The sequence below is a fragment of the Aquimarina rhabdastrellae genome, from assembly GCA_947387485.1.
Lineage (GTDB): Bacteria > Bacteroidota > Bacteroidia > Flavobacteriales > Flavobacteriaceae > Aquimarina.
Genome location: CANDNT010000004.1, coordinates 1 through 115,343 on the forward strand (window position 1 = coordinate 1; position 115,343 = coordinate 115,343).

82 protein-coding genes and 1 pseudogene (1 of these 83 running past the window's edge) are annotated in these 115,343 nt (G+C 29.6%); 15 read left to right on the forward strand and 68 right to left on the reverse strand.

Annotated features, from left to right (window positions below):
- The 4 genes from ACYEKI_RS08685 to ACYEKI_RS08700 all read right to left on the reverse strand — a co-directional run.
- Positions 1-2,741 (reverse strand): beta strand repeat-containing protein (locus tag ACYEKI_RS08685; protein WP_459210793.1); only part of this gene is annotated, 2,741 nt, incomplete at its 3' end.
- Between the two features lie 290 nt (positions 2,742-3,031).
- Positions 3,032-7,393: a hypothetical protein gene (locus tag ACYEKI_RS08690; protein WP_459210794.1), complete on the reverse strand. Its 4,362-nt coding sequence runs from the start codon at positions 7,391-7,393 to the stop codon at positions 3,032-3,034.
- Positions 7,394-7,721: 328 nt separating this feature from the next.
- A complete protein-coding gene (locus tag ACYEKI_RS08695; protein ID WP_459210795.1) occupies positions 7,722-8,420 on the reverse strand; it encodes a hypothetical protein in 699 nt (232 codons plus the stop codon).
- 50 nt (positions 8,421-8,470) lie between these two features.
- Positions 8,471-12,373, reverse strand: a complete 3,903-nt coding sequence (locus ACYEKI_RS08700) for an immunoglobulin-like domain-containing protein (protein WP_459210796.1) — start codon at positions 12,371-12,373, stop codon at positions 8,471-8,473.
- Positions 12,374-12,578: 205 nt separating this feature from the next.
- Here ACYEKI_RS08700 and ACYEKI_RS08705 point away from each other — a divergent pair, with 205 nt between their 5' ends.
- The 4 genes from ACYEKI_RS08705 to ACYEKI_RS08720 all read left to right on the forward strand — a co-directional run bounded on the left by ACYEKI_RS08705 (position 12,579) and on the right by ACYEKI_RS08720 (position 18,096).
- On the forward strand, positions 12,579-13,100 hold the full coding sequence (locus tag ACYEKI_RS08705; protein ID WP_459210797.1) for an RNA polymerase sigma factor: 522 nt from the start codon (positions 12,579-12,581) through the stop codon (positions 13,098-13,100).
- 78 nt (positions 13,101-13,178) lie between these two features.
- On the forward strand, positions 13,179-14,084 hold the full coding sequence (locus ACYEKI_RS08710) for a FecR family protein (protein ID WP_459210798.1): 906 nt from the start codon (positions 13,179-13,181) through the stop codon (positions 14,082-14,084).
- 74 nt (positions 14,085-14,158) lie between these two features.
- Positions 14,159-16,828 (forward strand): TonB-dependent receptor, encoded by a 2,670-nt coding sequence (locus ACYEKI_RS08715; protein ID WP_459210799.1) that lies wholly within the window; start codon positions 14,159-14,161, stop codon positions 16,826-16,828.
- Between the two features lie 161 nt (positions 16,829-16,989).
- Entirely contained in the window at positions 16,990-18,096 is a 1,107-nt protein-coding gene (locus ACYEKI_RS08720; protein ID WP_459210800.1) for a DUF4476 domain-containing protein, read from the forward strand.
- A 58-nt stretch (positions 18,097-18,154) separates the two neighbouring features.
- Here ACYEKI_RS08720 and ACYEKI_RS08725 read toward each other — a convergent pair whose 3' ends face one another.
- The 10 genes from ACYEKI_RS08725 to ACYEKI_RS08770 all read right to left on the reverse strand — a co-directional run bounded on the left by ACYEKI_RS08725 (position 18,155) and on the right by ACYEKI_RS08770 (position 30,154).
- Positions 18,155-19,174 carry a pirin family protein gene (locus tag ACYEKI_RS08725; RefSeq protein ID WP_459210801.1) on the reverse strand — a complete coding sequence of 340 codons (1,020 nt, stop codon included), beginning with the start codon at positions 19,172-19,174 and terminating at the stop codon, positions 18,155-18,157.
- 60 nt (positions 19,175-19,234) lie between these two features.
- Positions 19,235-19,687, reverse strand: coding sequence for a MarR family winged helix-turn-helix transcriptional regulator (locus ACYEKI_RS08730; RefSeq protein ID WP_459210802.1), 453 nt, complete (start codon positions 19,685-19,687; stop codon positions 19,235-19,237).
- A gap of 342 nt (positions 19,688-20,029) precedes the next feature.
- Complete coding sequence (locus tag ACYEKI_RS08735) at positions 20,030-21,106, reverse strand: adenylate/guanylate cyclase domain-containing protein (protein ID WP_459210803.1); 1,077 nt, start codon at positions 21,104-21,106, stop codon at positions 20,030-20,032.
- Between the two features lie 30 nt (positions 21,107-21,136).
- A complete protein-coding gene (locus ACYEKI_RS08740; protein WP_459210804.1) occupies positions 21,137-21,559 on the reverse strand; it encodes a DUF2141 domain-containing protein in 423 nt (140 codons plus the stop codon).
- A 2-nt stretch (positions 21,560-21,561) separates the two neighbouring features.
- Positions 21,562-22,518 carry a DUF6268 family outer membrane beta-barrel protein gene (locus ACYEKI_RS08745; protein WP_459210805.1) on the reverse strand — a complete coding sequence of 319 codons (957 nt, stop codon included), beginning with the start codon at positions 22,516-22,518 and terminating at the stop codon, positions 21,562-21,564.
- Positions 22,519-22,821: 303 nt separating this feature from the next.
- Positions 22,822-23,523 carry a LytR/AlgR family response regulator transcription factor gene (locus tag ACYEKI_RS08750; RefSeq protein WP_459210806.1) on the reverse strand — a complete coding sequence of 234 codons (702 nt, stop codon included), beginning with the start codon at positions 23,521-23,523 and terminating at the stop codon, positions 22,822-22,824.
- Entirely contained in the window at positions 23,520-24,545 is a 1,026-nt protein-coding gene (locus ACYEKI_RS08755; protein WP_459210807.1) for a sensor histidine kinase, read from the reverse strand. The genes ACYEKI_RS08750 and ACYEKI_RS08755 overlap by 4 nt, the downstream gene beginning before the upstream one ends.
- 8 nt (positions 24,546-24,553) lie before the next feature.
- Positions 24,554-25,858 (reverse strand): TolC family protein, encoded by a 1,305-nt coding sequence (locus tag ACYEKI_RS08760; protein ID WP_459210808.1) that lies wholly within the window; start codon positions 25,856-25,858, stop codon positions 24,554-24,556.
- A 6-nt stretch (positions 25,859-25,864) separates the two neighbouring features.
- Positions 25,865-29,005 (reverse strand): efflux RND transporter permease subunit, encoded by a 3,141-nt coding sequence (locus tag ACYEKI_RS08765; RefSeq protein ID WP_459210809.1) that lies wholly within the window; start codon positions 29,003-29,005, stop codon positions 25,865-25,867.
- Between the two features lie 18 nt (positions 29,006-29,023).
- The gene (locus ACYEKI_RS08770; protein WP_459210810.1) at positions 29,024-30,154 is read right to left on the reverse strand and encodes an efflux RND transporter periplasmic adaptor subunit; all 1,131 of its coding nucleotides are present in this window, start codon (positions 30,152-30,154) and stop codon (positions 29,024-29,026) included.
- 277 nt (positions 30,155-30,431) lie between these two features.
- On the opposite strand from ACYEKI_RS08770, the gene ACYEKI_RS08775 reads away from it, so the two are divergent.
- Positions 30,432-31,100 (forward strand): methyltransferase domain-containing protein, encoded by a 669-nt coding sequence (locus ACYEKI_RS08775; RefSeq protein WP_459210811.1) that lies wholly within the window; start codon positions 30,432-30,434, stop codon positions 31,098-31,100.
- Between the two features lie 178 nt (positions 31,101-31,278).
- On the opposite strand, the gene ACYEKI_RS08780 is transcribed toward ACYEKI_RS08775, so the two are convergent.
- The 5 genes from ACYEKI_RS08780 to ACYEKI_RS08800 all read right to left on the reverse strand — a co-directional run bounded on the left by ACYEKI_RS08780 (position 31,279) and on the right by ACYEKI_RS08800 (position 37,143).
- Entirely contained in the window at positions 31,279-31,521 is a 243-nt protein-coding gene (locus ACYEKI_RS08780) for a hypothetical protein (RefSeq protein WP_459210812.1), read from the reverse strand.
- A gap of 399 nt (positions 31,522-31,920) precedes the next feature.
- Positions 31,921-32,148, reverse strand: coding sequence for a hypothetical protein (locus ACYEKI_RS08785; protein ID WP_459210813.1), 228 nt, complete (start codon positions 32,146-32,148; stop codon positions 31,921-31,923).
- A gap of 126 nt (positions 32,149-32,274) precedes the next feature.
- A complete protein-coding gene (locus ACYEKI_RS08790; protein ID WP_459210814.1) occupies positions 32,275-33,855 on the reverse strand; it encodes a vitamin K epoxide reductase family protein in 1,581 nt (526 codons plus the stop codon).
- 20 nt (positions 33,856-33,875) lie between these two features.
- Entirely contained in the window at positions 33,876-36,563 is a 2,688-nt protein-coding gene (locus ACYEKI_RS08795) for a CHAT domain-containing protein (RefSeq protein ID WP_459210815.1), read from the reverse strand.
- 58 nt (positions 36,564-36,621) lie between these two features.
- Positions 36,622-37,143, reverse strand: coding sequence for a hypothetical protein (locus ACYEKI_RS08800; RefSeq protein WP_459210816.1), 522 nt, complete (start codon positions 37,141-37,143; stop codon positions 36,622-36,624).
- A 97-nt stretch (positions 37,144-37,240) separates the two neighbouring features.
- Between ACYEKI_RS08800 and ACYEKI_RS08805 the strand changes: the two genes are divergently transcribed.
- Both ACYEKI_RS08805 and ACYEKI_RS08810 read left to right on the forward strand, forming a co-directional pair.
- On the forward strand, positions 37,241-37,801 hold the full coding sequence (locus ACYEKI_RS08805) for an RNA polymerase sigma factor (RefSeq protein ID WP_459210817.1): 561 nt from the start codon (positions 37,241-37,243) through the stop codon (positions 37,799-37,801).
- Entirely contained in the window at positions 37,798-38,598 is an 801-nt protein-coding gene (locus tag ACYEKI_RS08810) for a hypothetical protein (protein ID WP_459210818.1), read from the forward strand. The genes ACYEKI_RS08805 and ACYEKI_RS08810 overlap by 4 nt, the downstream gene beginning before the upstream one ends.
- A gap of 107 nt (positions 38,599-38,705) precedes the next feature.
- Here the strand turns inward: ACYEKI_RS08810 and ACYEKI_RS08815 are convergent, their stop codons facing one another.
- Both ACYEKI_RS08815 and ACYEKI_RS08820 read right to left on the reverse strand, forming a co-directional pair.
- Positions 38,706-41,096 carry an erythromycin esterase family protein gene (locus tag ACYEKI_RS08815; protein ID WP_459210819.1) on the reverse strand — a complete coding sequence of 797 codons (2,391 nt, stop codon included), beginning with the start codon at positions 41,094-41,096 and terminating at the stop codon, positions 38,706-38,708.
- 227 nt (positions 41,097-41,323) lie between these two features.
- Positions 41,324-42,358 (reverse strand): agmatine deiminase family protein, encoded by a 1,035-nt coding sequence (locus ACYEKI_RS08820; protein WP_459210820.1) that lies wholly within the window; start codon positions 42,356-42,358, stop codon positions 41,324-41,326.
- Between the two features lie 222 nt (positions 42,359-42,580).
- Between ACYEKI_RS08820 and ACYEKI_RS08825 the strand changes: the two genes are divergently transcribed.
- Both ACYEKI_RS08825 and ACYEKI_RS08830 read left to right on the forward strand, forming a co-directional pair.
- Complete coding sequence (locus tag ACYEKI_RS08825) at positions 42,581-43,567, forward strand: sensor histidine kinase (protein ID WP_459210821.1); 987 nt, start codon at positions 42,581-42,583, stop codon at positions 43,565-43,567.
- Positions 43,568-43,595: 28 nt separating this feature from the next.
- Entirely contained in the window at positions 43,596-44,321 is a 726-nt protein-coding gene (locus ACYEKI_RS08830) for a LytR/AlgR family response regulator transcription factor (protein ID WP_459210822.1), read from the forward strand.
- Between the two features lie 6 nt (positions 44,322-44,327).
- On the opposite strand, the gene ACYEKI_RS08835 is transcribed toward ACYEKI_RS08830, so the two are convergent.
- The 4 genes from ACYEKI_RS08835 to ACYEKI_RS08850 form a co-directional block, all read right to left on the reverse strand.
- The gene (locus ACYEKI_RS08835) at positions 44,328-44,849 is read right to left on the reverse strand and encodes a 3'-5' exoribonuclease domain-containing protein (RefSeq protein ID WP_459210823.1); all 522 of its coding nucleotides are present in this window, start codon (positions 44,847-44,849) and stop codon (positions 44,328-44,330) included.
- A 142-nt stretch (positions 44,850-44,991) separates the two neighbouring features.
- On the reverse strand, positions 44,992-45,909 hold the full coding sequence (locus tag ACYEKI_RS08840; protein ID WP_459210824.1) for a DUF6624 domain-containing protein: 918 nt from the start codon (positions 45,907-45,909) through the stop codon (positions 44,992-44,994).
- Positions 45,910-45,913: 4 nt separating this feature from the next.
- Positions 45,914-46,282, reverse strand: a complete 369-nt coding sequence (locus ACYEKI_RS08845) for a hypothetical protein (RefSeq protein ID WP_459210825.1) — start codon at positions 46,280-46,282, stop codon at positions 45,914-45,916.
- A 262-nt stretch (positions 46,283-46,544) separates the two neighbouring features.
- Positions 46,545-47,393, reverse strand: a complete 849-nt coding sequence (locus tag ACYEKI_RS08850) for a TolB-like translocation protein (protein WP_459210826.1) — start codon at positions 47,391-47,393, stop codon at positions 46,545-46,547.
- A 177-nt stretch (positions 47,394-47,570) separates the two neighbouring features.
- Between ACYEKI_RS08850 and ACYEKI_RS08855 the strand changes: the two genes are divergently transcribed.
- Positions 47,571-48,575, forward strand: coding sequence for a sensor histidine kinase (locus ACYEKI_RS08855; RefSeq protein ID WP_459210827.1), 1,005 nt, complete (start codon positions 47,571-47,573; stop codon positions 48,573-48,575).
- A gap of 3 nt (positions 48,576-48,578) precedes the next feature.
- Positions 48,579-49,271 (forward strand): LytR/AlgR family response regulator transcription factor, encoded by a 693-nt coding sequence (locus tag ACYEKI_RS08860; RefSeq protein WP_459210828.1) that lies wholly within the window; start codon positions 48,579-48,581, stop codon positions 49,269-49,271.
- Positions 49,272-49,482: 211 nt separating this feature from the next.
- On the opposite strand, the gene ACYEKI_RS08865 is transcribed toward ACYEKI_RS08860, so the two are convergent.
- The 19 genes and pseudogenes from ACYEKI_RS08865 to ACYEKI_RS08955 all read right to left on the reverse strand — a co-directional run bounded on the left by ACYEKI_RS08865 (position 49,483) and on the right by ACYEKI_RS08955 (position 70,005).
- Positions 49,483-49,869, reverse strand: a complete 387-nt coding sequence (locus ACYEKI_RS08865; protein ID WP_459210829.1) for a hypothetical protein — start codon at positions 49,867-49,869, stop codon at positions 49,483-49,485.
- A 52-nt stretch (positions 49,870-49,921) separates the two neighbouring features.
- A complete protein-coding gene (locus ACYEKI_RS08870; RefSeq protein WP_459210830.1) occupies positions 49,922-50,488 on the reverse strand; it encodes a hypothetical protein in 567 nt (188 codons plus the stop codon).
- A 192-nt stretch (positions 50,489-50,680) separates the two neighbouring features.
- Positions 50,681-51,424, reverse strand: a complete 744-nt coding sequence (locus tag ACYEKI_RS08875) for a LytR/AlgR family response regulator transcription factor (protein WP_459210831.1) — start codon at positions 51,422-51,424, stop codon at positions 50,681-50,683.
- Complete coding sequence (locus ACYEKI_RS08880; protein ID WP_459210832.1) at positions 51,421-53,616, reverse strand: tetratricopeptide repeat-containing sensor histidine kinase; 2,196 nt, start codon at positions 53,614-53,616, stop codon at positions 51,421-51,423. Before ACYEKI_RS08880 ends, ACYEKI_RS08875 begins: the two co-directional genes overlap by 4 nt.
- A gap of 239 nt (positions 53,617-53,855) precedes the next feature.
- The gene (locus ACYEKI_RS08885) at positions 53,856-54,419 is read right to left on the reverse strand and encodes a hypothetical protein (protein ID WP_459210833.1); all 564 of its coding nucleotides are present in this window, start codon (positions 54,417-54,419) and stop codon (positions 53,856-53,858) included.
- Positions 54,420-54,569: 150 nt separating this feature from the next.
- Positions 54,570-56,765: a glycosyltransferase gene (locus tag ACYEKI_RS08890; RefSeq protein WP_459210834.1), complete on the reverse strand. Its 2,196-nt coding sequence runs from the start codon at positions 56,763-56,765 to the stop codon at positions 54,570-54,572.
- An 11-nt stretch (positions 56,766-56,776) separates the two neighbouring features.
- A complete protein-coding gene (locus ACYEKI_RS08895) occupies positions 56,777-57,385 on the reverse strand; it encodes a tail fiber protein (protein ID WP_459210835.1) in 609 nt (202 codons plus the stop codon).
- Positions 57,378-60,257 (reverse strand): hypothetical protein, encoded by a 2,880-nt coding sequence (locus ACYEKI_RS08900; RefSeq protein ID WP_459210836.1) that lies wholly within the window; start codon positions 60,255-60,257, stop codon positions 57,378-57,380. The genes ACYEKI_RS08895 and ACYEKI_RS08900 overlap by 8 nt, the downstream gene beginning before the upstream one ends.
- Before the next feature lie 23 nt (positions 60,258-60,280).
- Positions 60,281-60,946 (reverse strand): NUDIX domain-containing protein, encoded by a 666-nt coding sequence (locus ACYEKI_RS08905; protein ID WP_459210837.1) that lies wholly within the window; start codon positions 60,944-60,946, stop codon positions 60,281-60,283.
- 16 nt (positions 60,947-60,962) lie between these two features.
- Positions 60,963-61,559, reverse strand: coding sequence for a hypothetical protein (locus tag ACYEKI_RS08910; RefSeq protein ID WP_459210838.1), 597 nt, complete (start codon positions 61,557-61,559; stop codon positions 60,963-60,965).
- A 31-nt stretch (positions 61,560-61,590) separates the two neighbouring features.
- Positions 61,591-62,043 (reverse strand): hypothetical protein, encoded by a 453-nt coding sequence (locus tag ACYEKI_RS08915; RefSeq protein WP_459210839.1) that lies wholly within the window; start codon positions 62,041-62,043, stop codon positions 61,591-61,593.
- Positions 62,044-62,119: 76 nt separating this feature from the next.
- Positions 62,120-62,740 carry a hypothetical protein gene (locus ACYEKI_RS08920; protein WP_459210840.1) on the reverse strand — a complete coding sequence of 207 codons (621 nt, stop codon included), beginning with the start codon at positions 62,738-62,740 and terminating at the stop codon, positions 62,120-62,122.
- A 68-nt stretch (positions 62,741-62,808) separates the two neighbouring features.
- On the reverse strand, positions 62,809-63,045 hold the full coding sequence (locus ACYEKI_RS08925; protein WP_459210841.1) for a hypothetical protein: 237 nt from the start codon (positions 63,043-63,045) through the stop codon (positions 62,809-62,811).
- Between the two features lie 372 nt (positions 63,046-63,417).
- Entirely contained in the window at positions 63,418-64,068 is a 651-nt protein-coding gene (locus ACYEKI_RS08930; protein ID WP_459210842.1) for a DUF1906 domain-containing protein, read from the reverse strand.
- Between the two features lie 88 nt (positions 64,069-64,156).
- Positions 64,157-64,615, reverse strand: coding sequence for a helix-turn-helix domain-containing protein (locus ACYEKI_RS08935; protein WP_459210991.1), 459 nt, complete (start codon positions 64,613-64,615; stop codon positions 64,157-64,159).
- Between the two features lie 15 nt (positions 64,616-64,630).
- Positions 64,631-64,843, reverse strand: a pseudogene (locus ACYEKI_RS08940) (helix-turn-helix domain-containing protein); the annotation flags it as partial.
- A gap of 547 nt (positions 64,844-65,390) precedes the next feature.
- The gene (locus tag ACYEKI_RS08945) at positions 65,391-66,836 is read right to left on the reverse strand and encodes a S41 family peptidase (protein WP_459210843.1); all 1,446 of its coding nucleotides are present in this window, start codon (positions 66,834-66,836) and stop codon (positions 65,391-65,393) included.
- Between the two features lie 22 nt (positions 66,837-66,858).
- Positions 66,859-68,331 (reverse strand): S41 family peptidase, encoded by a 1,473-nt coding sequence (locus ACYEKI_RS08950; RefSeq protein ID WP_459210844.1) that lies wholly within the window; start codon positions 68,329-68,331, stop codon positions 66,859-66,861.
- Positions 68,332-68,478: 147 nt separating this feature from the next.
- Positions 68,479-70,005, reverse strand: a complete 1,527-nt coding sequence (locus ACYEKI_RS08955) for a hypothetical protein (RefSeq protein ID WP_459210845.1) — start codon at positions 70,003-70,005, stop codon at positions 68,479-68,481.
- Between the two features lie 414 nt (positions 70,006-70,419).
- Between ACYEKI_RS08955 and ACYEKI_RS08960 the strand changes: the two genes are divergently transcribed.
- A complete protein-coding gene (locus ACYEKI_RS08960; RefSeq protein ID WP_459210846.1) occupies positions 70,420-71,871 on the forward strand; it encodes a tetratricopeptide repeat protein in 1,452 nt (483 codons plus the stop codon).
- Positions 71,872-71,948: 77 nt separating this feature from the next.
- Here ACYEKI_RS08960 and ACYEKI_RS08965 read toward each other — a convergent pair whose 3' ends face one another.
- Positions 71,949-72,779 carry a hypothetical protein gene (locus ACYEKI_RS08965; protein WP_459210847.1) on the reverse strand — a complete coding sequence of 277 codons (831 nt, stop codon included), beginning with the start codon at positions 72,777-72,779 and terminating at the stop codon, positions 71,949-71,951.
- 11 nt (positions 72,780-72,790) lie between these two features.
- The gene (locus ACYEKI_RS08970) at positions 72,791-73,537 is read right to left on the reverse strand and encodes a hypothetical protein (protein ID WP_459210848.1); all 747 of its coding nucleotides are present in this window, start codon (positions 73,535-73,537) and stop codon (positions 72,791-72,793) included.
- Between the two features lie 186 nt (positions 73,538-73,723).
- Here ACYEKI_RS08970 and ACYEKI_RS08975 point away from each other — a divergent pair, with 186 nt between their 5' ends.
- Entirely contained in the window at positions 73,724-74,785 is a 1,062-nt protein-coding gene (locus ACYEKI_RS08975; protein WP_459210849.1) for a hypothetical protein, read from the forward strand.
- Positions 74,786-74,842: 57 nt separating this feature from the next.
- Here the strand turns inward: ACYEKI_RS08975 and ACYEKI_RS08980 are convergent, their stop codons facing one another.
- From ACYEKI_RS08980 to ACYEKI_RS09045, 14 genes are all read right to left on the reverse strand, one after another.
- Positions 74,843-75,775 (reverse strand): hypothetical protein, encoded by a 933-nt coding sequence (locus tag ACYEKI_RS08980; RefSeq protein WP_459210850.1) that lies wholly within the window; start codon positions 75,773-75,775, stop codon positions 74,843-74,845.
- Positions 75,776-75,864: 89 nt separating this feature from the next.
- Positions 75,865-76,998 (reverse strand): hypothetical protein, encoded by a 1,134-nt coding sequence (locus ACYEKI_RS08985; protein ID WP_459210851.1) that lies wholly within the window; start codon positions 76,996-76,998, stop codon positions 75,865-75,867.
- 96 nt (positions 76,999-77,094) lie between these two features.
- A complete protein-coding gene (locus ACYEKI_RS08990) occupies positions 77,095-77,697 on the reverse strand; it encodes a hypothetical protein (RefSeq protein WP_459210852.1) in 603 nt (200 codons plus the stop codon).
- Positions 77,698-77,860: 163 nt separating this feature from the next.
- On the reverse strand, positions 77,861-79,282 hold the full coding sequence (locus ACYEKI_RS08995; protein ID WP_459210853.1) for a DUF4932 domain-containing protein: 1,422 nt from the start codon (positions 79,280-79,282) through the stop codon (positions 77,861-77,863).
- A gap of 74 nt (positions 79,283-79,356) precedes the next feature.
- Positions 79,357-79,935 (reverse strand): hypothetical protein, encoded by a 579-nt coding sequence (locus ACYEKI_RS09000; protein WP_459210854.1) that lies wholly within the window; start codon positions 79,933-79,935, stop codon positions 79,357-79,359.
- Between the two features lie 236 nt (positions 79,936-80,171).
- Positions 80,172-80,789: a hypothetical protein gene (locus tag ACYEKI_RS09005; protein WP_459210855.1), complete on the reverse strand. Its 618-nt coding sequence runs from the start codon at positions 80,787-80,789 to the stop codon at positions 80,172-80,174.
- Positions 80,790-80,893: 104 nt separating this feature from the next.
- Positions 80,894-81,349: a hypothetical protein gene (locus ACYEKI_RS09010; protein ID WP_459210856.1), complete on the reverse strand. Its 456-nt coding sequence runs from the start codon at positions 81,347-81,349 to the stop codon at positions 80,894-80,896.
- 277 nt (positions 81,350-81,626) lie between these two features.
- Positions 81,627-84,212: a phosphoenolpyruvate carboxylase gene (locus ACYEKI_RS09015; RefSeq protein WP_459210857.1), complete on the reverse strand. Its 2,586-nt coding sequence runs from the start codon at positions 84,210-84,212 to the stop codon at positions 81,627-81,629.
- A 93-nt stretch (positions 84,213-84,305) separates the two neighbouring features.
- Positions 84,306-85,763, reverse strand: coding sequence for a glutamate synthase subunit beta (locus tag ACYEKI_RS09020; RefSeq protein WP_459210858.1), 1,458 nt, complete (start codon positions 85,761-85,763; stop codon positions 84,306-84,308).
- A 3-nt stretch (positions 85,764-85,766) separates the two neighbouring features.
- Positions 85,767-90,278, reverse strand: a complete 4,512-nt coding sequence (gene gltB, locus ACYEKI_RS09025) for a glutamate synthase large subunit (RefSeq protein WP_459210859.1) — start codon at positions 90,276-90,278, stop codon at positions 85,767-85,769.
- An 86-nt stretch (positions 90,279-90,364) separates the two neighbouring features.
- Positions 90,365-91,603, reverse strand: a complete 1,239-nt coding sequence (locus ACYEKI_RS09030; RefSeq protein WP_459210860.1) for an ammonium transporter — start codon at positions 91,601-91,603, stop codon at positions 90,365-90,367.
- A 16-nt stretch (positions 91,604-91,619) separates the two neighbouring features.
- A complete protein-coding gene (locus ACYEKI_RS09035) occupies positions 91,620-91,958 on the reverse strand; it encodes a P-II family nitrogen regulator (protein WP_459210861.1) in 339 nt (112 codons plus the stop codon).
- Positions 91,959-92,359: 401 nt separating this feature from the next.
- Entirely contained in the window at positions 92,360-92,884 is a 525-nt protein-coding gene (locus ACYEKI_RS09040) for a GNAT family N-acetyltransferase (protein ID WP_459210862.1), read from the reverse strand.
- Between the two features lie 99 nt (positions 92,885-92,983).
- Complete coding sequence (locus tag ACYEKI_RS09045) at positions 92,984-93,658, reverse strand: TetR/AcrR family transcriptional regulator (RefSeq protein ID WP_459210863.1); 675 nt, start codon at positions 93,656-93,658, stop codon at positions 92,984-92,986.
- 170 nt (positions 93,659-93,828) lie between these two features.
- On the opposite strand from ACYEKI_RS09045, the gene ACYEKI_RS09050 reads away from it, so the two are divergent.
- Entirely contained in the window at positions 93,829-95,418 is a 1,590-nt protein-coding gene (locus ACYEKI_RS09050; RefSeq protein ID WP_459210864.1) for a SulP family inorganic anion transporter, read from the forward strand.
- Between the two features lie 27 nt (positions 95,419-95,445).
- A complete protein-coding gene (locus ACYEKI_RS09055; RefSeq protein ID WP_459210865.1) occupies positions 95,446-96,075 on the forward strand; it encodes a carbonic anhydrase family protein in 630 nt (209 codons plus the stop codon).
- An 80-nt stretch (positions 96,076-96,155) separates the two neighbouring features.
- Here the strand turns inward: ACYEKI_RS09055 and ACYEKI_RS09060 are convergent, their stop codons facing one another.
- From ACYEKI_RS09060 to ACYEKI_RS09095, 8 genes are all read right to left on the reverse strand, one after another.
- Positions 96,156-96,677, reverse strand: a complete 522-nt coding sequence (locus tag ACYEKI_RS09060; RefSeq protein ID WP_459210866.1) for a flavodoxin family protein — start codon at positions 96,675-96,677, stop codon at positions 96,156-96,158.
- A 39-nt stretch (positions 96,678-96,716) separates the two neighbouring features.
- Positions 96,717-101,117 (reverse strand): amino acid adenylation domain-containing protein, encoded by a 4,401-nt coding sequence (locus tag ACYEKI_RS09065; RefSeq protein ID WP_459210867.1) that lies wholly within the window; start codon positions 101,115-101,117, stop codon positions 96,717-96,719.
- 101 nt (positions 101,118-101,218) lie between these two features.
- Positions 101,219-102,850, reverse strand: coding sequence for a cyclic peptide export ABC transporter (locus ACYEKI_RS09070; protein ID WP_459210868.1), 1,632 nt, complete (start codon positions 102,848-102,850; stop codon positions 101,219-101,221).
- Between the two features lie 22 nt (positions 102,851-102,872).
- Positions 102,873-103,568 carry a thioesterase II family protein gene (locus ACYEKI_RS09075; RefSeq protein ID WP_459210869.1) on the reverse strand — a complete coding sequence of 232 codons (696 nt, stop codon included), beginning with the start codon at positions 103,566-103,568 and terminating at the stop codon, positions 102,873-102,875.
- Between the two features lie 8 nt (positions 103,569-103,576).
- A complete protein-coding gene (locus ACYEKI_RS09080) occupies positions 103,577-106,225 on the reverse strand; it encodes a DUF5916 domain-containing protein (RefSeq protein ID WP_459210870.1) in 2,649 nt (882 codons plus the stop codon).
- 44 nt (positions 106,226-106,269) lie between these two features.
- Positions 106,270-107,214: a hypothetical protein gene (locus ACYEKI_RS09085; RefSeq protein ID WP_459210871.1), complete on the reverse strand. Its 945-nt coding sequence runs from the start codon at positions 107,212-107,214 to the stop codon at positions 106,270-106,272.
- Between the two features lie 45 nt (positions 107,215-107,259).
- Complete coding sequence (locus tag ACYEKI_RS09090) at positions 107,260-113,475, reverse strand: amino acid adenylation domain-containing protein (protein WP_459210872.1); 6,216 nt, start codon at positions 113,473-113,475, stop codon at positions 107,260-107,262.
- A gap of 22 nt (positions 113,476-113,497) precedes the next feature.
- Positions 113,498-115,343, reverse strand: the 3' portion of a protein-coding gene (locus ACYEKI_RS09095; RefSeq protein ID WP_459210873.1) for an amino acid adenylation domain-containing protein. 3,785 nt of this gene lie beyond the right edge of the window; the window shows 1,846 of its 5,631 coding nt (coding positions 3,786-5,631); the start codon falls outside the window, past its right edge — the gene reads right to left on this strand; it ends in the stop codon at positions 113,498-113,500.

Here is a 115,343-nt window from a genome sequence, read left to right on the forward strand (position 1 = left end):
ACTGTTAGCATTACTGTATTTGTCCCAATATTACTACAATCAAAATCTGTTGTATTCAAACTCATTGTTGCTATTCCACAAGCATCTGTTGATCCGTTATCTATTTGTGATGTAGTTATACTTACATTTCCTGTAGCATCTAATTGTACTGTAATATCTTGTGTAACTACAGTTGGTGCTACTTTATCTTCAATAGTTACTCTAGCATTTGCACTTGCTGTATTTCCGTTATTATCAGTCACTGTTAGCATTACTGTATTTACTCCAATATTACTACAATCAAAATCTGTTATATTCAAACTCATTGTTGCTATTCCACAAGCATCTGTTGATCCATTATCTATTTGTGATGTAGTTATACTTACATTACCTGTAGCATCTAATTGTACTGTAATATCTTGTGTAACTACAGTTGGTGCTACTTTATCTTCAATAGTTACTGTAGCATTTGCACTTGCTGTATTTCCGTTATTATCAGTCACTGTTAGCATTACTGTATTTGTCCCAATATTACTACAATCAAAATCTGTTGTATTCAAACTCATTGTTGCTATTCCACAAGCATCTGTTGATCCGTTATCTATTTGTGATGTAGTTATACTTACATTTCCTGTAGCATCTAATTGTACTGTAATATATTGTGTAAATACAGTTGGTGCTACTTTATCTTCAATAGTTACTCTAGCATTTGCACTTGCTGTATTTCCGTTATTATCAGTCACTGTTAGCATTACTGTATTTACTCCAATATTACTACAATCAAAATCTGTTATATTCAAACTCATTGTTGCTATTCCACAAGCATCTGTTGATCCATTATCTATTTGTGATGTAGTTATACTTACATTACCTGTAGCATCTAATTGTACTGTAATATCTTGTGTAACTACAGTTGGTGCTACTTTATCTTCAATAGTTACTGTTGCATTCGCACTTGCTGTATTTCCGTTATTATCAGTTACTGTTAGCATTACTGTATTTGTCCCAATATTACTACAATCAAAATCTGTTGTATTCAAACTCATTGTTGCTATTCCACAAGCATCTGTTGATCCATTATCTATTTGTGATGTAGTTATACTTGCATTACCTGTAGCATCTAGTTGTACTGTAATATTTTGTGTAGTTACTGTTGGTGCTACTTTATCTTCAATAGTTACTCTAGCATTTCCACTTGCTGTATTTCCGTTATTATCAGTCACTGTTAGCATTACTGTATTTACTCCAATATTGCTACAATCAAAATCTGTTGTGTTTAAACTCATTGTTGCTATTCCACAAGCATCTGTTGACCCATTATCTATTTGTGATGTAGTAATACTTACATTTCCTGTAGCATCTAATTGTACTGTAATATTTTGTGTAGTTACTGTTGGTGCTACTTTATCTTCAATAGTCACTGTAGCATTCTCACTTGCTGTATTTCCGTTATTATCAGTTACTGTTAGCATTACTGTATTTGTCCCAATATTACTACAATCAAAATCTGTTGTATTCAAACTCATTGTTGCTATTCCACAAGCATCTGTTGATCCATTATCTATTTGTGATGTAGTTATACTTGCATTACCTGTAGCATCTAGTTGTACTGTAATATCTTGTGTAACTACAGTTGGTGCTGCTTTATCTTCAATAGTTACTGTTGCATTTGCATTTGCTGTATTTCCGTTATTATCAGTCACTGTTAGCATTACTGTATTTGTCCCAATATTACTACAATCAAAATCTATTGTGTTTAAACTCATTGTTGCTATTCCACAAGCATCTGTTGATCCATTATCTATCTGTGATGTAGTTATACTTACATTTCCTGTAGCATCTAGTTGTACTGTAATATCTTGTGTAGTTACTGTTGGTGCTACTTTATCTTCAATAGTCACTGTTGCAGTACAATTTGCTATATTACCACTAGTATCAGTCACTGTAAATATCACAGATTGATTTCCTATATGAGTACAATCAAAGCTCGTAGGAGTTACTGAAAAATCAGCTATTGCAACATTATCTGTTGATCCATTATCTAGTTGTGAAGCTTCTAAAATAACATTTCCTGTAGCATCTAATTGTATTGTTATATCTTGGCATATAGCATTAGGAGAAGTACTATCAATAGTACCACCAGATGAATCAAAAGTTTCTTTTGCTACAGCTATTACTGATCCAGAACACGGGATTCCTTCACAAGCCATTACAAATTGTCCTCCAAAAAGTGCTCCTTCTTCAAAGGTAAATCTAGGCTCTTTTGTAATGTCAAGGTATTTTATTTTTAAATGAAATAAACGTTTTGGTGTAGTAGTTACATCACTTTGTGAATCCATCAGACTGAGATTAACTCCTTGTTGAAAAGAAACAGAATATCTAGTAGCTGTATTGTTATTATCCACAAATCCATTATATACATTAAGAGCTCCTCCAAATAATTTTGCTCCTGTAATTGAATTCTCAGGTTGAGTATACTCTGATACATCAGGTATCACAGGAACTACAGTATTATTTCCATCTATATTAGTACCAAATGCCTCTGGGTTATAATTGAAGTATAATTGTCCTGAGCCAAGTTTAAAATCAACTGTGCTTTGGATCATCACATCTACTTCATAGAAATCATCTACTCCGTCATTAGTATTTCGTGCATTAGCAAAAGTAAAATGAATATCTTGTGCTTTCGTTTCTATCAATCCAAATAGAACAAACAAAGCCCACATCATTTTCTTTATATATTGGTTGTATTTATATTTCATTTTATATTCTTTAGAAGGATTCACCTTTATTTTGGTTAATGAGAGATTAAAACTCTATTATTTTGATTTTTAAGATTACTAGTTATTTTTAATACAGTTTAAGTTTAATATACCCTTGTTTTATTTTCATCTTTTTAGAAATTTTGACAAAACCCATGTATATTATATTAATAGTCAACAAACAGTAGAAGGAGTTTTTAGCTTTAATACTAAAACCTCATCAAGTACTCCATCATATTTCATACTAAAAACTCACTTCTACAAACACTCAATTATCTAACTATCACATATTAAAATTGCTCTCCTCTTCCTATATTGGGATTAATTAATGTATTTACATCAATATTTTGTATTTGACCATTCATATCCATATCCGCCTTATTATAGCCCGAACCTCCTAATAAAGGTATCACTGCATTTATATCTGCATTTTGAATTTGTCCATTATCATCTTGATCTCCTACTGGCATTGCATAAACATTCGCATTCATTGCTATTACTGCATTTGCTCCACCTAATACGACTGTACTAGTTCCTCTAAAGTCTATTACAAGATTTGTTGATGATAAGCTGTACGTATTAGCAGATCGAATATTTAAGTGATTACGATGTTTAATTACGATATAATAAGAATCGCTCGATTGTGTAAATTCTATTGGAGAAATACCATCTTGATAGCTTACTATATCTCCATCCCTTTGCAATAAAGCTGATTTACCATCTATCACTAATGCTGCATCATTAGCATCTCTAAGTTCTACCCATATCCAGTCTACAATGGCATTAACCCCATTAACATTAAAGATTGCCCCATCAATAGTTGCATTATCTTGATATGGACTAGTTGTAGGAAGTATCCCTGTTGCTCTTAAATCATCTCTCATTAAAGTTTCTTCACCTATTTTAGGATTCGTATAGGCACCTTGTAAATAAACTTTTGGAGTTATTGCTATATTAGGATTTATTACCGTTAATGTTTGATTAACTTCAACTGCATTTTCATAATTTTCATCACCCATCTGTGATGCTGTAATTGTAGTTGATCCAACTCCTACAATAGTTACTGTATTACCTGAAACTGTTGCTACAGTAGTATTTGAACTCCTATATGTAATCGGATTACCAGATGCCCCTCCTGTTGCTGTAAGATTAAAATTTGGATCTCCAAGAGCAACATCTTCTAACGCTTCAAAAGAGATATTTTGTAGCGCTTTGTTTATTGTTAAAACCTGAGTCACATCATTTGCAGGATCATATATAGCATTTCCACTCTGAGAGGCTGTAATTGTAGTATTTCCTGCTCCAACAATAGTTACTGTATTACCTGAAATCGTTGCTACCGATGTATCAGAACTCGTATAATTAACAGTTAATCCTGAATCTGATGTAGCCATTAAATTAAAAATTGGATTCCCATAGGTTTTGTCTTCTAACTCAGAGAATGAGATATTTTGAGGTAAAGTCCCTGTAATGGTTACTGTAACATCTTTTGTTGTAGCGTTATATACATTATCCTCTGCTGTAGCTGATCGTAATATCACTGTCCCTGGTCTATTTCCTGCAGTAAATACATTACCTGCTATTATAGAACCTGTTCCACCTGCATCAATAATTGTATAACTAGTTGCCGTATCAAATACATTTAAAGCATTTTGAATTGTTCTACTTTCTCCCATATCTATTGAAAAATCAAATAAGTTATGAGCCATCGATACTTTAGGAGTAAGGTTTTGATTATAAAATAATGTTGAAAAGTATGCGACAGTCTCTCCATAGCTTCCTGATGCTTCTTGAGTCACTTGTATAATTATGGAGCCTGCTACATTATTAACATTTAACAAATTACCATTAATAGTGTATCCCATGGTAGGTCCTATTATAGCAAACGAATATGCTCCTGGTGAATTAGAATTTAATGATTCTGTCATATCTAATGTCACTACCCCTGTATTTACTGGATATCCTATAAAACCAGAAAGTGTTGCCAATTCTCCTTTGATATCTAATTTTATTGTTTTTGAAGCACTTTGATGAGTTCCTGTAGCTTCTTGATAAGCTTCTATTATTACAGTTCCAGGGATATTACCTATAGTTACGATTTCATTATTTGTCCCGCTTAATGACATCGCTGTTCCACCATCATCTATAACACGATAACTAATTTGTCCAGATGAGTTAGATGTAGCATTGAGATTAAAATTAGCTCCATTTGCATTTACTGTAATGTCATCAAAAGTTATATCTGGAGTTTGTAATGTTGCTGAATTTACTATGGCAAATTCATATCCTGTTTGCTGAAAACTATTAAAGAAATATGGACTCCCTGAGTCTGTATAAGCATAAACTGAAAAATAATATGTAATATCTGAAGTTAATCCTGTAATTAATTGATTAGGGGTTGTCGAATTTCCTATATAAACAACTTGTTCTCCTCCTTTATAGTCTGCATCTGCAACTGGTAATGGACTTCTAAAATTATATGATGAAAAACTATTTGAAGTATTCATCTTTATGATATAACCTTTGGGGTTACCATTTGTTCCCATTGTTGGTGCATCAAAAGAAGCAAATATAAATGCATCTCTCGAAAAATTATTTATCACGGTATTAGAGACTAATGCATTAGTCACTCCTGCAGAATACGTTGATAATTCATCAGTAGTATTAGAAAAATAATACTTCCCTCCACATTCTTTATATGAATATATCTTAAAGAAGTATTGTGTATTAGGCTCTAAGTTATGTCCTGTAAAGGCTTGTCCATTAGGAAAAGTCCCAGCTAAGATCACTTGTTCTCCTGAACCACTATATGTAGTATTTGCAGTAGGTAAATTATCAATAGCTCCTGTAACATCTGTAAATGAATTTTCTGTATTCATTTTTACTACTTGTCCTTCCGCATCTGCTGGAACATTTGAAATTATAGGAGATACTCTATTTTCCCAATGCAAATCGATTCTAAAAGAATTTAATTCAGAATTACCTGTAGGTATACCACAAGTAGCAACAGTTGTAGTTGAACTTCCTGAATTTTCAAAATAAGCTACACCATTACAGGTATTGTATGCATAGACTTTTACATAATATGTAGTATTAGCATTTAAACCAGAAACCTCAACATTTGGAGTAGAAGAATCTCCTAGATATACATCTTGCTCTCCTCCAGTAACTGTGTTATATGTAGTATCTACAGTATTAGGTAGTGTTGTTGGTGTTGTAAAAGAATCAGTATCACTAACTTTAATAATGTACCCTAGAGTTCCATTCTCAACAGTTGATGGTGTATATGAATTGATATTTATTGCATTCTCTCCTGCTGCTTCAATATTTACACTTGATACTGCCAAAGGTGCTTCACAAACATATCTTGAGGTATATACTGGAGATCCTGTTGCTTCCATATTATATTTACCACCACATAATATATAGCTATAAACTTTTAAGTAATAAGTTGTATTAACTTCTAAGCCTGTAATGATTTGATTAATATCATCTGTTGTTCCTATAGAACTATCGACCATTCCTGTATACACTACTACTTCTCCTGTTTTACCCGAATAATCTGTTGTTACTGCTGGTAAATCAGTTGCACTATTAGGTGCCGAAAAACTATTTGTATCGCTTAATTTTACAATATATCCATGATTAGCATCTGCTCCCGCAGGTCTATTTAAAGTATTAATAGTAATCGTTGTAGGATTTGTAGTTACTGTATTTATAGTACTACCATTAGGTGTGTTACCTGGACATGTTGTTTGTGATCCCGCTAAACCTCCATTACTATAATTAATATAACCATCACAATCATTATAATAATATACTTTATAATAATAGGTTCTATTTCTCTGTAAACCTGTCATCTGAGTTGCATTAGCACTCATATCCCCCGCTCTTCCTGCATAGGCAATATGTTCTCCTGTACCACTATAAGAATTATTTGTAGCGACAGTAGGTAACGGTTGATCTTGTATATAATGATTGGTATAATCGCTAAATGAATTTGTAGACGAAAATTTTACAATAACACCTAAATCTGGATTCAAATTTGGAAAATCAATTTTTAAATCACTATCGTCTACTTGTATAACATTAGGAGTAAGAACATTACTACTATAACAATAATAATATCCATTAACAGAAGAACCATTTAAATAAAAATCATAATTAAAGCTTGAAGCTCCTGTAAAAATTTCAATTGCATAATAATTATTACTATTTCCTTGAGCATTTAAATTTGTACTATATGGTAATTTTAAAGTATAGCTATAAATACCTGATTGTTGCATCAGTGTTCTTAATGTCCCTATATTTACAGGCGTTACTCCCCAATTACCTCCTCTGTATTCCCATACTCTAAAATCAAAATTAGGATTATTATTAACCCAAATCCTATCAAAATACAAATATTGATCTGTTGCTTTATGTGCTTTTCTTGAAAGTATCCAAAAATCAGAATTTGTAGCCGTTACTGTTCCTTGATAATTTGCTATAGCATGAATACGCGTTTGAGATGATGTTAATGTAACATTAATATTATCATTGTTTTCTACTTCGGTATACGTTTGCGCTAATGTCTTTGTTGTTATCATTAAAAGAAAAAATAACCACAATATTTTTTTAGCTCTATTAAAAGAAATATATAATTGTTTCATTGTTTAGATATATCTTATTTAGTTATTTTTTGATGTTGGTTTTAATATAATTCGACTTATTATCGATTTATATGTTATAGGAGTAATGTTTTTCATTATAAAAAGGGTTAATATGATTTACTATTTTTATTGCATGCTTATCACTTCATTCAATCTTATTACAAGAAAGTTTTAGAATACCCTATTTTTATTTTCAACAAAAAACCACTTATCAAAAAATCAATTACAAAACATTAAATGTCAACACACTAACATTATTCATGCTTTAATTAAAAACAAAAAAGAAGGAGATAACTCCTTCTTTTTACTATTATTATAGCTTATACTTTTAGTTTGTATTAAAATGCCAAACCCTTCCTATTGCCACTCCTTCTCTATCATCTTTGGCTATCACTCTCCAATAATATGTTTTATCAGGTGATAAGTTTATACCAAATACTGTTTGTTCAATATTCTCTATTAATAAAACTGGTGGATTAGTTTCTCCAAAATATATATCATATACTATAGGATCTCCATCTCCATCTGTAGATTCCCACTCTAAAACTACAGTTTGATCTACAACACTTTGCCCTAATGAAGGTGATATTATTTTTGGTGTTTGTGGTATTGTATTTATTCCTACTTCTGGCTCAGTAATAAAACTTCTTACCTCTGAATAAGAACTTTCATTTCGTTTATTATCTTTAGCCTTTACTCTCCAATAATAAACTGTTCCTTTTTCAAAATTAAAATTTCGATGAGGTTCTGGTGTTATTATAGAAAATAACATATCAGTAAACATATCATCTCTAGCTATTTCTACTTGATATAATATATGATCTCCTTCTCTATCTTCAGAGTCACTCCATTCAAATCCTAGTGCTATATTTGAACATAATAAATTGTTCTCTGGAAAGATTAATGTTGGTATTGATGGAGCAGTATTTTCTCCTTGTCCTGTATTGTTTCCATTACCACTATCATCATCTGTATTACAAGATAATAATAGTGTTCCTATTATAAATAAACTATATAATTTTTTCATTTTTTCAAGTTTAAAAGTATACTGCCTAAAATCTAGGCAGTATCATAATATTATTCTTTAATAACTTTTAGTACTTTATTATTTAATCCTTTAAGAGTAATAAAATAGATTCCTGCCGAAAGGTTTTCCATAGAAATCATTGCTTTATTAGCTACAATACTATAATCATCCTTGGCCACTATTCGTCCTAATGTATTACGAATTTCAATTTCCATAACTTTACTATCAACTGACGGTAATTCTATAGTTACATTAGACTTAGTAGGATTAGGATACATCATAATTGCATCTAATCTTTCTATTCTTTTAGATAATTTCCCTTCGCATGGAAGACTTGAAGATACTTCCATAAGGCCTTCTTTAACAGCTTTAACAGTGAAGTTATTTGTTGTGAACTCTCCTATAATTTCATCATTAATAGTTACTGTATATGGAGGAGTTCCTGATGCTATAGTTACATATAAACTATTAGATGAAGCTGTAATCGAATCTACAAAACCGTTTAAAGTATTTGCTTCGGCTATAGCCAATTCATAACATTGCTCACATCCACTTACTTCAGCTATAGCTACACATACAGTGTAATTTCCTGGAGTCAAATCTGGAACTTCGAGCTGAGATGTAAAATTATATGTCTGGTTATTTATTGTAGCTATATAATCTTGAGTCTCTAAGGTATTTATTGTGATTATTCCATTATTCTTTCCTACACAAGTCTCTCCTGCTACAGTAATATTAAAGTTATCAGATGGTAATGCGTTCAATGGACATCCTGTGATTACTTCAACAACTCTAGTAACTTCTGTAGCAACATTATTACTATCATCGATTGCGTTATAACGAACTGTGTATATACCTACCGCATCTTCAAAATCAGAACTATCAATAGTTACCGTTGAACCATCATCTGTAATTGCTCCTAATTCTGTATATCCTAACCCTAATTCTATAACCTGTGGATTATCTCCTAACAATGTAATGATAGGAGCTGTTGTATCTACTACTTCAACGATTCTAGCAACTTCATTAGCATCATTTCCATTCTCATCTGTTGCATTATATCTAATTGAATATGTACCTACTACATCTATAAAGTCAGAACTATCAATAGTAATCTCAGAACCATCATCGGTACTAGCTCCTAGTTCTGTATACCCATCACCTAATTCTATAAACTGTGGGTTATCTCCATTCAATGTAATTACCGGTGGTGTATTATCTTGTACTATTACTATTCGTATTACTTCTGCCTCATTACACAAATTATCAGTAGCCATGTATCGTATTTGATAACTTCCCAACTCATCTCTAAAGTCAGAACTATCGATAGTAATTTCAGAACCATCATCGGTACTAGCTCCTAATTCTGTATAACCATCTCCTAATTCTATAAACTGTGGGTTACCTCCATTCAATGTAATTACTGGCGGTGTATTATCTATGGTTGTTACATTAATATTTGCTGTTTGTTGTACTGTATTTCCATTAATATCACTAATAACAATATCAACTTGATTCATACCTATATCTGTACAATCAAATGTGGTTTTAGAAATTTCGATAGTATCTATTCCACAATTATCATATGCCTCGGTATTTGGTATAAAAGCAATATATTCATTAGTCGCCGACCAAGTGCTTGAATTTCGTCCTGGAACAACAACAGCTCTAGTACCATCGTTATTTTCTACCCCTTGTGTCTTTCGATTATTACCCGGATCAGTTAATGGAATACTCGTAGCATGAATCTCAATATGATTTGTAGCTTCAAACATTTTAACCTGCACTGTAGTAGGGTCTATATTATCATAATTGTGTGCAACATTATCAAAATCAACAATTGCAATACGATTAGGAGCTGTTCCAATTATAGCATAACGTATCGTACCACCTTCACTTGGATCAATATCATTCCAATCAAAAGCTATTAAATTATTAGCTCTATTAGTATCTGGAAGTTCCTGTCCTCTACAACAAGATCCTTCATCATTTGTAAATGTGATAAAGCCATTTGATGCTATATAAAACTCAGTATAGAACATTCCATAAAAATCAAAAACAAATCCAAATGGGATGGCTGCTGAAATATCATCATCTCTTAAAATAACTTCGGTTCCTATTGAACTAATATCTACAGGATCAAATGTCCCCGAGGTTTCTACTACATATTGTGGAGCAGCTGGGTGTACTCCTATTAAATCCTCTTCTGTCATTATCGTTGTACCACTTTGGTCTAATATTATCGTTTGATCTTGAGCAATAAATAATGGTGCTTGAGTATCATTTACTGTTACATCAAATTCACATTGTCTTGTAATGCCATTAGCATCTGTTATTTCGATCACATTAGTTGTTGTTCCTAATGGAAAAAAGCTACCGCTATCTAATCCAGATATCAAAGTATAACATCCAGGATAATTTACTATAGCACCACATTGATTTGGATCATTCTCTACTATAATATCTGTAGGGCAGGCTACATCTATAGTTACTGTAGTACTACAGCTTACTTGATTTCCTGAATTATCCTGTACAAATAATGTTACGACATGATCACCTATATCAGCGCAACTAAAATAATTTCTATCTAACCATGCATTAGCATTACAGTTATCAGAAAAAGTTCCGATATCATCAACACTCAGATTAACACTGCCTTCTTCATCTAGTATAACTGTAAATGGCGCTACACAATTGACAATTGGATTAACTGTATCTCTAATTTGAATTGTAATATGTTGAACACTTTCATTTCCATGAATATCTGTCGCAGTTATAGTTACTCCTACTCTACTTACAGAATTACAATCAAATTCTGTATTGTTTATTGTTACATCTTGCAATTCACAATTATCTGTAGCTGTTAATCCTAAAAGCGTAGGAGTTAAAGTAAATGTATTTGTGATAGGGTCTAAATCAAATGGAACAGATAAATCTGTAGCTATGTTAATTTCTGGACCACTAGTATCTTCAACAATAACAGTAACATCCATAGAAACGGAATTGTTTTGATCATCTGTAGCGATTAATTGAATTGTATGAGAACCTAAATCTGTACAATCAAAATCTGTACGACTAAGGCTAAAATTAACATTACCACAATTATCTGTTGCTATAGGATCAAAGAGCTCTGGAGTAATTACTATATTTCCAGTATTATCTAATTGTACAGTAATTTCATTTCCTCCAGCCGGTGATAAGTCTCCACGTACCCATACTCTATGTATAGTACTTTCACTATTTATAGCATGATCATCTACTTCCCAACGGCTTCCACCACCACGTATTCCCCAATGGTAACTCCCCGCTGCCCAAAAAGGAAAATCTGTCAAAGCTAAATCACCTCGATTTCTCCATTCATTAAATCCTTGAAATGGTATAAATGCAGAATGTTCTGATAAAGCTGTGTAATTAACGGCATTATTAATTCCGTCAAAAGAGCCTACTCCCGTCTTCACATAATCTAATACATTTTGATGCTTTGTAGTAAAATCAATTATTCTATCATGACCAGTAGTAATACCATAAAAACGCATTTCTTCAAAATCTATAGCTTTAGCCAATTCATTTCCAAAATGTCCCCAATTATCTGTTCCAGCTTCATTATCTCCTAATGTTGAAGAATTTAATAAAGGGACATCTCTATTTCGTACTGTTAAATCAGAATTATCACCTGCTATATGTACATAATTTAAAATCATTAGCCAACCACCTCCATCGGTATCGTTATCTAATTCTCCTTGAAATGTATTACCATTAAAATTAAAATAGTACCTACCACTTGGTACATTTCCTACAACAGATAATGCAAGACTGCGAAAAGGGCTTGCTATACTACCATTACCCGAGTCTCCAAAAACTGGTGGTGTAGTATCTTGACCTGGATCACATTGTGAATACGAGTTATACGCTATTAAGAAAAAAGCGAATAACCATAGTAATTGTTTTCTCATAGAAAAGAAGGTTTAATTTTCAATTTAGTTTTTATAAAGCCACAGATTACCTCTGTTATCTCTAGTACATTTAAATTTTAAAACACCCTATTTTTATTTTTCGAAATCAATAACTTATTTAATTCTTACTACCAAACGCTAAATAAATACCATCAGTTTTCTATTTTTTTTTATAGTTTTGAGACCTTAATCATAATCGTGTTCAATGCCAGAAAAAAAGCAATCTGTTTGCGATGAAAAGAATTTTGACACCCTTTTCAATACCTATTATGAATCGGTAAGAAATCACCTATATTATAAATGTGGAGATATTCAGCAAGCAGAAGATATTGTACAGGACGCATTTGTAAAATTGTGGAAACGATGTGCAGATATTATCTATGACACTGCTAAGTCTCTACTTTATAAAATTTGCAACAATGCACTTTTAAATGAATTTGCTCATAAAAAAGTGGTTTTGCGATACGAGAATACTCCCCGAGATGATAAAAATTACGAAAGTCCAGATTTTATTATGGAAACAGAAGAGTTTAGAAAAAAACTTGAAATTTCTATAAATAAACTTTCAGCAAAAGAACGTGAAGTATTTTTGTTAAGTAGAATAGACAAGAAAACTTATAAAGAGATAGCCGAAATCACTGATATTTCTGTTAAAGCTGTAGAAAGAAGAATGAGTAAAGCTTTTATTACTTTAAGAAAGTTATTAGGAAACGAAATAAAAATTTAAAATAGGGTAATCCCACAATTAGCTGTATTACATATAAAGGGGAAGTTTAGTCCCTTAAAATCTAAACTTGAAAGCATTATGGAAGAATACGAAAAAGATGATACATTAATAGCAAGGTGGGTTGCAGGTGAACTAAGTGAAGAAGAATTAGCCGAATTTGAGAAATCTGATGCTTATCATGTATTTCATCAAATTAATGAAGAAGCACAAAAATTTAAAGCTCCTCCTATCAATACAAGAGAAGCTTTAATCAAAACAAAAGAAAAGATTTCTTTTGGAAAGAAACAGTCAAATCCTACTATAAAATGGTTAACCATTGCCGCATCAATAGCTATACTTATTGGTATATTTGGTGTGTTTACAGCTACTAAGAGTTACCAAACAGCAAATGGGCAACATCTAGTTGTTACACTTCCAGATGGCTCTGTTGTTCAGCTTAATGATGGATCCAAATTAACTCATAAACGCTTCTTTTGGTTAAACAATAAGACAGTAACTCTACAAGGTGAAGCTTATTTTAAAGTTCAAAAGAGTGATGGTTTTGTAGTAAATACAACCTATGGTAATGTTGCTGTTTTAGGAACTCAATTTAATGTAAAATCAAGAAGTTCTTCTTTTGAACTAGATTGTTTTGAAGGTGTTGTTAGATTTGACAGAAAAGATCATAATGAACAGCAAATTTTAAGAAAAAATGATCGTGTCGTTTTGTCTAAAAATACTTTGATTTCTGAAACAATTTCCAAAAATGAACCTAATTGGATAAACGGAATTAATGTATTTAAGGATACTCCTCTTATAAATGTAATTGAGGAAATACAACGACAATACAATGTTACTTTTGAAATAGGTGAAACAAACACAACTAGATTGTTTACAGGTAGTTTTTTACATGATAACTTAGAAGCAGCCTTAAAATCAACACTAACCCCTATGGGAATTAACTATACTATATCAAAAGATAAAACTATAGTACAGTTACCATAAAATCAAATATTATTTTCAGTTTACAACTATAATGATCTGATTATTAATTATTTTTAGAAATACCAAGAAAGCAAATGAAAAACCCCATAATAGTAATAGTCTTTCTTTTTACTTTCCTTAGTCAAGCTCAGGAAAAAATATCGATTAATTATACAAATACCCCTTTACAAGAAGTTTTGATAGACATAGAATCAAAGACATCTATCTTATTTTCTTATGCTCCAGAAACTATTGTTTCAAAAACAATAACGCTTTCTCATGAAGCAATTGCATTAGAAAAGATACTTCCTATATTAGCATCTCAAACTGGTTTGAAATTTGAGAAAATATCTTCGCAACAAGTCATTATTTCATTAGAGAATATACTTTGTGGTTATATTTTAGATAAAAACACTCAAGAACCTTTACCTTTTGCAACTGTAATCATTGATGGTGATCAATTTGTAAGTACTGATGAAAAAGGCTTTTTTAGTTTTGAAAATATTGTGATCGGTTCTAATTCAAAACAAGTAACCGTTAACCTTTTGGGGTATGATAGACAAACTACTTCGTTAAATATCGGTAGTACTTGTCAAAACATATTTCTAACACCATTGAGTTCTGTTCTCGACGAAGTAGTTATATTTGGCTATGTTACTACTGGAATTGATAGAAATAAGGATGGATCTGTAACTCTTGACTCAGAAAAACTTGGGATTTTACCTGGTTTAGTAAGTCCCGATATCTCACAGAGTATCCAATTAATCCCTGGTATTTCTACTCTAGATGAATCTGCAACTGGTATTCAAGTTAGAGGTGGTTCACCTGATCAAAACTTGATCTTATATGATGATATCAAGTTATTTAATACGGGATATTTTTATGGTATGTTTTCCATGTTTAATCCTTTTGCAACAAAAAAAGCAACGGTCTTTAGATCTGGAACAAACGCTTCTTATGGAGATCGTATTTCAGGGATAATTGATATCTCTAGTGGTCATACAATTCCTAAAAAAATAGAAGGTGGTTTAGAAATAGATGGTTTAGCTATCAACGGTTATATCAAAGTTCCTCTATCAAAAAAATCTGCCTTATATACTTTTGCAAGAAGATCTTATGCAGATATTTTACAAACGCCGACATATAATAGCTATGAAGATAAAATCTTCACAAATTTTGGTGTAGCTAGAGATATTAATGGTAATGTATTAGAACTGGAAATAGATGATGATTTTAATGCAGAAACAAGTAATAACGATTTCTATTTTACAGATGTAAATGCTAAGTTTATTACAAAACCAAATAAAAAAAATAGTATTGCTATTAGTACCTTATATACACGTAATCGTTTGGATTTTGATTTTTTAGGAGGTGACGAAGTTGTTGTCGATTCTTTGATCACTCAAAATAAAGGTTTAAGTGCAAACTGGAAATATAACCCTCATCATAAACAGCAACATGAGATTTCAACTTACTTCTCTGAATACAATTCATTTTATCAAAATGATGAAATTAAAGATGAAACAGGTGATGGTATATTGGATTTAGCAGAAATCAATATCCGAAAAAATGATATCCTTGATTTAGGATTAAAATATATCTCGAGTACAACCATTAATGAAACTCAAAAACTTATTTTAGGTTATGAACTTTCTTATACAGATTTAGATATTCTGATTAGTAAAGAAAGTCCTATAGATCAAGAATTAGAACAAACACAACAAGATAATACTAATCTTAAAAATGCAGCATTTGGAGAATATACTTTTAGTTTTTTAAACAATGGTTTTATCAATACTGGAATACGACTTGTTCATTACATCTCTCTTGATAAATTTTTAATAGAACCTCGTATTAATTTTGAATATCCAATAACAAATAGAATACGTATTAAAACTGCTCTAGAAAGACGTAATCAACCCATTTCACAACTCATAGAGTTTAATCATACAGAACTGCGATTAGAAAATGAATTATGGCGATTATCCGATAACGATCAATTTCCGCTATTAAGTAGTAATCAGGTTTCTGGAGGGATATTATATCATCATAAAAATCTAAATATAGATATCGATGGCTACTATAAAGAACTTGATGGTTTAACTACTTTTACAAACGGTTTTAGTAATCCTCTTGAAAATCTAGAAGAAGGGAAAAGTACGATTAAAGGTATAGACGTTTTACTAAAATATAATTGGAATAATTACAAGATTTGGGCAGGTTATACTTATAACGATATTACTTTCAAGTTTCCGAATTTAAAAGATACGCCTTCTAGATTTCCAGGTAATAATGATATTACGCATCAATTTAGAATTTCTAATACCTTACAATTAGATAGGTGGCAATTCTCATTAGGATGGCAATTTAGGTCAGGAAAGCCTATAACACCTGTAGATAGTTACGAAATTAAAATAGATGCCGATGGCGAAAATGCTGGTGTTGTCAATTTTGGTGCTGTAAACAGTGACAGACTTCCTGATTTTCATAGATTAGATGCTTCAATTTTATATGATTTTAATATCAATGCTAATCATAAAGAATTAAAAGCTCAAGTAGGTTTATCATTTTTAAATATTTATGACAGAGTAAAACCATTAAATTTGATTTATAAAGCAGAACGAAAGCCATTAGACGATGGTGGTATTGCTATAGAAGGAACAAATGGTGCAACACCAGAAGAACTTGAAGTTATTTTAGAACAAGTAATTCAACGTTTTTCTTTAGGTTTTACTCCTAATGCAGTTTTTAGAGTTTCTTTTTAAAATTTGAAAAACTAAATCATAACATCATTACTAGTATTTACATAAGTTTCTTTTTTTTATAAATCATTGATATACAATATTGCCACTTTTTGCCACTACGTATTTTTGAAGAATTTTCTTCTCTATCGTATTCTTGCTAGATATTACAACAACCTAACATTATGAAACAAGTATTATTTTGTGGTTTATTTTTGTGTTCATTTTTAATTTCTACAGCACAAAAAGCAACTTACAAATTCCCAGAATCGATTAAGACTGACCAATTTCAACTAACATTTCAAAAAATTTCTTCGGCTTCTAGTAGTTATTATATTAACTATAAAATAGAAAATAAAGGCGCTGGCGTTTTACTTTTAGATAGAAGTAAAACAACTTTAAGGCAAAATGATGGTCTAAGTAATGCTCTTTCTAAAAAGTATCAAATAAAACCTGCAAAAAATCAATTAGTTTACAATCAATTTCGCATAAAATCACCTATGAAAGCTTACGGGGATTTATTAACCTTAGCGCTTGATGGCTTACGTTATGCTGATAATTTACAACCTATAGAAAGCAAAGAGAAATTTGCTTTGGGAGAAAAAGCAATTCAGAATATTGGTTCATTTGAAGCCAAAGTAATGGAATACAAAGTTTATTCTGATAGAATTTATACTCAAATCAAATGTACATTTAATGGAAGTACTAATACAATTGGTAAAATAGATCTTTCTAAAATAAAAGTTGCTGGTGGAAAAGCTAAAATTGTAAAGAAAGGTGATTTTGTATTCACTGGAAAATCATATACGTTCTCTATCAATATCACGCCCGATAATTCTCCAGTAACTATAGATTGGACTGGAGTGTTATACACATTAAAAGTAAATCCAATACAATTAGATAAAATACTCATCAAGAGCACTAAATATAAAGAGCCAGAAAAGGTTGTTGCTAAACCTCAAAAAGATAGTATCACTACTGCTCAAAAACCTAAAAAATGTGCGCTTAGTTATGATGATTTCAATTCGTTAAAAAGTGACATTAAAAAAGAATTAGATGCAGGTGGCAAGCCTGTAGAAATGTCTAGAGAATTTATTTTGTCCAAAAAATGTATCAATACTAATCAAGTTATAGAGTTACTACCTCTATTCAACTTAGATGGTCAAAAATTGAAGTTTGCTAAGATGGCATATAAATTTACTTCAGACAAACAACGCTATTCGTTAGTTGTTGGTAAACTATCATACGTAAAAAATAAACAAGCACTTGAAGAGTTTTTAGAACTTCAGTAATACAATATCATACAAACGCTCCAATTAAAAATGGAGCGTTTGTTATTTTATACTTTAATTATTTTTTTTCTTCTCTACCATCTGCATGTAACGCAAAACGTCCTATATTTCTTTCATGTACCTGCTCTCTCATAGACCAAGGCCATCCTCCAAATTGCGTTTGTTTATAATCTAAATAAGCTTCCTGTATTTCTTCTTCAGTATTCATCACAAATGGTCCGTATTTCACAATAGGTTCATTAATTGGTCTACCCTGTAACAATAATAAATACCCTTCTTGATCTCCATTTTTTACGACTATATCTTCATCTGATGCTAATTCTATTAAATGATTTTCTTTAATTTCTTTATTCTCAATATCAATTTTACTTCCTTTATAAAAATATAAAGTTCTATTGCTATCCTTATAAACAGCTGCAGGTAAAACCCAAGTCGCTTTTGCTTCCATTTTTACTGTCAGAATTAATACTTCATTACTTGTTTTAGCAGCCCACGAATCTGGTGTTGGTTTAGGTGCCTTATGATTATTTAATTCTCCTGAAATAACATCAACTACTGTTCTTCTATGATTATCATCTAAATGTGTTATCGTAGGAATTGTCTCTTTCCACAACATTTTAAAATGAGGATCTACAAACTTACTTGCTCTAGGTAAGTTAAGCCATATCTGAAATATTTCAAGCGGATTTTGTTTCTCTTTATGAATTAATGGAAACATCTCTGAATGTTGTACGCCTTTTCCAGCTGTCATCCATTGTACATCTCCTGCTCCAAATCGCCCTGCTGCTCCTAATGAATCTGAATGATCTACATAACCTTCTTTATTAATCGTAATGGTTTCAAAACCTCTATGCGGATGGTATGGAAAACCTGGGACATGACTCCCATGATACATACGATATCCATCTTTTAATGTAAAGTCCTGTCCTATATATCTTCCTTTTAATTTCTCTTTTGGTACTCCCATTTGCTCATCCCCTGCTGGATAATTATCCTTGTGATATGCACAAAAGATAAAAGGGTCTTTTGTTTGCCAAGGAAAACCTAAGGGCTCTATCAAAATTATTTTCTTTTTCATCACTATATTTTTTCTATTATAAATAGCACATATAACAATTATTGTTTAAAACATCTATTTTTATTTCATTATTTTGTTTAGTATTTTGAAAAGTTGTTTTGCTTCCTCTTCTGTAATACTCTTTTCAAAATAATTATTCACCTCTTTTACTACTTCCTTGTGTACTTGGTAATAAAAAGCTATTCCTTCCTCTGTAACCGTAATATCTATTTCTCTTCTATTTATCGTATTGGTTTCTCTTTTTGTTAATCCTTTTTTAACCAATCGATCTAATAATCGTGTAATATCTGGGCTTAATACAATTAGCTGTTCTTTAATTGCTTTAGAGGTCATCGGTTTGGGATGTTCTTTGACCAATATGCTTAATACATTTAATTGTGTATGTGTTAAATTATATGGCTTCAAAGCTTTTTTTATTTTCATATCAATCCAACTCGAAGTTTGAATCAATTTAAAATAACTCATTGCATGAGTGCTTTGCATCTCTTTATTTAGAACTTCTTTATCTAACATACAGTTAAAACAATATTTGTTATAAACAAATATATAATTAAAAATGAACTTAAAAATGAGTATTAAGAGAACTTTAGAATTATTTCTTTATATATAAGGCTCTTGATGGTTAGATTTTCTAAACTTTTTATAACATATAATGCTCCTATCAAAATACAATCTTTTTTTAATGACTTTAAATTCATCATCTTTCTTATCAATATTTAACGGATTTAATAAAGGTTGTTGATATTCAAATGCTCTTTTACAATCAGTAACATATATATAACTCATATAAAGTATCAATACTACTATCGTTATTATTTGTGTTATTCTATACATTCATTAAAAAAGGATGATTTTTCAGCTATCTATAGCATGAATTTTTACTTTCTTCTTTTTTCCTTTAAGATTAATATTGCCGATATAGTTTTGTTTAAATGTGTTTATATTTTCTAAATTCTCTAAAAGTTCATTCGAAATAATTAAAGAAACCTCATATGTATTACATTCTTTTTGAATGTGCGATGAGATATTAATAACATCTCCATGATAAGCTAATTCTTTTTTTATTACTCCTATTTCTACAGCCATCACTTTACCTCCATGTAAACCTGCCTTAAATTGTGGAAATACGCCATGCTTTTCTAAATAGGCTTTTTTCTTTTTGTACAATAAATCTTGAAAAGCAAAAAATACCTTTATACAATTATTATTATATATTCCTTTATGATACGGCCAACTTAAAACAGCTTCATCACCTACATATTGGTATATTTCTGCGTCATATGCTTTTATTACTTCATTTATATCATAAAAGCATTCTTGTAATAGTTGACTGTATTTGAGATGCCCTAACTTTTCTGCATATGCAGTAGAAGATTTTAAATCCAAAAACATGAAAATTCGTTTTTCTTCTTTTGGTATTTTATACCTTCCTAACAATAATTTGAATAATACTCCTTTTCCAAATTTATCTTCAACAAATCTTAAAAATGAGAATAGGATGGCAGAGAAAACGGTATAAATCAAGATTACTAAAAACGTTTTATCCTCTCTCCACCATCCAAATTCATTGTCAATGTTTATCTCATACACAGTATTAATTGATTCAATAATTCCTGTTGATATACATATCACTATACATAAATACAATACTGTCAATACAAATAAATTAACCCAAATCGGCAATTTTTTTGAGGTATATTTTTCAAATACATAGATCGTGGTTGCGTGTACAAATCCTATCAGAAATCCATAAAATACAAATACAACAATGTGATTGTAAATACTAAGATTAGGAATTATTGAATTTAAATATTCTGTTTCATAAGTACCATAATGCCTATAAATAGCAAACAATACAAACATCAAAATCCAAAAAATAATAGCATCTTTTAAAATTTTCAGGTATTGATTTATTTTTATCTTACTATTCATGCTTAATGATATTATAAGGTGCTATATAGTTTAACCTTTCAACCTTACCTTAATCTCTTTGGAAGTATTATCAATAACAAATTTTGTTTCTTCCCATTTAGGCATTCCATAACCCGGATTATTTGATACTCCAACAGGTTCTTTAGGCATTCCTAACCAACTAGCATCCATTTTACCGTTATCATTTACATCGTGATAAATAGAAACTGCGTAAATTCCATAAGGAATATCGTTAAATGCAATTCTTCCTACCTCGTCAAAAGAACTTATCATCTTTTTTGAAAAAGCATTTTCTAAAAAATTGTCTTCATTAGAAAACAATTCAACATATATAGTTCCTTTCTTTTCTGTTATGTTTGTTACATCAATAGTTAATGTAGCTTTATTTTCTTGTGCATAAACTGCTGTAGTGCATCCAAAAATAAATATCAATAGTTTACCAAAGTTTTTCATCTTTATCTCTTTTTATTGTTTTTTTCCTTTTTCATCATTTTTCCTATTAAGTCATATGCTATACCAATAGAGAATACTGGTCGTGATTTAGGCTCAAAATCATACAAATCATTACCATCGTCATCTACTAGAGTATAATCATCTGATAGTGTATAACCTAAATTCGCTTTAAGCTTCCAGGCATCACCTAATGTATGGTTATACCCTATATTAAAAGAAAAACTAGTGTATTGTGCTCTTTTAGCTTCTCTACCATCAATCATTAATGGGGTATCATCAGACAAATTTGCGTCAAATCCTAAAGGCAATAAAAATGCTTTTATAGATTGTTTATCATTGAATTTATAATTGACTGAAGTTTCTGGGAATCCTAACGAATAGGAGAACTTAGGGTTTACTATCCTAGAATAACTTATTGCTGGGGTTACTAGTTTTTTACCATTTAACCTAATCGTTCCTACTCCTAAACTTAATGCTGATCCTTTTTTTGAATTCCCCCAATATTTAGTAATCATAGCAAGACCATCCAGAGACACATCTTCTGAAGTAAAACTACCAGCCAAATTGGAATTTATATTAGGATTAAAAATTCCTGTAATCTCCCAGTTGTTCTTTAATGGATGTGCATAAATAAAATTATAAGCAAAGCTGTAAAAATTATCTAAGCTCTCAGTATTTACACCATATACTTTATTATAATTCAAATGTGTAATTCCTGCATTTATTCCTTGCATTAACATTCCTTTACCTATCTTAGTTTGAAATGGCAAATTGATTTCTGCATGTAATGTACTAAAGTCAAAATCATCATTACTTGGAGAATAAATAAATTGGGTATTTAAAACTTCTGGCGGGGCACCCATTGGGATATCATCTTGCTCTTTTGTTGTATTTCCTGCTTGAGAAAAACCTTTGAAACTAACGCTAACTAACATACATACGATAAAAACTCTCTTCATCATAAAATTTTTAAAAATTAACACGTAAGATTTCCTTATAAAATTCTTTTTAATAGAACTTTGGAAATCAATTACTAAATCGTTGGCAAATAATGGAATAAATAAAGAGAGGTTCAATTAAAAATGATAACGCGTTTATTTTTAATGAGGAAACGCATTTATGATTTAAAATCCTATTTGATCATCAATAAAATACGTATTATTAATAAACAATTCAGTCCTTAATTTTAAAAGTAAAACTAAGGACTGAAACACTAAAGTAATTCAATACAACAACTATATTATTGATATGCATTTATGAATTCAATACAATAATTTTAATAAATTTTCTTTATAATTTCTACTCACCGTTAATTTAGCTCCATTAACCTGTACTAAATTTCCTTCTATTGACTCAAAATGATCGAAATTTATAATAAATGACTTATGTATTTTAACAAAATTGTACTCTTTCAGTTTTTCATCTATATTTTTAAGTGTACTTAATACCATTATTTTTGTATCTGTAGTATGCACATGAATATAGTTCCAATCTGATTCTATATAAATTATGTCTTTTACAAAAACTTTGACTACTCTTTTGTCTACTTTAAACATTAAAAAATCTGTAGTATTTGAAGCTAGTTTTGTTTGTTGCAATTCAATGATATCAATTGCTTTACTTGTTGCTTTTACAAAACGTGAAAAACCTACAGGTTTCAAAAGGTAATCAGTGATATTAAGCTCATAACCTTCAATAGCATACTCAGAATAAGCTGTAGTAAGTATTATTTGAGCCGTTGTTGCAATTGACTTTAAAAACTCAATTCCTGTCATTTCTGGCATTTGTATATCCAGATATATAATTTGTACTTCAGAGAGTTTATCAAAATTTAATAATTGAACAGGTGAGATAAAACTCCCTATCAAATTTAAATTATCCATTTTTTCTATATAATTCTCTAAAAGAAGCATATTATGCTGCTCATCTTCAACTATAACGCAGTTTATTTTTGTGTTTTTCATGAGCTTTTAATTTTTAAACTTACTTTATAAATATCATCTGTATTATTAATGGTCAAATCCATACTTTCTTTATAAATCAAAGTCAATCTGTTTTTGATATTTTCTAAACCAATTCCTTGATTGTCTAAAATTTTAGGCTTCAACACTGTTGAAATTGTATTTTCTATATCAAAATAGATATAATCTTGATCAGTTCTTAACATGATATTCACCCAAGCGTTTTCTTCTATAGCTAATTGACTATGTTTAAATGCATTTTCTATAAAGGTCAATAATATTAAAGGTGCTATTTTAACTGTTTGATCACATGTTGTATAATCAAAATCTATTTGTTGTTTCTTTTTTATTTTAAATTTTTGGAATTCGATATAATGATTTAAATATTCTATTTCTTTTGACAATACGATAAAATCAACATCTGCTTCATAAATAACATACCTTAACATTTTTGTCAATTCCATTATCTTATCAGGTGTTCTTTCATCTCTAAGGTATGCTATAGAATAAATATTACTTAAGGCATTAAATAAAAAATGTGGATTAAGTTGGTTTTTTAAATGTGTAAGTTCTGATTCTGTATTTAATGCTTTTAATTCTGATATTTCTACTTGATGTTCTTTATTTTTTTCTGATAGCAAATTAAATTTACTAAACATCATCGATATTGTAACGGCTCCTATAATGAAAGATAAAGTCATAAAAATTTCAAAAGAGACACTGCTACCTCTTTTGATACTAACAGCTTCTATATCTTTAAGTAAAACACTTGATAATAACGCAATAACAATTAGCATTACATACCAAAATGCAAGTTGACATCTAGCTGTTCTTGAAGTATTGAGCTTTTTGTCTAATCGTCTATAAATATTAAAAGCAATAGTAACACACATTGTCGATATGGTTGCCAATAAAATACTATTCCAAACATTAGCCTCTTCAAAATTTTCAAAAAAAATGACTGTCCATAAAATAGCTATTATAAATGAACCTACTCGCTTTATCTTTATGACTTCTCTTTCCAAAACTGATTTTACTTTTCAATAAAATTAACTAATCTTCCAGATATTCTTAACAAATTATATTCAATCAATTTAGCATTAAGCTTAGCTGTTGCTATATTGGTTATTGATTGTATCAGGTTTTGTTGTGCTTCTCTAAACTGAATATTTGTAATTTGACCATTTTTTAAGAGTTCATGACTAAAATTTAAATTCAATTCTGTTGCTTGTAGATTTGCTGTTTCTGTTTTTAAGTTTTCTAATTGATTTTGATAATCTAACCAAAGTTCTCTTAAAGTTCTTTCTATCTGTAATTCTTGTTGCTTAAGCGAAAATTCTTGATTTTCAATATTGAGTTTTGCATTATTTATTCTTCTTTTCTGCTGTCCTCCATTAAAAATATTAAAACTAAGATTTAAACTTGTTTGAAATTGCCCTGTGTTGGTAGATGGATCATCTTGACCATTATAAGAATAACCAGAGCGCAATGATAATTTAGGTAGCGTATTCGATTTTTCTATCTGTAAATTCTGCTTGCTCTGTAATAAAAGATTTTTATTACTCAATAAATTAACATTATTTGCCTTAGCCTCTACAATTAGATCATCTATATTAAAAATAGCAAAAGTTTTTATATTCTTATCTACATTAAAATTACTATTTGTCCATTCAGAGTTTATTAATTCTACCAATTGCAATTTCTGTTTATTATACCTATTAGATACATTCATTAAAGCAATACTATCATTATTAAAATCTACTCTAGCATTTAACAAATCTAACCGTCTATTAATTCCGAATTCATTTTCTGTTGCTGCTCTTTGAAGCCTATCTTTGGATATCTCTAAAGATTTTTCTCTAGCCAATTTATTTTCATATTCTGTTAATGCTAACAAATAAGCATTAGTTACTTGTAGAATAGTATTTTCAATTGCAGTTCTATTTTGTAGTTGAGCTTGACCTAACTGTGTCTTTAACAGTTGAAAACGATACTTTCTATTCCCACCTTCATATAAGGTTTGATTAACTTCTATTCCTGCATTATACGTCAAGGCTTTAGTAGGGTTTTCTGGATTATTTTGACCATTAAAAAACAACTGATTGGTATTGGTTATTGCATATTGATATCCACCATTAAAGTTTATTGAGGGTAATAATCCTGCTTCTCCTTTTTTAGCATTATTCTTGGCTATTTCTGTCTTATTGTTAGCCATTTTAATACCATAATTATTTTCTAAAGCCATATCTATAGCTTTATCCAACGTGAGTAATGTTTGTCCTTTTGCTGCTATAGCTACAAAAGAGAAAAAAACGATATATATATATTTAATATTCATTGACTTTTAATTTTTAACATGCTCCATTTCTGAAATAGCAGGTTCTAAGCTTTCTTTATTCTTTGGTTTTTCAAAATTGAATAGCCAAGCAAGGTAATATCTTCCATTATTTGATACCATGATAAGTACTGGCAATACGATTAAAGAAAGTATGGTAGCGATTAACAAACCATATGCTACAGTAATAGCCATAGGGGTAACTAATGCTGCTGCAGAAGAGTTAGAAAATATCAATGGGAATAATCCTGACATTGTTGTGACTGTTGTTAATACTATAGGTCGAAAACGACTTTTTGAAGCAATAACAACAGCATTGTAAACAGAATGTCCTTCTTTTAACGCATTATTATATGTTGCAATCAAGATAATAGCATTATTAACCATAACTCCTAAAAGAGCTATCATTCCTAAGTAGGATGTAAATCCTATTGATTTTCCATGTATAGCATGTCCCCAAGCAACACCTATAAAGCTAAATGGTACTAAAACAAATACTAATAAAGTTTGTAGTTTTGAACGAAATGTAAACAAAATAGTTACAAATAATAGAATTAAAAATATAGGTCCTATTTTCTGCATTGACTTGGCTGTAACTTCTAAATCTTCTTCCATTCCAGATTGTGCAAAAGAAATTTGAGGATATTTCTCTTTTAACTTAGGGAGCACATTTGCTTCTATATTCTCTTTAATAAAATTGATGTTTACTTCATCATTTTTAGAATCTGCTTCTACTAGTAAACTACGTTTACCATTATAGTGTGCTATGTCTACCAAGTTACGCTTGTATTTAAAATTCGCTATAGCACTTAATGGATATTCTTTACCATTAGACAATAGTATACGCATTTCTTCAAGGTTACTGATATTTTTTCGTCCTAATTGAGCCAAACGAACCATTATACGTACATCTTCTTTATCTCTACTAAATCGCATGGCTTCGCTACCATAAAACCCATTACGTACACTATTCATAACCTCGTCTAACGAAATACCTAATGCTATTGCTTTAGGTTTTAATGTAATTTCTATCTCTCTTGCTCCAGTTTTCTTATTATTAATTACATTTTTTAAATCACTAATTTTTCTTAATTCATTTTCTAAATCTGTACTAGCTGAATCTAATATTTTAAAATCATTACTAATTAATTGTATCGATACTGGTTTACCCCAAAAATTGGATTGTACATAATTTACTTTTTGAGCTTCAGGTATATCTCCTACTAATTCTTTTACCTCTGCTAAAAAATCTTGAGCTTCATAATCTCTATAATCTGCTGTTTGTAACATTCCTCTATAACTCCCCGTGTTTTCTGAGGTAATATTAATCACACTATATCTCAATGTTTCTAAAGAATCTTCTCTTCTTTTATCATATTCTTTACCTTTTGCTATAGCTGCTTCTTGTATCTTGTTTAGGTATTTTTCTGTAATTTGAATAGGTGTTCCAGGTGGCATTTCTAATTCTACTGTAAATGAATTATTATCTGCTCCTCCTATATCTCCTTGTCTAATAATACCTCTATTTAAGGAGCCTATAGTAAGTAAGAGAAATGCAAAAAGTATGGCAAATGTTAGTGCTTTATTTTTTAAACTAAAATGTAATATTGGTAAAAAATATTGATCTCTTATTTTATTAAAAAAACCTGTAAAAAGCTGTTCAAACTTAGAGATTTTTCTTTCACCATTTAATGCTTTTGACTCTGCTATATGTCCTGGTAAAATAAAAGTTCCTTCAAAAAGAGAAAAAGCTAAAGCACTTATAATTACAATTGCCATTTCTGTAAAGAAACTTCCCATAAACCCATCCAAATAAAAAAATACCGTAAATGCGATGACAGTAGTAATTACTCCAGAATACACAGAAGGTAATACTTCTAGAGTTCCATCAACAGCAGCTGTTATAGCGTCTTTTCCTTTTAAATAATGATTATAAATATTCTCTGCTATAACAACTGCATCATCAACTAAAATTCCTAACACAACTATCATCCCAAATAGGGATACCGTATTGAATGTTATTGCAGTTAAAGCTCCTACTATAAACATTCCAAAAATACTTATCGGTATACCTAATGCTACCCAAAATGACAGCCTTCTATTTAAAAATAGACTTAAAAACAATAGTACTAAAGCAAAGCCTTGTAATCCATTACTCATAAGAATATTTTTCATGGTCAATACTACATCGGATTTATCATCCAAAAGAGCTAAACTTGTATCTGTATGAGTAGCATTATAGGTTGCTATATAATCTTTAATAAGCTCTGAGGTTTCTCCTATATCTTCAAACTCGTTATTACTTATTACTAGAGATATCGCTCGTTCGCCATTAACATAGGTAGCATTAGGAGTTTCTTTCCATGTTTCATTCAAAGAGGCTACATCTTTTAATAAGACTACCCCCCCATTAGCTGCAGATCGTATAGGTATATACTGCAATTCATCTGCATAGTATTTTTTTTGTTTTGTTCTAATAACCAATAATTCAGTATCTCCTCTTATAGTTCCTCCTGTTAAATCGATATTAGATTCCCTTATTTTTCTAGATACCTCTTCAAATGTAAGCTGGTAAGCTCTCATTTTATGCTGGTCAAGTGCTATTTCTATTTCTGGTTTTGGTAATCCATTAAAATTAATTTTTGACACTCCTTCTTTTGCTAACAACTCTGTCTCAATACGCCTAGTTTCTTGTAATAGATCGTGTAAAGGAATGTTACCTCTAATGGAAATCGTTACTGCCTCTAATGCGAATTCACTCTTGGTAACTAATATCTTCTCCATTCCTACTGGAAAAGTATTAATACCATCTACAGCATTCTTAACCTTGAGGAGTACTTGATTGGCATCAAATTTTTCAGCTACTTTAATGGTAATAATTCCATTATCTTCAGATGAAGACGAGGTAACATTTCTTAATCCTTGTACACTTTGTAGGGCATTTTCTACTTTTAAAATAATACTTTGTTCTACTTCTACTGGCGAAGCTCCAGGATACACTGCTGTAATTTCTATAGTACGAGGGTCAAACTTAGGGTCATTTGATGAGTTTATATTTATAAATGATAAATAACCAAAAATAAAAATGAGTCCCATCAAGATAGTTCCCATTTTGGGATACTTTATAAAGTATGTTATTAATGACTTCATATAGTTTTATTCGGTATTTTAATTATTGTAGGTTACATTATTATTGGTACTATAAATAGGGGCTATTTTTTGTCCAACTTTTATTCCTGTAGTTTTTTCAAGAATGGTAAGAGGTTTATCAAAACCACTTATTAACGTATGACTGTCTGTAGCTATGATTGGCTTAACAATGATCTTTTTTGTACGCCCATTTTCATAAACCCATATAGTATTATCACTGTTAAGTAATTTTCTATCAATAATATTACCTTTAACTTTTTTGGAAGTTTTGATTGTTCCTGGGATAAAGTCTCCGTGCACTAAGAGATCATCTTCTATAGTCGCAAATAATTGTACGGTTTGTGTATTTTGATCTATAGCATTACTTACTCTTTTAATAAGAGCTGATTTTCCTCCTTTTAGTAAAAGAGTATCTTTAGTACTAATCCATGAGACATATTCTTTCTTTATATCCATTACTACATCAAATTGATTTTTGCCTATAAATGCACCTAATCGCTGATTAGGACTTACCATCGTTCCTTTTTTTGATTGAATATCTAGTAAAAAACCATCAAATGGTGCTACTATCGTATATTTACGTAATAATTCTTCTAAGCTTTTTATCTGATAATATTGCTCTTCAATACCCCTAGAAATAAAGAATAGAGATTCCTTTTCGCTTTTATATTTTGGTAATTTTTGTAATGGGGATTGAGGAGAAATCTTATTTAAATATTGATGCCAATCTTTAAAACTATTAGGAAAATCTAGTTTTAAAATTGCCAGTATGGATACCAAACTTGATTTAAATCCACTTTTTCTAGAAGATAAGTCTGCTCTAAATTGATCTGAATTAATTCTTGCTAGAACTTGTCCTTTTTTAAAATGTGTTGCAGACAAAAACGGCTTTTTACCATCTTCCAAAACTCCATTAACTTCTGTATAAATATCAAAATACTGTCTAGCTTGTATATTTGCCAATACATCTAATACAACATTTTGATTGATTGGTGTAACCTGCTTAACCGGCACTTTTAATATAACATTACTTATATTTGATTCTTCTTTCTCATCTGTTGTTTTTGACAAAAAAGTATATCCTAACAAGGATACACTTAGAATCACAAATGCCCAAAAAGCACTTTTATATTTCTTTATTACTTCCATCTTTGTTTAATTCTATCTTTAAAATCTAGGCAAAGAATGCTCTGGATTTTTAAATCATCAAACAAATATGAGGAGTGGTAAAAAAATAATGAGGAGTAGCATTTATCTTATTCAAATACTTAAAATCGGATCGTATATCAAGTATTTAGTTAATAATACCTAGATATTTTTACATACAATAATTACATTTTATATAGTATGTTTTGAACTATAATAATTTGTCCGTTTAAATACTATTATTTATACTAGGCCTATCAAATTTTATGCTATTAGATTTATGAATAAAGAACCTAAAAAAATTAAAAAACCATGGCCTACAAAAGATGCTATGGAACAGATTTATGAAATGAATCTTTGGGGGGGTAATGCTGTAGATTTTTATTCTGGTTCGGGATCTCATGATCCAGAAATAATCATTCCGTATATATCAGCTATATCAGATTTTTTAACATCATTTAAACATCCTCTCGTAGTGTGTGATTTAGGTTGTGGAGATTTTAATGTAGGTAAAGAGCTTGTTAAGCATACACAAAAATATATAGCTATCGATATTGTAACTGTTCTTATAAAGCGTAATAGAAAGATGTTTAAAGCTTCAAACTTAGAGTTTCATTGTTTAGACATTGCTGTAGATGAAATCCCATCTGGTGATTGTGTGATCTTAAGGCAAGTCCTGCAACATTTATCCAATACAGAAGTTCAAAATATAGTTAATAAACTAGCTGACTTTAAATATGTTATTTTAACTGAACATATCCCTAATGGTGATTTTATTCCTAATAAAGATATTATTTCTGGGCAAGGTATTAGATTAAAAAAACATAGTGGATTAAACTTACTAGCTCCGCCATTTAATCTTAGTATTAAAGAAGAAAAACAATTGGTTACTATTAATTTAAATAATCAAAAGGAAATCATTCAAACCACACTTTACGAACTTTTTTAAATTAGTTTTTTATTGTCATTTAATCAAAAAATGAAGTTGCATAAAACAACTCCATTTATACTTAATTTAAAGCAAGTAATCCCCCATAAAACAACGAACTGGACACCATCTATTCGTTTTTCATGAATGTAATATTAAGAGTTAACATATACCTCTTAAACTATTTAATACTATACTATTAATGTTCTAGACAACATAATCCTCCTTGAACTAGACCTAAACATCTACCTCCTAGAAAAGGTCCCCCAGAAATTGATCCCTTTGCAAGATATGAACAAACTTGTCCTCTAGAGTTAATCTCATGATTTGTATATGTAGCTGAACAAGGACATGGGTCAAATTCTTTAAACATTCCTCCTAAGATTTCCTTTTGCTCGGCTTTATTTAAAGCTTTTCCTAAGTTTAAAATTGTTTTTTTCATAATTTTTAAATTTTATAATATTCAAGTTATTATCTATTTTATTTAACCTAAGAGTTACTATGTACCCCTTAGATTATTTACTATGTCATTTTGATAATCTAAATAACATAGAATCATCTTGAACTAGACCCCACATCTAGTTCAAGAATAACCTTACTGGTATGATTTTTTGATTGAGGATATGAACAAGTCCTCGTATTGAATCTACCTAAGTAGTTTCTTTCAGAATATAGATTACATACCTTAAACATTTATACTTAAGGTTTAATTATAAATATTCGTTAAACGTTACCTTGCAAGTATCTGTATTTATTATACAACCAGTATTTTATAATGCAATCACAAAAACTATGTCCTACTGTAATACTTTAAAGTAGCTTTTAACATGAATACTAAAAGTTATTTACAGAACCCATTATTTAATGATCCTAGGCATCTACCACCAGGGAAAGGTCCTCCAAAAATAGTACCTGCTGCTTCATAAGAACAACTACCTGTAGTAGAGTTATGAACTATATAGTCATAACTTCCTGGGCATGGTACAAAATCTTTAAATTGTCCTCCTATGATCTCTTTTTGTTCTTCTCTATTTATAGCTTTTCCTAAGTTTAAAATTGTTTTTTTCATAATTAAAAAATGATTAAAAATTAATGTATTCTTTGATTTATTTTAGACACTCAAAGGTTATGTCTATTCCTCTCGAGAGAATATCATGTATTTTATAGCTTTAAATTGACTTGTAGTCAATGCTATTTAATATGTGTTTTCGTGTAAATCTTCTATAAAATGGATAAGATCATTTCTATCGTATTCTCTGGGATACGATCTTCCGTTAATTAGGATCTCTGGAGTAAAATTTATTCCGTTATTGATACACCAATCTTTTGATTTTTGAAGTATAGTCTCATATACTTCTTTATTAAGGCTTTCTCCCCATTTTTTTAACCAATCGGCTGGATCAGTTCCTCCATAAATATCATTCATTGCCAATAGACATTCTCCTTGTCCGTTCTGATTAAATAGTTCTAATAACCTGTATGTAATTTTAAATAAATCACTATTCTTATCTGCTTGATTTATATTAAAACGAATATTGATTTTAACTTTATCTGCATATAGTTCAAGAATGCTATCTACATGTTCATGAACTGCTTTACAATGTCCACAAAATGGGTTAGTAATTATTGTTAATTCTAAGTTTGAATTGACATTACCAAAAACTATCTCATCTTCTGTATCTATTATGGTGTTATATGGTGTTGATTTTTGAAGTAGGTTATTAAATATTTCAAAATTGCGTTTAAATTTAGTAAGTGTAATCTTTTCTTTTTTAAGTTCGTTATTACCTGATATCAAAGGCTTAACAATTCCCCAAATAAGATACGCACTTATAAAACCTATACTAATGATTAGTAGTTCTCTTAGGCTAGCTATCTCATAAACTGAGAACTCAAAATCTATAAGTGCAATTAGTCCTTGTGTCCACAATATTCCTACAATAGTTAAACATAATAGACACCAAGATTTTGCGATTTTGTATTGGTAATAAATCGAATAAATCGTTATGGGTAAAGCGAATGAGCTTATTACTGCAAAAACATAAAAATTGATTTGTAACACAAAAGAAACCACCAATCCTATAAAATAGATCATACTAAGATCGCTTAATTTATAATTTTTAAAAAGTTGCGCTCCTTTTGAACTTAATACATTATCACAATCTCTCTTTTCACTATTACCTGAACAAAAAGCATCGCCTAATAATGTATGTTCTCCTAATTCTTGTTTAAATATGGTATAACTTACTCCTATACCTGCTATAGCTAATAAAAAATATAATTGTTCTAGGATTACAACCCCGTTATTAATTAAGAATGTTATGAATAAGAATAAAAGAGCTATTAATATGTATTTCTTTGCATTATTATTTGTTGATTCTAAGGGTTTATTAGCTTCATTTTTTTCGACAGCTACAACAATCCCCGTAAATTGTTTTAAAAACTCTTTTACAGTAATTTTTTCTGTTTTCTTACTTTCATTAAAAACAGTATAAGATGCTGTATTTTTTGCCTTGTGTATAGTTACTAATTCTTTTCCTTTATCATTTTTAATCTGAGCTATAAATGTTTCTGGTAATTGTTGTAATGTTTCTTGATTGTTAGGGATCTCTGCTGCTATGTTTTCAATTCTAAAATGATCCAAAACTCCTGTTATTGCATGTAAACTTGGATAAGATGGATGACTTTGCAATTGAAATTTTAATTCTTCTTTATCAAAAGGAATTTTACTTTTCTTAAGAAGATTTTCTACTAAATTGATTAATGTGTCTTTCAAAACGGTGATCATTTTTAAGACTATTCACATTCTTCAATTTTGTTACCCCCTTTTTTTGAAAAAAATAAAATAAAAATAAAAACAGCTATAAAACCTATTAAATATAACCAATTAAAACCTTTATTAAAAGTTTGATTAGTATCACCAATAAGGACAAAAGAAGCCCAATAAAATGGTGATTTATCCGATAAAGAGTGTTCTTTTATGTATTTTCGTTTAGCATTACCTAAGGCTTCAACTTTTGAAGAGGATTTGTATAGATCTTCATAAAAATCTTTCATAATGCTTGAAGTCGATGTATCATTTGCATTCCATAATGAAGATATTACAGCATTAGCTCCCGAATAGAAAAAACCTCTAGCTAAGCTAAAAACACCTTCTCCTTTATTAACCTTTCCTATATTCGTTTCGCATGCACTCAATACTACTAAATCTGCATTATTTTTATGAGTATATAATTCGTGTAGCTTGATTGTATCGTTGACAAAATAAATTTCTGGATTTTTGCTAGATTTAGCATGAGTTGCCAGATGAATAATTTTAGCATCTATACTCTTAGTTAAAAACGATTTTTTATTAGCTTCATTAAACAAATACGCCTCCCCATCTAATATCTCATTAATTGTCGAGATTTCTTCTTTTGTATTATGTAAACTAGCTAAGGTTTTATTTGAAAAATCAACAGGTGCAAAACCAATAAAGTCACGTTTAGTTTGACGTTTTATTTCCTTATTTTGTTGTAGAAATGATATAGAATAGGCATAACTAATGTTGTTATGCTCGATTAAATATTCTAATTCTTTATTATTTGTATTAAGTGCTTCAAAAGGAACATCCTGTAATGAGATATCAGGAATAACTAATAAATTCTTATTTTTTATTAATTCTTGTAACTCTGTTCCGGGAAAAAGATTCGTATAAAGTGCATACGCTATTGTTCTAAATCTATTGAGTTCTTGTTTAGTTTTTAAAGGCTTGGATATTAATACTCGATACTCATCTACTTTTGATAAAAAATCATTTGTATTATTTAGCTTAAAGCTAAAGTATTTTTCCTTTGATAATACCACCCCATACAACCCTTTATCATCACTTTTATTTTCATCTAAAGCATACGAAATAATTACTGTATTTGTATCAAGCTCATTTTGAATGTCTTTTATTGATAGTTTTTCTATTTCTGATTTACTGTTAAAAAACCCAAGATTCTTTTTATAGATTGAATGATTCAATACTTGATATTCTTCTTTTAATTCAAATAAAAAATCTTTCTTTTTATTATAATCTTCTTCCTTTTGGTTTAAAACTTCTTCTTCTAATTTTAAAATATTCTTTTTTAACTTTAACCTTTTATTTAAAACCTTCTTAGGTAGTTCTTCTTGTTTAATATTTTCTTTAATTGCTTGAATAAGAAGAAGAGCTCTGTTTTTCTCCATAAAATTAAGCATCGTTTCTTCTCTACCTAATAGGTACGCTATATTAATCCCAAGCATATAGGTTTTTGAAGCTTCTTCTCGCCATAATAACTTTGTACTTATTTCAAAACTATCATCGATAATGATATCTACTAATTCATCACTTATATCAACCACTTGTATGGCTTCTTCTAGATAACTTATTTTCTTAGTTTGATGATATAATCCTAATAGAATTTTTATTTTGGTTCTTAATGCTATGAAAATGTTTCTTCTATCTGTAGTTTCTAATAATTGAAGTGAAGTAGGTCGCTTATTGATTAATTCTTCATCTTGACTAAAACTCCAATTCAAAGACTTTTCTATATTCTTAAGAGCTAATTCATTATTTTTCTTTTCGTTATAAAAAACTGCAATATTTCTATAACTCTCTGCATTTTTTATTTCATCATCTTTTTCATAAACCAAACTTTTTTCTAAGTAAAACAACGCACTATCCTTTTTATGCTGTAAATACAATTCTCCAAGATTTACATAAGAATTTGCTATAACCCAAGAATCTTCATCCTTAAAAGCTCGATTTAAGTTTTTACTATAATATTTTTTTGCCTTATCAAAATCATTTAAATACTCTGTTGCATAAAGATTTGCATAAGCTGCATTTAATGAATAATATCTATTTAAAGTGAGTATATTTTTATGTAGCTTTACAAGGCTATCTGCTCTTTTTAAAAATGATATACCTTCAAAAGAAGCTTCTTTATTATCGAGAAAATCACATATTAAGGATGTATTAATATATAATGATAATAGGTTTTTTTGTGAATATGCATTCTCAATAGTATCTGTTTCTAATAAATGAATCCCCTTTTTAGAATATTCTAGTGCTTTATAAAATTCCCCTTTTCTTCTATAATATTTCCCTATCTCTCCATATGATCTAGCTACCTTGTTTTGCGTAACATTAGTACTGATAACTTTTTGAAAATAGCTAATCCCTTTACTAAACTCCTGATTTTTGTGATGAAAGAAACCTAGATTAAAGAGTACATTTTCATAGTCAAAATTTATACTTCCTTCTTTTTCAAAATAATTAGCTTCAACTTTACAATATTCAATCGCTAAATCATATTCTTTTTTCTTATAAAAATACATTGCAAAATAATGCACAACTTCAGCATACTCTTTAGCATTATCGCAATAAGAGTTCAATAATTCGTCTACTTCTTTAGCTGTTATTTTGTCTTGTGCTTTAAGTATTAGATAATGTTCATAACAATTTTGGCTACTCATAGAAAAAATCCCTATAAGTAGCCAAAAACAAATTTGATATATTTTATTCTTTAATACTCTAATCACAAGTTATTCCAGATCCATTACCTATTCGAGCTTCTTGTACGTCATCATCTGCTTCAATTCTCACTTTACTTTCACGATTAAAATCATGAATAACAAGCTGTCTAGTTTTCCATATTTCTACATCAGGGTTATTACATGGAATAACTTCACTTAATCCTAATTCTAATCCAAAATTATATCTAATTTCGATTTTTCTTGCTTCAGTAGTTCCTGGTTCATATATCATTAATATTTCATCCTCTACAATGGAGTAATCTACTGGAGTTCCATCTACATAAGTTAAATCAGGAATACTACTGCTCTGTTCAAAATTCCCTACACTATTTTTATTTTCTAATAAATCAAAGTCAGATTGTTCTTCTTGCAAAGAGTTTAAATCAACGGTATTATTTCCTTCTTCTAAACTTTCAAGATCACTAAAAGATTCGATATCAGTCAATTCATTGTTTTGCTGGCATGCAGTAAAAATAATAAGCGAAAACAGTAGTGCTTTAAAAATAAAATTTTTCCTCATCTTTTTATAAATTTATGTTTCCTTATCCTTTACAAAACATAAAATTGTTACCCACTCAAATATATAAAATTTTATTTTTGCTATTCAACGTTAAAAAATGGATGGGAATTTTTTCTTAAATAAATTATTAAAAGAAGACTCAAAAACAATTACTAAAGTATATGAAAATAGCTTTCCTTTTGTAAAGAAATTTGTATTACAAAACAATGGGAATGAAGATGATGCTCAAGATGTATTTCAAAAAGCATTACTACAAATAATACTAAGATATAAAAGAGAAAAATTTAGTATTACAGGTAATTTTGATGCTTATTTTTTTACTGTGTGTAAAAATTTATGGAGAAGGGAATTGAATTTACATAAAAAGAGGGTAACAAATACAGATGTAAGTGAACCTCATAGTGATTATAAGGATCAAATTCAAGCTCTTGTAGAACAAAAAAGACATGAATTATTTGTAGAAAAATTAGGTGAATTATCTGATAATTGCAAAAAAATATTGACATTGTTTTTTGCAAAAACACCCTACGAAGAAATTGTAAGCACTACAGAATATAATTCTGAATTGGTTGTAAGACAACGAGTTTTTAAATGTAAAAAAAGACTAAAAGAGTTAATTCAAAAAGATAAAAGGTTTAATTCATTAAAAGAATTATGAGTTTAGAAGAGGATATATTGATTGAACGTTTTTTGAGAAATGAACTTTCTGAAATAGAAAGCACTGATTTTTTAAATAAAGTTGATCTAGATGATGATTTTAGAGAGCGGTTTTTAATAGAAAAGCAACTTTTTGAATCTTTAAATGAAAACGAATGGAGTCATGTTTCAAAAGTAGATGAAAAAGAATTTTCTGAATATGATACTTTATATAATGCCGATGCTCAAAGAATAAAAAGTGTTATTCATAAAGCTACTACAGCTTATGATAACAAAAAAAAAGTAAAGAGATTAGTTTATTTTTCTAGTGCTGCAGCTATAGTAGCTTTTATGATCTTGTTTAATTTTTATACTGATAAAAATCAACTTACTACAACTCAACTTTATTCAGAATATGTGCGTATAGATGAGCTTAATTCTTTGGTTAATAGAAATACTGATGCTATTGCTATTAAATTTGTTGATGCAGAAAAACAATTTAAACACAAAAATTATAAGGCAGCTTTAATCAAATTTGATGAACTTCTTAAATTACAAAATAAAAACAGTGTTTTATACATTTATAAAGCCTTAACTCAACTAGAATTAGACAATCCCAATGCTGCAATAAAAACTTTAGATTCATTAATTAATAGTGATCTTATTGATGCCGAAAAAGGATATTGGTATAAAGGCTTGGTATATCTAAAATCTAATGAGATTATCAAGGCAGAACAAGTATTTACTTTGATCACACAAAAATCTTATTTCAAGCATAAAGAGGCTAAGGACGTATTGAATCAACTCGATTCTATATAATAACTTTTAGTATAAAATTCTGTTTTACAGACATACTATTTTAAAATTGGATAAAAACAAAAGGGAATATAGTTCGCTAATCCCCTTTTGTTTTCTACAGTTTGCAATTATTTCCCTTCAAAATTATTTATTTTTTTCGCGTAAAATGTGTTCCAAAAGGATTCGTCATAATCAACACGATCCAACACTGTTTGATCTTTTTCTCTCCATTCATATTCTATCTCTTCAACATCTTTCGTTTCAAAATCAAATAATCGAGAATCTAATTCGAATACAGTATATATTTTTTTATTCTTTGTGGTTGTAGTTTCATTATATCTACGATTAAAATATCTCGTTGCATAATATTTTCCATCGTCATTGATCGTCGCATAATAACATACATTTTCTTCCTTAATAGTTCTTTGGTTTATGTTTTCGTAACCACTATATCCTTTGAAGTATTTTTCTATTTCTTCTCTTTTTAAAGTTGTTTCCCAATGCTCTACGACTTTAACTATTGCAAAACTTTCTTTATCTATATATACACTACCCGAATATTTTGTAGGATATCCTCGATTAGTATAATTCCATTTATTTCTTTCTGTCGTAAACGAGATAATATATAAATGTTCTTCTTCAGGATTATTAGATTTGATAAACTTTAAACCAAACTTCTTATATTTTCTTTTGTGTAAAATATTAGCATATCGTATTGCATTCTGCCTATATGAAAAGAAATCTGATGAATACTTAAATTTATTTTGTAGGTTATTTTTATTCCATTTTATCTGTTCTACTCTTTGTGTTATAATGAAAGGAGATAAATAACCATCATCATAATCTTTGGTAATTAACTCCAAATCCAATGCTGTTGTATCATCTTTATTAATCAAAACTTTTCCATATCTAAAGAAATTAAATGGTTCTACTGGATGGTTCTCTTTTTTTTGGGCTATAGCCTTTTTTAATACAGCTTTAGGTGTTAAAAAACCTGTAATAACTACTTCTTCTAGTTCTTCAAATTTTGGTTTTAAATATACTTTATCTTTTAACTCTTCTATAGCAATTGTATGCGTATTAAAGCCTAATGAAGAAATCTCTATTATTGCTTTTTTTACTTTGGACTTATTAATCGATAATTTAAAAAAACCGTTCTCATCAGCTACACGATAGATCTCTTCATTTTTTAAAATCAAAGTAGCAAACGGAATCGGTGCATTAGTTTCTTTATCCATGATTTGTCCTTTAAAAACTATATTTTCACCAACATTTATTTGCTTAATCTTCCTCCCTAAATCATTTTTTTTATTGACACTTGTCATCTTATCCAACTCTTGTTTGGGTAACGTTGCCTTTTTCAAGAAGATGTATCCATCATGTAATTGATCTAATCTTGCAGTTGTGAAATCTATAAAATTTAACAATCTAGTTTCTCTTATAGATTCCATTGCATTTTGAGCTGAGGATACAAATAAGTATGGTGCATTTTTTTCACTTAATTCATATTCAAAAGAATTCTTTTTTATCGGACTGGGATGCCATTTTCTTGTTTGAAAATCAAATAGTGAATCGTTAGCATGTATAGTAGCCAAACTGTATACTTTATCTTTCAATTCATTCTTAATGTGCGTTCCCATAGAAACAAACTCTTTAGCTACAGGTTTTTGTATACTCGAATTATCATTAATTATATGAATATTATCTGCCCAACAAACGATCTTTTCTGCAGGATTTCTTTTAATATAACTCAAAAGATTATCTGCCATTTGTTTATCTCTAATATTATCATTTTTATTACCAAAATCAGTAGTCAAGATTTCTTCTTTGTTATAATAAGCATCTTGAGAAGATGCTAATAGACTCTTAATAAACTGTTTCCAATAATAGTTAGTTTCATTACGCTCAAAGCTTTCTATCTGCTTAAGAATTCTTTTTATTTCTCTTTCATAAGCTACATAACTAATATCATCTTCTTCTACTTTGATGTTTTCTAAAATTCCCTCGATCATAATCCCTAAATCATCTTCATCTAGCCTTAGTTCTATTTTATGATCTTCGCAATAATCAAAAAAATCTTCGACAAATACAGCAGTATTATTTACTTGAGAATCGAATCCTATAACTTTAAGATTGTTTTTTTCTATATATGTAACTAGCCTTTGAAATTCTGAAGTTGCGGACCATACTCCCCAGATCACATTATTAAATTCGTCTTTATCAAATTTATTTTTATTCATCTTCCAGATATCATACATAGAAGACTCCATAGCAATTGTAGTATATCCTAATTCTTGATGTAGATATTCTATAATTCTTGCTTTCATCTCAAATATATTTCCATACATATGAGTTATTTCTCCTAGCATAACCAGGTTTTTATCTCGTAGTTCCTCTTGAAGAAAGGATAAATCTGAAAGTTCTTTTGATTCTGGTGAGAATAGTGCTTTTGTTTTTAGTTCTTGAGCATAACCTATTGTAAAAAATAGGCATAAAATTAGCGTAAAAGTTTTCTTCATTAATTGGTATTTTGATTTAAAAGACGAAACTCAAATCAAAATGTAGCATCAATATTTTTAATCTAATGCCTCTTCAATAATTCATAAAATATCTTATATTAAAATTGACAATGCATCTATACAAAATATAATATACTACTTAAATCACAAGGTTTTATATAGCAATTTCAGCTAACATTATATTTTAAACATTAGCTGAAATAAATCTATTTAACTATATAACTTAATTAAAATCGGGGTTGATCATTAGTAACACAATGTATTCCTCCTCCATGCTGTTCTATACTTTCACCTTCAATAAAATAAATTGTTCTATTAGGAAAATAGCTTTTAAGTAAAGGTCGTAATCTTTCTCTTTCATTTTCCTTTGCAATGGTTACTACGAATCCATTTCCTATTAACCAATTAACACTTCCAGGATATCTATGCACTGTAAATCCAGCTTCAGTACATACTCTAGCAATAGTGTCTTCTAGTGTTGTTTCTATAGTTACTACAACTTCATTCTTACTAATAAATCTAGCCATTCCATCTATATGACCTATAGTTCCATCATCTTCATAATAACCTTCTGCCCAGATAACTTTAGTTGCCCCCATAGTTTCTTTTAAAATAGTTTCATGAGCTTCTTTTGTTCTAAGTGTTGGGTTTCTATGAAGTTGACAATCCCAATTAAGCATTAATATGCCATCACCATTAGATTCTAAATTTCCTCTTTCAAGAACATAATCTAATCTATTTTCAACTTCAATACCTAAATAATCTGCGATCCTAACCGGGATTCTATTATCATCTTCAGATAAAAAATCCCCAAATCCTCCTCCCCATGCATTAAAAGTCCAATTTTGTGCCCAGGTTTTTTCTCCATCAGTAACATATATTGGTCCATTATCTCTCATCCATGAAAAGTTAATAGGCCAATGATGAAATATTATATTAGGATCATCTTCTTTTATGTTTCTAGCAGCTAATTTTGCTATTTGCTCTTCTTTATAATCTTCTTCTATAATAGTGTTAAAAACTATATGTACTGGTTGGTATTGCTTTATTATATTTATAAAATTTGCAAACGCTTTTAATTCTTCATCTTCATAATCAAATCCCCATTGAACCCATGTAGCTTCTTGTGTTTCCCATTCTGCTGGAACTCTAATAGTACTATCTGTTTGGCTAACATTTTCAACATCATCAGCACTTTTACTACAAGCTATACAGTAACAAGTCAATATTAATAGTATCATATTATACATAAGCTTATTCATATATTTTATCGTTTAAATAATTTATCAGTTCAAATATATTTTGAGCTTCTTCATATAGACAAAAATTTTTCCTTAATAGACCAATTAATGGTATATAATGTCTCTTTTAAGGAATATTCCCATAATTATACTTTTTAGTCCCAAAAAATAAACTTTTAAGTAGTTTTTTATTTTTTACAATTCTCATACTGTAATTTAGCTTTCCCTTTAATTTAAAATGTAATGCTAAACATAAAACCACTTCATCACATTCTTTTTTGGTTTTTCGTTTTTTTATATGTGATTGAACTTATCGAATATGACTTTGAATGGCCAATGGCTATTGCGCTTACTCTTGTAGAAGTTCTTATTTATATGACTACATTTTATATAAATGTTCATGTATTGATCCCTAAATTTTATCAGAAAAAAGGAAGTTTCTTTTATATATTAAGTGCTTTATTTTTATTAGGTGTAATTTACCTCCCCTATTATTATTTTGAAATTGGCTATTATCTTATTGCTGATAATGAATGGAGAATTCTATTTTCATTCTCATTAAACTATACTCTATTTATTATTATCTCTTTCCTGTATTGGTATTTTATTTTATTCAAAAAACAGTATGAAAATAATCTTGTTCTTCAAAATCAAAAACTTCAAGCCGAATTGTTATTATTAAAATCGCAAGTGAGTCCTCATTTTTTATTTAATTCTTTAAACAACATATATTCGTTAAGCATAAGGAAACACGAAAATACGTCTCTGATGATTGAAAAATTATCTGATTTATTACGATATATAATTTATGAAGGGCAAAAAAAAGAAGTCTTGTTAAGCCGTGAAATCACATTACTAAAAGATTATGTCAAATTAGAACTATTAAAAGAACCCAAAGCAATACAAAATATAAAAGTAGAAATCTCTGGGGTTCATTCTTTACATACTATTGCTCCTTTAATGCTAATCAATCTCGTTGAAAATTGTTTTAAACACAGTGACATCACCTATAATCAAAATGGTTTTTTGAAACTACAACTCTCTGTAACACATCATACCATGCATTTCTATACGTCAAACTCTTATTCTCAATCATATAAAAATAATGAAGGAGGACTTGGATTACAAAATATCAAACAACAATTGCAACATTATTATCCTAATAATCATCAAATAACTATTAAAAAAGGAAAAAACACTTTTGATGTAAATTTAATTATAGATCTTTAATTACTTTAATCACCTAAGTTTTGATGTAATGAAAAAATATTCTTGCATAATCGTAGACGATGAATCTCTTGCTCAAGATTTACTTGAAGCTCATCTAGAGAAAATCCCAAATATTAATATTGTCGCCAAGTGTCATACTGCAATGATTGCTATGCAAGTACTTAATGAATATCCTATAGATATTATGTTTTTGGATATAGAAATGCCTGATTTAAATGGTATTCATTTCTTAAAATCATTAGAAAAAACACCTTATACTATTTTTACCACAGCTTATTCACAATATGCCCTAGAAAGTTATGAGTTAAACGTTGTTGATTATTTACTCAAACCTATTCGCTTTGATCGCTTCTTTAAAGCTATAACCAAAGTATTATCACTCTTAAATTCCAATCCTACTAATCTGCAAACAGCAATTACAGAACAGAAAAATGATTATTTTTTTGTTAAATCAGATTACAAATCCATAAAAGTACAATTTAATAATATTGTCTATATAGAAAGTGTTCAAAAGTATGTAAAAATATTTGTTGATGATAAGTGTATTATGCCTTTAATGAGTTTATCATCAATAATGGAAATTCTTCCTACAAAACAGTTTTTTCGTTGTCATAAATCATTTATAGTTAATCTCGATGTGATCGAATGTATCGATGGAAATCAATTATTATTAGCTTCAGGAGACAAAATCCCAGTTAGTAAAACTCTAAAGGCTGAATTAATCTCAAAAATTGATCATTTTAACCTACTATGATTATACTCATTTTAAACTAATCTTTAGTCCTAACTCTTTCTTCATAGTCAATAAGGCTTCTGCATTACCTTTTGCATCATCTACAGGATGATGGGTATGTTTTGTTTTTCTTAAATGTTTAAAATTCTTAAATGTGTCTTTTATCAATCCTTTATACATACTTCCTAGGTTTTGAGAACTATGTCCAAAAGGGTTTTCTTTAAGAAAATGATGAAAATACCAACACACAAACATCCAATCAAATCCATTATTATCACTAATAAAAACTGGTCTTCCTTTACTATTTTCTTTAATCCATTTTGCAAAATCTTGCATTACCTCTTTGGGATCATCAAATTGTAAAGTTTCTTCTCTTGTATGCCCCGATACTGCTAATGCTTCTGGCTGCCATTGCTCTGATATCGGTTTTAATCTACCATAAAATGTTTTGTCTAATGCTTCGTCAACGATAACAGCTCCTAACGAAATCATAGAGTAATCACCTGGAATCTGTCCATCGGACTCTACATCAACCATTATATAACTCATATTGTTTGTTCTTCTAGTTTTATTATAAGCTTATTCTATATATCATATATTCTTACCCTCAATTTTTATTAAAATTCACTTCTCAAAACACTTTAACATGCTCACGTCAAAGTGTTTTATCCTTTATAAAATAGCATAAGCTTTATTTTTTTTGGACTACTGTCCAATCATAATTGATTTTTCTTTTTAAATAATCTTTAAGCGATTCAAGTCCTATTTTTTTCCTCCGTTTATCTACATACTCAGGATCTTTAATCGGATAAGGTTCTAATTTTCGTTCGGCATTATAACGAAACTGCATCCCATAAATCTGAAGTTGATTTTCATTTACCAAAATTCTATCTTGGATTTTAGCAAACTCAATACAGCTTCCTTCATTCTCTAAGCAAGCATTTTTAATCTGAATTAAATACTTTTTTCTAATAGCATCATTTTCATGATGATTAATAATTAACAATGGTGCATCTGCTGCTAGCTTACCTACTTTTGAATATTTTGGCCATCCATATTTTTCTATAAGCGCAATCATATCTTCATAGCCATTTTTGTTTATTTCTTGCTTATAAGCTCCTAATGGTGGATACCATTGTGGTATTACTCCTGTTTTTATAAAATGCTTTTTGGCTTGATCAATATGATAATTTAATGCTTGGTCTTTTTGTATTAGACTCAATAATTTAAGTGTATATTCAGGTTCTTCTAATTTTCCATTACTTTTTTGATATTTTTCTATTTGTTCTTTTTCTATGGTAACCCAACGAGTATCTTTTCTTAAAGCAAATAAATCTGGATCTGCCAATGCCCACAACGAATTATCTTTTTGTAAAGCTTTATTTAAATAATGATATGCACTATCTTCTTGATATGTTAGAGCATATGCGCAAGCAAGATTATATGTGTTTTTTTTATTCTCTGGAGAAACCTTATATGTTTTCTTATACATTATAATTGCAGCTTCTATATCCCCTTTTTTTCTTAAACTATCTGCTTTGGAAATAGCTTTTTGAGAAAAACCAGCACAATTGACACTTATTAATATAATTAAAAGTAAATCTTTCATACCATTATGCTTTAGGCGTTTTATGATTAACTATACTTTTAAGGATTTTAATAATCATAAAAAAACTAATTCCTAAAACAGGAGTAATTAAAGCATATGATACTCCTTGAAAGATCAATTTTGGAGCTATTCCGTTTGCTTTTCCTATAAAGTAAAAACTATGCATCAAACCTAATAACAAAGAAAGTACGCTAGAAATAAGTATCCAAAATGCAGCAGTTTCAATTTTGCTATTATGATATTTAATTATATCATGATCTTTCTGTTTAATTTTCTTTATAAAATGAAAAATTGCTGTAGCGACAAAAATACTGTATACAACAATAAATTTTAAGTCTCCGCTCGTAATAAATTCTGCAAAAGGCATTCTCATAAGTATATATTTTAAAAGTTACCTTCCGAAAGTATTATTAAACTGAATCGCTACAGATTTTTTGCGACAAACCTACTATTTAGAACTATTTATAACACAATTAATACTGTAAAATAAACTCCCCCTATTGTAAAAACTTTTTAGCATACTGTCATCCTAATAAATAAAAGTACTTCTACTCCTATTAAATTCATTTTAAATAAAAGACACCTTAACATATTTATTATATCAAGATGTCTTAATTTTTTGGTCTGTTCAATTTCTATTTAGGTCTAAGATTTTCAATAATTTTAGCATCCACCCAATATGGGCTTCCTACCCAATATTTACTTCCATCTTTTCTAACTTTCTTGTCTCCTCTCCAAAAAAACAAATATTTTCCATCTGGTGTAACTCTTGGACGTTGTTCATAGGCTTCGGTGTTGATATTATCTCCCATCTTAATTGCTTTTCCCCAAGAACCATCATCTTGTTTAAAACTAATATAGATATCAGGAATATTTTTACCATCCTTTTCTGCATCCCACATTAAATAAGATTCATCTGGAGCAATGAACGGATGTGCAATATATTTTCCAGAGTTAATCTCCTTGTTCATTTTTTGGAGGGGTTCGTATTTACCATCTATAAAACGTGAATAACTCATATGTCCATCACCTTTGTTATTCATAAAATAGAAATAATATGTCCCATTAGACGAGGCTGAGAAACCAGTAAAAGGAATGTCTTTTAAAGGTGCTTTTTTGGTTTCAGATAAACCAGGAGTAAATCGTTCTCTATATTTATCTATATCAGTCGACAAAATAGATGTTTGACTCCATTCACGGTTTTTATAGCGCATAACAAATAATGTACTTTTTTTATATCCACCATCTTTCCTCTTGAAAAAGAATTCTTTCATATCTGGCGAAAACGTAAATAAGCTTTCTACGTTATCTTTTGTCGAAACAATACCTGGTGCAAAAACTTCTGGTGTTAATCCTGGTGTTTTTTGGCCTAGATATCGATCTTCTATAACTGGAAAATTATCTTGAGAGCCATTTTGTTGAGCAAAGCTCTGAGTTAAGCTTATAATTAATATTAAAAGTGATAGTTCTCGTTTGTATATCATAGTTTTATATTTATAAATGTTGGATAAAATTAGCGTATAGCTTTAGCTTATTATTTTAAATAGGATAAACCCAACAATTAAATGATAAACTCATTTCGTCATTGATATACTGCTTTTGTATAAAAAATATGAAAAACTGTGGTTATATATATTACTTTTAGTTTTTAATAAAGTGTTATGATTAAAAGATCTTTAAAACAAACTATACACATTAACATAGGAGCCTTTTTGTTAGTATTCATACTTGAAATATTGAGTGGATGGTTAAACAAAGATACATTTGATACTAGCTATTCTTTCTTTTTATGGAATCTTAATTTTTCTGCCTATATCATGGTTATCATTTGGATAAATCATTTTATTTTCATTCCATATTTCTTAGATAAGAGAAATTACTTTTTTTATGGCACATTACTCATCAGCAGTATATTGCTTGCTGCTTATCTAAAAGGCAATGCTAAAGGGTGGTATCAAATCTCTAAGCTATTTTTCTTTTTTCTTTATACAACTGGAACTGGAATGGCCGTTTTTCTTTTAAGAAGAAATATGATTATCCAAAAAGAAAATGTTGAGAAAGATAAGTTGCAAAGAGAAATGGAACTTAATTATTTAAAAGAACAGGTAAATCCCCATTTTCTATTTAACTCATTGAACAGTATTTATGCACTTTCTAGAATACAATCACCTGAAACTTCTGATCTTGTAATGCAGCTTTCAGAATTAATGAGACATCAATTAAAGAGTTCTAAAAAAGATACCGTTTTACTAAAAGAGGAACTAGAGTTTATAGAAAATTATCTATTACTTGAAGATAAAAGGTTGAGTAAACGCTGTGCAATTGATTTTTTAATCAATGGGAATATAGTAGACTTAAGACTTGCACCAATGTTACTAATCCCGTTTGTTGAAAACGCAGTTAAGCATGGGGCTCAAAGCACTAATGAACAGAGTAACATTGATGTTTCTGTCACTGTAAAAAACACTACTCTTTATTTTTTTGTAAATAATTCAAAGCCTACGGCTATTCCTGTATCAAAGAGAAAAGGCATGGGTCTTGAAAATGTAAAAAGGCGTTTAAATTTACTGTATCCTAATTCTCATTCCTTAGAAATAAGTGATACAAAAAAAGAATTTCGCGTAAATTTATCTATTGATTTATCAATTTCAATATTAAAAAAATAGTTAATGATTAAAATAGGCATCGTAGATGATGAAATACTAGCTCGTAAAGTATTGGAAGATTATTGTTCAAAAATCAACAACTTTGATGTAGTATTAAGTACGGGCAATCCACTTGAATTTGTCAATTTTACTCAGCAAAACCAAGTTGACCTTATCTTTCTTGATATAGAAATGCCTGAACTTAATGGTATGGAAATTTTACGTTCTATGATAAATCCACCTAAAGTTATCCTAACTACAGCTTACTCTGAATATGCACTAGAAAGTTATAATTATGGTGTTGTGGATTATTTATTAAAACCTATTAAAATCGAACGCTTTTTAAAAGCCATAAACAAAGTTACCGCATCAAAAATAATAGCGCCTAAAAAAAATAATGCAAGTGAAACGCTTCAAATAAAACATGATGGGGTACCAGTTAATATCTCATTTGAATCAATTCTGTACATTCAGAGTTTTGGAAATTATTTAAAAATATTCACAGATTCGAGAATGTATCTGATCACCGAAACGCTTATTAATATTATTAAACTATTATCTAAAAACTTCCAACGTACTCATAAATCATATATTACCAATTTGGATAGAGTCACAAAAGCTACTAAAACACATTTACTAATTGAAAATAAAAAAGTTCCTATAAGTGCTATGTATAAGGTTATTGTTTTTGAAAAATTGGAGGTTTTAGCAAAGTGATATCATCTTAATTTACAAATCATTTATTAAAGACAAATTTCCTTTATTATTGACGCTCCATTTTTGGTGTTTATAACGCTAGTTAATGTTATAAAAAAGGTAAAGATTATTGTTATTTTAATTATACTCTTATTTAAAACAACTTTCTTTACCTTTTTTCTTCTCCCCTACTTTTTACAAGCAAATTGTAATCGAATTATTCTGGCTAGTTTTACATTGTGAGTTGCTTAATCTCTTGTGTTAAATCTTCAAATGCTTTGTTTTGTGATGGTGCTAATACGATATCTCTAATTTTTCCTGTAACTATTTCAAGAACGTTTTGATATTTTTTTTGGCTTTTACCAAAATACGCATTCATAATAGCACTAGGTATAATATGATTAACTTTTACCTTATTTGCTTCTGTAAAGAACAATTTCACTCCGTGCATCCCACTTTTCTTTAAGATAATACACTGTTCCATTTGTCCATTAGCATCTATTCTCATTTCCCACTTATCATAATCCTTGGTACATGTTAAAGAAGATTTTTCTCTTAACTTTTCGTATAACTTATCTAGAGAATTATACTCATTATTAACTGTTATTATACTTTCCATAATTCACTTACTTTTATATTATTTTACCACTACTAATTAATATCCATATGTATTAATAATCAAAGCGTAATAGTTCTCCATTTAAAGCATAATCAAAACTAAATGTTGTCCCTCCATTTTCAGGCTTTAACATGATTGAATATTCTGTTTTTGACATTTCTCCATTTTTAGGAAACTTGATAAACGCCATATGTAATTTTGGATTCTTAATTCCTTTTTCCTCTTCTAATTGTTTATTTGATTTTTCTACTAATGCACCAAGTTTAGACAGGTTGATTTTTTCGTTTAATTGAAACATAAAATCGGCTGCTTTATTCCCTTCGGGTACTTCTAAAGAAACTTCTGCAGTTTGATTCCAAGTGCTTTGGGTTAGATTCCATTCACCCATTTTTAATGATTCTGGGTTTTCTGTTGCAGTTACACTTATTATATTTCCTATTGCATCATTGTAACTTATAACTAGGTTTGTATAATATGCTTGATCTCCAAACTTACTTTTAAGTTCTTTTTCTATGATTCCAAAACCATCTGCATTGGCAGGTTGTTTGTCTGTAGTCCCTCCACAAGACACTAATACTGTTAATACTACCATTAGTAGTGTAACGTTTAATACTTTCATCTAATTTTCATTTTTTAATTAACGCTATAGTCAAGCTTTATATATCTGCTTAACTCCTTGATAAAAGTATGAGGTAGAAGACTCTAGTGAAATAGCAAATTCATTTCTGATGCTTAAGAATACATAAACGTTTAAGTTCATAAAACATCCGTATAAACTAAAAAAGAGTAGTAATCATTTTGAACTGTTAATTCAATTGATTGTAGTATTTGTATTTAAAAAAGTAGTTAGAAAAGCATCTTTTTTACGTGAAGAGACTGGGATTTTTTTCCCATTTCTTAAATAGATAACTCCAGATTTGTCATATTTATCAATAAACTTGAGGTTAACCATAAATGATTGATGTGGCCTTGTAAAATTAGCGTTAGAAAGTCGTTCTTCAAATTCTTTTAATGTCTTTGAGGCTACGTATTTTTTACCATTACTACAATAAAAAGAGGTATATCCTTTATCGGATTCACAAAACATTAATTCTTCTAGATCTATTACCTGAAAACTATCATGTAGTGATAATATTAATTTTGAATCTTTTTTTTGCCATAATTGCTTTACTGTATCTAATTGTTTCTTTTGTTCTATTATTGGTTTTTGAACAACTTTCTGTATAGCTATCTGTAATTCTTCTATATCAACAGGTTTAAGAAGATAATCTACTGCTCCTTTTTTTATGGCTTGTAGTGCATATTCTTCATAGGCGGTAATAAAAATTATTTTGAAGTTAAGCTCTTCTGTTTGTCCTAAAAAATCAAAAGCAGTACCATCTGTAAGATTAATATCCAAAAACACCAACTCTGGCTTACAAGCATTTGCTACTACAACTGCTTCTTTTACTGACTCACATTCTCCTATAACCTGAATATCTGATGCTATTAACTCTAATAGATTAAGTAATCCTTTACGTATATATGCCTTATCTTCTATAACTAATGTCTTCATGATATTACTTCATTTTTATAAGGAATGATCAAAGTAACTATTGTCCCTTTTTCGTTATACTTTCTTCTATCTTCGATCAGCAAAGCTCCTTTTACTTTAAAATCTTTTGATAATATTTTTAATCGCTCAACAGTAATCGTTGTTGCCATCGATTTTTTCACTTTATTTTTATTTTCTTTTTGAGCATTAATTCCCTTACCATTATCTTTTATAGTACAAATTAATTCTTCGTTAATAAACTTAAGATGGATGTCTATTTTTTTATCTTCTTTTTGATTTTCAAAGCCATGTTCAATAGCATTTTCCACAAATGGCTGGATAAGCATTGGTGGAATTTTAAATACCGTACTATCTATATTTTGGTCAACCAAAATGGTCTGTGTAATAGGATGTTCTGTTTCTATATTTTGAAGCGCTAAATAATTTTCTACAGCCATCAATTCTTGATTAAGTGGCACAATCTTATCTCTAGAGTTTTCTAATGTGATTCGTAGTAATTTTGAGAATTTGGATAGATAAAAAACAGCTTTCTTTTGTTCTTTATTCAAAATCATTCCTTGTAGAACAGAAAGTGCATTAAAAATAAAATGCGGTGTCATTTGAGATCTTAAAAGCTTTTGCTCTATCAATATGTTTTGATTAGTAGTTTTTATATTTCTCAGTTTCAAAGAAAATATAACTACTCCTAACACTAATATAATCAATAAAAAAGCGATAATTCCTAATAGTAAATTACGTTGTGATTGTTCAAGGTTCTTATATATTGTTTTTACTTCTTGTGTGAGTTTTAATTCTCGTTTATTAGCTGAATCTAACTCTTGCTTATATTTATATTCGTATTCTAACTCTGCGATTTTCTTTATATTTTCTTTATTAAAAATACTGTCATCTAATTTCTTAAATTGTCGATGACTAGAAAATGCTTTTTCGTAATCGCCAAGGTTATCATATATTTTTGAAAGCAATTCTTGTGCATTTCTTTGATACTTTATAGCTCCTAAATCATTCGAAATCTCAATACTTTTTAAAACTGTTATAAGTGCCTTTTTATATTTTTTCTGATTAAAATAAATATTTGCTATTCCTAGATAAGAACTGCTTATCCCTAACTTATTATTACTTTTAATAAAAATTTCTTTTGCTTTTTCATAACTCTTTAATCCATTTGAGTATTGATGAAGCAAGACATAAAGTTCCCCTTGATTATGTAGACATAACGCTATTTGTTCATTACTATTGATTTCTTCTCCTATCTGTAATCCTTCTTCAATATATTTAAGTGCTACTTTATATTCTTTTTTATTCTTATAAACTAACCCAATATTATTTAATGTTTTGGCTATCTTCCTTTTATTACCATTTTTTCTGTCAAACACCAGTGATTTTCTAAAACTTGTAATGGCATTATCATAATTTTCTTGATTCAAGTAGACTAATCCTATATTATTTAAAGCACTCGACATTCCCATTGCATCTCCTTGTTTTTCTTTAAGAAAGAAGGCTTTATTTAAACTCTCCAGAGCAATTGGATAGTTACCTTGATCTATGTATATATTACTTACATTAAGATAGTAACTAGCGAGTCCGATCTCATCATTATTCGCTTTATATTTTGCTAATGCTTTTTCATAATAAAACAATGCATTTTCATGTTCACTCATTTGAACATAAGCACTACCTATATTCATTAGCCCTTTTATAATATCTTTTTCAAGGATCATTGTATTATCTATTGATAATGCTTTTTTATAATAGGTAATAGCTAACTCAAAATCACCCTGATAAAAATGAGTTATCCCCATACCATTATAGCAACTAAAAATACCATTTTTATCATCTATTACTTTATAGATGTCTATTGCTTCATTTAGGTATTGTAGTGATAGTTCAAATTCTGATTTAATTCCAGCAACTATACTTTTGATATATAAACTTCTTGCTTTGCCTTTTTTATAATCAATAATTCCTGCAAGATCCAGAGATTCATCAGTATACTCACTGGTTTTGGTTATATTTCTTCTGTAATATAAGTATGCTAATTCATTAAGGAGATTTACTCTGGTAGTATCTTTTATTTTATGTATTGAAAGTTTATTTTCTAAGCTATCAATAATCGTTTTTTGGGACAACATTGTTATCGTACATAACAATAAAACGGATAAAGAGAGTATATTTTTACTGAAGAAATTCATAGACTAACCCACTTAGTTATAGTAGTACCGAATAGTTTAGCTAAAACTACTAATTTTTAAGTTAGCTCAATATAAACTTGTATAATTTATTGTTAAAAATATACGGTTATGTTACATCAATTTTCAACTTAAATGATTTTAGTTATAAATATCATTATGGTTTAACTTTATTCTTATTTCACAAAAAAACGGAATCTTTATTTTTAAAGATCCCGTTTTAATTATTTCACGATATATTTTTATTCAACATCATATACATAATTGAAAGTCCCCTCTGTAATTCTAAAGTTAATAGGATCATTTTCAGATCCACCATCAATTGTATTAAATTCAAATGTTCCTCTAATCTTCTTTGTTTCTAAATCTATAAAATCAATTGATATAAATCCAGATACTGTATTTTCACTTACAGGTTCTCCCAATACATCATTAGAATTATCAATCAAATCAATATGTGTTGTAACTGCATTAGTATCTAAATCTACAGGATATACTCCTACTTCCAAATCATTTCTATTAATCCAAATATCAATTTCTGGTGTCCCAAACACACCTCCAAATCGTCCTTGTAACATTATATACTGATCATTAGGATAATATGAATAAATACTACTTGTAGCTTCATTAGTCCCAAAAGGATTATTCATTTGATGCAAAACTCCATTAATTTTAGCAGTCATAGCATACTCAGTAACATCTTCATTTATATTTTCATTAACATTATCGTCATCTGAATTTGAGCAACTTAAACTTGTTAAGATTAATAATAAAATAAATACTGAATTAATTTTTTTAACTTTCATTGTTCAATTTATTTGATTGTTATTAGAATTTAAAGTAATAATTCAACAGTTATCATACTGCTGAAATTAGATTTGCAAATCTAAAAGTTCTTATGAGAAATACAATATTAATTAATGCTCTTTAAAAAAGAATGTCTATGATAAATCATTTTACTTTTCTACATTTTCAGGAATAGGTGGAGAATTCGTTAACCTTCTTAATACTTCATCTGAAATATCACCAGCCTCTACTATTTCCCATCTAGCATCATTTGTCATTTTGGGACTGGTATTTTTATCATGAATTTGACCTATATAGCCATCTTTAATCGTATTTGCTTGTATCTTTTTTATCCTATCTGCCCAAACAAAAGCATTATCCTCCCCGCAATGTAGTTTAGGAAAAGGATTGGATTTCCATAATTCTTTGGTATAACATAACGTTGCACCATACACCCATGGTTTATGATTATCTGGGTAATTATACCTCCATAGTTTTGTGTTATACTTCTCATAAAATAATGGTTTATTTAATCCGGTTACTTCCAAATCATTTGCTCTAAGGAAAGTCACTTGTTTTTCAACCCATTGAGGAGCATAGTAATCATCATCATCGAAATGAATTATATAATCTCCATTACTCATTTTACACGCCATATTTCTTTTACTTCCTATATCCAATTTATTATGTAAATACGCATATTTAATCAAAGGATGATCGGGAATTAGATGTTCTATAGCAACTTCACTATCATCAATGATTATTAATTCTTTATTGGGATAACTTTGATTCAGAAACTGATCTATTGCATTTTCAATAAATTCTGCTCTATTATAGGTAGGCATAATACAACTCACCAACGGATATTCTTTAATTTGATGTTCTATGTTTGGTGACTCTATTTTATAATTATCTTCAAACGCTAGACGTTGTTTCTTTTGTAATGCGATTAGCGAATTTGTATGTTTTATTACACTATAAACACCTTGATGTATTAACTCTTTTACAAAAGACATAACTCCTGGATATCCTATACAATAATCATGAAAAAGTATCGTAGTATCTTCTTTAAAATTCTTTTCAAAATGAAAAAAGTCACGTGCTACATTTGCATAATCATGTAATCCGTCAATTAATATAAAATCTATTTTATTATCAAAATCTGTCAAATGAGAAGTTCCTTTTATTATTTCAACCTGATCTAATACTTGTAATTGCTTAAGATTAGTTTTAAATTTCTCATAACTTGGTGCGTATTGACGAATCATAACATCTTCTGCTCCTAATTTCCCTGTAAAATCATCTATAGCAAAAATCTTGGATTGATTATTAACGTGTTTAGTTACTGATGCCAGAACAGCAGTTGCTTTACCACAATAACTACCTATTTCTACAAAAACAGCATTTTTTACATTTTTTGCTTTTTGAAAAGCTAGTGATGTCAACAATCCCACCTCATCATCGTATAGCCATCCTTCTATCATTGCTATTTTAGGACGAAGCGTTTCTACAAATTCTAAAACTTGTTTTGAGAATTCTTCTATATAATTATTAAAATGTGTTTTAATTGTATTTCTATTTTTATCCCTTATAGCTCTAGATACTGGATGTATCCAAAATGCTTTTTTATGTTCTAATGCATCTTGAATATCTTTTGTTTCATAAAAAGTTTTGTATTGAACATAATCATAGTTACATGGGTTTTCTACAATTGAGAATCCCAAAGCAACAGTCAATGTCGGTAATATGATTTCTTCACTTGCCCAAATTTTTGTCTCTTTTAGAATTTCTTGTAATGCCTTATTAGTTCTAAAAAGCTTTACCAATGCTTCTGAAGCTGTATATGTAAATACTGTAGAAGGCCAAAAAGTCCAATACAAAAAAGCATCTTTACCATTAGGCAATTGATCCAAAAAAGGTTGCCATAATGCTTTTTCTTGATAAGCAGTTATCACAGGATCTATGGTTGTGGTACTATCAATTTTGGTCGCAACTTGGCCTAACATTCCTAAATTAGGATGCTTATAAAACGTCTCTGTAATATAACCCGAATAATTTCTCCCACATGCCAATTGATCAGAATCTACTACAGTGATCGTATCAAACTCTAGATTATTAATAGCATATTCCATACAATCAATAGCAAAATCATGTAGCCATCCCCATTTTAAAGGTTTTGGATTAGGATGAATTACAACTCCATATTTTTCGAAAGGAAAAGAAGTTAGTAAATCAGTTCTAGTTCCCCCATTATATAATAAAATGGTTGATTGAGGATCTAAATATTTTAGGTTTCTAATTAAATCTACTATGCAATCTTGGTTTTCGTGAACCAAACACATGAACACATTTTTTATAGGTTTCATCTTTCTTTAGACTATACTTGGGGGAAGTGATTAAACTTTGGTAACTTATACGTATACTTTATTAAGTAATTTACAAAAACATTTACAGGTCTTGTTTCATATTGACTTACGTTTATAGCTGATTTATCAGTTTCACTGGTAGGCGGACCAGTATAAGCTTCAGTATTTACTGTTGCTGTTCCTTCAGCACTTTCTCCAGGAGCAGGAGTACCTGTTGGTTTGGTATATACATGTTGATGTTTTTGTAAAGCATCTTTTTGTGTTGACCCTACTCCATCTTCTTTTCCACCTGGTGCTTTAGTTCTATCTTCTATGCTCGCTTTATCTGTACCGATACCTCTTAGAAATTGTCCTCTTAAATCTGGTAGATTAAATTCTAAATCTTTTCCTGATCCCGAACTTCCATATAGATCTCCTAAAGCGCTATATAACTCTGGGTATTCACTAGCTTTTAAAGAAGATCCATCACAAAGCATCCAACCAAAAGCTTCTATAGGTGCTGTAGTATGCGTACTTGTATCTCCTTTTGATTGTTGATAGCTTGCTACATCTCCTACAAAAGCTGTTACAGCACCTACAGGTAAAACCACATCCATTAATGAAAAATTAGGATCATTCATGTATTTTAATTTTTAAAGTTTTTCTGTCTTGTAATATTTGCATACATGTAGGAATCACTACTTCCCATTCATCTACTATTTTAGGTAAAAGAGGGGTGTCAAAAAACGTTTTTTTAATCTCGTAAACAATAGACTGTTGATCTGGATATACCGAGTTTTCTGTATCATCAAAGCAAGGTGTTAGGTTACCCTTTGAAGACCAAACTATTCCTGTATTCAAAAAATATAAAAACCCTTGATTAAATTCAGGATTAACAGGTATGATCACACTAGCAGAACTAGCTTTAAGAAAGGCTGAGAAAAAATCTTGTGATACCGAAGAAACAGTAAAAATACCATTGTGATTATCATACTCATCAAAAAATGTATACGACATCTCATCCCATTCTAAAGCATTATTGATGTATTGTATAACTTCTTGTTGATTATATGCTATTGAAGCATCTTTATTAGCATTGATAAGACTTAAAGGAAGTCCTTTTTGTGCTACTGCATTTTCAAGCAATTGTTGTCTAATGTCTTTTTCTAATTCTCGCTTTACAATAGCACGTTCAGTTAATGGGTTAATCGTTTCTTTATTATCATTTGATGATCCTATACTGGCATTATATGCTGTTTCTTTTTTAACATAAGCTTCATGCAATAGTTGATATAGTGCTATTTGCCAAGTTAAAATAGTTGTTGCCAAAGGAACACATGCTATCTGTACTCCCATTTGAAAATCGATTTCGGCATTAGGTGGCGACATTTGAATACTAGGATTGGCTACAGCGCTAATCGCTATTTTATCTTGTTCGTTATCCAAAGTATCAAATTCTTTTGTACCTATAATTGCTGTTTCTTGTTTTAATGTAAACGTATGTTGCCCTATAAAGCCACTTACAATAGCTTTTGTCTCTCCAGATCCAAAAGCATATTCTAATGTTGCCGAAGAAGCAAAATACTTATCTGGTAAGGAGATCAGTTTACTTTGTGATAAAGTAATCACATCTGATACAACTATCGTTTCTTGAGGATATAACGGAAACTTCTTTAATTGATAATATTGCGTAAGTGATAAGTAATTATCTTTTGTTATATCTTGATAGTTATTGATTTTAAAATCTTCAAGTGATTTTGGTTCTTCTATATTAACTCCACTTAAGGTTTTTGTTTGCGCTATATAAGCTTTTGCTGGATATGGAATACTAAAATTAAAAAGCATACGGTTTCCATAGTTGATTACTTTGGTTTCATATACTTTATTCAACCAAGAGTACATTCCATATACTGCTTCTTTACTATCACTATTATTAATTACACTAACCGAAGTATCTTCAGCTTCTTTTAAAGCTGTATGAATCCGTACTCTATTTACTTTTTCTGATACTTTTTGCGTTGCTTTACTCAGTACCTTTTTGGCAAAAGAAGCTACTTGTTTCTTTTCTGGTGTCTGTGTCGTTTTTGCTTTCGTGTAAACGCCTTTTATTGTAATATTTGTAGGGGGGCCATAACTCGAAACTAACCCTGGATCTGGATAGTTTGTTGTTTCTGTTGTTTCTGCAATAGCATTCCACAGTTCTTCATTAAAATCATTAGTATTCTCACTATCTACAGTAAACGATTCTTCTTGCGAACTATGATTTACAATGTCTTTGTCTATAACTCGATCAAGCTTTCTATTTACTAATTTTCTTTTTTCACCAGGCATAATGCTAGTAACACTTGCCAATTCTCCTAATTCATATCGTTTTAACTTATACTTTACTAATTGTAAATCTCCAATAGCATAGGGCCATATTCCTTTAGGGTTTTCTATTGGTGGGGATGCAGTATATGGTGGTAACGGAAATATATTTTTATCTAAAACAATTGTTGCTTTAAAAAGTGATTTCAATACTGCTTCATCTAGCTTTTCTATTTCTTTATTAAAAACAAACTCTAGAAGATTACAAAGTGTTAGTACTTCTATAATTGCTATTAAATTATCATTGTCATATCCCATTTCGATAACCAAAGCATCATAGGATTCCCATAAACGTTCTTTATTTCCTAAATAGGTATTTGTCTTAAGGTAATTAGAAAAATCAGTAACATCTGTTTTAAAAAAGATGCAGGTTTGAGATACTATTAATGTTAAGCTCTTTTCTTTATTTAAATACTCATAATACGATTTAAAATCACCTATATATCCTTCTAATTCATTTACGTTGGATACATATTGCGATTGATATGGAGGGGTACCTTCTATAAAAGATACGGCTTCGGATTGCATTCCTTGACGATCTTGTGCTTTATTAAGCTTATATAATTGAGTAATAAAAAAGTATATGGGAGGGCTTGTATTAAATGGCGTATAGTAAAAAAAGTTTGTTAGCTTTTCTGAAATAGGGATTTTAGGCCAACCAGATACATATATATAAGGAAATAAATCACTATAAGCATCTGCACTAATATTCGATTCTACAGGAGTTATAGGCTCTTTATCCTGAATTTTGATGATTTCTACCTCATCTGGAACAGGAATTATAGGAGCAAAACTAATTAAAAACCCTTCGGTATGCCATACATAGTTAACTTTCCCTTTCTTATAATAATATAGGTTTGCAAAAATCCCTAAGGAATCTCTAGAATGAAAATTACTAAATTTCTTTATTTCTAAAGTACCTTTAATAGTTATCTCATTCTGGAAGGTATATGTTAGAATACTTGGACTAGCAATAAAAACATTAGGTGGTATATAAATATCTACTTCTCTTTTCTTCCAATATATTTTGGTAGAAATTTGAAACTCTACCTCCGTCGTATAATTGGGAATCTCAAAATAAATAACCAAATTATCATTAGCTTCATCAAAAAATTGATCTTCCCATATTTTTACTTCTACTTCCATTGTGTTTAAATGCTAATCTAAGACTATGATATATTTTTATCTAGTATATCATTTGCCAAATACATAATCATATCATAATACCAATCTGTAGCTTGATTATCCTTTAACCTTCTTATTTCGTTAATTTCTCTATCTATCAACCATAACTCTGAAAAACCTAGCTCATCATCCAGAGGACAAAACGGATATCCTTCAAAAATCTCATTATAGCTTCTTATTTCATTATAATGTATATCTCTTCTAGCTTGATTGGCTTGATCAAAATTGGTGTTAGTGATGATATTTTGTATCTGTCTTAGGTTATTTGTAGTAAATTCGAGATATAATGTATAATAGTTATTTTCTACAGTATGTAAAAGGCTTAATAAAATATTATATTGAGCAGTATCAATAGTTACAGAACTTAATGTTACTAAGGATTGTGGTTGATTAACTGGTGTGTATCCAAATGTAATACTATTACCACATTCTTCTCTAAACTCTCTTAAACATCCTTTAAAAGGTTCTTCTCCCGTATCTAATTTCCCTCCTGGAAATGCATATAAACCACCTCCATTAGTTATTGTTATACCATCTGGCGGGTAAATTGTCCCTGATTGATTACTACTGTGAAAGAAAAATGCTTTTTCTCTTTTTTCAAAAATTATAAAATATCCTTCTTGAGAATATAAAACGACATAACACTGCATACTATTTTTATTAAGATTACCATTTATTTATGCTTCCAATTTGTATTTTGTTTCCTTCTTTTTTATTCTCAACCAGCTGTATATAAACCGATTTTAACCCTATAAAATCAAAGCTTAACACTTCTTTTAGCTTCGTATTTATATCATGATTACTATCTTTGTTCTTTACTCCTATCTTGATAATACTTTCAATTTGTAGATTAATATGTCCATCATCCACTTGATGTTCTTCTACCATCATTTTTCCTCTGTAAAGTTGTACCGTCTTAAACCCTGTTCCTTTTAATTGTTTAAAATCAAGAATCAAATCGCCACAGCGATACTTTTGTTGCATGACTATAGTCCCTTCTTTAGAAACAAAGAAAAATTTGCGATGCTTTACACAGCATGATTGTAGTTGATATGGTGATGTTATTACTCCTGACGTTTTTATTAACCGAAAACTTAAATCCCAATAGAGTCTAAACTTTTGAGACCAATTGTATTGACATTGTTCTATCATTATACAATGCCTTGTATTATTTCTTAATTTCGTGATTGCTTCTTGATAAAAAACAATTTGTTGATGTGTTCCAGTAGTAGATAAATTCGTAAAATAAAAATCTGTAAACATGAGTTAAAAGCCTATTGTCTAAATACACATATTAGTACCCTCCTTGTTCGTAGGTTTCACTAAACTTTAGAATAAAACCTAACTCTTCTCTTGTTCTGTTTTCTTCTCCATATCTAAACTGAATTCTTAAATAAATTCCTGTAGTTGTTACTTCTAATTTTAATTTACCCAAACCTGTTAAATATACATCCGTAATAGTAAAATCTGAATTAGGTTGTGGCGGAGATATATGTGTATTCTCTGGAATCGGAATATCATACCAAGTTCCTGTGCGACTAAGTGTGACTATACTTGCTACTCCTTTAGGATCTTTTGTATAATCTGTAACTGTGACATCTACAGAAACTAAGTTTTGTGTAGTAGGAGGACTCGTAGGGGCTGAATAATTTCCTATCCCTTCAATTTTAACTCCATTATACGGTACTCTATCATTGTTTTGTTGTTTCCAATCTCCAGAATACCAAATATTATCGTTATTGTTCATCTTGATTTTTTTTTGTTATAGTTTGACAAAGAGACATGAGATCATCATGTCTCTTTACTTAAAACCTATCCAACAATTATTGATTAATGTTTTCTAGAGTAAAATTGAATGGTGAAGAATTTACACCTGGTCCTCCTCCTGTCATTACGATATCTGCACTTGTAATTCCGAATAAGTTAATCTCAGAATTAATTTGCGAAATGATAGCCGAATTCATCACATCTCCTTCTTCTATTTGAGAAACAACACCGATATAGATTTTAGGTTGAAACTCAAATACAGCTTTTTGTCCTGGAGCCAATCCTGTTTTGGCTGCTAATAACTTTCCATCTCTATAGCAATTTGCATTTATAGCTCCATTAGCAAGATTATTTCGTACTTCTACTTCGTTTGAGCTTGTTGCTGGTGTTGAAGAAATTTGAAGGATATCACCCGAATTATCTTTGATCATATCAAAAGCTTCTCCGTTTGTAGCTGTTAATTGTGGCGTATAGTTTCCATAAGAATCACTAGCTGATACATCAAAATTTAATGGGTAGTTAAACGGATGGTTATCTAGTCTTCCACAATTTTGGATTACTTTCCATGCAATAGCGATTTCTCCGAAATCCTCTGCTACATTTTGTTGAAAAATCACAACACTACTATTATTCGTGTCTGCTGATTTGTTAATGAAATTTAATTTTATTTTGTCCATGATTTTCTGTGATTAGTTTAATTTTATAAAACTGATTTACGTTCTATCTATGTTACTGACTCTCTATACTATTGAACAACCTCGTATGTAATAGTTTCACTTCCAGCAACAAGTCGATATCTAGTTCCTTGAGCAAGCGTTATTTCTTTTGGTAAAAATGTCAATGAAATTGAAACATTATTTAATGTTGGAAAAGCTGCGATACTATCAGTTTGAGGCTGAATAAATCTTAACTTTGCTCCTCTTTCATAAGGTCCTAGATTTACATTATCACCCGCATTTAATTCTGGCATAATATTTATCATTTGTTAATTCCTACTCATAAGGCTTTTCGGATTCCGCCTCTTTTTTATAGTGGGTTCTGCTCCACATAGATGTTATTTTTCACTTAGAGTATTTTAAGCATACTCCATATCAATCAAATTGTATTTTTTTATTCTTTTGAGATAAAAATCCCATGTACATTATTGATTGGATTATTAAAATTTACTCCTTGTTTATTCATGTGCTAACCTGCAGTATCAGTTCATGAAATAAAAACTCTAATTGTACAATGTTTGAATTCTTATACTTCAAAACTACTCTAGTATTCTCTATTTTATTTGTATCAAATGAGCAACTATTTAACAGTTTGAATCATCTTACATTTTAACCTTATTCTACTGTATAAATTATAATTAAGATTGGTTACTACTATCGTCTTTAAGTGTAAATGTTCCTATATCAGTTACACCATCTCTAAGGAAATCTTGGTCTATAGATATCGTACATATTTCAAGTCCTTGCTTAAATTGTTGTGCTATTTCGTATGCTCCATTTTCTAAAGCTTCACTCGTACCATTAAAACTACTAGACTCAGATAACCATCTATATTTACAAAGACCATTCTCTAATAAAGTATTCACTACTGCTCCACAGCCATAAGCTCCAACATTATAATTCACCCCCTTCTTACTAGCTTTTAATCCTTTACGAATTCCTTTAAAATAAGGAATGATATTACTTGAGATTTCGTCATCAGTGACATTGAGGTCTACTGCAAAATATATAGCAGACCCCAAGGGTTGTCCTATGGTTTCTCTGGCATAGGTATAGGCACTTATAGCATCATTATATCCCGACTCTTCTGTAAAAGAGGCTAGGTTACTCCCATTTTCAAAAACAGCTCCTATTTGTATTCCTGCATTTGATATGGCTTCTGCTTCTGTTGTTTTTATTACTTTCCAATTAGGAGATGGTGCATAATATCTAAAAATGACCTTTACTCCTTTTGATGCCATGCATTTTACTTGAGCACTTGTATCTGTCGCTGTATCAATAATATTCATGATTTGATTTTTTATGATTATTAAATTATTTCTTAGTTCTCTTAAAGTTATAGCACTGTTCTTTATTGATATTGTGTTTTTTACGCAATCATTTATCAATTTGACACATTAATTCTTCTTTTAATTTTTTTATGCATGAGAACTCTAAATTGGTATTTCTATATTCTCCTGGAGAACACTTGAAAATTTGTTTAAAATGCTTCGAAAGATGAGCCGCATCAAAAAAACCTGTAAGAATTGCAGTTTCATTAACAGATTTAGCTTGAATATTCAATAATTCTGCTGCATATTGTAATCTTAAATCTCGTAGTAACCGTGATACAGTTACACCAAATAATCCCTGTGTTTTCCTATTAAGTGTTGAAGGACTCATGTATACTACTTTTGATAATTCATCTATAGCGCATGATTCATTATCTAGGTTTTCAATTAGAAACACCATGAGTTTTTCTAACCATATATTTTTATCAATTAAGGTTAAAAATTGATTATATTCTTTTTCATTTATTGGAATTCTCCAATACCATATTTCATCATCTTTAATCATTTTTTTACGAAATTCTGATGGTGAGCAACCTAGTTCTTGTTTGAATTTTCGACTAAAACTCACTAAACCATTAAATCCACATTGATATGCTACCTCCTCTATCGTAGCCGTACTCGAATGCAGTTTTTTTTTTGCCAATTCCATCCTGTGGTGCAGAATAAATTTGGCTGGTGAATAACCTATTTCTTTAAACAATTTTCGATTGAGTTGTGTTCTACTTATATGTAGTCGCTCTGCAAGTTCTGATACGCCAAATAAAGGGTCAGTTTTTTTTCTTGCAGAATAGCATCAACCTTCTCTATAAACATGTTAGTGGTGTTTACAACCTCTCTTTCATGTCTATTTTTTGTGTGATTAATTTGCTTCATACTTAATTTATATTTGTTTTTATATAGTTCCTAAATCATTAATTTTAATCGTATTATGTGTGGTTATCAGTAGAGAATGTGTTCGCAAAAAGCAGTTTTATTCCTATCAACCTCTTTATGCTATTGAAGAGATCGACTAATTATAGTACCGCTGATTATTCAGCTAAAAAGTGAATTACATAAGACTTATAATAGCCTGTTATTTAGTAAATGATTAAATCATTTTTTGAAGATTTACTTTATTCTTTTTCATAAAACACGTAATAAGGTTTCTCTTTTTTTTGATACTATAAATATCTTATAATCAAACCTTTTTAAATAGCGTAGAAATACTTGTTTTAATAAAAAAAGATAGCGTATTGCTATCTTTCCTTTCTTTTTGAAAATCGTTATCGTAAAAGAATATCTTAATTGTTCTTAGTTTTTAAAATTGTTATGGTTTGATCTATCCAACTCTTATTAAAATCTAATTTCTTTTCGGGTGTAATGCCTATTACTTCATATATCCATTGTGTACGATATCTGGTAGTAGTGCATGACAAACCAAATTTATAATTAGGTGTATACACTGTAAAGACATTACCATAACCAACAAAACCTCCTGAGTTATCTCCTAATAATATTGTTTTATCTGATTGCATTGCTGTAAATAACAAATCTTCACAAGCACTAGCACACCCTCTATTATAAAGTAAGCCTATTTTTCGAGGGTATTTTTTAGGAGTCATCACTAGTGTATCAGTTTCTCGTTCTAATAAAAAACTGTTAGGCTTAGCTGTTTTTAACTTTGTTATGATTTCTCTAAACAATTGTATTGTTTCTTTATTTACTTGAGTCGAGTCTTTCATAATCTTTGAAAAATCATCTTCATATAATTTTATAATATCTTTTGTTGCATAAAGTTCGACTTCTTCTTTATTAATTATTGGTTTTGTATATAAATATGGGATCAATTGATTAAAATTGGTAGAATTTCCTCCTCCATTATCTCTAATATCTATTATCAAGTAAGGATATTGTTCCATATCGTATTGTGCTGCTTTATATAGTGAATCTATACGATTAGTATATTGCCCCATAAACGACGGTATTCTTAATACAACTGTACTATCTTTTATACTATACTTAAATTCTTTATCAGTATTTAAACTATAATTAATCTTATTTCTTTTTTTAGTTTTTACCCAATAATTTCCTAAAAATCCATCATTAAAAGGCACAGCTGTTTTATAAGAAACTTGATGCTGTTTATCATAAAAAATTCCTTCATACACATGTTGCTCTTTCTTTTTAATTTCAAACTTTACCTGACCCTTTTTCCATAGTTTTGATTTTGAATTTAAGATAACTCCTATATAATCTCTCAATTCATTTTTACTTTCTAATACTGTTACAACATAAGTACTATCTAGTGAACTATAATTACCTCTAATATCATTTACAGAAAACTCATCAAGAATATCTTTTTTTGATAATAATATTACCTCACTTTGCTTATATATTTTACTGTTTAAGAATTGTTGTACACTTGCTGTAGAAGATTCATCTATGCTACTACTTTTAAGAGTTCTCATCTTAGTATGATTATCTTTAAAATATTCTACATAATGAATTAGTTTTTTTAAACATTCATTTTTCTCTTCTATATCCTCTGTTTGATTTTTAAGTTGTTTTTTAAAATGTTCATATTCTCTTTCATTCACAATATTTTTTTCAAACCCAGGGAAATTATTTTCTATAAATGTCACTACATAATTAAAATCCTCTGTGCATTTACATACTTCTTTTTTTTGTGAATTTGTAGTTGATATAAAAAATTGAAAAACTAGTAATTTAATTAGTATTGATTTCATTCGTTTCTTGTTTGATGAATTATTACTTCACTATATAAAAGGTATTACGTTTTCTTAGTTTCTTTAACGTTTCTATTCCTTTTAATATTTGCATTTTATCTTTTTCTAAATCATTCACTATACTTCTAAAAAAAGTTTGTCTGTCAGTTGAATAATTCAGTCTATAATCTGGAGGAATTCCTATATTTTCATAATTCTTTCCAGAATTGTCCATATAAATTTCATTAGATATTGAAAATGCCCAACCATTTGGTAATGTTTTTTCCAAAGCTGTAGACATAGCTCCCGAAGTATTAGAACCAATCCTCTTTACATTATCCATGGCCAATGTCGCTATAGAAAAAGCCTCGGCTGCACTTCCTATTTGTGTTGAAGTAAGTACATAAACAGGCTTTGTATACGCATTTTTTGTTCCTTGAATATTCAGTGGCCACATAGGGGTAAATTGAGTACCGTATCTCAATTTTTGCGTTGCTATTTGTAATTGATCAGGAATAAATCGATTTAATATTTCAAAACTTACTGCATCTTGACCTCCACCATTAAACCGTACATCTATCACAATTGAAGCCATCTCTGATAAATCATTCATTACATTATTCATTATCTTATGTACTCCTAGAACTTCTTTATTTATATAGACTCCCTCATACATTTGATGAAAGGTTTTTACATAGGCATCAACATAACCTACTTTATCTATTAAAGTTTTTGAGATATTAAGATCAGCATAAAGCCACATTGCTTTAACTTGAATATATCCTATGCTATCATTCAACTTCCCCCATTGTATTAACCAAGAATCCTTGGTTAATTCTTCTTTCATATGATGTTTAGCTACTAATTTCGCTACTTGAAAATCTCCATACTCTGGAAGCTCCTCACCTTCTCTAATTTGATCTTCTTTATCTTCAAGTTTATCTAATTGTTCAACAGCGGTTTCAACTTCTTCTGTAGCTTCAAGATAAGCATGATTATCTTTTAATTTTTCTAAAGTTTCTTCTATAACCGCATATAGTTCTACTTCTTTAGAATTTTTATTTAGCTTATTTTTTTGTTGAGTATAAAGAGTATTCCAATTTATATTATTGAGCTCAAAAAATGCATAATGTTCTCTAACTGTTTCTGCAAAAACTTCAAAATTATAGATTACATCTTTTTCTTTTTGTACGTCTAATCTCTCTATACAAGATACTGGTAATTTGTTAAGTGATGTAAATTTATAGTTGATAACTCCCTTTAATAGAGAAAGTGTATCTTGTTTTAAACTTAAAGAACTTATAATTTCATTTAGATCTCCTTTTCTATTGGGTAGACAAGAGATTGATGTTTGATCATAAAAAGCATAATTAGTACTATCTTTAATCTGTAAAACCCACCCTGAGCCAACAGATTTCCATATACCATTAATAGTCGGTTGATTATCATTATTCTCTTTTTGACAAGCAGTAATTATTATTAACCATAAAATGATGAATATACTGTATTTTTGCATAAAAAGTTTTGTTTATCAAAAGATCACTTTCTTTTTAATTTGTTACAGTTTTAAGCATTTATAATTAAAAAACATAACATTATCATTCCATAAAAAAGCAAAGCCTTATTGACTTTGCTTCACATTTTTATATTTTAAAAGTATACTTTATCCTTCGTAATAATCTCCAACAAAATTATTGAGCTCTTGAACGATTTTAGCATTAGGATACTTTTTTGAAATATCTGGTAATAAAGTTCCGTTGGTAAAAATATCATGTTCCATATCTATTTTCCTGTAATATGCTTTTACAGTTTCTAGGTAGCACTCATCATACATCGCCAAAGCATATAGTGCATATCCTAATGCTTTAACTTCTGCATTATGCCTATACATTTCAAAATCTTCTGTCGTTAAAACTTTTAAATAGAGTTTATTTACTTTTTCAGCCCCGCCTGTTATTGTTACTGCCTTATTAAAGAAAGCCTCTTCATTCATTATTTGTCCTAGCTTATCTTCAAAATTCAATACAATTGAAAATCCAGATCTTATAGTATTGATATCATTTGCCATTATCAAAAGTTGATCTAAGGCACTTAATACACTCTTATCCTCATTCAAATCATCTACTCGAATTACTACTTTTCCAAAATCCTTAAGTGCCTCATCTTCCTCTTCTCTAAACTCCATTTCTAATTCTCTATTCTTAGGTAAAAAAGGGAGTCTTCTCAATTCTCTTCTAGATAATTCTTTTAATGCAACAACTTCTTTGATATTACCTTTTAAATCTAAACCTATGTAGTAATTACTTTCGATTTCAAACCATAAGATATCTGTTTCTTTATCAATAAAAGGTGTCTTTAACTGATTATAAAAATCTGACATTAATTCATTATACTCAAAAACATCCAATTTTTTACTCGTATATGTATCTATAAATTCGTCTACATCTTCTATTACTTCAACAGGAAAGTCTACTAACTTGATAACTTTTAACTCCTTTAAACTTTCTAAATCAATCATTTTGATAGAAATCGGTAAAGTTTGGTTATCCGTTATCGGTGTGTTTACATCAAAATCTTCCCAATACGGAACAAAACCTATTCCTGAATCAGGTAAAGCAAAAAAGCTAAAATTAAGATATATAGTACGCACAGCTTTTTCAAATTTATGCTCTTTAAACGTTTCTACTTTACGATCAAAAATCCTAATACCATGAGTAAATGTTCCTGCATCTTCATCCTCATTTACATAATAAAACTGAGGATTACCGTCTTTTCTTACACTAAATTTTCTTTGATAAAAATATCCACCTAAATCGTATTGTTCTTTTATAATAAAGCGCTCTATATCTATAATTTTTAATTGTATGCTATCTTCATTATCATCATAATAACAGATATATAATCCTTCTTGCTCATTACTTATACTTGCATAACTATCTGTTTCTCCTTTGAAATCATGTTGAAAAATCATCGTTCTAGATGCTATATCAAAAACCTGAACTAAGGCTTTTTCATTAACAGTGATCAATTTATCATTAGAAACTTCATGAAGTATGATCTCACTATTATTTCCTTTTAATTCAAAAACTGCACAACTTTCAAAAGACGATATCTCCTCATTTTCTTTATATAATACTACGGCTTGATAATCATCTTCAATAATAGAAGTTCGGTAATTACTATTTTTCATTAGGTTACGTTAATCATATACTATAGCTAGTATATTCTGATTTATTTATTGATTAGAATTGTTATTTAAAAATAACTAATAAATACTTTTTACTTGAATAATTATTTAGATACTTTAGAATAATTCTTAGATTTTTTATGATTGCAAATTATCATAAAATAGCTTTTCTATATCTTAACATCTAAAAACCAATACTATATTATCTAATTTTGATTATAATTTAGCTATTCCTCTCTTCGTACTTTATTAAATCGTAAATAAAAATTAGCTTTACTAGGCTAATATTATTTATCACTTCATGTCATCATCAAAAATATTTTAATACATCAATACAATCTTATCTCTTCTTTATAATACATAAACTGCTGCTAATAGTAGTTTTATTACATACCAATTACAATCAAAATACGATTTATGATTAACAAAACATTTGAAATACGTGGAGAAGAAACTCCAGAAGAACAAGAAGTTATTCTTAATCACTTTACCGAAAAAGTTAAACAAAACCCTAATGATCAATACAGTCTTAATGCATTGGGTACTGTATTTTATCTTCTCGAGGATATTGATCTTGCTATTTACTATTTACAAAAAGCAGAAGAAGCTGGTGAATCAGACGAAGAGCGCTTATTTTATCTAGGTTGGTGTTATTTTGAAAAGAAAAATTATGCTGAAGCCTTATCATGTTATATTAAAGCTTATAGGTTAGTGCCTAATTATTTTGATTGTATTACTCAAATTGGTCGTTGTCATTATATAATGGAGGCATATCATCAAGCGCTTCTATTCTATAAATTAGCCGAAGAGATCAAACCTGAAGATCTGTATGTTATTCGCAAAATTGTAGATTGTCATGCTAAACTAGGTCATACTAAGCGCATGTGGAAATATCTTAAAATAGAAAAAACATTAGGCTCAAAAACTGCATATACCTCGTTTAGATGGGGATATTTTTATACTGAAGAAAATAATTTTAAAAAAGCGTTATCTTATTTTCTAAAGGGTATAGAATACGATCCCACATTTATAGATAATTGGTCTTATGCAGGCTGGTGTTATTATAATTTTAAAGCCTATGAAAAAAGCTTTTTATACTTTTCTAAAGCTTATGAATTAAATCCAAACGATACTTGTTGGGTACTCAATTATATGGGATTATATTATTTAAAAACAAACAGAGAAGCGCAAGCTATTCCTTATTTTGAGAAATCTTATGAATTAGACAGAAATAGAAATAATCCGTGGGTACTTAATCAATTAGGTTGGTGCTTCAAACGTTGCGATAGATTAGAAGAAGCCTTATCAAATTATTTAAAAGCTCATGCTATGCGTCCAGATTATCATTGGAATCTTAATGAAATAGGTTATGTATATAATCTAATGAAGAACTTTGAAAAATCTCTAGAATTCCATTTAAAAGGTTATGCATTACACAAAGAAGCTAGAATTGCAAAATCAATTGCTTGGCGCTATACAGATTTAAATGATAAAGCCTCTGCTCGAAAATGGTGGTACACTTTGGCCGAAATGAATGATAAAGATGATGATATGCTATGGGAATTAGCTTGGAGTTATTTTACTGATAAAGAAATAGATAAAGCTGAAACTTATTTTAAAAAATTTATGCTAGTAGATGACAAGGAGTATCATGTTTATATGAATTTAGGTCATATCGCTTTATGCAATAAAAAAGAAGAAGAAGCTTTACAATATCATGTTCAAGGCTTAAAAATAGTCGATAGTCATAATGAATATAAAAAAGGGTATTTATCAGATTGGAAGTATGTAGAGCATCGTATTCTTGATAAATCTATTTTTGAAGCTTTATTAGATAAGGCTATTGTTCGTACTTACAATGAATTATAATTTCTTTTATAAAAACATTTGTTACTATCATTATCAATTTTAAATATTAGTTAATACGATAATGGTAGTATCAATTTTTAATACGAATGTAATCTAAAAACGAATCCTTGATATTCAGTAATATCTTTTTTAAGTCTTATCCCAAAATAAAACAAGTTGGCTAATGTTAATAATTCATCTTTCCTCTTACTTATCGCTGTTACATCTGGTGGCATTCCTATTCTAATCTTAGTATCTTTACCATATGCTGTTAATTCGTTTGATAACGCTATAGTCTCCTCTATAAATGGTTTTTCTTCTTCTATTTGAATTAAAGCCAGATCATGATAAAAACTAGAATCAGTCGTTTTGATATTTTTAATTTCTTCTCTAATTTCTATATTTTCTTTACTATTATCCTCGTCATATATCTTATTAAGCAATAAGCTTAACTCGCCTGTATAACAAATTAAATAGTTCAAAAAAAGTTCTATTTCCTTATGTGTTGTTTTAAACTCTAACCATTTCTTTAAATGTATTTCATAATCATTTAAAACCTTATGAAATTTCCGAACAATTGTTTTTGAAGTAATTTCCTCAAACAAAATTATTCCGCAACCACGCATTTCTATATCCGTTTTCTCCTCAAAAACCTTATATCCCAAGTGAGAATACGATAGCTCATTTTTGTTGTAAAACCAATTACAGATAGTCCAAAACTCATTTTTGGTTAGTTGAGCTATGTCATTCTCTATTTTGGTTATTATCTCATTATAATCAACATAGTTATTAGACTTCCCATTAGAATAATATGGATGTTCTGCAATAAAATTTTGATAAGAACTTATTCCGTTTTCACTCAAAACTTGAGGCAATCTTTCTCTAACTACATCCTCATCTATCTTAAAAAAATATAATTCTTCTGCCATTTTATATTGTTCTATAAGATAGGATCGTATTGAATTGTTACTATAGTTTTATTTTTAGTTGTAACACACAAACCTAAATTATGATTGCGATAATCTTCAACAAAAATTCTGCCATAAATCACTCCTTGTTTATCTATTTCAATATTAATTTCCCACACATTTAATCCATCATACCAATCTTTACTTACCTTATCAATTTTATATTCAATTTCTGTATTATTATAAAACTTGATAAGTTCATCATTGCATCTACTTATCCAGTTTAAATAAGAAATTAAACTGGTTAGTATTTCATTAGTGAGATGTTCTTCATAAAAAATTGTTAGTTCTTTCTTTTCAATCTTTTTATTAAAAATGATAATATGTTTATCTGTTACATCAGTTTTAAAGTATACTTGCTTATCTATTATATCAAAATCTGCTAAAGTGAGTACTGCATTCTTTTTTGTTTCTTTTGCTTCTCGTAAATCTCTATAATATCTACGATCATTAGATCTCGTATTAGCTTCAAGTCTTTTTAGTTTTTGTTTTTCTTTCTTTGTTAACGATTTCTTGGCTGCTAAGGTTTCTTTAAAAAGGTTAAACGCTTTATCATGTAGTTTTAATAAACTATAACAATCAACTATCATCATATTTTCTTCATGTGTCCTGTTTCTATTTTCTAACAGATAACAGAAATCATAAAGTGCTTCTATACTATTGGTTGCTGCTCTTTCTTTTTTAAATGTAGAGGTTACTTCAATAAAATGCTTTAGCATATCTTTATTCACTTATCGAATTATTACGTTATTCAACTATTTTCTTGAAAACAGTTCTATATAGACATGTTCGCTATTTACTGTATTCTTACCCTAATTTTTTAATTAATGATTTAGTAAAACACTAGTAATTTAGGTTATACCTAAAAAAATCACCTTTGATATAAATATCATAAATAATCACTCATGAAAAAAATTATCATCATTACAGTTTTATTTTTAAGCACTCTTTCCTTTTCTCAAAGCATAGATGTTATAGATTTTAAGGTTAATGAACCTTCTGGCCAATCGTTTTCAAATGGTTCGCGATTTGATTTTGAGTTTAAGATCAAAGGTGACTACACTTATCGTACACATGGTCATCATCAAATAGATTTAATTCTATATAAAGATCAAATCAGCCCTTCAAATGAAATAGCAAGAAGTTATTGGAATCGTGAAGATGATGTCAATCTGATTTTCACATCTTATACTTTAAAAAATTGGTGGAATACTTCATTAATAAATTATACTACAGCGCCTAATAAAAAGTTCTATTTGGTAGTTAAATATGCTAGTTTAACAAAAACATTATCGTTTACATATCCAGATGTTGATAGTGATGGTGACGGTATCTTAGATAGTCAAGATAACTGTCCTAATCAAGCTGGTTCGGCTTCTAATAATGGATGTCCTATAGGTGATCCTGATTTTGTTATCACCAAAATTTCGATTAATGCAGAAGGAACTTATACCTATACTCCTAATGTTTTGCAATTACGAAAAAATAAATCGCACGATATTTGCGTAACTATTAAAAACCAAGGGCAAACAACAGGAAAACCTAATAATGCAGCTTTAATACTAACTAATAATTCGGATATAATAACATCTAATATCATAGCTAATTTATTTTCTATTAATGCTAATCAAAATATTGCACCTAATCAAACTCAAGAATTTTGCGGATCGATTTATCTATGGGATACGCATTTAGGTTATAGCCTAAATTCTTTTCACTATATCCATGCCGAAGTAGATTCTTTTGATAATACTGATGAATCAAATGAAAACAACAATTTAGTTTATGCTTCATTATCGGTATCCAGTACAAGAAATTTCCCAAAAACATTAATCGATATTAATACACTTACCAGAACATCTATTTTGAATGAAAAAGAAGAAAAGCTTGCTGTTGAATCTTTAGATAAAGGTTTTTATGTCATCAAGGATTCAAAAGGGTATAGTAAAAAAATAATGAAACAATAATGCTACAATAAACAAGAGCTTCTTATTGAAGCTCTTGTTTATTTCTTTCTTAAAATACTATTTATTGATTTCTTTATATGTCAATAAAAATGGTTGCTCACATACTTTAAATGCGTGAGGAAAAGAAGGTGTTATCTCTATCCCTTTTTCTGTTAAAACCCAATCAATATAATCCCAAATATCAATGTGATCAGTTTCAAAATATTGACATTCTTTATCTAACATCGGATCACTTTTGTATTTTTTATAAATCATTGTTTTATAATCCAGATAAGGAAAAAGTGCTTCAATTTTTTCTATTTCCTTTGCTTTCTTAAAATCAAAATTATATGATTTGATATTGTGATTAGGATGTGCTCCTCCACAATAAACGGTACTATACGTAGTGAAGCTAAAGTAGTCATCTGAGATTAGTCGTGGTTTTATTTCGATAGCTAAACCTTGACAATCTAACTCTGTTAAAGCATTTTCTTTATGTATCTCATCCAATCTAGGATTAAGAAAAAATCGTTCTGCCTTACTAAATCCGTTACCTAATCTAAACAATGATTGATTGGAATATTTTTCTTTTAACCAAACTAATTCACGTGCACCTACTTTTTGAACACTATCTCGTATAAATGTGATTCTATCTTTTTTAAAAGTATCAAGTTCATCCTTAATAGGCGTTAATGCTACTCGAAGTACCGTTGTACCATTTTGCCATGTCCCTATTAGGTTTTCCCCTTCTCTTTTGAGTCTAAATAATTCTTTTTCATCTTCTATAGCTGTAAAAAATTCATGTAATACTATTTTATCGTCTTCGAGTTTCCCTTCTAATTTTATGTTTTTTAGTCTACTCTTATAAAAATAGTAAGATTCCACACTTTCTTCATTTATAAAGTCCATGTAAAGATAAATTTCATATTTACCAATAGTCCCTTTGTACTCTTTAGCTTCACTAAAAAAAGAAACCATAAAAATTAAAATCACCACTATTTTTCTTATCATAGTTACCTAGTATATATTGATATTATCCAAAAATAGCAGTTTTTTAACCCTAAACCATTTTTTACATTTTAGATTTCATACTTCTATGATTAATCTTTAATCAACCTAACAATAGTTTTATGAAAATCTTTTTCTTTAATACTTCCTATTTTTTCGAGATTCTTAAAAAAATGTTCTCCATTTTCTCCAGAATACACCAATTGTAAGGCTGCATCAAACCCTTTATCTTTTAAAACTTCTTCAAACAAAAATGCACTCATCACATAATATGAAAAATGTCTATTTACATCTGAGTTTCTTCCTTTTTTAAATTCGTCTAAAAAGTTAATGTCTGGTCTTTTTTTGTACTCATCTCTAAATTGCCTTTTCAACGTATCCATATCATCATAACTCAAACCATATCCTCCATAATAAGCTGATAATCCTTGAACATATGGCCAATAGATTTCGTCTTTATTTGGTAAATTATAGTATAAATAATCTCCTATATATCCAAAAACGTAATTTTCATTATTAGTTCCTGTAATGTAAATTTTTCCTTCATTATCTGTAAACCCTAAATCATAACACAAGAAGTTACACTGTCGTACACTATATAAGAATCCGTAGGATTTAAGTAATTCATCCAAACTATTAAAAGAATAATATTTTAATTCTGGTACAGCGGCTTTAGTGAGTTTAGCTAATTCTTTGGTAAATGCGGCAAATTCTTTGGCTTTTATTTCGTTAAACGTAGTACTGTAATAATACGTAACATTGGCTATGGTTTTCCTTCTAAAATGTTGTGTATTATCTTCGAATGGGCAATAAAAACGATAATGATCTTGATAAGGAACCGCTTTTAATTCTGTTATTTGATAAATAAAAGGTTGTTGCTCTTTAATTCCTGTAAAACCTACAGTAAGCCTAAAGCTTCCATTTTCTACTGGATAGGATTTCAGTATTAATGGTTGATGAAATATTTTAGTATCTTTTCCTATTCTAGATAATTTACTAAAAAAGAACTCATAAGATTTCTGATGTTCAGGATCAACATAGTTTGCTGTATAGCTATTATTTTGTGCTTCTGTAAGGAATCCATTAAGTGCATGTTCTATTTTAAGTGAAGTAATACTATCTTTTTCGACTAATTCTATATCAAAGTTTCGTTTTACTTTGACTTGGGCATAAACTCCATTTATAAAACATACAAATAGTAATAACAGTATTAGTTTATTTTTCATTTTAAAGGGTTTTAGGTTGTTATAATCTTAGAAGTGTGTCACAACCTCATATGCTGTTACCCTATCTCAATATTAAATTAACTATTATTATACTATTTAATACATAAATTTTTCTACTGTAATAGTTTGTTTCTTCTTAGGTCTTTTTAAAAATTTATTTAAAGTCCATAAAAAGCATAAAATACCTAAGATTATAGTACCCACAACTCCCAAATGAACACTAATCGTTTTAATGGGATAAAATAACAATGAACCTCTACCACTCAATTCTTTATCAGGATTAATTGCATACGGTACAGCAAGTAACGTAATCATAATGGGTAAAATCATAGCACTGTAATAAGGCATATTGTTAGGTTTAACGATCTCTTGATTAGATTCATGCTCTAAGTTTACCGGACTATAATCCAATAAAGCAAATTTAATTTCTCTGAGAATGGAATCTGATGTTATAGTACAATACCATCTTAAAATCCTATCGTGATCATATACCTTCATAAAATCACCTATAAAATGAATCTTGGTAATCGTTGTAAACTCAAATATTTTTAGAAGTATACTGTATTCCTTTTGCTTTACAATTTCTTTTAAGTCTTTTGCTTGATTAGAAGATACCGCCCTAGGAGTTGCATAAATTCCTACCTCATCTATTGCTAAAAAGTATATTTTATTATCATAGTTAATTTCCCAAGAATCCATTTTATTTAATTTGTTGTAAAAATAAATAAAGATGGTGATATATAGTTATTGTATATATCACCTATCTTATTAGGATTAATTATTGTAAACAATTAAAACTTGTGTGGACATATGCTATAATTTCAATTAATCAGTTTAATACTAAAATCAAGTGTTTTCAATATTATTCACTGAATTCTGCTTGTTTAGACCAATCTAATATGATTTTATATAGATTATTTATGTCCATATCAGGTTGTTTTTTATGAATATCTAACAATTTCTGGTTAAATGCTTTAAATCTGTAAAAACCTCTTAAATCTTCCATTAGATGTTCCATTTTGGATAAAAACATCTCTAATTCTTCACTTCCATAAATATCATATACATAAAGAGAAAACATACCAAAAGTCATATATTCATTAAAAATTTGGTAGGCATTAGTATATGTTTCCATAACTGCACCTTTAGCCCATTTTGTTTTATCAGCAAAAGCAATATCAATTTCTTTTAAATATTTATCCGAAGTAGGATTCACATAATTATGATCTATTTCTGTAAAAACGACTCTACTATCTCCTATACTATTTTGTATAGGTGAAATAGTATCGTTAGACTTGGATTTGGCAATAAACATTATAGTTTGCTTAAAATCATTGTCTTCAAAATTTTGTGCAGCATGAGATCCACTTACAAGAGGTGAAAAATATATGGTGAAGTTATCATAGGTAAAACCAAATTTTTGATCTAACCATTGCTTCATTACATCTATTGGATTTAGTGATTTATAATCTTCAATGAGTTTTGTATAATAATCTTGTTCGCTTTTATAAAAAGCTCTAAAGTTAGACGTTTTAGCAAAATCTTCTATTAACAGACTATCTTTCATCGCATTAAAAGCATTCCAACTGTAAGCCATATCACGGACAAAACCTTGATTCCTAATCGTATTATCTGATGTAAACTCAAAGGCACAGGCATTCATTTTTAAACTATAGTAATAACTATAACTTTCATTAGAAAATAAAGAATCATTCACAGATTCTATATATCTTAATCCATTAACATATTTTTGAATAGTATCCATAATAGGATGATCCAGATAAGGTTCAAAATACGTTTTTACACGTTCATAATATTTAGTGGAAGAATCAGTCATATAGCGATCTTTAGTCGCATCTTTATGCAATGCTATAAGAATATTTGCTAGTTCACTAACTTCTGGTATTGCTACACTTATTTTGTTTTTATTAGCATTTATATAGTCTTCAGTAAAATTAAGAATAGGTTTAATACCAACAATTCTAGTTAAAGCACTGTCTTTTTGTTTTTTTATCATGTAGAATTCAATAGTATCTCCACTTTTAACCGAAAATTTCATAGCCTTATTTTCGGTTGAAAGTATAATATCATTCACCTTCTTTTTACATTCTACTTCTATAACATCTAGCGCTACTTCTGGATCTACATACCATTGCTCAACAACGACATTACCATTGTTACTAATTTTAACGTAATCCTCACTAATATGAAAATTGTTATTTTTTTTAGAATTGCATCCAAGAATGGATATTCCTAAGAACATTATTAGAATATAATTTTTCATAATTAATTGTATTGATTAATTATGAATACAACGATTCTAACGCCTTTTTGCTACATTAAATATACTCTTAGAAATTATGCTTGATTATTTTTAACCCATTTTTCAAGGTATTTCTTTATCTTTTTCTTTTCTAATAGATAAACTTCATTATTAATCTCATTGCGGCGATTTCTTTGTCTCAAAGAACTTAAACTTTTTTCTAATGTACTATAGTTCATAAGTGCTATTAAAACTTTCTGTTTATGATAAAATTCTTTAATTGTCATCAACGCCTGCTGAAGTTTATCCTGTTGAATAAGAGACCTGACTTCTACTAAAACATTACTTTTCAATTTTTGAGATTCCCAGCTTGAGATATTTTTTAAACTTTCTGAGAGCATATCTTCAAATTGAGAATACACAGTTTCATCTAATAAAAATAAAATAGCTTTTATTCGTTTTTCCAATATCACACTATCCCCATCTGTATTTTTAATAAGTTTTTTTCTAATATTCTGTCCCTTATTAAAACCTACACCGAATCCAATCAACCACTCACCTCCAAGTTTATCATATTCTAATAATCTAGCATGTTCGTATAATATTAAATCAGTATCTAGTCCTATTTTAAAACCTTCAATTTCTCCTTTTATAATTGGAGCGTATAATCCCATGAATATTTCAAATTAATCTCATTATTTAGTATACAATAACCTAAATAACCAATTCATAATCAAAAAAACTAAAACACTTTAAACTTTTATATTTAGTATTTTACATTTAAGATTAAGTTGCCCTCGACAGGCTCGGGCTACTTAAATAACATTTATCAATCAGTCATCGAGCTTGTCAAAGTGAAACACTACTCGGTCATCGAGCTTGTCGAGATGACTAATATTTTAAACTACAATTATCCCCATCCGTAATCAGTATCATCATATATAAATTCTTTCATCATTCGGATAAAAAGCCCTCCTACCCCAAAAGCAATGGTATCTTGTTCTGGAAAATCCTCACAATCTGCTACTGTCATACCGTGATCTGCAATGATCATTACGGGTTCTCCTAATGCATTTTTTCTTTGATGATCCCAAATGCCCCAATTCTGACCCGCATCACAAAATCCTTGATGGCGCTCTTCGTCCCCTTCTAGTTCTTCCATCATAAATTCTGAATACGGTGCTTCTCCATCATAACCGTATAACTCTACATATTCTGGAATACCATCTCCAAACTTAATGGTATTATGCATCCTAACAACTGTTTTATAGGATTCTGGTACTTGGAAAGGTGTCTCTTGAAAATCACCTTCATAAGCAGCTCCAAAGGTTATTGTAACTACATCTTTATCATAATCTTCAAAGTGAACTTTTAACTCATCATCATAAGTCACATCTACTACTTTGCTTGCTAATTCGTTTAGTATTTCTAGACATTGAGGAGTGATTGCCCAAGCTTTAAAATGCTCAACAAAGGCATTTGTTAATGCTGTTCCTTGTAACGAAGCTATTTCTTTTGGTGTCATCATTAGTAATTTGATCTAGGGTTGATATCTTACAAACTTCGTGTTTTATAATTCATTTTTATACCCTGTTTTCAGGGAAAAAGTTTAATGTTGTTAATAATTTTACATTAACTACTTTTTAGTTTTCTATGATTCTTAAGATTCAATATACCAATACTAAAATCTTTCAAATTGCCTACAAGTTTCAAATATTGATTAGGTGTTTTATTTATAATCGTTTCTAGTTTTTTTATAATCGTATTAACATTCTCTTCGTTTATTTCTCTAACATTGATTTTTTCTATTATTTGTATATGAGGATCTAAACAAGGAATACCTTTTACAAATAATCTATATACATAACCTATTTCTATCATTTGAGAACTTTTTAGATACCCTTTTTTTCCTATAATATTTTTATAGGGTTCTACTTGCAATAGAAAATCTATACTTCCAGTCCCTTCTTTATATCCTTTTTCATATTCAACTTGTTTTTCAATTCTAGTTTTTTCAAGAATTAAATTTCTCTCCCTTTCAAACTCTATTTTTTGCTTATAAATTGATTTATTTTTTTTTTCGTCCATATTCTAAAAGTATAACCAACCAAATAATTGATGTGATAATTATCGTAATTAGTATTTCAATAATCATTTTTTGTTTTTTAACAATTCAAAATTAATATGTTAACTTTAAATCTAATCATTATTTCATAAACTCCATAAGTATTATTATTTATTCACGGTAACTTTATTTTCTATTCAGAATTTTCGGAAGATTTATTGAGAAATCAACCTCTATAAATCAAAAAACAGAAGCCAAATGACTTCTGTTTTAACAACGCTTATGATTCGAAATAACTCATTAAGCCGAGTTTCTACTGGCATTAATATTACCAAATAGCGATCGTGTTACGATCTTTTCGAAAGTTTGTATTTGCTCTGGATCAGCATCTTCTTGTTTTTCTAATTCTTGCACTGCTTTTAGTGCATATTGTTGTATCGTTAATAAAGGTAATACAATGGCTTCTCTAATATCAATTGAGGCTTTACCCGAGGGTTGATTTTCCATCAAAGCTGAATAGCCTGTTAGTTTTAATAAGAGTCTTGTCGTGATTTGATATTCTTCATAGATGATCTTCCAGAAAGCACCAAATTCTTCGTCCTCTTGCATATATTTGGTTAAATCAAAGAACGATTTTGATAGAGACATCATACTGTTTTCTATCAGCGTTTTAAAGAAACTTGACTCTCTATATAACTGCTGAACTTTATCAAATTGATTAGTATCTTCATAGTGTTTTAAAGCTGTTCCTACCCCAAAGAATCCTGGTACGTTTTGCTTTAACTGGCTCCAAGATCCTACGAAAGGTATGGCTCTAAGATCACTAAAAATCAATTCTTTTGAAGTACTTCGTTTAGAAGGTCTACTTCCTATATTCGTTTTGGCATAGTACTTTAGAGTACTCATCTTTTCTAAATACGCTAAAAACTTAGGATGCTTCTTAAAATCAGAATACGTAGTATAACTAATAGTTGCCAACTCATTCATAGTTGCCACATTTTCGGCTTGCATCTTGTTCGTTGTATTATTTAGCTTATTAGCAATACCAGAACTGATCAATTGTTCTAAGTTATATTGTGACGAATCCAAAGTTCCAAAATTAGAACTAATGGTTTGCCCTTGAATCGTTAATTGTACTTCTTTATCTTCGATATCTGGCCCTAGTGAGGCATAGAATTGATGTGTCTTTCCTCCTCCACGTGCAGGTGGTCCTCCTCTACCATCAAAAAAGATAACTGTGATTCCGTATTTTCTAGACATTGCTGTTAAAGCTTCTTTGGCTTTAAATATTGACCAATTCGCCATTAAATAACCACCATCTTTAGTTCCGTCACTAAATCCTAGCATGATGGTTTGTTTATTCCCTCTAGCTTCAAGATGTTTTCTGTATACAGGATTAGTATACAATTCCTCCATGACTGCTGGTGCATTTTCTAAATCTGTAATGGTTTCGAATAACGGCCCTATATCAACAGTCAATTCTTCTTCAAATGCAACTAGTTTTAACATGGCATATAGTTGCATCACATTTAATGAAGTTTGATTGTTACTAATGATGTATCGATTCGCAGCTTTTTCTCCATTCTTTTCTTGAATAGTTTTAATGGCTTGAATGGTTTTAAGTGTTTTAACCGTCATCTCATCATCAAACATAGCAAAGTCTATCGTTCCTTTGATTTCGGATAACAACTTCACTTGATTAGCTTCATCAAGTTCGTGGTAATTTGCAGGAAAAATAGAACTCTTTTGTTCGAGTAAACGATCTACAATATCTGTAAATACACCATGATGTTGTCTGCTGTCTTGTCTGATATCCAAAGTAGCAAAATGCAATCCAAACAACGTCATTTTATTGATCAAGCTATCAATTTCATTAAGATATAATGACTGATGTTCTTCAATTAATAAACTTCTAATCTCAGTTAATTCTTGTTGTAAATACGATAAACTAATTTCTTCTGTGGCTACTCCTAATACATTGCTATACAACAAACGTTCTAAGGCAATGATACGATCTTCGATACCTACAAAAGTTAGCTTACGTTTTAGTCCTCTTACATCCTTGTAATAATTTTTAATGATAGCTTCTCTAAGTTTCTGAGCTACTTTCAATGTAGTTTCTGGAGTTACAAAAGGATTTCCATCTCGATCTCCTCCTGGCCAAAATCCTATATTGATAATATCATTACATAGTGTTTCTCCTTCTTCAAAGATATTTTGTTTGATATAATCGTATATATTTCCAAAAGAAGTATAAAATACATTTTCTAAATACCAAATAAGGCTAATCGCCTCGTCATAAGGTGTTGGCTTTTCTTGTCTAAAAAACGGTGTTTTTCCTAACTGAGCTAGCAACTCTGTAATCCGTTGTATATCATTAATCTTAATAGCTTCTGCTAAATCTGTAATGATCCCCAATACAGGTCCAGGGTAGAATTGTGTAGGATGTGCGGTTAAGACAATCCGTACTTTGAAATCTTCTAGGTATTGTTTTAAAGCTTCTAGTTGGTTAGCAGAAGTCGCGTATTCTTTTAGATTTCTTAAAGTACCAATTCCATCCATATTATTGATAATAGGAAAAGCAGCATCTTCTACTGCATCAAAAAGTACTACCTGACGCTCGATGTATTGTATAAATCTAAATAATAGATTGATCTGACTTTTCGCGTCACGTCTGGCTTGGTATTTTTCAAAAAAGGTTTTTACGATGGTGGTTGGGTCATCTCCTTTTTCATAACCTTTTTTACAGGTTTCATGAAACAGAGGTAGCAATACTCCTGTTTTAGTAATACTGTCAAAGGGCAATGTCATGAATATACTATTGTATAATTTATACTTCGCCTCGACATTATCTTTGAACCGATTTATTTTAGGCAATTTTGACATTTCTCATAATTTTGTAGTGAAAATTAACAAACGAACGGCAGGAATTTGCATAAAACTGTCTTTTTTTTTACGAAAACGTTATAATACAATAGTTTATGCTGCAGGAATATCTCCTTTTCCTTTAGACTGTAGATAAGAGTTATGCATCAGGTAGTTATCTACCGATTTTGCAGCTTCTCTTCCTTCGGATATTGCCCACACGATCAAGGATTGCCCTCTGCGCATATCTCCAGCTGTAAATACATGTGGTACGTTGGTCTGATACTTTGTTGCCTTATAATTCCCTCTAGCATCTAGATTCACACCCAACTGTTCGCTTAGTGTTGTTTCTGGACCTGTAAATCCAAGTGCTAGTAATACTAATTCGCATGCCCAAATCTTTTCTGACCCTTCTTTTTCTATCAATTGTGGTCGTTTGTTAGGTTGTATTTCCCAACTTACTTCCACCGTTTTTAAAGCTGTAAGCTTACCTTCATTATCTGTGATGAATTCTTTGGTACTAATGAGCCAATTACGATCACAACCTTCTTCATGTGAGGTACTAGTCTTTAATTGTAAAGGCCAATACGGCCATGGAGTTTGTACACTTCTTCCTACGGGTGGTTTGGGCATAATCTCAAAATTAGTGACAGATTTAGCACCTTGACGATTGGATGTTCCTATACAATCTGATCCAGTATCTCCACCACCTATAACAATCACGTTTTTATCTTTTGCAGAAATAAATTCTTCTGTAATTTCTTTCTGAAAAACTTTTTTGGTTTGCTGTGTCAAGAAATCCATAGCTTGATGTATACCTTGAGCATCAATTCCTTTAATTGGTAAACTTCTACGTTTGGTAGCACCTCCACAAAGTACTATGGCATCAAAATAACTCAAGTTTTGTATGTCATAATTAACACCTACATTGACATTGGTCTTAAAGATAATCCCTTCTTTAACTAAAACTTCAATTCTGCGATCGATGATTTCTTTTTCTAGCTTAAAATTAGGAATACCATAACGCAGTAAACCGCCTAATTCGTCATCTCGCTCAAAAACGGTAACTGTATGTCCTGCTCTATTGAGTTGTTGTGCAGCAGCTAATCCTGCTGGTCCTGATCCAATAACAGCTATAGTTTTTCCGGTACGTTGCGTAGGTGGTTTCGGTTGAATCCATCCATTGGCAAAGGCTCTTTCTACAATATTCTTTTCTATATTTTCTATGGCAACAGGATCGTTATTAATGCCTAAAACACATGATTTCTCGCAAGGTGCAGGACATAGTCTCCCTGTAAATTCAGGGAAATTATTGGTACTATGTAATAACTCTGATGCTTTTTGCCATTCTCCTTTATATACCATATCATTAAAATCTGGAATCAAATTTCCTAAAGGGCAACCACTATGGCAAAATGGAATACCACATTCCATACATCTAGCACCTTGCTTTTTAATAGCTGATTCTTCTAGTGGTATTGTAAATTCTTTGTAATGTGTTATTCTTTCGCTAACAGCATGGGTTGTTTCATTCTGTCTGCTGATTGATTTAAAAGCTCCTGTCTTTCCCATAATTTATGCTGATATTTTTTTTAAAACTGTTGATGTTTCAGAGATGCGTTGTAATGCTTTTTTATAATCTTTAGGAAATACCTTGATAAAATGCTCTTTTACAGTATCCCAATTTTCCAAGTAGGCTTTCGCCAAAGTACTTTTCGTATGATCGTAATGCGCTTGAATATGATCTTTTAGCCTTTTAAAATCTTTTTCTTGTAGTGGTTCCAAATCTACCATAGCCGTATTACAGCGTTGCTCAGCAAAAGTTTGATCTTTATCATACACATAAGCAATACCTCCACTCATACCGGCAGCAAAATTTCGACCCGTTGCTCCCAAAATAACAACTTCGCCTCCAGTCATATATTCGCATCCATGATCGCCAACGCCTTCTACTACCGTGATCACTCCTGAATTACGCACAGCAAAACGCTCTCCTGCAATTCCGTTGATATACGCTTTGCCACTTGTAGCTCCATAAAAGCTCACGTTACCTGTAATGATATTTTCTGCTGCATTAAAGGTTGCTGTTTCAGGCTTTTTAACCACAAGCGTTGCTCCAGAAAGTCCTTTTCCTAAATAATCATTGGTTTCTCCTTCTACTATCATTTTAAGTCCTTTGGCTGCAAAGGCTCCAAAACTTTGTCCCGCAGATCCTGTAAAACGCAATGTAAGTGTATCCTCAATCAATCCTTTATCTCCATAACGTTTAGAAATTTCATGACTGGTCATAGCTCCTACAGTACGATCTGTATTCTGTATGTTATATTGGAGTTCCATTGTTTTTTGATTGACAATAGCTGCTTTAGCATCACTTATAATCTGTACGTCTAGTACCTGTTCTAGATGATGGTCTTGCTTCTCGGTATTGTAATGTACCGCAGTCGATGTTTGCTGTGGTTGGTATAAAATTGCCGATACATCTACACCTTTTGCTTTATAATGTTTAATGGCTTTATTAAGGTTAAGTTTTTGACTTTGTCCGATCATTTCGTTTAAAGTTCTAAATCCTAATTGTGCCATGATCTGTCTTAATTCCTCGGCTACGAAATACATAAAATTGATGACGTGCTCTGGAGTTCCTTTGAAGTTTTTACGCAATTCTGGATCCTGAGTTGCAATTCCTACTGGGCACGTATTAAGGTGACAGGCACGCATCATAATACAACCCGAAGCTACCAGTGGCGCTGTAGCAAACCCAAACTCTTCTGCTCCTAATAAAGCTGCAATGGCTACATCTCTCCCTGTTTTGAGTTGTCCGTCACATTCTAAAACCACACGGTTTCTTAATCCATTTAAAACTAAGGTTTGTTGTGCTTCCGCCAAACCTAATTCCCATGGTAATCCTGCATGCTTTAATGAAGTTAAAGGCGAAGCTCCCGTACCTCCGTCAAATCCAGAAATTAAAATAACATCTGCTTTCGCTTTAGCTACTCCCGCAGCAATCGTTCCTACACCAACTTTGGATACTAATTTTACATTGATTCTAGCTTCTTGATTCGCATTTTTAAGATCAAAGATTAATTGTGCCAAATCCTCTATCGAATAAATATCGTGATGCGGCGGTGGCGAAATCAACCCAACATATGGAGTAGAGTTTCGTACTTCGGCAATCCAAGGCAATACTTTTTCTCCTGGTAAATGTCCTCCTTCTCCAGGTTTAGCGCCTTGAGCCATTTTAATCTGAATTTCTTCAGCATTAGCTAGATAATGACTGGATACTCCAAATCGACCTGAAGCTACTTGTTTGATTTTACTGTTCTTGGAATCTCCATTAGTTTCTTTGACAAATCTATTTTTATCTTCGCCTCCTTCTCCCGAGTTACTTTTTGCTCCTATACGGTTCATGGCTACAGCAAGATTTTCATGTGCTTCTTTACTTAATGAGCCATAGGACATAGCTCCAGTTTTGAAACGCTTCACTATTTCTGTCCACGGTTCTACTTCGTCAATAGCAATAGGATCTAGGTTATTGAATTCAAAAAGTCCCCGCAATGTCATCAAGTTTTCGTTTTGCTGATTGACTTCTTTTGCATATACTTGATAAGCTTCATGACTTTTGCTGCGAACTGCTTGTTGTAATTTGGCTACAGTAGTAGGATTAAACATATGCTTTTCTCCATTTCTACGCCAACGGAAATCTCCGCCTATGTCTAAACCTAAAACACTTTGGTAATTTTCTAAAGCAAAAGCTTTTTCAAATCGTTTTTGAATGTCCTTATCTAGAACTACCAATCCTATTCCGCCAATTCGCGATGGTGTATTAGGAAAATATTTATCTACAAATGTTTTCTTGAGTCCTAAGGCTTCAAAAATTTGTGATGCTCTATAAGAATGTAGTGTCGAAATTCCGATCTTATTCATGATCTTAAGAATTCCTTTTCCGATCGCTTTATTAAAATTTTCTACGGCTTCAGAAGCATCTATATCTTTAATAGCATTGGTTGCAACTTGTTCTCTGATGATTTCGTTTACCAAATATGGATTGATGGCACTTGCTCCATATCCAAATAAGGTTGCAAAATGATGTGGTTCTCTAGGTTCTGCTGTTTCTAGAACAATACCAAATTTGGATCTTTTCTGTCGTACATTCAAACTGTGGTGCACATAAGAACACGCTAATAATGTTGGTATCGGAGCTTGTTCTTTATTGACATTCCTATCGGATAGAATAATGATATTTGCACCACTATCTACTGCTTTTTCTACAGTATCTAAAATCGTATCCAAAGCTTTTTCTAAACCATTCACGCCTTGTGCAATAGGATATAGCATAGGAATTGAAACTGCTTTAAAATCAGGATGGTTTATATTTTTTATTTTGTCTAAATCCTTATTAGATATTACTGGATTTTGTATGCTTAGTTTTTTTGCTTGCTCTGGGATGATATCAAATAAATTGCGATCCTGCCCAATAGCTAGACTAATGTCTGTAATCAATTCTTCTCTAATACCATCTAAAGGTGGATTGGTTACCTGAGCAAAAAGTTGTTTGAAATAATTATACAGCAATTGCGATTGATCAGACAAAACTGCCAACGGTATATCAGTTCCCATAGCGCCTATAGCTTCTTTGGCTTGGGTTGCCATAGGACTGATAATGTTGTTGACTTCCTCTAACGTATAACCAAAAATTCGAAGTCTGGTTTTATAGCTAGTAGGTTCTTGGGGTAAAGGGTTTCTAGTATAAGGTACTTGAGATAAAGGTAAACTATGTGAGTGTACCCACTCTTTATATGGATATTTTGAAACTACACTGTTTTTTATTTCTTCGTCTTCGATGATTCTTCCTGCATTCATATCCACCAAGAACATTTTTCCTGGTTCTAAACGTCCGTGTCTTTCTACATTTTCGGGTTGTACTTCTACTACTCCGATTTCTGAAGACATAATCACAAAACCATCTTTAGTTACAGTATATCGAGATGGTCGCAATCCATTACGGTCTAATAAAGCTCCTATGTAATTTCCATCTGTAAACGGAATGGAAGCCGGACCATCCCAAGGCTCCATTATACATGAATTATAGGCATAAAAGGCTTTTTTATCTTCAGACATGGTTTGGTGTTTTTCCCACGCTTCAGGAACCATCATCATCATTACTTCTGGTAATGATCTACCTGTCATCAATAACAATTCTACTACGAGATCCATTGATGCTGAATCGGACATTTTTTCGCCTATAATAGGAAAAACACGATGTAGGTCTTCGCCCAAAATAGCACTCTTCATAAGCTCTTCTCTAGCTCGCATACGACTCACATTTCCTCTAAGTGTATTGATTTCTCCATTATGACACATATACCTAAAAGGTTGTGCAAGACTCCAGGCAGGAAATGTATTGGTAGAAAAACGTTGGTGTACTAAAGCTAATCGTGTTATGACATCTTTTTCTTTAAGGTCTTTATAATACGTTCCAATATCTTGAGGCATTAATAAGCCTTTGTAAATAAGCGTTGTCGTTGATAGACTCGCTACATAGAAATAAGAAGCTTGCGATAATTTTGAAGCGGCTATCGTATGTTCTGTTATTTTTCGAGCAGCAAACAATTTGGCATTAAAAGCCAAATCAGAAAGTTCTTGCTCGTTTTTATCTATAAATACCTGCTTGATTTTAGGTTCTGAGGTAGCTGCTATTTTGCCTAAACATGAAGTATCTATAGGAACATCTCTCCAACCAATAATGCGCAAGTTTTGTGCTTTGATTTCTTTTTCGAAAACATCGATACAATACGTTGCTTGATTGGTACTTTTGGGTAGAAATACCATTCCCACAGCATATTCTTTTGTTTTTGGAAGCGAAAAGGAACATACTCTATTAAAAAATTCATGCGGTATGTCTATTAAAATTCCGGCTCCATCTCCTGTTCTTCCATCAGAGCTTACAGCTCCTCTATGCTCTAATTTTACTAATATTTCTAGCGCATTATGAATAATGGTATTGGATTTTTCTCCTTTGAGATTACAAATAAATCCTGCGCCGCAGTTGTCTCTTTCAAATTCATTTAAATACAGTCCTTGATCTTTCATTCTAGCTATTTTTTTAGATCAGCTTAATAGGTGAAGCTGTACGATTGCGTTGTTATTTTTTGACTTGTTTTTTGATTGATGATTTCTTAATTCTCATTTAATCTGAAATCTGGATAAGCGTTGATTCCATGTTCAAATTTGTCAAGACCTTCTAATTCTTCGCGTTCACTAACTCTGATTCCTATTGTCTTTTTGAGTGTAAAAATGATGAAGTATGATGAGCTGATGCATAAGATTGCATAAGCAACGATTCCGATACATTGTGATAAAAATTGCTCCCAACTGGCTAGGTTGCCAAAAATACCTACAGCTAAAGTTCCCCATGTACCACAAACTAAGTGTACCGCAATAGCCCCTACAGGATCGTCTAACTTGAGTCTATCAATACCACTGACTGCAAAAACAACAATGATTCCTGAAATGGCACCTATCGAGATCGCATCTAAAACTCCCATCTGATCGGCTCCTGCTGTGATGCCAACCAAACCTCCTAGGATTCCGTTAAGGAACATAGTAAGATCATAGTTTTTATATAAAACAGTAGAAGTGATAAACGACAATACTCCACCAGCAGCTGCAGCCAAACAAGTCGTTACTAAGGTTAATGATGTAGCTGTAGGATCGGCAGATAAAACAGATCCTCCGTTAAATCCAAACCATCCTAACCAAAGAATTAACACTCCTGCTGTAGCAATAGGAATATTATGTCCTGGAATGGCTTGAATCATTCCGTTTTTAAACTTTCCTATTCTAGGCCCTAATAAACACACTGCTACTAATGCCGCCCAACCACCTACAGAATGTACAATAGACGATCCTGCAAAATCATAAAAGGGAGTCGAAAGCTTATCCAAAAAGCCTCCTCCCCACTTCCATGAGCCTGCTAGTGGATAAATGAATCCTACATATAGAATGGTAAAGATGATGAATGGACCTAGCTTCATTCGTTCGGCAACTGCTCCTGATACAATAGTTGCTGCTGTTGCGGCAAACATGCCTTGAAAAAGAAAATCAGTCCAATAAGTATAGCCCTTGTTATAGCTAAGATCTAATACTCCTGATTTGATAGGCGCTTCTAATCCAAATCCTGAAAAAGCGATAATTCCTATAGCGTCTTCGGCGAATCCTGGATACATCAAATTGAATCCAATTAAACTATAGAGTAATAAGCCAACTGTGATGATAAATATATTTTTGAAAAGTATATTGATGGTGTTTTTCTGCCTTGTAAGTCCTATTTCTAAAAATGCAAATCCTAAGTGCATAAAGAAAACTAAGGCTGTACAGATCATCATCCATACATTATTGGTTGTTAGTATTTCCATAAATCGTATTGTATTCTTAATTAAGTGTATCGTTCCCTTTTTCTCCTGTACGTATTCTGTAGCTTTCTTTAATATCCGAAACAAAGATTTTTCCATCTCCTATAGTTCCAGTTGCAGCAGCGGATATGATGGTTTGAATGGTTATCTCTTCGAATTCGTCATTTACAACTATGGAAAGGTATCTACGTTGTATATCGCTAGTGCTATAGGATATACCTCGATAGACATGTCCTTCTTTTTCGTTACCAAGTCCAGTTACATCCCAATAGGAGAAAAAATTAACTCCTACCTCGTGTAAAGCCTGTTTGACTTCTCTAAACTTGGACTTCCTAATAATTGCTTCTATTTTTTTCATTTTCCGCGTAGTTAACACTACTCTTTAAAGGAGAAAAAATGGCTTTTCAAACCTCAATCTGAGTACGAATTTTGTTGTTGCTGTTCTTTACGAATTTTCAACAAAATCATTTTAAAACCAAATAGTTACAACTAACAGTCTTTACGAAAACGTTTTCTAAAAAATAGTGAGTGTCAAAAAAATGTAGGGAAAATTTACAATCTGATAATAGTGGGTACTTTGATGTGTACTAAAATATAAAGTACAAAATATAGCGTCTTAAATTTATCAATTTGATAAAAATGATGTTTTTGATTAAAAAAATCTTATTAATAATGAGTTTAAACAACTTTTATTGAAGTGATGCAGTGTATTTGTTGTTATATTTTTAACAAAAACCTATTTCTTGTTGTTTTTTGATATTATGAAGATACTGAATTTTCTATCATTTCAGGATTAAGGATAGCATACCTATATTCGTCAAAAACTTGTTTGTTTTTGTAGATAGCTTTTTTAAAAATACCTTCAAATTTGAATCCTGCCTTTTCAAGAGCTCTTTGTGATCCTATATTCTGTTCAAACGTTCCTGCAAAAATTCTAATTAAACCTAATTTTTCAAATCCATAGGTTTTCATTTTTTGAATTGCTGTTGTTACATAACCATTTCCCCAATAAGGTTCTCCTAACCAATATCCTATTTCGGCACTTTTTTGATAAATATCAGTTTGTAATATTAGTCCTATCACCCCTATCAATTCATTGTTAAGAGTAATTGCAAAAGTAACTGTCGGTTTTTCTTTCTGAATAGTATTTATAAATGTAGTTGCATCCGTCACAGTATATGGATATGGAACATAATCTCGAAGATTATCCCATATCTTCTTATTATTGAGTAACGAAGCTAATTTATCTTTGTCTGTATTCTCTAATTTACGTAAGTGTATCATTACTCCATGTTTTTAAGAATACTATCAAGTATATACAGTACTTGATTAATTAAAATATTGATTATTTAATTACTGAATTATTTTCTGGGATTAAAACTCTTAAGCCAATAATCGCTCTACAAAATAGTTAAGCATCTCTTCTACTTCTTCTACTTGATCTTCTTGTATAGAGATATCAGTTAATTTAGGTAGATGCTTTGCAAAATAAATATGATTATTAGACATTTCAAATAAGTTTGTAGCTAATACAAATGGGTATTTGAATTTTGGGTTTATCTCATTAATTACATGAGAAACTGATTTTGCTAAATCTTTGTAACTCTTAAAAAAACCTTTAGAATTCTCTTCATCAACTTCTTTGGTATGATACGCTTTCATACCTTCAGAAATAACGATGTTATGTAATTTACTTTCGTTTACATATTCGACACCAGGATTCTCTTTTGATGCAAAAACGATAGAATGAACAATAATTTTAAGTTTCTTCTTAGGGTCTTCAACATTCATTGTATTGATACTGATAAGGTAGCTTACCCATTCCCAGTACCAGTTTAATAAATATAATAGTAATAAGTGCTTATTCTCAAAATATCTGTAGATAGATGCTTCTGTTGAATTGATTTCTTGAGCTAACTTCTTGAAATTAAACGATTCAAAACCACATTCGTCTATCATTAAAATACTGTGTTTTATGATATTTCTTCCAAGTTTTGAATCTTGAGGTTCTTTGAGATATAGTCCTTCATTTAAAGAAATTTTAATTCCTATGCTCATTCTAATGCTTATATTATTTTATAAAGTTTTAAAAGTATTTTATGCTTTTTATTGACAATTTTCCCAAATATAGCAATAAAGTTTAACAATCTTTAAACAATAGTAATACTATCATTTAAAAAAGTGTTGTTATATTTGTCTGAAGTATAATAATATATAACAAATAGCGTATGACTAATTTTGTCTCTAATTTAAAAAATGATTTACCTGCAAGTATTGTAGTGTTTTTTGTTGCACTGCCCTTGTGTTTAGGTATAGCTTTGGCTAGTGGAGCACCATTATTCTCTGGATTAATAGCCGGAATTATTGGTGGTATTGTAGTAGGAGGTTTAAGTGGTTCAAAAATTGGTGTTAGTGGTCCTGCAGCTGGACTTGCTGCAATTGTATTGACTGCAATTGGAACTCTAGGTGGTTATGAAAAGTTTCTAGTAGCAGTTGTACTAGGAGGTATCATTCAAATTTTATTTGGTGTTTTAAAAGCTGGAGTAATTGGATACTATTTCCCCTCTTCGGTTATCAAAGGAATGTTAACTGGTATTGGGATCATCATTATTTTAAAACAAATCCCTCACTTTTTTGGATATGATGCAAATCCAGAAGGAGATTTCGCATTTTTCCAAGTTGATGGAGAAAACACTTTTTCTGAAATATTTAAGTCCTTGAACTATATTCGTCCTGGTTCTGCCTTAATTGGAATTATTGGTTTAGGTATTTTATTATTTTGGGATAAGGTTTTATCTAAAAAAGCTAAAATATTTCAAGTTATTCAAGGACCTTTAGTAGCGGTTGTTGTAGGTATTATTTTCTATAATTTAACAGCTTCTCATGATCTATTAAATATTGCAAAGACACATTTAGTAAGTGTTCCTGTACCAGAAGATACATCTTCGTTCTTAGCGCAATTTAGCTTTCCAGATTTTAGTGTAATAACTAGTCCAGATGTTTGGGTTGTTGCTTTTACAATTGCTCTTGTTGCAAGTTTAGAAACTTTATTATGTGTTGAAGCTACAGATAAATTAGACCCTAATAAAAATGTAACTCCTACAAATAGAGAATTATTAGCTCAAGGTGCTGGAAATATCATTTCAGGTATGATTGGTGGATTACCAATTACTCAGGTAATTGTAAGAAGTTCTGCAAATATCCAATCTGGTGGTAGAACTAAATTTTCGGCGATTATTCATGGATTTTTATTATTAATCTCTGTAGTAATCATACCTACGTTATTAAATATGATTCCTTTATCTGTTTTGGCTGCGGTTTTACTTATTGTAGGATATAAATTAGCAAAGCCTGCTTTATTCTTAAAAATGTATAAATTAGGTTGGAAACAATTCATACCTTTTGTAGTAACAGTTCTAGGTATTGTATTTATAGATTTATTATATGGTATCGGATTAGGATTAGCTGTAGGTATTGTTGTTATTCTTATTAAAAGTTACCAAAACTCACACTTTTTACATATTGAAGACAAAAGTAATGGTAAGCATAAGATTAAAATGACGTTGGCAGAAGAAGTTACTTTCTTTAATAAAGGAGCTATATTAAAAGAACTTGATAGTTTACCAAACGATACGTACTTAGATTTAGATGTAAGAAAAACGAGATATCTAGATAATGATATTATTGAGATCTTAGAAGATTTTGCTTTTAAGGCGAAAGAAAAGAGCATTGATATCAAATTAATCTCTGAACGTGGAATAATTGAAAACCCAGACAGTTTTATAGAATTTTTTAAATTGAGAACTAAAACTGCTTAATAATTTTAATCAAAATCATAACATAATATGAAAGCACATACTAAAGAAACACAGGCTACAATGACTCCTGAAAAGTCATTACAACAATTAAAAGAAGGAAATCAAAGATTTCAAGAAAACTTAAAGGCTGATAGAAATTTAATCGAACAAGTAAAAGATACTTCTACTGGGCAATTCCCATTTGCAACTATCTTAAGTTGTATTGATTCTAGAGTTTCTGCCGAGTTAGTTTTTGATCAAGGAGTTGGAGATATCTTTAGTGCTCGTGTTGCGGGTAACTTTGTAAATGATGATATCTTAGGTAGTATGGAGTTTGCTTGTAAATTAGCTGGAACAAGATTAATCGTTGTTCTTGGTCACACAGCTTGTGGTGCTGTTAAAGGTGCTTGTGATGATGCAAAATTAGGAAAGCTTACTGGTATGCTTGAAAATATTAAGCCTGCTGTTAATGCTGTTACTTCTCCAGAAGATCCTAGTTTAAGAAATTCTTCTAATATTGATTTTGTAAATGAAGTTGCTGCTAAGAATGTACAATTAACTATTGCAAGAATCAAAGAGGATAGTGAAGTTTTAAACGAAATGCACAATAGTGGTGAAATTCAAATTGTTGGAGCTATGTATGATATCCATACTGGTGCTGTAACTTTTTATGAATAATATTTGCTATTAGTGTCTATCATAAAAAAAGCTAGCTTGGAATATAATATTCCAAGCTAGCTTTTTTATATTATAATTAATTATGCTTTTATTATTTCTTCATCTTTAATTTTCTCTGTAAACCCTTTTATTTTGTTTTCTATATATGTAGTAATTTCTTCTTCTACTCCCACGTGTACATCACCTATATAATTCATACCTAAGTAATCTGCACTATTTCTAAATGGGATAAAAAAACCTTCAACTGGCAAATCTTCTGAACCACAACTTATTGTTCCAAAATATTTTCCTCTAAGAAGACGCCCTTTATCTTTTTTAATCTTTAAAAAATCAGTAATTCTGTCAAAAAAAACTTTCATATGACCGCTCATACTATACCAATAAACTGGCGTAGCAAAAATAATCATGTCATAGTTATCAATGATTTTTTCAAATAATGGTAAAAAATCATCATTAGTATTTTTAAAATCATAATCAAAATGGCCAATTTTATAATCATTTAAATCAACTATATCTGCGGGAAGTTCTTTTCTAAATAGTTCTACTACTTTATGAGTATTTCCATTACTTCTAGAGCTTCCTTGAATAATTAATCTTTTCATATTTTATATAATTTTAATATTATAATCTTCTATTAATGATTAGAAATCGATAAAAATCTCATCTTTTTCTTCTATAATTAAATCTAAATTTAATTCTTTAATTGATAAGAAAGGTTTATTAATTAATTCTTCCATGAGTTTTTTAAAACTCATTATCATTAATTCAATTGTATTTTCATGATACTTTATTTTATTATAATTAAGTTCTAATTTAAGTTCATCATTTAATATAAAGAAGTTAAATAATAAACTTACTCTATTATTATCTAACTCTATAGGGTATTCTTTAATTACAAAATCATTAACCTCGATTGTTTCCTTATAAGAAAAATCAGGGTTTTGAAAAACCATTAATACATCTGTATGTATATTTTTCTTATAGATATATGGTAAATCTTGTTCTTTATCGATCGCTAACATATTATGTTTAACACTATCTAATATTTCTTCTAAAGAATTATTTTTGTTAATATTAATTCTTAAAGGAAGTGTTTTTACAAACATTCCAATCACTTCATCTAATGAAGTATGATTTCTTCCTGAATTAACAGTATTAATAATACTATCATTATATCCAGTGATTTTATAAATTAATAAATGCATTGTAGCCATTAAAAAAATATTCATAGTAGATCCTTGTACTATTAGCATTTTTTTAATCTGATCTGTATCTTCTTTTGTTAAGCTCAAATAATAATTAGCTCCTAAATAGGAATCATCTAAAACTTCTTCATCATAATCAAAAATAGGCTCATTATGGTATCCCTCTAGATATTGTTTCCAAAATTTATCATTAGAACCTTTATCTAATATTTTATTATTTAACCATTCTGAATAATCCTGAAATTGAGGGAATTTTCGATTTATATTTTTTTTATTTTGTGTATATTTTTCAACAAATCCTTTTATAAATAAAGCTATTGAAGTACCATCCATCATGATATGATGTGTAGAAAAAACCAATAGCTGCTTACTGTTATCAATTTGTAATAACATTGCTTTTATCAAAAGATCTTTATCTAATTTAAATTCTTCTCGAACATATGCATTTATTAAATCATCAACATAGTCTTTTGTGGTCTCTTTATATACAGTTTTAAATTTATGATTCTCATTTATCTTTTGATAAACCTTTCCATCTTTTTCAATAAAATTGGTGATAAGAGATCCGTTTTCATTTAATAAATCATTAATGGCATTGTTTATTTTTTCAATAGAAATCTCTCCTATTATTTCAAATGCAGCAGACATGTTATATGCTATAGATCTATTTTTATTTTGAGAGGCTATCCAAATATCATGTTGAGATGGAGTACATTCATACAATTCTTTTATTTCTGCTTTGCTTATTTCCTCTTCTTTCTCAGGTTTATATGATGTTAAAAAAATAGCTTGATCTTTTATTGTATTATTTTCAAAAACAAATCGTAATGATAAATTGTAATTTAATTCTTTATTAATCTTATGAACTAATTTTATAGCATTTAAAGAATGTCCTCCAATAGTAAAAAAGCTTGTGCTAGTGTCTATATCCTTGCTGTATTCCAAAACCTCTTTCCAATATTCTTCTATTTGCTTTTCAATAGGTGTATTTGCAACCTTTTTTGCTTCGGATATTGTAATTTCTTTCTTAGATAATTCTTTTCTATCAATTTTTTTATTGAGTGTTAATGGAAATGACTCAATAGGTATTATATATGAAGGAATCATATATTTAGGTAATACCTTATTTAATTCTTGAAAAACCTTCTCTATATCTATTTTTTTATCGCTCTCTTCTATATAAGCTACTAGAAACGATTCATTATTAGAGTTTCGTTTAGATATTACAATAGCTTTCTTAACTTCTTCTATATTATCAAGGTGTGTTTCTATATCTCCTAACTCAATTCTATAACCTCTAATTTTTACTTGATTATCATTTCTTCCTATAAACTGTAACTCACCTTTTCTATTCCATTTAACTAAATCATTTGTATTGTATAATCGTTTTCCTTTTATTATATCAACCTTAAACTTATCTTCGGTTAGCAAAGGCATTTGGTAATATCCTTTGGCTAAACCATCTCCTGCTATATGCAAAACACCTACGCTATCTATAGGTAAATGATTATTATACTTATCTAAAACATAAAATTGGGTATTGGCTATTGGTTTACCAACATTAAAAGCATCTGAAGGTTTTTTTATTTGTTTTATACTAGACCAGATTGTAGTTTCTGTTGGCCCATACATATTCCATAATTCCTTAGTATTTTCTAATATTTTTTCAGCTAGATTCAAGCTAAGCACATCTCCACCACATAATATTTTAACATTCTTATTTCCTTTCCAACCACTATTATACAGTAATTGAAAAAAACTAGGTGTTGCTTGTATTATCGTGGCATTAACCTTTTCTATTTCTTCAATAATAGCACTTGGTTCTGCTAAAGTCTGCTGATTCGCTATATATAACGTCGCTCCAGAAAAGAGTGATCCAAAAAACTCTAATATTGAAATATCAAATGAATATGTAGTTACCGCATACCAAAGATCTTTTTCAGTAATTCCAGGTGAATTCTTCATACTATAGAGAAAATTCAACAAAGATTTATGTCCAATCTCTACTCCTTTAGGATTTCCTGTCGAACCTGATGTATAAATTATATATGCTGTGTCTTCACTATCTATTTTATGATCAGTAAAAAAATTAATGCTTTTAGCTTGCTCTAAAAGATCTTCTATAGTAATTCCTAATACATTAGAAAAATCTTTTATCTGATCACTATTTTCGGTTATTAAAAACTGTAATTCACTATGTTCAACAATATATTGTAATCGTTCTTTTGGAAAAGAAGGGTCTAAAGGAATATAAGCTTTTCCTGACTTTAAAATCCCAAGAAGAACCGCTATCATATTTACTGATCTCGATAAAAGAACTCCAATAATAGGTGATGCTGTTTCTTCTTTTAAATATGAAGCTATCTTACTTGAGCGTATACCTAATTCTTTATAGCTTAAAATGCTATTTTTATCTCTTATAGCTGTTTTATCTGGATTATTTATGATTTGCTTCTCAACTTCATCAAGAAAACTATTTCTAGAATTATATGATCTAACTGTATTATTAAATTCTCTTAATAAATAGTTTTCTTCATTAGCTGTTAAATATGAAATCTCTTTTATAGATAGATTTGGTCTTTTTACTACACTAGATAATATTTTTTTAAAATGCGCTATATACTCTTTTATTTCTACATTATTAAAATAGTTTAGGTTATAATCAAAATCTATCTTAACAGGTGAGTTTTTATCAAATTCACGTATATAAATTGCTAATGCAACACGTTCAGACTCGTGTGTTAACGGTATTACTGTTGTTTTTGTCTCTTTAAAATTATCTGCATAATCTTGTTTTTCATATGACAAGGTAATATTAAACAGTTTTTCTTTTTCACTAAAAAGGTTGAGTTCTTTTATAAGTTTTCCTATAGGAAACCTTTGATGTCTATAATCTTTTCTTAATTGATTCTTTATTTGATGTAACATATCTACAAAAGAATCTTCTTGATTAATTGATAGTCTAAGTGCTGCTATACCCATAAAAAGTCCCACCGTCTTTTTAAAAACAGCCTTGCTTCTATTTAAAACAGGTATACCTATTACTATATCATCTTTTTGATACCTCTTAGCAAAATAAGTAGCTAATGCGGCTAGTATTACATGAAACGTTGTAACTTTATTTTTGGAAGCTAAATTGATTAACGCATCATATTCATTTCTTAAAAGAAAACATTCTTCTCTATTACTTTTATTTAATGCACCTAATTGCTTCTTTTTTTCAAATAAATTATCTGGAAGAGAATTAAATCGATTTACCCAATAATTTTTATCCTCGTTATACGATACAGAATCTCTATACTTTTTATCGTCTTCAACAAAATCATTATATTCAAATGGATATTTTGTTACTATATTATCATTTTCAATTAGCTCGTTGTAGTTTTTAACCAATCGTTGAAACATTAATGATGTTCCCCATCCATCTGTAATAATATGATGATAAACTGAAAATAAGTAATATACTGAATCACTTATTTTTATCAATAAAAATTTATATGGTAACGTGTCTTTTTTATTAAGGTCAAATGCATTAAGAAAAGCTTTTTGCATAAATACGTTTGCTTCTCCTTCGGGTTTTTTATTTTTTGAAAAATCTAAAAACTCTAATTCTTCAATCTCTTTTGAAGTTTTTATTCCTATGATTTCTTCTTCAAATTTTTCAAAATATACTTGAAAAGTATCATGTTGATTAATTAATTCTATATAAGCTTTATTAAACAACTTAATGTCAATATTCCCTTCTATCTTAATTTTTGCCCCAATATTATAGATAGGGTCTTTAGGGTATAAAAGTTGCTCAAAATAAACATCTTGCTGAGGAAGTGTAAGTTTCATCTGTCTGTTTTTTATGCACCTAAAACTGATAGTCAACTATAGCTTGATTATCTTGTTAAGTATTCGTAAATGTGATTTAATTAAAAATGTTTATTATTTTTTTAACTCCACAACATCTCTTTTGCTGCTTCCTCTTTTTTTACATTTACTTCCTTTACAATTTTACCATAATCAAATTTTATTATTCTATCTGCCATATGGAAATATGCATCATCATGAGTAACTGCGATAATAGTTTTACCTTCATTTTTTAATTTAGGAATCAACTCTTCATAAAAGAATTTTCTGAAATAAGGATCTTGATCTGCAGCCCATTCATCTAAAACTAACACAGGTTTGTTTTCTAATAGTGCAAAAATTAATGACATCCTCTTTCCTTGTCCTTTTGAAAATGTCCTTCTTGCTGATTCATCTTCATTTGCATCAACAACATCATCCATTTTCATGATTTCCAACCATTTACTATACAACTCGTTACTATTTAATTTATAATCATCATAATTATGAGAATATATATGATTGTCTGTAAAAACAGCTGCAATTTTTTCTTGCAAAAGTTCTGTATCACTTATACTTTGGTTATTTACATATATTTCTCCTTTAGATGGTTTATATAATCCAGTAAGATTATTTATAAATGTACTTTTTCCTGAACCGTTCCCTCCTATAATAAAAATAGTTTCTCCTTTATTAATCTTTGCATTTAGTGGGCCTAGATAAAAAGATTTATCTAAGTCATTTTCATAATTAAATTCAATATTTTTAAATTCTATTGAATCAAATGTCAAATTACTATTTATTGTTTCTAAAAAATCTTCTTTTCTTTCTTCTTTAAAGTCTGCTAGAAAACTATTTATTCTCTTATTTGCCGCAGAGAATTTAGCAAATGAACTCTGCATATTTATAAGTACATTAACAGGTCCTGTCATAAAAAGTATAACTACAACATATGCTATTACATCCTTTTGTTCTAGCAAGCCCGTTTCTGGCAAGACAAACAAAATAACTCCAACAGCAAAATATAATCCATATTGACTTATAAGATTTATCGATAAAAAAATATAGTTAGTTATATAGTCAATTTTCTCTGCTTTTTCTCTATTAGGATATAAATATGTATTAAGTATATTCTTTCTTTTTCTTTTATCTAATTTAAATCCTTTAAATCCTTTTATTAAATCATCTACGTATTTATAATACACTTCATTATATTCTCTAAGTTTTAAAATTTTATTTGTCATAGTTTTTATAACTAACACATACATAGAACATACACCTATTAATATTCCTAAAACTATTAATGCTGAAGGTATCGATAATGTAAATAGATAAACTACACATAGCATAAGCATTAAAATTGCATTTACAGTATGAGTAATAGTTCCTGGTAAAAAAGCAAAAACTCTAATATCCTCTACCACAGTATAAAAACGTTCCATACCAGATTTTTCAATCTTGAACAATGTTGCATTTAATATTTTTTCAAAAATTATTTTCTCATTCTCATAAAGTATCTTGTAAGTTTTCCTGTTAAGCCATTTTTGAAAAATAATATTTAATAAATAGGCTCCAGCTACTAACCCCATAAACCCCCAACCTTCGGCATCAGAAAAAAATTCTTTACCTCCCGAAATTGAATTATTAATTATATATAGAATTCCAAAACTGAATATGGTATTAGGAATAGCATAGATGATAAGATATATAATATCTTTAATAGATAATTTAAACATAATTATAGTAATAAGTAAGGTTTTAAAAATATTGAAGTATCGTTTCTGCAAAAACAGAATTATTATTTATAAAAAAATGATCTCCCTTTATACTTTCGAATGTAATTTCTGGAGATATGGTAATATCTTTCCATCCATCTAATTCTTCTTTAGTCATTTTTTCATCTGTGCCATAAAACACATGTACTGGAATTGTTATTTTAGGTTTTGATTGATATTGATAGTTTTCTATACATTGAAAATCTGCTCTTAAAACTGGTTCAAAAAATGTTTTCAATTTATGGTCACTTAATAATTCTACAGATAAGCCACCTAATTCATGTATTTTTTTCCAAAATATATCAGATGATTCTAGATCAAATAATCTTTCCTTGGTATCTAAGGCTGTAGGAGCTTCTCTTCCTGAAACTATTAATTTTATAGGCATTTTTTGATTTGACTCTTGTAATTTAATACAAACCAAATATCCTATTATCGCCCCCATACTATGTCCATATATAATATAATCTCTATCTGGAATCTCTTTTATTAATTGCTCATACGCATCATTAGCGACATCTATTATATCTTTTAATAGGGATTCTCTTATACGTCTGCCTCTTCCTGGATACTCTAAAACGCTAAAAGAAATCTTTTCATTCAAAAACTTTTCTTTTAAATAAGGAAAAGAATATTTGTTTCCCCCTGCAAAAGGAAAAGCAATAATTTTTGGTTTCATAAAATGATTTATCTTAAAAAGCGATAGGTTAGTTTTACTAAAAAAGTATTATCTAATTGTTTCTTCAAAAGTTGACTCTTTAAATTATCAAATAATTGTTCCTCTGGATTTGCATAATCTGTAATTCCCTGAGACCAAACCAAGAAAAGTTCTGAACCTGGAATATATTCCCATCTCAATACCATATTCGACCTAAATTGTGCAAAAGAAAAATCTGGGTTTGCAAAACTATAATCAATAGTTGCATCTTCATTTTCATCAACTTCATAAGTATTTGTCGCATCATTGAATTGTATTTGGTTAGCATTATAATAATTAAATCGATCATCAAATGACGATGCTACGGGATCATTAATGTAATTAAGTTTACTATATTTTCCTGTAGATACAAATGGTTCTCCATAATATTGAATAGATAAATTCGTATTAATATTATAATTCAATCTGATAGCCATACTAATAGTTTCTTGATCTATTACTCCTGTTATGTATCTCGGTGAGTTATTGTAATCCAACTGATTAACATATTGAAAAAAGTTTTCTGCTTTTGAAAAACCTGGCGTTATGGAAATACTAAATTGATTAAAAGGTTGGTATGTAACACCTATTCTAAAATCATAGAAATCAAAATTCTTTTGATTCCCTCCAATATAAAATGTATCTGCACTTAAGTACACTTTCTTACGCTGGTCTGTAGTTACAGCAAACCATCCTCCTACTTCATATAGATAACGAAACCTAGGTCCACCGCGTAAAATTGTATTAGAATAAACTCTTGGTTTATAGATAAGTCCCATTCCAGTATACCAATTGTTATTAAATACTCCCTCTGCATCCAGATTCCATTCAATTCTATTATTATTACCTTCAAAATCCCATGTTAGCCATTGTTTTGCACTTATTGAGGCATTTCTAAAAACACTAAAAGGTTTAATTGATTTATATTTTAACCACAAATAATTTCTTATATCATCTGCTTGTTTCATAAACCCTAAATCATTTAACTCTAATTCTGGAGATCTCCATGTAACTCCTGTTTCAAAATTAAAATTACCATTCCCTAATTTTCCAAATTTTAAATTACCTCCTGTTCCTGTTAGAGAAGTTCTATCAGGATCTATCGATACATGTGATGCATCTTCTCGTTGAAATAAGTGAGTAATATCTGTTTGAGTTCTTAAAATAGCTTCTTTACTACCTTTAACATGACTCATTACTAAATTACCCGAAGCATACCATGCCCTATTCTTCCATTGGTGTGTAATATCCACTCCTCCTGTTATTGCCGACTTATGCAAAAACGAAGTATTCTCTTCATTTTTTCTATTAGTCATTGTTAAAATTCCTCCAATGAATGTATTATTATCATTAAAATCTTGTTGAACTCGAGCTACAAAAGAATTTGTTAATGGTTCTATAATTTCTTTTCTAGTATTACCATTATTATAGATCTCTGCACTTTCTCTCGATGTAACACTTTCTAATATACCAATAGAAAGTCCTTTTTTAGTTTTACCGCTAAACTTAACTGCCCCTAATATTTTTGTTCTTTCTGGTGCATCAATAAAATCCCCACTTTGAGCATTCACTCTTCCTTGTGGAGCTCTACCAATTCTTCTCGAATAAAAAAGGTTATCATCTCCAAAAGTGCTGCCTGCTTGAGATAATGAAAATTGATAATTAAAAATATTTTTATTTTCAACAAAAAATGGTCTCTGTTCTCTGAAAAAAATTTGAAAACCATCTAAAGCAATTGCTGCAGGATCTGCTTCTACTTGTCCAAAATCAGGGTTAATTGTAAAATCAAGTGTAAGATCATTAGTTACTCCGATTTTCCCATCTAATCCGGCTTCTAATGATGTTATATTCTTATCTCTGAATGGATTTTCTGGATCTTTTTCAAAAGTTTCTAAAGCTCCTACTATATATGGTTGAATTTCTAAAGGTTTTCTTGATTTGACATTGTTCAACCCTTTTAGTTTACCAAATTCACTTACCCAACCTGCTGCATCTAACGGAACTCTTTGCCAAACAGAAGTTTCATTATTTCTAAAAAAATTTCTAACTATTTGCAAACCCCAAGTTTGCTCTGATTGGTTTCCAAAACGCAATTGTGTAAAAGGAATTTTAATTTCTGCAACCCATCCTTTTTCATCTATTGAGCTTTTTGCATACCAAATAGGATTCCAACTTATATCCTCTTCTGCTCCATTACTTATAATTGCTTTATCACCTCTCACTCCAGCTGCTGATAGTGTAAATGAAAACGCTGTTCTTAAATCATGATAACTATCAATAACTATTTCTACCCAATCTCCTTCAAAACCATCTCGTCTTGACATCCTCTTTACTATTTTATCTGGTTCTGTATCAAGGCATCTAATAGCTACATATAGAAACTTATTATCATAACCTATTTTAAACTTTGTATTTTGACTAGGTTTAGCATTCTCTTCTGGTTCTCTTTGAACAAAATTTCCTTCCCAATTTATTTTTGACCAAAAACTATCGTCTAGCAGCCCATCAATTATTGGAACTTCTTTTGATTCTATTATTGTTGCTTGATACTCTTTTTTTTCAATTAATTCTTGAGAAAAGCCTATGTATCCAATATTTATAATAAATAAGGATACTATGATGCTTTTTAATTTCATCATTCTTTTAATATCTTAAATAGTTTATAATGGTGTTAATTCTAGATTTAGAATAACTCTTCGGTTAGAAAGTGAAAGAAAGGATTCTCTTTATTCATCTTAGGAAAAAGAGAATATTTCTTCATTTTTAAATAGTTATTATTCATTATTACCCTTTTCTCTTCTTTTTCTAAGGGTAAAAGACCTATTGTTTCTCTATTTTGATTTACATATTCAATATTATCATAAGTAGTCCATTTTGATAAACTTCCATACTTATATGTATCATATGTATTTCCTTGTATATTGTTTCTTTTTATTCTTTTAAATGCTATAACATCTCTCAAAAAAGCATATCCTCTAATGGGTAAGTTACCTTTTTTTACTTCAAAAAATAATGATTGATCCATTTCTTCAATCCTTTCTGGATCATGTGCCAATATAATTATAGCCATATCAGAAGTTAAACTTCCTTTAAATAACTTTATATCATCAGTACCTATTATTTTATATGAAGGAAAACCATATGATATAATATTAACAGCTAATTTTTCTGTTATTTTTTTTGTCTCAAGTTCCCATTTTTTGAATAAATGTTGTTTATATAAAGGTATATACTTATATCTTAACATTGATTTTCTATCATACTTAAAATCAACTGTTAATTCTTTTTTTAAATCGTGATTAATATTGTTTATATATATATCATTACTTTTTGCAAACTCTTTTTCATTCCATCCGTAATTCTTAATATATCTTTTTATATGTAGATTGCTCTTAAGGAAACTTTCAAAACATCCGCTTCTTGCAGCTAACGATACGAAAAAATCAAAGTTTTTTTTATCCTCAAGATACGCTGCTAATTGAAGTCCCATGTAGGAATCTCTAGGAAACATAAAAGAATATGTTTCTCCTAATTTTAGATAATATTCTAATGCCTCATTTAATTTACCTAACAAGATAAATTCTTCGGTCTTTGATATACATTTTTGATATGCAATATAATTTTCCAATTTTTTTAATTAACTATTGTTTCAAAAAGATTATTAGTTTGCTTTTTAAACAACTACAGAAACATTATGCAATATCTCTTTTACAATGTTTAAAACTATTTCTTTATTATCTTCTAAAAACTCTTCTTTAAGCATATCGTAATGCTCCCCTATTCCGTCATAATATTCAATTTCATCATATAGTGACTCCCATTCATATGGAGCCAATTCTACTGTAGCTTTGATAAAGTATAACCTAGCATTACTTTTATAATCATAATCAATATTGTGTACTGTTTTACAATAGTCAAACATTCTGTCTTTAACTCTATATAAAACATTTGCACTTTGATCTAGTAGTTCTTTTAAACCTAAATCATATTTTACAAAATCATCTAAATGATCAAAATCTTCTTCTGTCCAGTGCTCATTATTAGCATATGAGTCAAGCATAATCGTATTAGATACTCTTCTTCCAAATAACTCATACATTACCTTTTCTAATTCATAAGAAAGATTACCTCCAGCTGACCACCCGAAGAAAATAAGTTCACCTTCTGGCTGGAGTTCTTCTATTATATCAGCATAATGCATAATCTTATTTTCTTGATTTTCAAGGTAATTAAATGCTATAACTTTAACATCTTTTTGATTATCAAAAAGTTCTTTATAGGCTGTTCCATAACCTAACCCTGGTGGGAAGGCAAAAATAATCTGAGAAGCTTCAGGGTTACCTAATATATAATAGTCTTCATTAAACGTGTATCCATTATCGATATATTTAGCTATATCTTTAATAGTTTCTACATGAAATAAAAAATCTAATGGATAATCCGTATTAAATAAAAGATTAAGTTTTGCGATTACTTTTGTCGCTACAAGACTATTTCCTCCTAAATCAAAAAAGCTATCTAAAATCCCGATTTTTTCTACAACAAGAAACTCTTTCCATAAAGATATAATCTGCGCCTGAGTATCATTTTGCGCTGCAATATATTCACGTTTCATTAGGTTATCCTCATCTATCTCAGGTAATGCTTTTCTATTAACTTTACCGTTAGGGGTCAAAGGTATCTTATCAAGATATACAAAATATTTTGGTAACATATATTCTGGTAAAAAAGTAATTAATTTTGATTTTAAATACTTTTTCACCTTATCATCATCATTCTTATCTTTTAAAACTAAATAAGCGACCAATTCCTTTTGTCCTTGCCATTCTTTTACGTCTACTACAGCATCTTTTATAAATTCTTTTTCTTCAAGAATACAATTTTCTATTTCTCCTAATTCTATTCTATATCCTCTTATTTTTACTTGAGCGTCCTTTCTACCTACATACTCTAGCTCTCCATTAGGGAGCCAATGAACAATATCACCCGTACTATAGATACGTTCTTCTTTCATGAATGGGTTTGCTATAAATTTTTCATCTGTAAGCGTTTCTTTTCCTAAATAGCCTTTAGACAGACCACTACCTGCCAAATATAATTCTCCTTTAATACCTATAGGGCATAAATTCATTTCTTCATCTAAAACATATGCCTTTGTATTTCCTATAGGTCTACCTATAGGTACAGAAGTTCCTTTATCTGTTTTTACCAAATGACATGTACTATAGGTTGTATCTTCTGATGGACCATATAAATTTCTTATTTCAATACGTTCATATGGTAATGCTTTTATTAAGTGTATTGGTAAAGGTTCACCAGCCATATTTATCATTACTACATTTTTTAAATTTATTTTTTTATCAATTATAGTATTGATTACAGATGGTACTGTATTTAGTAAAATATTTTTATCTTTTTCGATAAACTTATCAATCTCTAATCCACTTTGTAATATTCTTAATGGTTTCCCTGTACTTAATGTAAAAAAGATTTCAAAAATTGATAGGTCAAAACAATGTGATGTCACTGCATAAACCAATTCAAACTTTTCTAAATTGAATTCTTTTTTACACCACATTATAAATGAAGTTGCATTTTCATGCGTAATCATTACCCCTTTAGGGTTTCCTGTTGATCCAGAAGTATAAATAATATAAGCTAATTGCTGTTCATCTATTTCTGGAATTTTAAAATCATTTAAATACTTATCTTCTTGAGTTAGAAAAGTGTTTATCTTATTATTATCTATTGTTAATTTACAAGAACTATCTTTTTCTATATATGTGATTCTATCTTTTGGATATTTTGGATCAATAGGAACATATGCTGCGCCAGTTTTTATAACTGCTAATAACACTATTGGTAACCAATAATTTCTTTCTAATTTCACTCCTATTAAATCACCTTGCTTTATACCATAATTAGTTACCAAATAATTTGCTAATGCGTTACTCCTCTCTTCAACCTCTCTATATGTGATTTTTTTGTCATTGTCAAAAATCGCTATATTAGTAGGGGTTGTTTTTGCATTATTTCTTATTTTAAAAACAAATGACTCTTTTCTATTGTAATTTAATTTAGTGTCATTAAACTTTCTTAATATTTTTTCCTCTTCAGCTTTACAGATTGAAGCTACTTCAGTTATTTCTCTATGAATTTCTTCTGTAAAATCATTTAAAAAATAAATATAGTTATTTATAATAGTTTCCATTAATTTTGGATTATAAACACTTGTATTGTATTCTACATTTAGATCTAAATCTTTTTCATTTTCAAAAAATGTAAATGCTAATTCTGTTTTTACTTTGGTTTCTTTAATTTCTATTCCTTCCTCAATTTTAATCGGAAGATCTTCGTTTATAATTTCATCTAAACCAAAACGGTTGTTTTGATTTTGAAGAATTACCATTATATCATATAAAGAGTTTCCTTTATCATTTTTTAAATCTAGATCATTAATTATCGAGTCATATGGATATAATTGATGTTGTAATGCTTCTGTAACCGTTTCTTTTTCTTTATTTATACAAGATAAAACACTATGCGATTTATCTATTGTTGTTTTAAGAGGTAGTGTATTTATAAATAACCCTAAAGTCTTTTCAAATTCTTGCTTCATTCTTCCTGAAACAGGGGTTCCTATGATAACATTTTGCTTACTAATTTTATAAAGATAAGTTCTTACACTTGCTAATAGAACAACAAATAGTGTTGTTCGTTGTTCCTTAGCTATTTTTAATAATTTGGATTTTATTACTTCGGAGATTTTATATTCATTTTGTGCTCCTTGAAATGCTATGCTACCACTTTTCTTGCCTATATCTATTTTTTCATACGTTCCAACTAATTTTTCTTTCCAATATTCTTTATGTTTTAACATGGAGTCTTTATTAATTTCATTTACAAACCATTTAACATAATTTGAATATTGTTGATTTGAAGGTATTTCTACATTTATTGATATCCCTCTTAACAACTTCATATAGGTTTCCATCAATTCATTTAAAAACGTTCCTGAAGACCACCCATCAAAAATTATATGATGAAAAGAAAGTACCAATATATTTTTATCATTAGCTAATTTGATAAGTTTTGCCCTTAATAAAGACCCTTTTTCTAAATTAAATGGAATTTGATAATTATTGAAAATGCTCTTATAAATTTGGTCTGTATTAGATGCTGCAATTTCTGAAACTTCTAAAGTTAAAGGTACTTGTCCTGAAGGAATTATTTTTTGATATGCATTACCTTCTTCATCTATTAAAAATCTTAGTCTTAAGCTTTCATGTCTATCAATTAATTTATTAAATGCTTCTTCTAATATCTTAGGTTGTATGTTTCCTTCTATCTTAATGTTAAAATTGATATTATACGCTATTGACTCTTCTATATTCTGAGAATCAACCCAAATTCTATATTGAGTATTAGTAAGAGGTAATACTACTTTTTCTTCACTTTCAATCTTAACTTCCTCTACCTCTATATCCCCTATATCATTATATCTCTCTTTGACTAATGATATTATCTCGTTGATACTATAACAATCATAAAGTTCATCAAACTCTAATGAAATATTAAATAGCTCATTAATTCTATTTATAAATTGGGTTCCAACTATAGAATTACCTCCTAATTCAAAAAAGTCATCTTCTAAAGAGAAAGAGTCATTTTGTATTGTAGTTTTTAATAAATTAATAACTACATCATCTATAGTAGATCCTTTCTCAATTTTTTCTTCTTCATTATTATTTTCTATGTTATCAAATAGTAAAGGGTTTTTTATAGGATTCCAGCAAGCTGTTTTTTGAAAAGGGTATGTAGGAGTTATTACTTTTTCTACATTTTCATCTTTATAGAATAAATCCCAATCAAATCGAATTCCTGTATCATACAAATTGGCCCATATATTACGATTTGACAATAGCATTTTATTAATAAAATCAATATACGGCAAATCATATTCAACACACATCAATTGTAATTTATTCGATATATCTGGATTATTACCTATATACAAAAAAGTACTATTATCTTCTTTTAATTTACTTATTATTAATTTAAGTTTATCCCAATTAATACTGGTTTTTTCTATTGTATTTGATAAACTAATTTGATCATATTTCCCTTCTATTAAATATTTTGTATTCCTAGCAACATCACCATTACATATTAAATGACTAAACTCTAATCCTTTTTTCTCTAAAAAACTATAAATAGCATATTGGTATATATTAGTTGTATTAGTTTTCTTAGAAAGATTATCTATTCTAATATTATCGTAATGCTTTTTAAATGCTTGAAATTTTGCTTTAGTTCTTTCTAATTGCTCCTCAGAAATAATTTCTGATGTAAAAAAACAAGCAATTTTAGAAGATTTCTTCCTTGGTGTTAAAGCATCTATACTTTTATTCTTTTTATATAAATCACTTACTATACTAGTTTCATCACCTTCTATAATTAATTCATATTCATAATCTTTTCTTCCTACGTTATATGTATATGCAATATCTTTAAGCGGCTTATCTTTTTTTGTATCAAAAAACCTTATTAATTCGTTAGTGTAAGAAGATAAACTCTCTTTATTTTTTGCCGAAATCTTGAACCATTCATTTTCGTTGATAAAATATTTTTCTTCTTTTGCATATTCTTCTAGGATCACATGAGCATTTGTACCACTTAAACCGAAAGAACTAATTCCAGCTCTCCTTGGATTATCTGTATTTAAAACCCAATTTTCTTCTTCATTCTCGATTCTAATCCTTTTATCTTTCTGAATAAAAGAATTCAACTTTTTATAATTTATAGTTGGGAAATATTTCTTTTCTCGTAATACTAATACTGCTTTTATTAATCCGAAAATTCCCGACATATTATCAAGATGACCGATATTAGGTTTTAATGTTCCTAATTTTAAATCAAAAGCATCAGAATTTGATTCAAAAGCTTCTTTTATAGCTTTATATTCAATTGGATCTCCTAATTTTGTCCCTGTACCGTGAGTTTCAATATATCCTACACTAGAAATAGGTATTTCTGCATTTGAGCAAGCTTCTAATAATACTTCTTTCTGTGCAGAAGGACTTGGAGCTGTAAGTCCATTAGAAGAACTTCCATCATGATTGATTGCCGACCCTTTGATTAGTGCATAAATATTATCGTTGGCATTTATAGCATCTTCTTCTCTTTTTAATACTATCACAGCTATACCTTCACCTCCAGAAGTCCCTTGTGCATTTTCATCAAAAGCTCTGCAAATTCCATCTGGAGACATTACTGCATCGTTATCAAAACGATTGATATCAGGAAAGTCGTACAATAATCTAGCCCCTCCAACTATAGCATATTCTATTTCTTTATTTTTTAGTTTTTGCACAGCTTCATGAACTGCCACTAAAGATGAAGAACATGCTGTTTCTATATTCATTACTGGCCCCGTAATATTAAGTAAATGAGCTATTCTACCCGATGCCATTGAGCTAATTCCCCCAACAAAATCTAATTGTGGGTTTGGTGATTGATATAAATAATTATATGTTTCTTTATTAACAGTAATAAATAATCCTGTCTTTTTTTTAGAAACCTCATCGAGATTATATCCTCCATTTTCAATTGCTTCACAAACTTTCTCTAGTAAACGCCTATGTCCAGGATCAATAGCATCAGCTTCTGCTTTTGAAAGCTTAAAAAAAGTATGATCAAACTCATCCACACGATTTAAATACCCATAAGGATAGAATTCTTCTTTTTCAGAAATATAGGAATGTTTAATTCTTTCTGCTGTAGGTTGCCCAATATTCATTTTACCTATTTCCAATCCCTTTTTAAATTCTTCCAAAGAACTGGCACCAGAGCATTCTAAACTTATTCCTGTAATCGCTATATTGTTCATTTTTTCAATTCTTTTTAATTAACTATACTTCTAAAAAATCAACTTTTTCTATTTCTTCTTCTTTACTTTCCTCACTTTTAACTTCTGGTTTGTTTAAAAATTCAGAAATATCTTTAATGGAGTTATATTCGAATAGATCAGGTATCTGCATTTGTTCTGGCCATAAAGAATCTATTTCTGTATGAAGTCTTACTAGTTGTAATGAGTTCCCTCCCATATCAAAAAAGCTTACATTTTCTTCAATTTCTTCAAGATTCAATATTGCTTTAAAAACTTTTTCTACTTTATCTTGTATTGGCTCTTTGGCTGTGTTTTTATTAATATTTATTCTTGATTTTAATGGCCTAGGTAGTTTATTTACATCTATTTTACCATTATTATTAAGCTCTAATTTATCAACCCCTATAAACATATTTGGAATCATATAATAAGGTAATATCTTTTTTAACTCCTCTTTGATTATTGACTCATCTATTGGTTCATTGGTTTTATAATAAGCAACTAATGTTATTGCCTCGCTATCTTCATAAGTAGTAACATGTCCTTCTTCTATATTAGCTAAGGAAAGTAGTGCTAATTTTACTTCATTAAGTTCTATTCTAAATCCGTTTAGATTTATTTGATCATCTATTCGTCCTATATACTCTAGATCTCCATTAGACATCCAACGAGCAAGATCTCCACTTCTATAAAGTCTACCTAGTCCATATCTCTCATCATTACTAAATCTTTCATTTGTAATAATTTCATTGTTATAATATCCAGTAGCTAATTGATCTCCACCTATATAAATTTCTCCTACTTCTCCTTTTGGTAATAACTTTTTCTGTTCATCAAGAATGTAAAACTTTAAACCTTGTAAGGGTCTTCCTATATTACTAATTGCACCTTGAGATTCAATCTCTCTATCTCCCAATTCCTTAAATGTACCATGCACAGTAATTTCTGTTATACCATACATATTTATTAATTTACATTTAGGATGTGTACTCTTCCATTCTTTTAAAATTGACGGAATCAATATATCTCCTCCAAAAATCAAATATCGTACAGAAGAACAGCTAATTCTTTGAGATCGTCTTACATTTTCAAATTCATTAAAAACTCTAGGTGTAAAATTTAATACTGTAATGCCATAATCATTAATCTTTTTTAAATAGTGTTTAAAATCAATTATTTTATTTCTATCAAGTAATATCAACTTTCCTCCAAAAAATAGCGGGCCAAAAATCTCCCATATAGAAAAATCAAAGGAATAACTATGATATAAGCTCCATACATCTTTTGATGAAAAATCATAATGCTCATCATTACAATTAATCATCAGTTCCATCAAATTCTTATGACTTATTGCTACTCCTTTTGGTTTTCCTGTAGACCCCGATGTATATATTATGTAAGCAGTGTCATCAAGTTTTATATTCTCAAAAGAAATTATTCTATTTTCTATTTCTTCTTCTTTTTCTAAAAAAGATTTTATCCATAAATCATCAATAATAAGCTTTGAACCTACATCTTCTCTTATGTATTTACGACGTATTTCAGGCATATTAACATCTACTGGAACATAAATCATCCCAGCTTTTAAAATTCCTAAAATACTAGCTATTAACATTGGTGATATACTCATTGATAGTATAATACTATCGCCAGAATTTAATTCTTCATTATCTATAAGACATAAAGCAATTTTATCTGAAAGAGTATCTATTTCTTTATAACTAATTTCTTCGCTTTCGTAAACAACAGCTATATTATCTTTATATGTATGTATTATTTTTTGTAAGTGATTTACGATATTCTCTGATGCATCTTTTTTATTCTTTGCTCCTGATAATTTTAGTAATTTATCTATTCTATGTCTTTCT

What these genes read in the sequence shown, in the direction of transcription:
- ACYEKI_RS08690 (WP_459210794.1), bottom strand. Translation starts at nt 7,393, where the DNA reads ATGAAACAATTATATATTTCTTTTAATAGAGCTAAAAAAATATTGTGG.
- ACYEKI_RS08695 (WP_459210795.1), bottom strand. Translation starts at nt 8,420, where the DNA reads ATGAAAAAATTATATAGTTTATTTATAATAGGAACACTATTATTATCT.
- ACYEKI_RS08700 (WP_459210796.1), bottom strand. Translation starts at nt 12,373, where the DNA reads ATGAGAAAACAATTACTATGGTTATTCGCTTTTTTCTTAATAGCGTAT.
- ACYEKI_RS08705 (WP_459210797.1), top strand. Translation starts at nt 12,579, where the DNA reads ATGCCAGAAAAAAAGCAATCTGTTTGCGATGAAAAGAATTTTGACACC.
- ACYEKI_RS08710 (WP_459210798.1), top strand. Translation starts at nt 13,179, where the DNA reads ATGGAAGAATACGAAAAAGATGATACATTAATAGCAAGGTGGGTTGCA.
- ACYEKI_RS08715 (WP_459210799.1), top strand. Translation starts at nt 14,159, where the DNA reads ATGAAAAACCCCATAATAGTAATAGTCTTTCTTTTTACTTTCCTTAGT.
- ACYEKI_RS08720 (WP_459210800.1), top strand. Translation starts at nt 16,990, where the DNA reads ATGAAACAAGTATTATTTTGTGGTTTATTTTTGTGTTCATTTTTAATT.
- ACYEKI_RS08725 (WP_459210801.1), bottom strand. Translation starts at nt 19,174, where the DNA reads ATGAAAAAGAAAATAATTTTGATAGAGCCCTTAGGTTTTCCTTGGCAA.
- ACYEKI_RS08730 (WP_459210802.1), bottom strand. Translation starts at nt 19,687, where the DNA reads ATGTTAGATAAAGAAGTTCTAAATAAAGAGATGCAAAGCACTCATGCA.
- ACYEKI_RS08735 (WP_459210803.1), bottom strand. Translation starts at nt 21,106, where the DNA reads ATGAATAGTAAGATAAAAATAAATCAATACCTGAAAATTTTAAAAGAT.
- ACYEKI_RS08740 (WP_459210804.1), bottom strand. Translation starts at nt 21,559, where the DNA reads ATGAAAAACTTTGGTAAACTATTGATATTTATTTTTGGATGCACTACA.
- ACYEKI_RS08745 (WP_459210805.1), bottom strand. Translation starts at nt 22,518, where the DNA reads ATGAAGAGAGTTTTTATCGTATGTATGTTAGTTAGCGTTAGTTTCAAA.
- ACYEKI_RS08750 (WP_459210806.1), bottom strand. Translation starts at nt 23,523, where the DNA reads ATGAAAAACACAAAAATAAACTGCGTTATAGTTGAAGATGAGCAGCAT.
- ACYEKI_RS08760 (WP_459210808.1), bottom strand. Translation starts at nt 25,858, where the DNA reads ATGAATATTAAATATATATATATCGTTTTTTTCTCTTTTGTAGCTATA.
- ACYEKI_RS08765 (WP_459210809.1), bottom strand. Translation starts at nt 29,005, where the DNA reads ATGAAGTCATTAATAACATACTTTATAAAGTATCCCAAAATGGGAACT.
- ACYEKI_RS08770 (WP_459210810.1), bottom strand. Translation starts at nt 30,154, where the DNA reads ATGGAAGTAATAAAGAAATATAAAAGTGCTTTTTGGGCATTTGTGATT.
- ACYEKI_RS08775 (WP_459210811.1), top strand. Translation starts at nt 30,432, where the DNA reads ATGAATAAAGAACCTAAAAAAATTAAAAAACCATGGCCTACAAAAGAT.
- ACYEKI_RS08780 (WP_459210812.1), bottom strand. Translation starts at nt 31,521, where the DNA reads ATGAAAAAAACAATTTTAAACTTAGGAAAAGCTTTAAATAAAGCCGAG.
- ACYEKI_RS08785 (WP_459210813.1), bottom strand. Translation starts at nt 32,148, where the DNA reads ATGAAAAAAACAATTTTAAACTTAGGAAAAGCTATAAATAGAGAAGAA.
- ACYEKI_RS08795 (WP_459210815.1), bottom strand. Translation starts at nt 36,563, where the DNA reads ATGAGTAGCCAAAATTGTTATGAACATTATCTAATACTTAAAGCACAA.
- ACYEKI_RS08800 (WP_459210816.1), bottom strand. Translation starts at nt 37,143, where the DNA reads ATGAGGAAAAATTTTATTTTTAAAGCACTACTGTTTTCGCTTATTATT.
- ACYEKI_RS08805 (WP_459210817.1), top strand. Translation starts at nt 37,241, where the DNA reads ATGGATGGGAATTTTTTCTTAAATAAATTATTAAAAGAAGACTCAAAA.
- ACYEKI_RS08810 (WP_459210818.1), top strand. Translation starts at nt 37,798, where the DNA reads ATGAGTTTAGAAGAGGATATATTGATTGAACGTTTTTTGAGAAATGAA.
- ACYEKI_RS08815 (WP_459210819.1), bottom strand. Translation starts at nt 41,096, where the DNA reads ATGAAGAAAACTTTTACGCTAATTTTATGCCTATTTTTTACAATAGGT.
- ACYEKI_RS08820 (WP_459210820.1), bottom strand. Translation starts at nt 42,358, where the DNA reads ATGAATAAGCTTATGTATAATATGATACTATTAATATTGACTTGTTAC.
- ACYEKI_RS08825 (WP_459210821.1), top strand. Translation starts at nt 42,581, where the DNA reads ATGCTAAACATAAAACCACTTCATCACATTCTTTTTTGGTTTTTCGTT.
- ACYEKI_RS08830 (WP_459210822.1), top strand. Translation starts at nt 43,596, where the DNA reads ATGAAAAAATATTCTTGCATAATCGTAGACGATGAATCTCTTGCTCAA.
- ACYEKI_RS08835 (WP_459210823.1), bottom strand. Translation starts at nt 44,849, where the DNA reads ATGAGTTATATAATGGTTGATGTAGAGTCCGATGGACAGATTCCAGGT.
- ACYEKI_RS08840 (WP_459210824.1), bottom strand. Translation starts at nt 45,909, where the DNA reads ATGAAAGATTTACTTTTAATTATATTAATAAGTGTCAATTGTGCTGGT.
- ACYEKI_RS08845 (WP_459210825.1), bottom strand. Translation starts at nt 46,282, where the DNA reads ATGAGAATGCCTTTTGCAGAATTTATTACGAGCGGAGACTTAAAATTT.
- ACYEKI_RS08850 (WP_459210826.1), bottom strand. Translation starts at nt 47,393, where the DNA reads ATGATATACAAACGAGAACTATCACTTTTAATATTAATTATAAGCTTA.
- ACYEKI_RS08855 (WP_459210827.1), top strand. Translation starts at nt 47,571, where the DNA reads ATGATTAAAAGATCTTTAAAACAAACTATACACATTAACATAGGAGCC.
- ACYEKI_RS08860 (WP_459210828.1), top strand. Translation starts at nt 48,579, where the DNA reads ATGATTAAAATAGGCATCGTAGATGATGAAATACTAGCTCGTAAAGTA.
- ACYEKI_RS08865 (WP_459210829.1), bottom strand. Translation starts at nt 49,869, where the DNA reads ATGGAAAGTATAATAACAGTTAATAATGAGTATAATTCTCTAGATAAG.
- ACYEKI_RS08870 (WP_459210830.1), bottom strand. Translation starts at nt 50,488, where the DNA reads ATGAAAGTATTAAACGTTACACTACTAATGGTAGTATTAACAGTATTA.
- ACYEKI_RS08875 (WP_459210831.1), bottom strand. Translation starts at nt 51,424, where the DNA reads ATGAAGACATTAGTTATAGAAGATAAGGCATATATACGTAAAGGATTA.
- ACYEKI_RS08880 (WP_459210832.1), bottom strand. Translation starts at nt 53,616, where the DNA reads ATGAATTTCTTCAGTAAAAATATACTCTCTTTATCCGTTTTATTGTTA.
- ACYEKI_RS08885 (WP_459210833.1), bottom strand. Translation starts at nt 54,419, where the DNA reads ATGAAAGTTAAAAAAATTAATTCAGTATTTATTTTATTATTAATCTTA.
- ACYEKI_RS08890 (WP_459210834.1), bottom strand. Translation starts at nt 56,765, where the DNA reads ATGAAACCTATAAAAAATGTGTTCATGTGTTTGGTTCACGAAAACCAA.
- ACYEKI_RS08895 (WP_459210835.1), bottom strand. Translation starts at nt 57,385, where the DNA reads ATGAATGATCCTAATTTTTCATTAATGGATGTGGTTTTACCTGTAGGT.
- ACYEKI_RS08900 (WP_459210836.1), bottom strand. Translation starts at nt 60,257, where the DNA reads ATGGAAGTAGAAGTAAAAATATGGGAAGATCAATTTTTTGATGAAGCT.
- ACYEKI_RS08905 (WP_459210837.1), bottom strand. Translation starts at nt 60,946, where the DNA reads ATGCAGTGTTATGTCGTTTTATATTCTCAAGAAGGATATTTTATAATT.
- ACYEKI_RS08910 (WP_459210838.1), bottom strand. Translation starts at nt 61,559, where the DNA reads ATGTTTACAGATTTTTATTTTACGAATTTATCTACTACTGGAACACAT.
- ACYEKI_RS08915 (WP_459210839.1), bottom strand. Translation starts at nt 62,043, where the DNA reads ATGAACAATAACGATAATATTTGGTATTCTGGAGATTGGAAACAACAA.
- ACYEKI_RS08920 (WP_459210840.1), bottom strand. Translation starts at nt 62,740, where the DNA reads ATGGACAAAATAAAATTAAATTTCATTAACAAATCAGCAGACACGAAT.
- ACYEKI_RS08925 (WP_459210841.1), bottom strand. Translation starts at nt 63,045, where the DNA reads ATGATAAATATTATGCCAGAATTAAATGCGGGTGATAATGTAAATCTA.
- ACYEKI_RS08930 (WP_459210842.1), bottom strand. Translation starts at nt 64,068, where the DNA reads ATGAATATTATTGATACAGCGACAGATACAAGTGCTCAAGTAAAATGC.
- ACYEKI_RS08935 (WP_459210991.1), bottom strand. Translation starts at nt 64,615, where the DNA reads ATGATTAAAGATGATGAAATATGGTATTGGAGAATTCCAATAAATGAA.
- ACYEKI_RS08945 (WP_459210843.1), bottom strand. Translation starts at nt 66,836, where the DNA reads ATGAAATCAATACTAATTAAATTACTAGTTTTTCAATTTTTTATATCA.
- ACYEKI_RS08950 (WP_459210844.1), bottom strand. Translation starts at nt 68,331, where the DNA reads ATGCAAAAATACAGTATATTCATCATTTTATGGTTAATAATAATTACT.
- ACYEKI_RS08955 (WP_459210845.1), bottom strand. Translation starts at nt 70,005, where the DNA reads ATGAAAAATAGTAATTACCGAACTTCTATTATTGAAGATGATTATCAA.
- ACYEKI_RS08960 (WP_459210846.1), top strand. Translation starts at nt 70,420, where the DNA reads ATGATTAACAAAACATTTGAAATACGTGGAGAAGAAACTCCAGAAGAA.
- ACYEKI_RS08965 (WP_459210847.1), bottom strand. Translation starts at nt 72,779, where the DNA reads ATGGCAGAAGAATTATATTTTTTTAAGATAGATGAGGATGTAGTTAGA.
- ACYEKI_RS08970 (WP_459210848.1), bottom strand. Translation starts at nt 73,537, where the DNA reads ATGCTAAAGCATTTTATTGAAGTAACCTCTACATTTAAAAAAGAAAGA.
- ACYEKI_RS08975 (WP_459210849.1), top strand. Translation starts at nt 73,724, where the DNA reads ATGAAAAAAATTATCATCATTACAGTTTTATTTTTAAGCACTCTTTCC.
- ACYEKI_RS08980 (WP_459210850.1), bottom strand. Translation starts at nt 75,775, where the DNA reads ATGATAAGAAAAATAGTGGTGATTTTAATTTTTATGGTTTCTTTTTTT.
- ACYEKI_RS08985 (WP_459210851.1), bottom strand. Translation starts at nt 76,998, where the DNA reads ATGAAAAATAAACTAATACTGTTATTACTATTTGTATGTTTTATAAAT.
- ACYEKI_RS08990 (WP_459210852.1), bottom strand. Translation starts at nt 77,697, where the DNA reads ATGGATTCTTGGGAAATTAACTATGATAATAAAATATACTTTTTAGCA.
- ACYEKI_RS08995 (WP_459210853.1), bottom strand. Translation starts at nt 79,282, where the DNA reads ATGAAAAATTATATTCTAATAATGTTCTTAGGAATATCCATTCTTGGA.
- ACYEKI_RS09000 (WP_459210854.1), bottom strand. Translation starts at nt 79,935, where the DNA reads ATGGGATTATACGCTCCAATTATAAAAGGAGAAATTGAAGGTTTTAAA.
- ACYEKI_RS09005 (WP_459210855.1), bottom strand. Translation starts at nt 80,789, where the DNA reads ATGATGACACCAAAAGAAATAGCTTCGTTACAAGGAACAGCATTAACA.
- ACYEKI_RS09010 (WP_459210856.1), bottom strand. Translation starts at nt 81,349, where the DNA reads ATGGACGAAAAAAAAAATAAATCAATTTATAAGCAAAAAATAGAGTTT.
- ACYEKI_RS09015 (WP_459210857.1), bottom strand. Translation starts at nt 84,212, where the DNA reads ATGTCAAAATTGCCTAAAATAAATCGGTTCAAAGATAATGTCGAGGCG.
- ACYEKI_RS09020 (WP_459210858.1), bottom strand. Translation starts at nt 85,763, where the DNA reads ATGGGAAAGACAGGAGCTTTTAAATCAATCAGCAGACAGAATGAAACA.
- gltB (WP_459210859.1), bottom strand. Translation starts at nt 90,278, where the DNA reads ATGAAAGATCAAGGACTGTATTTAAATGAATTTGAAAGAGACAACTGC.
- ACYEKI_RS09030 (WP_459210860.1), bottom strand. Translation starts at nt 91,603, where the DNA reads ATGGAAATACTAACAACCAATAATGTATGGATGATGATCTGTACAGCC.
- ACYEKI_RS09035 (WP_459210861.1), bottom strand. Translation starts at nt 91,958, where the DNA reads ATGAAAAAAATAGAAGCAATTATTAGGAAGTCCAAGTTTAGAGAAGTC.
- ACYEKI_RS09040 (WP_459210862.1), bottom strand. Translation starts at nt 92,884, where the DNA reads ATGATACACTTACGTAAATTAGAGAATACAGACAAAGATAAATTAGCT.
- ACYEKI_RS09045 (WP_459210863.1), bottom strand. Translation starts at nt 93,658, where the DNA reads ATGAGCATAGGAATTAAAATTTCTTTAAATGAAGGACTATATCTCAAA.
- ACYEKI_RS09050 (WP_459210864.1), top strand. Translation starts at nt 93,829, where the DNA reads ATGACTAATTTTGTCTCTAATTTAAAAAATGATTTACCTGCAAGTATT.
- ACYEKI_RS09055 (WP_459210865.1), top strand. Translation starts at nt 95,446, where the DNA reads ATGAAAGCACATACTAAAGAAACACAGGCTACAATGACTCCTGAAAAG.
- ACYEKI_RS09060 (WP_459210866.1), bottom strand. Translation starts at nt 96,677, where the DNA reads ATGAAAAGATTAATTATTCAAGGAAGCTCTAGAAGTAATGGAAATACT.
- ACYEKI_RS09065 (WP_459210867.1), bottom strand. Translation starts at nt 101,117, where the DNA reads ATGAAACTTACACTTCCTCAGCAAGATGTTTATTTTGAGCAACTTTTA.
- ACYEKI_RS09070 (WP_459210868.1), bottom strand. Translation starts at nt 102,850, where the DNA reads ATGTTTAAATTATCTATTAAAGATATTATATATCTTATCATCTATGCT.
- ACYEKI_RS09075 (WP_459210869.1), bottom strand. Translation starts at nt 103,568, where the DNA reads ATGAAACCAAAAATTATTGCTTTTCCTTTTGCAGGGGGAAACAAATAT.
- ACYEKI_RS09080 (WP_459210870.1), bottom strand. Translation starts at nt 106,225, where the DNA reads ATGATGAAATTAAAAAGCATCATAGTATCCTTATTTATTATAAATATT.
- ACYEKI_RS09090 (WP_459210872.1), bottom strand. Translation starts at nt 113,475, where the DNA reads ATGAACAATATAGCGATTACAGGAATAAGTTTAGAATGCTCTGGTGCC.